Consider the following 112437-nt stretch of genomic DNA (forward strand, 5'->3'; position numbering starts at 1 on the left):
GAGCGCGCCTCGGCGATATGCTCGATGATCCGCGGACGGTCCTCCGACTGGCGCTTCTTCAGTTCTTCCCCGAGTGCGGCAAAGCCGCCCGCTGTCATCGGTACCTTTTCCATCTCTTCTCTCGTCCTTCGGTCGCGCGCGCCCTGACATGTCAGCGCGCACGCAACTTGATTCGTCAGTTCTGTCCGGGGGCTCAACGCGCGTGCCGCCGAACGTTCATATGGGCTTGGCGCCGGAACAGAACAACCTTATGGCCGGACAGTTCCTCCGGCCATAGTGGCTTCATCGCCAATCACTTAGCGGAAGGTTGGGCCTCCCGCTCGCGATCAGGTTTCCGAAAAGTAGCTCTGCAGGGTCCGAACCTCAAGGTCCCCGCCCAGATAGGCGCGGATGCCCTGCGCGGCCGCCACGGCCCCGGAAAGAGTGGTGTAATACGGCACTTTATGCAAGAGGGCCGCGCGCCGAAGAGAACGGCTGTCGGCGAGCGCCTGCGGCCCTTCGGTGGTGTTGAAGACGAGCTGGACGTCGCCATTGGTGATGGCGTCGACGATGTGCGGCCGGCCCTCCAGCACCTTGTTCACCTTCTCGGTCGGGATGCCCTGGTCGGTCAGGAAGCGGGCCGTGCCCGACGTCGCCAGCACCTTGAAGCCGAGCGAATGCAGCTCGCGGACGGCCTCGGTGATGCGCGTCTTGTCGCTTTCGCGGACCGAGACGAACACCGTCCCCTTGCGCGGCACCCGTGTGCCGCCGCCGAGCTGGCTCTTGGCGAACGCCACCGCGAAGGAGCGGTCGATGCCCATGACCTCGCCGGTCGAGCGCATCTCGGGGCCGAGCACGGTATCGACGCCGGGGAAGCGGGCAAACGGAAATACCGATTCCTTCACGCCGACATGATCGAAGTTCGCCTTCTTCAGCTTGAAATCGGCAAGCTTCTCGCCGGCCATGACGCGCGCCGCGATCTTCGCGACTGGCGTGCCGACCACCTTGGCGACAAAGGGCACCGTGCGCGAGGCGCGCGGATTGACTTCGAGCACGTAGATCTCGCCGTCTTTGATGGCGTATTGCACGTTCATCAGGCCGACGACGTCGAGGCCGAGCGCCAGCTCGCGGGTCTGCCGCTCCAGCTCCTCGATCATCTTGTCGTCCAGCGAGTGCGGCGGCAGCGAGCAGGCGCTGTCGCCGGAATGGATGCCGGCTTCCTCGATGTGCTCCATGATGCCGACGATGAAGGTGTCCTTGCCGTCGCAGAGGCAGTCGACGTCGATCTCGGTCGCATCGGACAGATAGCGGTCGAACAGCAGCGGGTTCTTGCCGAGCACGGTGTTGATCTGGCCGGTCTTGTCGTTCGGGTAGCGCGCCTTGACGTCCCCCGGCACCAGCTCCGGCAGCGTGCCGAGCAGGTAATCACTGAGCTGGTTCTCCTCGCGGATGATTTGCATCGCGCGGCCGCCGAGCACGTAGGACGGGCGCACCACCAGCGGCAGGCCGAGATCGGTTGCGACCAGGCGCGCTTGCTCGACTGAATAGGCGATGCCGTTCTTGGGCTGCTTCAGCCGCAGCTTGTCGAGCACCCGCTTGAAGCGGTCGCGGTCTTCCGCAAGATCGATGGCATCGGGCGAGGTGCCGAGAATCGGCACTTCAGCGGCTTCCAGCGCGCGCGCGAGCTTGAGCGGGGTCTGGCCGCCGAACTGCACGATCACGCCGTGCAGCGTGCCGTTGGTGCGTTCCTTCGCGATGATCTCCAGCACATCCTCGGCGGTGAGCGGCTCGAAATAGAGCCGGTCAGCCGTGTCGTAGTCGGTCGACACCGTCTCCGGGTTGCAGTTGACCATGATGGATTCGTAGCCGGCGTCGTGCAGCGCGAAGCAGGCGTGACAGCAGCAATAGTCGAATTCGATGCCCTGGCCGATGCGGTTCGGTCCGCCGCCGAGGATGATGACCTTCTTCTTGTCGGACGGCGAGCTCTCGTCCGCAGGCGCGCCCGCGAACGGCGCCTCATAGGTCGAGTACATGTAGGCGGTGGGCGAGGCGAACTCGGCCGCGCAGGTGTCGATGCGTTTGTAGACCGGGCGAACGCCGAGCGCGTGGCGCTTCGCCGTGACCTCGGCCTCCGTCGTCTCCGCGATCACCGCGAGCCGGGCATCGGAGAAGCCCATGGCCTTGAGCGTGCGCATGCCGAAGGCGTTGCCCGGCAGGCCGTTCTTGCGGACCTTCGCTTCCATGTCGACGATGCCGCGCATCTCGCTGAGGAACCACGGATCGATCTTGCAGGAATTGAAGATCTCCTCGTCCGACCAGCCGAGCCGCATCGCCTGGGCGACCTGGAGCAGCCGGTTCGGCGTCGGCGTGCCTAGCGCAGCGCGGATCGCATTCTTGTCGTCGTCGCGACCGAGACCTTCGATCTCGATCTCGTCGAGGCCGGTGAGTCCGGTCTCGAGCCCGCGCAAGGCCTTCTGAAGGCTTTCCTGGAAGGTGCGGCCGATCGCCATGACTTCGCCGACCGACTTCATCGACGTGGTCAGCGTGGTGGAGGCACCGGGGAATTTCTCGAAGGCGAAACGCGGCACCTTGGTGACGACGTAGTCGATCGTCGGCTCGAACGAGGCCGGCGTGGCGCCGCCGGTGATGTCGTTGGCGATTTCGTCGAGCGTGTAGCCGACCGCAAGCTTGGCGGCGACCTTTGCGATCGGAAAGCCGGTGGCTTTCGAAGCCAGGGCGGAGGAACGCGACACGCGCGGATTCATCTCGATGACGACCATGCGGCCGTCTTCCGGGTTGACGCCGAACTGCACGTTGGAGCCGCCGGTCTCGACCCCGATCTCGCGCAGCACCGCAAGCGAGGCGTCGCGCATGATCTGGTATTCCTTGTCGGTCAACGTCAGCGCCGGCGCCACCGTGATGGAATCGCCGGTGTGCACGCCCATCGGATCGAGATTCTCGATCGAGCAGACGATGATGCAATTGTCTTTCTTGTCGCGCACCACCTCCATCTCGTACTCTTTCCAGCCGAGCACGGATTCTTCGATCAGCACTTCGTTGGTAGGAGACGCATCCAGGCCGCGCTCGATGATGTCGAGGAACTCTTCCTTGTTGTAGGCAATGCCGCCGCCGGTGCCGCCCATGGTGAAGGAGGGGCGGATGATCGCGGGCAGGCCGATCTCGGACAACGCCATCAGCGCCTGGCCGAGCGCATATTCCTGGTAGCGCTTGCGGCGGTCGCTCTCGCCGAGCGTCCACTGCCGCTCGAGCTCTGCGAGCGCCGCGCCCGAGGCCTTCGCGCGATCGGCCTGGTACTTGTCGCGGAAGGACTTCTTCAGGGCGGAGGCGTTGGCGAGCCGCGACTTCGGTGTCTCGAGCCCGATCTTGGTCATGGCCTCGCGGAACAGCTGACGGTCTTCGGCCTTGTCGATCGCGTCCGCGGTGGCGCCGATCATCTCGACGTCATACTTTTCCAGCGTGCCTTGCTGGCGCAGCGACAGCGCGCAGTTCAGCGCGGTCTGTCCGCCCATGGTCGGCAGCAGCGCGAAGCCGCCGGGAATGACGTGACGTTCCTTCTCGATGATTTTTGCGACGATCTCGGGCGTGATCGGCTCGATATAGGTCGCATCGGCCAATTCCGGGTCGGTCATGATGGTGGCCGGATTGGAATTGACGAGGACGATGCGATAGCCCTCTTCCTTCAGCGTCTTCACCGCCTGGGTGCCCGAATAGTCGAACTCGCAGGCCTGGCCGATCACGATGGGACCGGCGCCGATGATCAGGATGGTGGTGATGTCTGTACGTTTGGGCATCAACTCTCGCCGAAGTGGAATTTGGGCACAAAAAAAGGGCGCGCCTGCTGCGCGTCCCTTTGGCCGAGAGCGCGGTGGTCCCCCCTCGCGCGCGGGGTGGGTCTTAGAACAGTTTTCGGGGCGGCGAAACCCCGAAAAACGCCCATCAACCGGCAATTTTGACCGGTTTTGGCCGGGCCTGCCAGCCCCGGGCGAGATGGACCAGAAGAGCCGCCGAAACGCTCAATCCGCCGACCCAGCCGAGATCGGCCGGGCTCCACGCCGCAAGCACGGCGCCGCCCAAGGCACCGCCGATCGCAAAGCCGAGATACATGGCCGAGGCGTTGAGCGAGAGCGCGATCATCGAGGCCTGCGGCTCGATCCGGATGATGCTGGCGACCTGGGCCGGGTAGAACGCCCATCCCGAGATGCCCCAGAGGAAGATCGCAGCCAGCACCGTGTAATGCGCCTGTCCCGGCATCAGCTTCAGGACCAGCGAATGCAGGATCAGCGCGCTGGCCATGCCGGCAAGTCCGAGACCTGCTGTGGCGAGTGTACCGAGTCGGTCGGCCAGGACGCCGCCGAGCATGTTCCCGATCGCGGCGGCGCCGCCGAACACCAGCAGCGCGAGGCTGATCTGCGACGCATCGAATCCAAGGCCGCGCAGCGGGACCGCGAAATAGGTGAACACTGTGAAGCCGCCGAGCGCCCATAGGATCGTGATCAGAAGCGCCGTCAGGACATTGCGGTGACGCGCCACCGCCAGCCGATCGCTGAGCGAGGCCGTGTTGCGGGGCAGGCCGCGGGGCAGGCCGAGCAGGAGGCCGGCGAGCGTAACGGCACCGATCAGGGCGACCATGGCAAAGGTCGCGCGCCAGCCGAGCAGGCTGCCGACGAGGTTGCCGAGGGGAACACCGATGACGGTCGCAACCGTGAGGCCCGAGGTGACCAGCGCCACCGCGCGGCCGCGTCGCTCCGGCGCGGCGACGGCCACGGATACGGCCAGCGCGGTCGGCATGCACAGCCCGGAGCCCAGCGCCATCAGCATGCGCGAGGCCAGCAGCAGGGCGTAATTCGACGCCACCATCGCCGCGAGGTTTCCGGCGATGAAGGTCGATAGCGCCAGGGCCAGCACGGTGCGGCGGTCGATATTGTTCAGCGTCACCGCCAGGATCGGGGAGCCGACCGCATAGGTGAGAGCATAGGCCGTGACCAACTGGCCGGCGGCGGGGACTGAAATCGCCAGGTCGGTGGCGATCGACGGCAAAAGCCCTGCAATGACAAAGCCTTCCGTGCCGATCGCAAAGGCCGCCAAGGCCAACCAGAATACGCTCATCCGAGAAATCCCGATGTTCAACGTTTATTGAACTATCGATGGGACGGGGTCAGGAGTCAATTGGTTCAAGAACTATTGAACATCGAGGCGATTTCACTATGATCCTCAGACCATGAGCCGCACGCCTCCCCACCCCACCCGCGAGCAGATCGAACTGCCGATGGTTCTGGATTGCCTGAGCGACCCGATCAGGTTGACGATTGTGTATCAGCTCGCGCAGCAGGAACGTGTCAGCGGCGAGCTGTGCTGCGGCGATTTCAACGGGCTCGCGGGCAAATCAAACCTCGCCTATCACTTCGCCAAGCTGCGCGAATGCGGCCTGATGCAGACCCGCGTCGCCGGCACCAACCGCTTCGTGCGGCTGCGCCGCGAGGATCTGGACGCACGTTTTCCGGGCCTGCTCGATGCCGTCATCGCCTCCGCGGCAAAGGATGCCGACCGGCTGCGACTCTTGCCTGAATGTGAAGTGGTCGAGGCGGAGTGAGGATTGGTCGGCCAGTCCGTCTACGCATGCGCTTCGCTCCAGCTACGCCGGACACGCTTCGCCCTTCGCCCTTCGGGCTTCGCGTGGCGGCGCCACGCGTAGCCCCCGCAGGGGCGAAGCGTGGAGACCCGGCCTGGATTTGAACCAGGATAAAGAGCGATGCATCGCCCTCGCGTAGACACTTCCGCCACCGGGCCGCGGCGATCATTGCCGATCAGGGTGCGACAAGCCACCTCAGGCAGACGTTATGCTTAACGAACCCAGGAAACTCACCGAACCCAAGAAACTTACCGAACCAACGGCGGCCGCGCGACGAACGTCATGCGCCAGCGATTGTGGCCGATATTGCGGTGAGCGCGCTGGACCGCGAAGCCGGCTATCTTGAGCTTGGCGGTGATCTCCTCCTCACTGTAGCGCTGCAGCCCGATGCGCGTGCGCAGATGACGGTAATCCGACAGTGCGGTGCTGATCAGCCCGATCAGCGCATCTTTCAAAAAGCCGTGACGCAGGCCGAAGCTGAGCAGCGCCGTGACGTCCCTGAACATGCCGACATTGGGCTGGAGGATGTCGCCGAGCACGAGCTTGCCGGAGGGCTTTAGGATACGCCGGAAATTGAGGAGCGCGGTGTCGAGCTCGTCCGGCGTCATGTATTGCGCGACCGAGTTCATCACGACGAGATCGATCGACTGCTCCTGCATGTTGTGGACGTCGTCGAGCGAGCGGACGCGGATTTTCGTGTTCGGGGCAAAGCGCGCGATCAACCGGCCGCGCACGCCGGGCGCGGGCTCGGCGAGGATCAGCTTTCCACAGGCCGCAGCGACCTCGCTCGCCGACAGCGCCTCGCCGCAGGCATAGTCGAGCACGGTCGCCTCGGGCGAAGAGATGTAGCCGATGATGTCCCGCGCGATGATCTGGAAGTGCAAGTCGCGATGCAGCTTGCTGACATAGATCGTGTGCGTCGAGTCGTAATAGTCGATCCAATCGTCCATGGTCGTCGAGGGTCCCGGCCAAACGGTTCCGATGCAGGAACCGGCGCTGCCCGCCTGCGTTAGGGGTGCGGCGGCGCGCCGTCAATGTCCGCGTCCTAACAGGAAGGTTTCCCGTGAGCAAAGCCCCACAAAAGGTCTCGCCCGACCTCGACACACCCACCGATCTGTCGTCCCAGGCGGTCAACAAGGTTTCGGAGGCGCTCAACGTGCTTCTGGCCGATGCGTTCGCGCTGTATCTGAAGACCAAGAATTTCCACTGGCATATCAGCGGCCGGCATTTCCGCGACTATCATTTGCTGCTCGACGAACAGTCCGACCAGATTTTCGCCACCACCGACCAACTCGCCGAGCGCGTCCGCAAGATCGGCGGTACCACGCTGAAATCGATCGGGCAGATCGCCAAGCTCCAGACCATCAAGGACAACAACGAAGACTATGTCCCGCCGCGCGAGATGCTGCGCGAGCTGATGCAGGACAACAAGCATGTCGCCGCGGCAATGCGCAAGGCACACGAGGTCTGCGACGACGCCGGTGACGTCGCCAGCGCCAGCATCCTCGAAAACTTCATCGACGAGACCGAGCGCCGCACCTGGTTCCTGTTCGAAGCCACCAGACAGGAAGGCGCGAACGAGGCGTAAGGGCACACTGGATTGCTTCCACGTCGTCGTCCCGGCGAAGGCCGGGACTCATACCCCCAGGGAGAGGTTGTGGCGCGAGATGCGCAATAGCGAATCTTCGCCAAACTACCTTTCGTGGCTATGGGTCCCGGCCTTCGCCGGGACGACTGCGGAGTTTGTTGGATGAGCGCCGCTAGTTCCGCCACAACCGCATCAACGCCCCATCCTTGCCCGTCACCGGATCGGCCGGAGGCAGCGCGACCTTCGGGATCGTCTTCAGCGCCCTGGCGTGGTTCTCCGGCGTTGCGCGGGTGACCTCCATCTTCGCGCCCGGCGGATAGGCGCCGATCACGCAGAAATCCTCGCTGGCCTTAATGCGTTGGTGACCTGTGCCGGCGGGCAGGATCGCGACGTCGCCGGCCTTGATCTCCAGCTCCTGGCCGTGGTCGCCGCCGAAGCGAACGCGGGCGCTGCCACGCGCAACGCCGAGCACCTCGTGCACTGTCGCGTGATAGTGCAGATAGTCGAAGACGCCGTTGCGCCACGTGCCGCCCCAGCCGTTCGCTTCGAACAAGCCTTCGATCGTCTCTTCCGGCTGTCTGGAATCGAGCTTCACCGCGGCTTGGTAGACCAGGAAGGGGAGGATATTGTTCGGCACGAGCCCGTCATCCTCGAACACGATGGCGAGCGGCTCGGCATTGTCGCGAACGACGGACATAAAGGGCTCCTGCGTGAGCGTAGCAGGGATCAACGAAGGGAGTTAAGCGGCGTTCCTCGTTCCGCTGTCATTCCGGGTTCGCGCTGCGCTGCGCCCCGGAACGACAAAAGCCCGGGAGAAGGCCCGGGCTCGATGTCGTCAAAGCAGTTGCAGGAGAGCGCGTGCCTTACGCGCTCTTGCTCTGCCGCATCAGGTCGGCGAAGCGCTGGAACAGGTAGTGCGAGTCGCGCGGACCCGGTGAGGCCTCGGGGTGGTATTGCACCGAGAACACCGGCTTGCCGTCGAGCTGGATGCCGCAATTGGAGCCGTCGAACAGCGAGATGTGGGTCTGCGTCGCGCCTGTCGGCAGGGTGCTCTCGTCCACGGCGAAGCCATGGTTCATCGAGGTGATCTCGACCTTGCCGGTGGTCTCGTCCTTCACGGGATGATTGGCGCCGTGATGGCCCTGGTGCATCTTCTTGGTCTTGGCGCCGACCGCGAGGCCGAGCATCTGATGGCCGAGACAAATTCCGAATGTCGGCGTGCCGGACTTGATCACGTCCTGGATCACGGGCACGGCATATTTGCCGGTCGCGGCCGGATCGCCGGGACCGTTCGACAGGAATACGCCATCCGGCTTCATCGCCAGGATATCCTCGGATGACGTCGTTGCCGGCACCACCGTGACCTTGCAGCCGACGCCGGCGAGCAGGCGCAGAATGTTGCGCTTGATGCCGTAGTCGATGGCGACGACGTTGAACTCAGGCTTGTCCTGACGGCCAAAGCCCTTCTCCCACAGCCACGGCGTCTCGTCCCAGGTGAAGCGCTGGCCGGAGGTGACCATCGGCACGAGGTCCATGCCTTCGAGGCCGGGCCATTCGCGCGCTTCTTCCTTGAGGCCGTGCAGGTCGAACTCGCCGTCTCTGGCGTGCGCGATCACGGCATTGGGCATGCCCTTGTTGCGGATCAGCGCGGTCAGCGCGCGGGTGTCGATGCCGGAGAGGCCGATGATGCCGCGGGCCTTCAGCCACTGGTCGAGATGCTTGGTGGCGCGGTAGTTCGAGGGATCGGTGATCGCGGTGCGCAGGATCACGCCGCGCGCGCCGGGCGTCGCGGCCATGTTCACCGTCTCGATGTCGTCGTCGTTGGTGCCGACATTGCCGATATGCGGGAAGGTGAAGGTGATGAGCTGACCGGCATAGGAGGGATCGGTGAGGATCTCCTCATAGCCGGTCATCGCGGTGTTGAAGCAGACCTCACCGACGGCTTGGCCTTCGGCGCCGAGGCCAAAGCCTTCGAGCACCGTGCCGTCGGCAAGCACCAACAGCGCGGTCGGTTTGTGGTCCGGCCAGGCGGGATCGTTATCATGTTGTGTCATGAGCCCGGTTCATAGTCTCCGCGGGCGCCGGCGTCAAAGCGGAGATGCAGCGATTCACATGCGTTTTTGCATATTTGACAGGTCGCCTTGGGCCCCTAAGCTCTGCGGCATAATTTCCGGCAAATTCCGGGGCTTGGGAGGCAATAATGGACCAGACGATGCCGATTTTGCTGGTTCCGGGATTAGCCTCCTCGTCCCGGATCTATGCGCCGGTGATCCCGGCGCTCTGGCGGTTCGGCCCGGTGATGGTCGCCAACCATGTTCGCGACAACAGCATGGCGGCAATCGCCCGGCGGGTGCTGAGCGAGGCGCCGCCGCGCTTCGCGCTCGCCGGCCATTCCATGGGCGGCTACATCGCCCTCGAGATCATGCGCCAGGCGCCCGAGCGGGTGACGAAGCTGGCGCTGATCAACACCCAGGCGCGGCCCGACACGGAGGAGGCGACCGCGCGCCGCCGCGGCCTGATGGAGCGGGCCAGGCGCGGCGAGCTGCGTGCCGCGCGCGAAGAGGTGTTTCCCGAACTGGTGCATCCCTCGCGCCGCGACGATTCCGGCATTCGCCAGCTCGTACACGAGCAGGGCGAGGACGTCGGCGTCGAAGGCTATCTGCGACAGCAAACCGCGATCATCGCGCGGGTGGATTCGCGGCCGACGCTTGCGACGATCAAATGCCCGACATTGGTGCTGACGGGAGATGCGGACAACACGATTCCCAACGCATTCTCGAAGGAGATGGCGGAGGGCATTGCCGGCGCAAGGCTCGTCGTTCTGGAGAATTGCGGACACCTGCCGCAGCCGGAGCAGCCTGCGGCGACGGTGCGGGCGCTGGTCGAATGGCTGGAAACCCCCGTTGTCTCAGGGCCGCGAACGGCCTAGATCAGGCGTCGGATATTCTAGGGGAGCACGACCATGCTGCGCGACGACATCAACAATGCGGTCAAGGAGGCCATGAAGGCCAAGGAAGAGCGCAAGCTGTCCACGCTACGTATGGTCAACTCGACCATCAAGAACGCCGACATCGAGGCGCGCGGCAGCGGCAAGCCGCCGCTCTCGGACGCGGACCTGCTCGGCGTGTTTCAGAAGATGATCAAGCAGCGCCAGGAGTCGGTCGAGCTCTACGAGAAGGGCGGCCGTGCCGAACTCGCCGCGCAGGAGCGCGACGAGATCGCGGTGATCTCGGCGTATCTGCCGAAGCAGATGTCGGACGACGACGTGAAGAAGGCGATCTCTGACGCGGTCGCCGAGACCGGCGCCGCCGGCATGAAGGACATGGGCAAGGTGATTGCCGTGTTGAAGACGAAGTATGCCGGCCAGATGGATTTCGGCAAGGCGTCCGGTTTGGTGAAGGCTGCTCTGACGGGCTAGGCCGTCATTCCGGGGCGACGCATAGCGTCGAGCTATGATGCGCAATTGCGCATCTGAGAATCCATCGCGCCGCCGACTCTGTTGATCGATGGATTCCGGGCTCGTGCTCCGCACGCCCCGGAATGACAAGAAAAAATGGGGAGGCAACCGATGACCGCCATCAAGCCGTTTCGCATCGCCATCAGCGACGATATCCTCACCGACCTCAAGTCGCGCCTCGCTCGCACGCGCTGGCCGGAGGCGGAGCTGGTCGACGACTGGAGCCAGGGTGCGCCGCTGACATGGATCCAGGAGATCTGCACCTATTGGGCCGACGGCTACGACTGGCGCGCGCGTGAGGCCCAGCTCAACCGCTTCGAGCAGTTCACCACCGAGATCGACGGGCTCGACATCCACTTCCTGCATGCGCCCTCGAAGGAGCCGACGGCGCTGCCGCTGATCATCACTCATGGTTGGCCCGGCTCGATCGTCGAATTCCAGAAGGTAATCGCGCCGCTGGTCGATCCTGTCGCGCATGGCGGCAACCCCGCCGATGCCTTCCACGTCGTCTGTCCGTCGCTGCCGGGCTTTGGGTTCTCGGGCAAGCCGAACACCACCGGCTGGGGCGTCGATCGTATCGCCGCGACCTGGGCCAGGCTGATGGACCGGCTCGGCTACGCGCGTTATGGCGCGCAGGGCGGCGACTGGGGCTCGGCGGTGACGACCTCGCTTGGCATGCAGGACGCCGAGCATTGCGCCGCTATCCACATCACGCTCGCCTTCAACGCCGCGCCGAAAGTCGAAGGCGAACCGACGCCGGAAGAGAAACGCGCGCTCGCCGGCCTCAAGCATTACGTCGACCTCGACTCCGGCTATTCGAAGCAGCAATCGACGCGGCCGCAGACACTCGGCTACGGTCTGACGGATTCGCCGAGCGGGCAGGCGGCCTGGATTCTGGAAAAATTCTGGGCCTGGACCGATTGCAACGGTCATCCCGAAAACATCTTCACCAAGGACGAGCTGCTCGACAACGTCATGCTCTACTGGGCGACGGAGACCGCGACCTCGTCTGCGCGGCTCTATTGGGAAAGCTTCGGCAAGCGCCGGACCACGCCGGTCGTCAAGGTGCCGACGGGCGTCGCTGTCTTTCCCAAGGAGATCATCACGCCGGTGCGGCGCTGGATGGAGCCGAACTTCCACAACATCACGCATTGGAGCGAGATGGAGAAGGGCGGGCATTTCGCCGCATTCGAGCAGCCGGAGCTCTATGTCGACGAGGTCAGAAAGTTCTTCCGGACGGTGCGCTGAGACGCATTCTCCGTCTTGCCCGGGCTTGTCCCGGGCATCCACGTCCTTAAACTGAGGCCAAACAAGAACGTGGATGGCCGGAACAAGTCCGGCCATGACGACGCGGCCGGGAAACGACCATGCTCACCCAAGCCAGCACCTACGACGAACTCTACAGCAATTTCCGCTGGGAGATCCCGGCGCGCTTCAACATGGCGGAGGCCTGCTGCGATCGCCACGCCGACGGTACCGGCCGGCTGGCGCTGGTCTATCTCGACGAGAACGGCGCCATCACGCGCACATCCTTCGACGAGGTCGCGGAGATGTCGCGCCGCTTGGCCAATGTGCTGAAGGCGGATGGTCTTGCCCGCGGCGACCGCGTCGCGGTGTTCCTGTCGCAGTCGCTGGAACTGCCGATCGCGCACATGGCCGCGTTCCGATCGGCGATGATCTCCATTCCGCTGTTCGCATTGTTCGGCGAAGACGCGCTGGAATTCCGTCTGTCGAACTCGCAGGCCAAGGCGATCTTCACCGACGCGGGCGGCTGGGAGAAGCTTTCGAAGATTCGCGACCGTCTGCCGGAGCTGAAGAATGTCTACATCGTTGGCGAACGAACGCCGGCGGGCACGACATCGTTCTGGGATTCGGTCAAGGCTGCATCGCCCGACTTCACGCTGGTGGAGACGTCTGCGGACGATCCCGCGCTGATCATCTACACTTCGGGCACGACAGGCAATCCGAAGGGCGCGCTGCACGCGCACCGCGTCGTGCTCGGACATCTCCCCAATGTCGAGATGTGCCACAACTTCCTGCCGCGCCCCGGCGATCTGATGTGGACGCCGGCTGACTGGGCCTGGATCGGCGGCCTCATCAACGGCCTGTTGGCATTCTGGTATCACGGCATTCCCCTGGTAGGTCACCGCGCGCGAAAGTTCGAGCCGCAGGCGGCGATGCAGATGATGGCCGATCTCGGCGTGCGCAATGTCTTCCTGCCGCCGACCGCGCTGAAGCTGATGCGGCAGGCCGGGGTGACGCATCCGGGCGTCAGGCTGCGCAGCATCTTTACCGGCGGCGAGTCCCTTGGTGGCGAGTTGCTCGGCTGGGTGCGCGAGACTTTCGGCATCGACGCGCATGAGGTGTTTGGCCAGACCGAATGCAATCTCGTGATCGGCAGCAACGCGAATCTGTTTCCGATTCGCCCCGGTTCGATGGGCAAGGCGACGCCGGGTTTCGATGTTCGCATCGTCAACGACAGAGGCGAGGAGCAGCCACGTGGCCAGCGCGGCATCATCGGCGTGCGCCAACCCTGTCCTTGCACGATGCTCGAATACTGGCGCAATCCGGACGCGACGGCGAAGAAATATGCCGGCGAGTTCCTGCTCACCGGCGATCTCGGTATCCAGGACGAGGACGGTTACTTCTGGTACATCAGCCGCGAGGACGACGTCATCACCACGGCCGGTTATCGCGTCGGCCCATCCGAGATCGAGCACACGCTGATGAAGCATCCGGCGGTGGCGATGGCGGCGGTGGTCGGCATTCCCGATCCGATCCGCACCGAATCGATCAAGGCCTGGATCGTGCTGCGCCCGGGCTTCGCCGCCGGCGACGCACTCGCACGCGAGATCCAGGAGTTCGTCAAGGTGCAACTCGCCGCCCACGAATACCCGCGCTTCGTGGAGTTCGCGGAGACACTGCCGATGACCGCCACCGGAAAGGTGCTGCGGCGCGAGCTGCGAGCGCTCGGGTAGAGCACATCGTCATCTCACCGCTGCGGCGTCGACAGCGCGGACCGCAGCATCGCGGCGAGGTCTCGCCGCCGGAACGGCTTGGTCAGGATGCGGGCATCGCCAATCCCGTCGGGGGCCTTGACCGGATTTTGGCTGTAGCCGGAGGTGAAGAGCACCTTGAGCCCGGGCCGCAGCTGGATTGCTTGCCTGGCAAGCTCCGGCCCGAACATGCCGCCGGGCATCACGACGTCGGTGAACAGCAGGTCGATGTCCCCGGACTGGTGCAACAGGTCGAGCGCAGCCGGGCCGCTCGCGGCTGTGATGACGCGATAGCCGAGCGTCTTCAGCTCGCTTTCGACATAGGTCCGAACCATGTCGTTGTCCTCGACGACGAGAATGGTCTCGCTTCCTTCGCGCGCGACGATCCCTTCGGCGGGTGAGGCGTCCTCGTTTGGCGGCGTGGCCAGGCGGGGAAAGAACAGCCTGACTGCGCTGCCTTGCCTCGGCGCAGACTGCATCTGCACCAATCCGCCGGACTGCCGCACAAACCCGTAGACCATGCTCAGGCCAAGCCCGGTCCCCTTGCCGACCTCCTTCGTGGTGAAGAACGGCTCGAACGCCCGGCTCGCCACCTCGGCGGTCATGCCGCTGCCGTTGTCGGTCACGGCCACCATGACATAGTCGCCTGGTCGCGGTTCGCCATTGATGTCCAAGTCGGATTCGCCGAGCGAGACGTTGCGCGCCTCGATGGTCAGCCTGCCGCCCAACTGCATGACATCGCGCGCGTTGAGCACGAGATTGAGCAGCGCAGTCGTTAGCTGGCCGGGATCGACGCTGATCAACCACAGGTCCGGTGCGAGCGCGAAGGTGCATTCGATGTGCTCGCCCAAGGGGCGGCGCAACAAGTGCTCCATCTCTTGAATCTTCTCACCGATGTCAATGTCTCGCGGCCTCAGGGGCTGCTTGCGCGCGAAGGCGAGCAGGCTGCGCGTCAGGTCGGAGCCGCGTTCGGCGGCTGTCGCGATGTCGCCGGCGATCCGGTGCAACTCCTTGTTCCCCGCCAGCCTGTCGGCAAGGTGCTCCGAATTGCCGAGGATGACGGTGAGGAGGTTGTTGAAGTCATGCGCCACGCCGCCGGTAAGCTGGCCCATGGCCTCCATCTTCTGGGATTGGCTGAGCTTCTGGTTGAGGTCCGCGATGGCTGCGCGTTGCTGCTCAAGCGACTCGGCGGTGCCGTTGAGCAGGGTCATCAATCCGCCCAGCTCGCCGCGCGGATGGGGAGGTGGGATGCGCGCGCTGAGATCGCCGAGCCCGAGTCTCTTCGCCATGTTGGCGAGCCGCCCGACCTGGCGCCCGACGCTCACGGTCGCGAGGATCCATACACCGGCGAGCAGCAGCAGCAAGGCCACCGCGAGGATCGCCATGTCCTCGTAGAGCCGGCGATTCGCCGCCGCGACCAATCCGTCCTTGGAGCGTCCGACCAGGATGTAGAGGCCGGCATCACGGATCGAAGGTGAGTGGGCGACGGCCCAGACCTGCGTGCGGCCGTCGCGATCGGTCACTTCCTGAAATGCCTTTTGATCGGGAGTCGTCGCAAAGCGGAGCAGGTCGGATCCAGCAATCGACGCGCCCACGGGCGCGGTCCAGCCGTCTCCCGAGGGGGCGACGAGAACGGTGCCCTTGCCGTCGATGAGCAGGATATCCTTCTCGGCGAGCAGCCGCTTGTGGTGATACTCGGCGAATTTGCGCAGGTTGAACGAGGCGAGCAGCACCAGCTTCAGCGCACCCGCCTCCGATCGCACCGGATATGCGATCTGGAGCACCGATGTTCCGGTCAGCCGGCCGAATACCGGCTCAACCACGACGCTGCGCGAGACCAGGGCCTGCTTGAAATAGGCGCGATCTCTCAGATCGAGGGTGCGGTTGGTCCGCAGCGAGTCGCAGAACAGGCTGCCGTCCGGATCGATGGTCAGGATACCCGTGAACTGAGGGTATTCCTCGCGCACGTCCGACAGAAACGCCGAGCAGGCCGCCTTGTCGCGCGTGTCGATGTCGCGCGCTCGGGCCAGACCGTAGTGAAGCTGCGTGGTGCCCTGAATCTTCTCGCCCAGGTCGCTCGCAATGTCGTCGGCCGAGGCCGCTAGATTGGCCAGTGCGGCGTTGATTTCACTGCTCCGGTTCTGCACGAAACGCAGCCCGACGAGGCTCGCCGGCACCAGCATGGCCGCGATGACGAGTATCAGTAGCCGGGTACGCAAGCTCATCGGTCGGACGGTCCACTCTGGTCATCGCAGGTGCTCGTTCAAGGACCCAATTTGCGGCACCATCCTCCGCTCAGTCCATAGGCAACGGGCCGAAAAAGTCCTCGGCGGGAAAGATTCAGAGCCGCGTGCAGCACGGATGAGCTCCCCGAAGGGAGCGCCGCCGCCGGCGCGACGGCTTTCCTCGGTCTGCGCCGGCGGCGTCGGGATACCGTCGTGCAGCAATCCAACTCGCGCGTGCGCGCTGGCCGCGGGGACGCTAAGATCAAGGTCAATCCGCGCGCGACGGAGATCGCGCCGGCCAACGAGGAGGTAGCTGATGTCCATTTCGGGCAAGGTCGATCCGGTGGTGCGTCCCGTCGCGGCGACCGACATCGCCGAGGCGCTGGTCGAGGGCCTGCGTGATTTCCAGGCGCTGCCGCTTTACGGCCTTTGCTTCGGTGCGCTCTACGCCGCCGGCGGCATCGCCATCATACTGTGCTTCACGGCGTTCGGCATGGTCTATCTGGTCTATCCGCTGGCCGCCGGTTTCGCGCTGCTCGGGCCATTCGTGGCGATCGGGCTCTATGAAGTCAGCCGCCGCCGCGAACGCGGCGAGCCCGTCTCGCTTGGCGCGATCTGGTCGGCCGTGCGCGCGCGCAGCGAGATCGGCTGGATGGCCTTCGTCACGCTGTTCGTCTTCGTGGTCTGGATGTATCAGGTGCGGCTTCTGATCGCGCTGCTGCTTGGCCTGCATGCCTCGTTCTCGAGCCTGCAGGAGTTCATGACGGTGGTGCTGACCACGAATGAAGGCCTGCTTTTCCTCGGCATCGGCAACGCGGTCGGCGCGGTGCTGTCGCTGATCCTGTTTTCGCTGACCGTGGTGTCGTTTCCGCTGCTGCTCGACCGCGAGGTCGATTTCGTCACGGCGATGGTAACGAGCGTGCGCGCGGTCGTGGCCAGCCCGCTGCCGATGATTGGCTGGGCCGCGGTGATCGTGATGGTCCTGATCGTCTCGGCGCTGCCGTATTTTCTGGGGCTGGTGGTGACGTTGCCCGTGCTCGGGCACGCGACCTGGCATCTTTATCGGCGGATCGTGGTGCCGGTGGCGTAGCAGGAAGCCGAACGCAACGGCAGCGAGCTATTCACCCGATGCCAGCCGACGCTCGCCGGATGAGGTCAGTTCGAGTTCGCCGAGGCGCCTGATCGCATAACCGAGGTTGGTCAGGCGCTCGCCGTGCGCTTGCGGAATTTCGCCTTGTACCTTGCCCTTGCCGATCTCGGCCAAGGACGCAAATTCATCGGCGCTGAGCGCAACGCTGTTGTCTGTCATCAGGCAACCTCGTCGGTCCATACTTTGAAATTGAGCAGCTTATTCGGACCGAAGGTCTGGGTGATCGGGACGTCCGCGGCATCGCGTCCTTGTGCGATCAGCACGCGGCCGATCCGCGGCGTGTTGTTGCGGGGATCGAACATGTGCCAGCTTCCACCGAGATAGGCCTCGAACCAGCCGGCGAAATCTCCCGCGGCCCAGGGCTTCGGCGTGCCGATGTCGCTGAGATAGCCGGTGCAGTAGCGCGCCGGAATGTTCATGCAGCGGCAGAACGAGATGGCAAGATGAGCATAGTCGCGGCACACGCCCTTGCCTTCGTCGTAGGCCTCCCGCGCCGTCTTGGTTGCGCGCGCGTGCTCATAGCCGAAAGCGATGTGACGATGAACGAAATCGCAGATGGCCTGCACCCGCGCCCAGCCTGGCGGCGTGTGCTCGAACAGTTTCCATGCGATATCCGACAGGCGATCGGTCTCGCAATAGCGACTGCCGAGCAGATAGACGAGCGTGTCGGTCGGCAGCGCCTCGACGGCGTGCTGAGCCGCGTTCGGGAACACCGGGTCGGGCAGGCCGCTGTCGCTCACGACGCCGTCGCCGGCAAGCCGAAAGGCGCCGGCCGGCGCCACGATGCGGCTGCACCAATTGCCGAAGAGGTCGCGATAGGGAGTGATCGGCACCGAGGGTCTCGTGGTCATCAGGTCGGGCACGATGACATCGGAGGCGCGGGTGAAGTGCATGCCCAACACCATGATCATAGGCGTGGGCTGCGGGAATTCGTACAGCATCTCAAACCCGACGCGGAGCTTCATACGTTTTTCCCTTGGCTAAGCTCCCAACATGGCTACGAAGCCGCCGATCACAAGGCTTCGACGGCTTATTCGGTCGCGAGTGACATTTGGCGCTTCAAAAGCGCGGCACGGGTGAGAAAACGATAGCTAATTGCGGCGATTGCGCGCACGGTGCGGGAATGTCGAAAGAGCGGTCGCCTGTGCGCCTATGCAGCGCCACGACTATCCGCGCGACGTGAAGCGCCTCATTTCCTCGCACCGGCGGAGCCGACTCATCGCGACGTCGCAGCAGCCGTCGTTGCGCATATTGCCCGCTCCAGCGGGTGAGACGGACGCGGCAGGCGCGTGCCGCGGACGCCTGAAGGTTTCACCGCGATTCGATCATGAGATCGAACGCCAACCGAAAGCACCAGATGCAAGCTCTCTCCCCACGGCACGTCAAGACAGAAGAAGCGCTCCGGCTCGGCGTCGAGTCGGGCTGGTACGCGATCAAGGTCAGCGGGACCTTTGTCTCGGGCCCGCACGGCTCGGAAGCGGATTGCAGTCGCAAGATCGACGAAATCAATCCGCCACCGGTGAAGAAGAAGCGATGACGGGGCGGAATTCGTCCGCTACGGCGTCTTGATACCCATCGCCTTCAACGCTTCCAGCATCTGCACCGGCGGCGCCATCTTGATCTGCGGCGCCTTGCCCGTTTCCAGCAGGCTCTTCAGCCCCGACAGGATTGCTGGCCAGCCGGTGCGGCCGCCGGAGAGGATGTCGTCGCTGAGCGGACGGTCGTGACGTTCGCTCATGGTGAGGCGGACGGCCTCGCCGGCTTGTTCGATCTCATAAGTGACAAGCGTGGTGCCGAGCTTCGCGACGAGGTCGGGCCAGTTGACGTTCCACGTCACCGTCAGCTTGGTCGGCGGATCGTATTCGAACACGTCACCCGAGATGTGTTCCGACCCGTCAGGCGCGCGGACGATGAATTTGCCGCCGAGTCTTGGCTCCATCTCAACCGCAAAGCCGGAAAAGTATTTGCGGCTGAACTCGGCGGAGGTCAGCGCCTCCCACACCTTGTCCGGCGTCGCGGCGATGTAAATCGTGTAGACGGTGAGCGGCTTGAACTGATCGAGGTTCATCTTGCATCGAATCCCTTGTTGAGGGCTGCACGCGGAATGGCCAGCACTTTGCCGCTTTCCAGCAGGCTCTTGAGACCGGACAGGATCGCCGGCCAGCCGTTGGAAACGGCGCCGAGATATTTGCCGCCTTCGACGAAGCCGTCATGCAGCACCGTCAAACGCACGAGCGAGCCGAACGGTTCGATGGTGAACACGACGCGCGAGATCGGCTCACTGCGCAGCTCCTCATATTTCTCATGCTTGAAGCTGTAGGACAACCGCCGTGGCGGATCGGCTTCGAGGATCTCGCCGGAATCGGTGGTCTCGCCATCCAGCAGCAGCGCGAAAGGGGAGCCGATTTTCCAGTCGGATCTGACCTCGGCGCCGAACCAGTATTGCTTGCTGAACTCGCTTGATGTCAGCGCCTCCCACAGCCTCGTTGGCGTGGTCTCGATGTAGGTGACATAGACGAATTGCGGCTTACTCATCACGCTTCTCCAACTGGCGTTTCAACTCGCCGAGTGCGGCGAGCTTGCCGCGCTCGAATTTCTTGATCCAGCGTTCGCCGATCTGATGGATCGGAACCGGATTGAGATAGTGCAGCTTCTCGCGGCCGTGCCTGATGGTCGTGACCAGATTGGCGTCTTCCAGAATGGCAAGGTGCTTGGTCACCGCCTGGCGCGTCATCGCGAGGCCTTCGCAGAGCTCGTTCAGCGTCTGGCCGTTCCTGGTGTGAAGCCTGTCGAGCAGCGACCGTCGTGACGCATCGGCGAGCGCTTTGAAGACCTCATCCATGGCGGCGATAATAGGCAACCAAATGGTTGCCTGTCAAGATGGTCTCTTTGGCGCCAGCAAATGGCTGTGCTAGCGTCAACGCTCAGCCAACACAGATTGGTTCCGGGAGGACTTTGATGTTCCGTTGGGTCCCGCTTGCGATAGGCCTCGCCGTTTCTGCCTGCAGCATCGCGGCACAGGCACAACAGGAGCAGACCATCGGCGCGCCGCCTGAAGCTTCCAACATGAAGCTGGTCGGTGTGAGCGACCTTCAGGCGCGCAGCGCGTATCAGCCGACCATTCATCACCAGGGCGACCGCTGGATCGCCTATATCGGTCATCACGGCGGCACTGACGATGTGCCCGCGCCCGTCAATCCGATGACGGGGCAGGCCGAGCCGAACGGAACCTCGATCGTCGACGTCACCGATCCCGCGAAGCCAAAGTATCTGCGGCACCTGCCGGGGCAGGAAGGCAAGTATGAATCTGGCGGCGCGCAGATGGTGCGGATCTGCGACGGCAAATCGCTGCCGAAAGGGGATTCCAATGCGGTCTACATGCTGCGCACTTTCGGTGGTCAGGCGCATGAGATCTGGAACGTCTCCGATCCCGCAAGCCCGGTGCTCATCACGCGCATTGACGGTCTGAAGGACACGCACAAGAGCTGGTGGGAGTGCGACACCGGCATTGCCTTCCTGGTCTCGGGCGCGCCGGACTGGCGCACGCGGCGCATGACGCAGGTCTATGATCTCAGTGATCCCGCCCATCCACAGAAGATCAGGGATTTTGGCCTGCCCGGTCAGGAGCCCGGTTCGACCGGCCCGGTGCCGACCGAATTGCATGGACCGATCTCGACCGGGCCCAACGGCAATCGTGTCTTTTTCGGCTACGGCACCAACAAGGGCGGCATCCTGCAGATCGTCGATCGCGACAAGCTCTTGAACGGGCCGAAGGAGCCGACGCCGGACAATCTGCGTTTTCCGGAGATTTCGCGCCTGCCGATGTCCGCCTTCAACGGCGCACACACCACGTTTCCGATGCTCGACATGCCGGTTGCGGAATTTGCCGAGGACAAGGACGGCAAGACCCGAGACATCGTCATGATCGTCGACGAGGCGATCCTCAACGAATGCGGCGAGGCGCGGCAGATGGTCTGGTTTGCCGACGTCACCACCGAGACGCGGCCGATGATGATCTCGAGCTACACCGTGCCGGAGGCGAGCGGACAGTTCTGCCAGCGCGGCGGCCGCTTTGGTTCGCATTCCGCGAACGAGAGCATGGCGCCGGTCTATTACAAGAAGATGGCTTTCATCGCCTTCTTCAATGCCGGCGTGCGCGCGCTCGACATCCGCGACCCCTATCATCCTAAGGAAGTCGGCTACTTCATTCCGTCGATCACGAGCGCGACCGACAAGCGCTGCATCCCGATCGAGGGCGGCCAACGCTGCAAGGTCGCGATCCAGACCAACAATGTCGAGACCGACGACCGCGGATATGTCTACATCGTCGATCGCGCCAATACCGGCCTGCACATTCTCGAATTGACCGGATCCGCGCGCGCCGTCGCCGGTCTGCCGAAGACCTGACGATGCGGCGTGGGGCAGCGTTAGCAGCAATGGTGATCGCACTCGGTGTGTCCGGGGTCGCGACCTATCAGCTTGCGCCGGCACCCGCCGAAGAGACGGCGCGCTGGCGCGAGATCGCCTGGCCGTTCCCGCGCGACGGCTGGCCGTCCGGGCGCGCGTTCCGTTGCGATGGCGCCTGCGCCGGCACTGAGCTGTACCTGCGCGCAAAACGCGGCTTTTGCAGCTGTGACCGCGGTGTCGCCGATGACGACGAGGTCGATCGTGTTGCGGATATAGATCTGATCAGCCCGCGCTTTGCGGCCGTCGCGCCGGGTGAGGAAGTTGGCATTGGAGCGATGCGCGGCCGTGCCAGGCGCTATGATCTGGACAGGCCCGACCACACTCGTCACGCCGCGCTCGGCATCGCCGTCTCACGGGGCTGCGATCTCTTCGTTGCGGCTGCGCAGGGAAGCGGGGGAACAGGCGTGATGCAGCGCGCGGTGCTCGTGTTCCTGCAGACGCCGGAGATGAAGACGTGGGTGACGGCTGCGCTGGACGGAAACTGAGGGTCATGCATTAATGTCCCAAACCGCTCTCAGCGAGTCCTCCCCATGATGTCTCTGCAAGCCTATCTCGCCTTCCTTGCCGCCTGCATCGCGCTCGCGCTGCTGCCGGGGCCGATCGTCACCCTCGTCATCGCCAACGGGCTGCGTCACGGCACGCGTGCGGCGCTGACCAATGTGGCCGGTGCGCAGGCCGGCCTCGCCATCGTCATCGGCATCGTCGCGGTCGGCCTGACCTCACTCATGGCGACCATGGGCTACTGGTTCGACTGGGTGCGCTTTGCCGGCGCCGCCTATCTGGTCTGGCTCGGCATCAAGCTGATCTGGGCGCCGGTCGAGGGCGTCAAGGTGGACGAGCCGCCGGCGCCGCCGCGCGGCGGATTCTTCCTGCAAGGTTTCCTGGTGCTGCTGTCGAACCCGAAAGTGCTGGTGTTCTTCGGCGCCTTCATCCCGCAGTTTATGGACATGAACCGCGACCACTTCCCGCAGGTCGCGCTGCTGGGAGCTACCTTCATGGTCACTGCGGTGATGACGGACGCGCTCTACGCCATCGCCGCCGGGCGTGCCCGAAAGTTCTTCTCGGCTCGCCGCACCCGCATGATGTCGCGCATCTCCGGCGGCTTCATGATCGGCGGCGGCATCTGGCTGGCGCTGACCAGGGCGAAATAACCGCCATCGGGCTAATCGACCAGCCTCGCCGCCCGCAGCTCCAGCTCGATCTCCGCGAAAATCCGCGCCAGCCGCTCGGCCCATTGTTGCTGGCCGGACTGGTCGGCGATCAGATCCTGGCGGATCTCGATGCCGGTGTTGACGAGGCCGCGGGCTTCGCCATGCACGGGGATGGTGTAGTCGGTGAGGTCGTTCACCGCATAGGGTTCGTTATCGCCGACGACGAGATCGCCCTCGCTGCGCAGATGTTTGAGCAGCAGCTGCGGCAGCACGGTGTCGCGATTGTAGAGCGCGCCGATGTGCCAGGGACGCGCGACGCCGGAGTAAACGGGGGTGAAGCTGTGCAGCGACACCAGCACCGTCGGCCGCTTGTCGTGCATGCGGCGGTCGATCGCGGCATCGATACGGCGGTGATAGGGCTCGAAAATCTCGCGCCTGCGCGCTTTGCGCTCCTGGTCCGAAATTCCCTCGTTGCGCGGGATCGCGGTTGCTTCGGAAATCACGGGGATCGAGCTCATGGCGGCCGGCGGCCGGTTGCAGTCGATCACCAGCCGCGAATAGCGCTGGGCGATCAGATGTGCGCCCAGCATCTCTGCCAGCCGGTCGGCAACCCCCGCGATGCCGATGTCCCAGGCAATGTGCCGCGTCAGCTCGCCTCCCGCGACGCCCAGATCGCCAAGCGTACGCGGCAGGACCCGTCCGTAGTGGTCCGAGGTGAGCAAAAAAGGCGATGTCCCTTGCGCGTTCACCTCGTGCACGGGGGGGACGTCACCCTCGCTGAGGAGTTGATTGGTCGCCTCGATTGTGTCTAAAGCCATCCTGATTGCCTAATGAAACAGCAGTCACCCGAAAAATCGGGCTGGATTGCTATAGATTGGTCCGCCCGACATCACCATGATTGCCTGACGATGCCGCTGCTGACGATTCATCACAAGACCGAATATCGCTACACCCGCCCTGTGGCGTTCGGCGAACACAGGATCATGCTGCGTCCCAGCGACGGGCATGATCTGCGCGTGCTCGACTCCAGGCTCGAGATCTCGCCCGAGCCGATGTCGCTGCACTGGATCCACGACGTGTTCGGCAATTCGGTCGCGATCGCGAATTTCGACGAGCGCGCGGACACGCTGGTCTTCGACTGGCACGTCACCGTCGAGCACAATCCGGTCGAGGAGTTCGCGCTGACGCCGGACGACTCGGCCTATTTCTATCCGTTCGCCTATGACGACGAGGAATTTCCCGACCTCGTCCACTACATCACGCCGCAATATACCGATCCCGACGGCGAGATCGCCGAATGGGCGCGCGGCTTTCTCGACGAGGACGCGCCGACGCCGACCTTCAAGATCCTCAGCGGCATGACCCACGGCATCCGCGAGCGGTTCAAGTATCGCAAGCGCCACGAGCTGGGCACGCAGCATCCGCTCGACACCTTGCAGTCCGGTAGCGGAACCTGCCGCGACTACGCGCTGTTCATGATCGAGGCGCTGCGCCATCTCGGCATCGCCGCACGATTCGTCTCCGGCTACATCTTCCTGCCGGAGGATATCGCGCACCGCCATGTGGGCGGTGGTTCGACGCATGCCTGGGTCCAGGTCTACCTGCCGAGCGCGGGCTGGATCGAATTCGATCCGACCAATGGCATCGTCGGCACCCGCGATCTCATCCGCGTCGCGGTCGCCCGCGATCCGCGCCAGGCGATCCCGCTTCACGGCGTCTATATCGGCGCTGCGGGCGCGTTCGATGCCATGGACGTGACCATCAGGGTGGTGTCGGACGAGCAACGCAGCGGCGAGGAGCTGGAAGCCGAAGTTTCGTAGACGCTCACCGCCGTCGTCCTGGCGAAAGCCAGGACGACCATGGAATGTGTGGCGCTGTCGCTCTGCATCATTCGCAGCTATAGAGCCCGCATGATCTCCAATCGTCTTTTCGTCTACGGCACGTTGATGCGCGGCTTCGACCATCCGATGGCGCGGCTGCTTGCCGGGCACGCGGATTTTCTGAGTGAAGCGACCTGCCGCGGCCGGCTCGTTCTGGTGAAGCATTATCCGGGGCTGCTGCTCTCCGATGTGCCGTCCGACCGCGTCCACGGCGAACTCTTCCACCTGCGCGTACCCGACGAGCTCCTGCGCGAGCTCGACATGTACGAGGCCTGCGGTGAGGGCTTTCCCGAGCCGACCGAATATCTGCGCCGGCTGGTCGACGTGACAGGCGCGGACGGGGTGACGGCACCGGCCTGGACTTACATCTACAACTGGCCCGTCACCGATCTGCCGCGCATCGAATCCGGCCGCTTCCTCGATCACTAGGCCGAAAGCACTTCCTTCACCGCGCGCACGTCGACCTCGCGCTCGACATAGGTCCACTCCTCGGTCCGCCGGAGCATCGCGACCAGCTCCTCGAACAGCGAGGCGTGCGCGGGCGCGAATTCGAACCAGGTTAGGAAATCGAAGGGCCCACCGAGGTCGCGGCAATGATAGAGCTGCCGCGCAATCGCAGGCAGGAAGCGCAGGCTGCTCGCGATGTGATGCGACTTGTCTTCAAATATCCTGCGGCGCTCTTCCTGGGTCAGATCCCACCAGGCCTGCGACTTGCGGATCGGGATCAGCGCCGCGCTGGTTGCTTCCAGCCGGCCGAGGCCGGCCTGCACGGCCGTGAGCTGCTGCTTCTCGGCGCGCTCGGTGTAGCGCAAGCTGCTCGCGACACCGACCAGCCGCCAGGCATTGCGCGAGGGCACCAGCGGCAATGCGATGGCCTCGCTGTCGGTGACCGACAGCGCCGGCATGAAGGCGAGGGGCTCGCCCGTGACGGGCGAAATCGAGGTGATGCGCCAACCCCCACTCTGGCCGCCTCGGAAGGTCCTGAACATGGCCCATGGAAGCGTGGAACCGGGGCGGGTTCAAGGCTTCTGTCACGAGCCTCCGAAGATATTCTCCGGATCAAGCCCGCTTCTTCGGCTTCGACTTCTGCTGCATGAAGGAGCGCAGCACCGCATTGATGCGCCGCTGATAGCCCTCGCCATCGCGCTTGAAGAAGTCGAGCACGTCCTCGTCGAGGCGGATGGAGATCGCCTTCTTCCTCGGCGGCATCACCAGCACGGCGTCCGACCAGTCGACGTCCTTGAACTCCGCCCAGTCGGGATCATTTGCGATCGAGGCTTCCAATTCCTCGTCCGTCATTGCATCGACACGGGCCCAATCGCTATTACCCTTGCGGCGATCTCCCCATCGACGCTTCACGATATGCTCTTTTTTCATCTGGCCTCGGACGTCGCGCTGAAATGATACGGATCGCTTTGTCTCTTCGCGTGAAGATCACTGTCAGAAGTCGGTCGTCGAGTTTTCCGATCGCGATCCACCGCTCTTCGTCGTTGCGATTCGACCGTTTGATGACGACACGTTCGTAGAAGACCTGACTGGCATCGTCGAAGCTGATGCCATGTTTGATCAGATTAGTCCGGTTCTTCTCTTCGTCCCATTCAAACCCGGCAGACGCGAGAGAGCTGAAATCCGGCATCAGCTTCTCTGTATATACAATCGTATTTTTGGATTATCAAGCCTGTGGATATGGACTGAACATATCATGAACATTAAATAAGGCGTTGAAGCAAGGCCGGCGTTCGCCTTTCTGAGGTGGGCGCTTCACGCGGCCGAGCTGACAGAGTTCCATTCCGCCATGCGCTTCACGCCCCAATTCCTCGACGAGCTGCGTGCCCGGCTTTCGGTCTCCGAAGTCGTGGGCAAGCGCGTCAAGCTGAAGAAGGCGGGGCGCGAGTGGAAGGGGCTGTCGCCGTTCCAGCAGGAAAAGACGCCGTCCTTCTACGTCAACGACCAGAAGGGTTTTTACCACGACTTCTCCTCGGGCAAGCACGGCGACATCATCAGCTTCGTGATGGAGACCGACGGCCTGCCGTTCGCGGAGGCCGTGGAGCGGCTCGCCAATATGGCGGGCCTTCCGCTGCCGGCGGTGACGCCGGATGCGGCGCGTCAGGAGCAGCGGCGCCGCTCGCTGCACGACGTGATGGATCTCGCGGCGAAGTTCTTTGCCGAGACGCTGGCCTCGCGCGTCGGCGCCAAGGCGCGCGGCTATCTCGCCGATCGTGCGATCTCGCCGGCGACGCAATTGCAGTTTCGGCTGGGCTATGCGCCGCCCGATCGCTTCGCACTGAAAGAGCATCTCGGCAAGCTCGGCGTCTCCGTCGACGACATGATCGAGACCGGCATGCTGGTGGCAGGCAACGACATCCCGGTGCCCTATGATCGCTTCCGCGATCGCGTGATGTTTCCGATCACGGATCTGCGCGGCCGCGTCATCGCCTTCGGCGGGCGCGCGCTGGAGAAGGACGTTCCGGCCAAGTACCTGAACTCGCCGGAGACGCCGCTCTTTCACAAGGGCGACAATCTCTACAACCACCAGACCGCGCGCAAAGCCACCCATGACGGCAGCGCTCTCGTCGTGGTCGAAGGCTATGTCGACGTCATCGCCATGGTCACCGCGGGCTTTGCCGGCAGCGTGGCGCCGCTCGGCACCGCGCTCACCGAGAACCAGCTCGCGCTGCTCTGGAAGATGGCGGACGAGCCGATCCTCTGCTTCGATGGCGACCGCGCCGGCCAGAAGGCGGCGTATCGTGCCGCAGATCTTGCCTTGCCCTTCCTCGCGCCCGGCAAGAGTCTTCGTTTTGCGCTGCTGCCGGAGGGACAGGACCCCGACGATCTCGTGCGCTCCGGCGGTCGCGGCGCGATCGAGGAGGTGATCGCGGCGGCGCGTCCGCTCGCCGAGATGATCTGGTCGCGCGAGCTCGAAGGCGGCAATTTCGCCACGCCAGAGCGCCGCGCCGCGCTGGAGGCGCGCATCAAGGAGCTCTCCAACGGCATCCGCGACGAGGTGGTGCGGCGCTATTACCGGCAGGATCTTGCCGAGCGGCTTCAGCGCGCCTTTGCCCCCGAAGGCGGGCGCGGCGGCTTTGGCGGCGGCCGTGGCAATTTCCGCCCCGGCTCGGCCGGTCGTCAGTTTCAGCCCCGTGGTGGGGGAGGCGCGAATCGATTCGGCAATCAGGGATTTGGAGGCCGCCGCGGCCCGCCCGGTCCGATCCAGCTGCCCTCCGGGCCCTACCAAGCGGCGAGCGCGCAGCTCGCGGCAAGCCCGATCATGCGCGGCCAGCGCAGCGCCATCTCCCGCCGCGAGGCCCTGATCCTGCAAATCCTGATCAACCACCCCTGGCTGCTGCACGATCACCTCGAGGAAGTCGCGGCCCTGGAGCTCGCCCATCCCGAGGTCCATAAGCTCCGGGCCGGCATCATCGCCGCCTTCGCCAACGACCATCACCATTCGCCGGACCCTGGCGAGCTCGCCGAGAAAATGCGCAGCGACCTCGAGAAGGGAGGTTTTTCTCAGGCTCTTCAAAGGGTTGAGGGCGGCATCACGACCGCGGCGGTGTGGGGCGCCCGCGAGGGCGCGGCACGGGACGACGTTCTCTCCACCTGGCATCAGCTGGTTGCCTTGCATCGGCAGTACCATTCACTACTTAGAGAGCTGAAGGACGCCGAGCTGGCCTTGGGGGAAGATCCCAGCGAGGCCAACATGGTGTGGCTGCGCGACGTCAAGGCTCGGATAGGCGAAGTCGATGGCACCGAGGCCCTCATCGAGGGTTTTGGCGAGCTGTCGGGTCGGTTCCAGAAGAGCGTGTGATGAAAGAATCATGCGGACGGCCGGGGCCGGAACCGCTAAAAGACTCGCCAAATCCGAGGTTTGGCGGCAAAAACAGGGTTAATCGAGGCTTAACGGTCTTGTAGCACTTTGGCCACCAGGCGGCCGCAGGCAGAACAGATGCGTCAGGAATGAATCCGCGCAATTGCTGTTGGCACTATACCTGCAACCGCTGCGACAAAGAGGCTCTACGAAGCGTTAGGCAAATCCGGCGAGTGAAAGGTCGGGGGTGGCGACAAGAGGTCCGCGCCGCCCTTTCCGTGTCGAGATCTGACGAAACGAGAGCATCGAACAACAGGTTCAAGTGATTTCACGCGGGCGCGGCGAACGTCTGTGTGAAACGCGTTTAGGAGCAATGGATGGCCACCAAGGCAAAGACGCTGCAGGCGAAGGACAAGGAAAAAGACGACAAGGCAGCGGACGCGCCGGAGAAGGACTCCCAGGACGCGCCCTCGCCGTTGCTCGATCTGTCCGACGCGGCCGTGAAGAAGATGATCAAGCAGGCCAAGAAGCGCGGCTTCGTGACCTTCGATCAGCTCAACGAAGTTTTGCCGTCCGATCAGACCTCTCCCGAGCAGATCGAGGACATCATGTCCATGCTCTCGGACATGGGCATCAACGTCACCGAAGCCGACGATAGCGAAGGCGAGGAGGACAAGGACGAGAGCGGCGAGGACGAGACCGATAACGAGCTCGTCGAAGTCACCCAGAAGGCCGTCACCGAGGTCAAGAAGAGCGAGCCGGGCGAGCGCACCGACGATCCCGTGCGCATGTATCTGCGCGAGATGGGCACCGTCGAGCTGCTGTCGCGCGAAGGCGAAATCGCGATTGCGAAGCGCATCGAGGCCGGCCGCGAGGCGATGATCGCAGGGCTGTGCGAAAGCCCGCTGACCTTCCAGGCCATCATCATCTGGCGCGACGAGCTCAACGAAGGAAAGATCTTCCTTCGTGACATCATCGATCTCGAAGCCACCTATGCCGGGCCCGACGCCAAGGCCGGCATGAACAATGCGATGATCGCGGGTCCCAACGGTGAGACCGGTGAAGCGCCGGCCGAAGGCGGCCAGGTCACCGGCGCCGCGCCCGCGCATGTCGCGCCGCCCGCCGCACCGCCGTCGCCGACCCCGTTCCGCGCCGCGCCTGTGCCCGGCAATGCCGGCGAAGCCGCGAAGGATCCGGCGGAGTCCGCCGCCGAAGCCGACATGGACGAGGACGACGAGTTCGAGAACCAGATGTCGCTTGCGGCGATCGAGGCCGAGCTCAAACCGAAGGTCGTCGAGATCTTCGACAAGATCGCCGACAGCTACAAGAAGCTGCGCAAGCTGCAAGAGCAGGACATCCAGAACCAGCTCGAGAGCACCTCGCACGGCCCCTCGCTGTCGCCGCACCAGGAGCGCAAGTACCGCAAGCTCAAGGACGAGATCATCGTCGAGGTGAAGTCGCTGCGCCTCAACCAGGCGCGTATCGACTCACTGGTCGAGCAGCTCTACGACATCAACAAGCGCCTCGTCTCGCATGAGGGCCGCCTGATGCGCCTCGCCGACAGCCACGGCGTCGCGCGCGAGGACTTCCTGCGCAACTACACCGGCTCGGAGCTCGATCCGCGCTGGCTCAACCGTGTCTCGAAGCTGTCGGCCAAGGGCTGGAAGAACTTCGTCCATCACGAGAAGGACCGCATCAAGGACCTTCGCCACGAGGTGCATCAGCTCGCGGCCCTGACCGGCTTGGAGATCATCGAGTTCCGCAAGATCGTGCACTCGGTGCAGAAGGGCGAGCGCGAAGCCCGCCAGGCCAAGAAGGAGATGGTGGAAGCCAACCTCCGTCTCGTGATCTCGATCGCCAAGAAATACACCAACCGCGGCCTGCAGTTCCTCGACCTGATCCAGGAAGGCAACATCGGCCTGATGAAGGCGGTCGACAAGTTCGAGTACCGCCGCGGCTACAAGTTCTCGACCTATGCCACGTGGTGGATCCGGCAGGCGATCACCCGCTCGATCGCCGACCAGGCGCGCACCATCCGCATTCCCGTGCACATGATCGAGACGATCAACAAGATCGTGCGCACCTCGCGCCAGATGCTCAACGAGATCGGCCGCGAGCCGACTCCTGAGGAATTGGCCGAAAAGCTCGGCATGCCGCTGGAGAAAGTGCGAAAAGTCCTCAAGATCGCCAAGGAGCCGTTGTCGCTGGAGACGCCCGTCGGTGACGAAGAGGATTCGCACCTCGGCGATTTCATCGAGGACAAAAACGCGATCCTGCCGATCGACGCCGCGATCCAGTCGAACCTGCGCGAGACCACCACGCGCGTGCTGGCCTCGCTCACCCCGCGCGAAGAGCGCGTGCTGCGCATGCGCTTCGGCATCGGCATGAACACCGACCACACGCTGGAAGAAGTCGGCCAGCAGTTCAGCGTGACCCGCGAGCGTATTCGTCAGATCGAGGCGAAGGCGCTGCGGAAGTTGAAGCATCCGTCGCGGTCGCGGAAGCTCCGGAGCTTCTTGGATAACTAGTTCAAGCGCCGCGACTTGGCGGTTGTTGAGACAATAACGGCGGGCGAAAGCCCGCCGTTTTCGTTCGCGCCTACTTCGACCGCGTTCAGCCAAAGAGCCTCATCAGCTTTCTATCGGATTATACTTCCGATGAGAAAGGTGCATCGATCTTGCAATGCCGAATGGATGGCTCCTGCCTCGACGTGGCGCAGATCGACATTTATGCTTCGATGATGCCGGCTCACCTCACCGTCTGGTACAACACCCGCTGCCCTGTCTGCGATGCCGGCATCGACTGGCAGCGCAACAAGCTGCTCGCGTTGGTGCGCGCGGGCACGATCGAATTCAGGGATATCAACGAGCAGCCCGATGCGCTGGCGCACTTTGGCGCCACGCTCGACGATATCAGGCGCCGCCTGCATGCGACCGATGAGGCCGGCCGACTTATCGTCGGCGCGGATGTCGCGATTGCGCTGTGGAGGCTGACGCCGGGAGAGGGGTGGCTTGCGGGGTTGTTCGGCAATCGCGTGGCGCTGCCGTTCACCCGGTTCTTCTATGACCGGTTTGCCGATCTGCTGTTTGCCTGGAACAGGCGGGCCGGGCGCTGGTGAGCGCCTGCCTGGATCGGCCTATTTCTTCTTCGCGCCGACCCGCTCGAGGTTCTTGATCTCCAGCGCCGGGCGGCCGGATTTTTCGGCGATCTCGCGGTCCTGCTCCATGATGAAGGCGCGGGCCGGCTCGTCGCCGTCGAGGCCGCCGAGCAATTCGGCGGGCACGCGCCGGTTGGAGCGTTGGGAGCCGTCTTCATAGAAGACGTTGAAAAAGGCGAATTCGCCCTTGGGATTGGTTCCGGGTTTTTTGGCCATGGCCGGCTTTTCGTCGATCAGGGGGCCATAGTCAAATGACTTTGGCAGGTTTCCGGAGGCCGGCTGCGGACGCTGCTGCGGCAGAACTGGCTGGGCGATCGATCGACGAACCCGTTTGCGCGGCGCTTGGATGTCGGGTGGAAGCGTCCAGCGCTTCGTAAAACCCGATGCGCTTCTTCGAGGAGACCCTTACCTTCAGCCTTGCCTCACCCTTGCCGCAACAAACGGCGGGCCGCGAAGCCCGCCGTTTATTTTGGTCTTCAGCGTCGCCCGGGGCTGGCAGGGCGACAACCTAGAATAGAATGTTATAACCGGCGCCATGCCATGGCAAGGCAAATCGTTGGCGCTGCGATGTCGCAGCGAGCGCATGAGATATGCAGTGGTCGCGACATCGCGTTTCGATCAGCATCAAAGCAATTGCTCGGACGGCTAAAGCACTTTGTTCATATTTCCTGCTCTCGCAACGCAACGCAGCGAGCGCTGCGCGCCTTGTCAGAACGCGCGTTTGCCTGCACGTATTCCCGCGTGCGTGCAGAAGTCGCGCTGACAAACATATGTTAATCCGTTTTCGCCCTTCACGCTGTTCCCATCACGTTACGAGTGCCGCATGCACCGTTCTCACGGCGCCACCAGCTCCACGCGCCGGTTGAGCGCACGGCCTGCGTCCGTTGCATTCGGGCCGACCGGCGCCAGCAATCCAACACCGGCAGTGCGCAACCGCGCCTGCGCGATGCGAAAGTTCTTCACCAGCTCGGCTGCGACGGCTTCGGCGCGGCGCTTCGACAGGTCGAGATTGTATTCATAGGCGCCTTGGCTGTCGGTGTGGCCGACGATGAAGACGTTGAGCTGCGGCTGGCTCGTCAGCAGCTTTGCGATCTGCTCCAGCGTCGGGCGGCTTTCCGGTTTGAGCACGGCCTTGTCGGTGTCGAAATAAATGCCGTAGAGCGCGATGTGGCCGGTCTCGCCAAGCCCCTTCGCCATCGCGGCGGCGTCCACCATCTTGTTCGCGATGGCGCCGAGCTCGGCGACGGTGACCTGCGTGGTGATGTCCTGGTTGTTCTGGCTGACCAGGACGCTGGCGAAGGTCTCGCGCCCGCCCTCGGTCTTGCGGCCGGCGTAGTAACGGTAGTTGAAACCATCGACCCACATCTGCGGGACTGGCAGCGTGTCGATAGCTTCAGTAAAGGGAATGGCGCCGCAGGCATCGGTGTCGCAGGTGAGCAGGGTCTCGAAACCGGCTTTGGTCAACTGCGTCTCGAAATTGCGCGACACTTCCAGGATCGAGGGGCCGGGATTGGTGCGATAGGCGATGCGAAAGACGCGGCCCTCGAGCCGCCGCGCATCGACGGGCTGGCCGTCCTTGAAGGGAGCCGCCTGCATCCGCGCCGCGTCAAAATCCTTCATCGCATAGCCGGTGATGACGCTGCCGGCGAACCGGCCGATGCCGGGATAGTCGCGGCTGCCTACGACATCGCGCGTTTGCGCGGAAGCGGCAGTCAGGGTGAGGAAGAGCAATGCGAGGACGGCGAGCATCCGGCGCGACATGGACATGGTCATGAGCATAGGCATGGTCATCTCGATCGGTTGGGGAGGGGCGAGCGCATTTGATTTGTCGCAGACAGGATGCGATCGGTTCTGGCGGGGATTTGCCGCTTTGACGCGAATCCGGTTCCCGGGCATGATCGCGCGCTGCCTTCCCCGCCCATTCCCTGTAGGATTCATCCGAATGTCGAAATACGCCTTGGCCATCGCCGTCATCGCCTGTCTGGCCGGCGGATCGGCGCAAGCCGCGCGCTGCGGCGGCGACTTCAACAGCTTTGTCGCCAGCATGGCCTCGGAAGCGCAAGGAGCCGGCGTCTCGGCGGGCGTGACCAGTGCGGCCCTCAGCGGTGTGCAGCAGGACGGCGCGGTGCTCGCTTTCGACCGGCGCCAGCGCTACACCTTCAACAAGAGCTTTGAGCAGTATGTCTCGACCCGCGTCGGCCCTGGCCGCATCAATGGCGGCAAGGCACTGCTGCAGCGCCACGCCGCACTGCTGTCGCGCATCGAACAGCAGTTCGGCGTGCCCCGTTATATCCTGGTTGCGATCTGGGGGCTGGAGAGCGATTTCGGCAAGGGCGACATCGGCAAGCTGCCGGTGATCCGCACCCTGGCGACGCTCGCGCATGACTGCCGCCGCACGGAGCTGTTCCAGGGCGAGCTGCTCGCGGCGTTGAAGATCGTGCAGCGCGGCGACCTGCCGCTGCGCGACCTGATCGGCGCCTATGCCGGCGAGATCGGCCAGACCCAGTTCCTGCCGTCGTCGTACGTCAAGTACGGCGTCGATTTCGACGGCGACGGCCATGTCGATCTCCGCCACAGCGTCCCCGACGTGCTCGCCTCGACCGCGAACCTGCTCCACACCAGCGGCTTCAAGATGGGCCAGCCTTACGGCGAAGGCACCGCCAATTTCGAAGCCATGCGCGAATGGAACAGGGCGGTGATCTATCGCAAGACGATCGGGTATTTTGCCGATCGGCTGGCGGGGCAGTGAGGGCGTGACGTCTCTCCGCCGTCGTCCTGGCGAAAGCCAGGACCCATTACCCCAGGCGGGACTCGTCACAACGACTGGCAGTCACGTACCTGGTAACTGGCAGTCTTCGCCAAACTGAATTCGGTGGCTATGGGTCCTGGCTTTCGCCAGGACGACGGCCGCGGGTGAATGATGCCATTCGCCTCATGCCTCACTTCGTCCCCTTCGCCATTCTCTCCAGCTTGCGCTGTAACGGCGCCCAGTACGTTCCCGGGCGGAAGCGCTGCAGGAGATCCATGAAGCGCGCGTCGTTACCGATCAGGATGCGTGGCTCGTTTCTTTCGATGCCCCTGATGATGCGCAGCGCGGCGTCTTTCGGCGTGGTCTTGGCTGCGTTCTCGAACCGCTCGATCGATTGCGACCGGCGCGCATTGTCGGTGACGCCGACCCCGCTGTGCGAATTGCGGGCGATAGCGGTGGCGACGCCGCCGGGATGCACCACCGACAGCCTCACGGCGCTGCCCGCCATCGCAAGCTCGTGCCGCACGCTCTCGGAAAAGCCGCGCACCGCGAATTTCGCCGCGGCATAGGCCGACTGTCCCGGCGGGGCGATGATGCCGAAGATCGAGGACAGGTTGACGATGTGCGCCTCGCCCATCGTCTTCAGATGCGGCAGGAAGGCGCGCGTGCCGTGCACCACGCCCCAGAAATTGATGTCGAACAGCCAGTCCATCTGCGCCTGGTCGATCTCCTCGAACGAGCCCATCAGCGCCACGCCGGCATTGTTGACGACGATGCCGAGCTCGGGATGCGCGGTGATCGCGTCACGCGCGAACTGCGCGATGTCGTCGGGTTCGCCGACGTCGAGGCGATGCAGGCTGACCTTGCATGCGGCTCCGATCTCGGCCGCGAGCGTCTTCAGCCCGGCCTCCTCGCGATCGGCGAGCGCGAGATCGCAGCCGCGCCGCGCAAGCTCGATCGCCACCGCGCGGCCGATGCCGCTTGCCGCTCCGGTGACGGCGGCGGCGCCGCGGATCGCAGTCATGATGATCCCCCGTCGAGCCTCTCGAGCGGAACTATGATTTACATTTTTTCATATTGGAACCGAACCGCATCGCGGTTCCCACCTTAACCTACGTTACTTGATGAAGACAGGCAGCATTGGGAGCCGCCGATGGGACAAGCACAGCCATTTCGCGCCACCGCACTGATCGTGGAAGACGACCTCATGCAGAGGGAGATGCTCAGTCTTCTTCTCGAAGAAAGCGGCTACGACGTCATTCAGTGCGAGAGCGCCGAGGCGGCCGAGCTGGTGCTCGACAAAAGCGCGGGCGTGCTCTGCCTGATGATGACCGACGTCCAGCTTGCCGGCCGCATGAACGGGGTCGAGCTCGCGCACGTCGCCAAGGACCGCAACCCCAGGCTCGACATCGTCGTCACCTCCGGCCGCCCCTTGATGCAGGCCTTGCCCGACGGCGCAAAGTTCTGGGCCAAGCCCTGGGCGCCGCTCGACGTGCTCCGAGAGGCCGAGATCGCGCAGCTGTCCTGACGGTCGGTCCGGCAGGCCGACTTTCGTGGTCCCGGGCGCGGTGATAAGGTCGGTCCATGACCTTGTCCTTCCTGCTCACTTCGCTGATCGTCGTCGCCTCGCCCGGCACCGGCGTGCTCTACACGCTGGCCGCCGCGCTGACCCGCGGCTCGCGCGCGAGCATCGCGGCCGCCTTTGGCTGCACCCTTGGAATCGTGCCGCACATGACGGCCGCGATGCTGGGGCTCGCCGCCGTGCTCCACACCAGCGCGCTCGCCTTCGCCGCACTGAAGTGGTGCGGCGTCGCCTATCTGCTCTACATGTCCTGGCAGGCGCTGCGCGAGACCGGGGCGCTGGCAGTCGACGGCGAGATCCGCGAGCGTTCGGTCGGCCGGGTGATCGTGACTGGCTTCCTGATCAACATCCTCAATCCAAAGCTGTCGATCTTCTTTTTGGCCTTCCTGCCGCAGTTCATCGCCGCGGACGAAGCCCATGTGTTGGCGCGGATGCTGGAATTGAGCGGCGCCTTCATGGCGATGACATTTGCGTTGTTCGTGGTCTACGGCCTCTGTGCGGCCTCGGTGCGCGAGCGCGTCATCTCCCGCCCGCGCGTCATGGCCTGGCTGCGCCGGAGTTTTGCTGCCGGCTTCGCCGCGCTCGGCGCCAAGCTGGCGTTCGCGGAGCGGTAGTTTCTCCAGCCAATAAAAAAGCGGGCCTTGCGCCCGCCACCTTCGATCTCTCGACCTACCCGAAGCCCGGGCGGAGCGAACTCCACCCGGGCAAAAGAATAAGAAGCCTCGTTACTTCTTCTTCGCTGCCTTCTTGGCCTTCTTCTTCGTCGCCTTCTTCGCCTTCTTCGCTTTCTTAGCCATAGGATCCTCTTAAGGGTTAATGGTGAAACGCGACACGAGGGATGCTCGGCGGAGGGCCAGCCTCGCAACATCCTCGATGACAAGCTCAGCAGATTCGCGCGCTTCTGCCCCGCGCTGTCACATCCGTGTCATCGCGTTATCCACAGCTCAGATGCGTTTTCTGGCGATTTTGGCCCGCGAATCCGCATCGCCGGCCATGCCTAACGATCCGACAATGCGCCAGCCGTTCATGATTCCAAAACCAAAGGCATGTTTTCGCGGATCGCAGTGAGACTCCGTTAAGCGCGACGGCCGCATTGTCCTCCGCAAGAAAACGGGGACGGGTCATGAACGGACAGCTGGCAGGGACAGAGGGCGCGACGCTGCGCGTGTGGCGCGCGCCATGCTGAACGTGCCGACGCTCTGGACCGTGTTCGTCGTCAACTTCCTGGCGCTCGGCCTGATCTGGGCCTACGTGACGCGCTCCTATCCGAAATTCGCGGCCGCGCGGTTCTGGATGGCATCGTGCTTCGTCGGCGCGACCGGCACGATGGCGGCCCTGATCCGCCTTTTCGTCGTTTCGCCTGTCCCGCTTCTGCTCGGAGCCGCCGGTGTCATCGCGGCGAGCTGCCTTGCCGCCATGGGCATTCAGCGCTTCTACGGTCGGCCGGTGTCCTGGCGCCTCATGACCGCGACGGGAATTCTCAGCCTCGGCGGCGTCGTGTTCTTCATGGTCGCATACGATCACATGCAGCTGCGTATGCTCAGCTACTCGCTCGGCCAGGCGCTGCCGCTGGCGCTATCGCTGCGTTTGCTGCTCTCGCCGCCGGAAGGCCGCGCCAGTCCGGGAGCCCGGCTCTCCGGCATCGTGATCATCACCATCATCGCGATCTTCGCGGCCCGTGCGGTCGGCAATCTGCTCGGCGGCGATTTCTCGTCGGTCTCCGGAGGGCAGTCTCATGCCGTCATGGTGCTGGGCCTCCTGTTCCTGTCGATGACGCTGAATTTTGGCTTCCTGCTGATGGCGATGGACCGCCTGCGCAACGAAGTTGCCGACCTCGCGCTGCTCGACGATCTCACCGGTGTCGCCAACCGGCGGCACCTGTTGCAGCGGCTGGGTGAAGAATGCGCCCGCTCGGAGCGCAGCAGCGAGCCGTTCTCGCTGCTGGTGATCGATCTCGACGGCTTCAAGGCCGTCAACGACACCCATGGCCATGCCGCGGGCGATGCCTGCCTGCAGCACTTCACCCTGATGGCGCAGACGCGCTTGAGGCCCGGCGACATGCTTGCCCGCACCGGCGGCGACGAATTCTGCGTCGTGCTGCCGTCGTCGACCTTGCGCGAGGCGGCTGTGATCGCCCGCCGCGTGCTCGAGGTCTGCCGCCAGGATGCCGTCAACTGCACCGGCATCGACATCCCGATCGCGATCTCGATCGGGGTGGCGCAGTGGGACCGCGGCGTCGGCCAGTTTCCGGACCGCCTGATCGCGCATGCCGACCACGCCCTCTATGCCGCCAAGAAGAACGGCAAGAACGACTTTGCGGTCCACGATCCGGCGCCGCCGCTCATGCCTGACCCGATCGGTCCAGGCGAGGCCTTGCGCAAATTCGCGTAAGGGCGTGCTAATCTCTGGTCCGCATTGGACCCGCATGATGATCTCTCGCCTGCTCGCGGCCGTTCTCGCCGCTCTCATTCTGATCACACCCGCCGCCGCGACCGACGCCGAGCTCGCAAAGCTCGCGCGCGCCTCGGGCACGCCCGACATTCCCGGCCTGAAGATGGTGTGGCTGGCGCCATGGGGCGATGTCGGCAACGCAAAACCCTGGCGCAACATCATCGTGCACCAGACCGAGGGACCGGCAGGCTCGGCGCGCGGCGGCGCGCAGGTGCAGGCTAAGAATCCCACGCGTCGCGGCGTCACATTGTGGGTCGAGACCGACGGCACCGTCTATTGGGCGGTCGCGGAAAACCTGGTGCCGACCCACGGCGACGGTGCCAACCGCAACGACAATAAGTACATCGACAACAAGCCGACCTATCGCCAGGTGGTGCGCGACAATTCGATCGGCGTCGAGTTCGCCGGCAACTATCCCGACGTCACCACGGGCCCGACCGCGGCGCAGGTCGCGGCGTGGAAGATCCTCGTCCAAATCCTGCGCGCGCGCTACGGCATCCCGCTCGACCACGTCTATGCGCACAACTGGATCGACTACAAGGACGCCCGCTATTGCGAAGGCTGCTGGCTCGCGACGCTGGCGCGGACATGGGGGGAGTAGCTTGCGTGTCATTCCGGGTTCGCGCTACGCGCCCCGGAATGACGAGAGAGGTCACACCGGCTGCGACATCCAGCCGAACAGCCGCCGGATCAGCCCCGGCCGCTGCGGCAGTTCCGGTGGGCCGTCCGCCGCCAGCACGCGTTTGAAAAAGTAGTCCAGGAACACCATGTCGTTCGGCTCGGTGACGGTGAATGTCTCGTCGCCGAAATAGACGCTGTAGTTGAAGAAGAACGGACCCATCAGCGGGATCGTCGCGGTCGAGGCATAGTCCTTCGAGATCACGAACTCCGACGGCTCGAGCCCGTGGTCGCGCATCGCCTGCTCGACCAGCGGCAGCTTGCGCATGAACTGGGCGGAGAAGCCGCCGACGGTGGATTGCAGGATGATCGACACGGCGCGTGTCCGTTCTCTTGATGCTGTCGGCCCGATGCTTTTGGTCGGTCGACCGGCAGCGCGGGTTCAAGGCACCGCCACAACCCCCGCTGTCATCGCCCGGTTTAGCCGGCGATCAAGTATTCCATTGGAGACCTCGCTCTTACAACAAGCGCCGCGGCGTACTGGATGCCCGCCTGCGCGGGGCATGACAGTACGCCTGGTGTGTCGCATCACTCACGTGAACGAGGCATCCCACCCCAAACAAAAAAGCCGGCGTTGCCGCCGGCTTTCTGTCTCTTGTCGATCCGCCAATCTCTGGCGCCAAAAACCTCGCGCTTAGAGCGCGGCTTCCAGCGCGGCCTGTTCGGCCTTTGCGATCGTGCCCTTGACCGCGGACTGCACCTTCTCGAAGGCGCGGACCTCGATCTGGCGGACGCGCTCGCGCGACACACCAAACTCGGCGGCAAGGTCTTCCAGCGTCATCGGCTCGTCGGCGAGCCGGCGCGCCTCGAAGATGCGGCGTTCGCGCGGGTTGAGCACGCCCATGGCGCCGTTCAGGGCGTCACGGCGGTGATCATACTCCTCGTGCTCGGCCAGCATGGCTTCCTGGTTGGGCGAATTGTCGACCAGCCAGTCCTGCCATTCGCCGGCTTCGCCGTCGTCGCGGATCGGAGCGTTGAGCGACGCGTCGCCACCGAGGCGGCGGTTCATGTCGACCACGTCCTGAGCCGTGACGCCGAGACGCTTGGCAATGATGGCCACCTGGTCGGGGCGGAGATCGCCTTCGTCCAGCGCGGAAATCTTGCTCTTCGCCTTGCGCAGGTTGAAGAACAGCTTCTTCTGGTTCGCGGTGGTGCCCATCTTCACGAGCGACCACGAACGCAGGATGTACTCTTGAATCGACGCCTTGATCCACCACATCGCGTAGGTGGCGAGACGGAAGCCCTTCTCGGGCTCGAACCGCTTCACCGCCTGCATCAGGCCGACATTGCCTTCCGAGACGACCTCGGAGATCGGCAGGCCGTAGCCGCGATAGCCCATGGCGATCTTGGCCACGAGACGGAGATGGCTGGTGACGAGTTGGTGCGCGGCGTCACGATCATCGTGCTCGCGCCAACGCTTGGCGAGCATGTATTCCTGCTGGGGTTCCAGCATCGGAAACTTGCGGATCTCGCCGAGGTAACGGGAAAGGCCGGATTCGCCATTCAGGACCGGCAGGGTAGCTGTACGGGCCATAGTGCGCCCTCCAAACAGGTTCAGGCCCCCGATAGCGGCGGGCCAGGCAGACGACCGCTTGGTTAAAGCCGATCGGTGCTGCGATGTTCCGCGTTGGTCTTCAACGCAAGCGCAATATACTCCATCGGGAGGCAAAAAGGGAAGGATTGCTGACGTCACGTCCCCGTGTGGCAGCTATAACTTTTTGTAATGTAAAGCATTTCTGAAGCGGCCTGCGTCATAGCGCCGCTTTCAGGGCCCCCTGAAGGAGAAGCAAATCCTCCGGCAGAGGCGTCTCCCAGTGGAGTAATTCTCCAGTCCTCGGGTGCTCCAATACCAGCAGGTAAGCGTGCAGGGCCTGCCGCCCCAGCGCGGCCAGGACGGCCTGCGACTCAGGGCTCAGCTGGTTTGCCTTGGTCTTGAAATGCGGGCCGTAGACGGAGTCGCCCATCAGGGGGTGGCCGATATGGGCGAGGTGGACGCGGATCTGGTGGGTGCGCCCGGTCTCGAGCTCGCAGGCAAGCAGCGCCGCGATCGGCTTGCCGTCGCGCCCGTTAAAACTCTCCAGAAGCTCCCAATGCGTCACAGCCTCGCGGCCGCCCTGGCGCACCGCCATCTTCTCGCGCGCATGCGGGTGGCGGTCGATCGGCGCGTCCACGGTGCCGCGATGGCGGCCCGGCAGCCCCCAGGCGAAGGCCATGTAGCCGCGCCGCATCGGCCCGGTGCGGCCGTGGTCGGCGAATTGCGCGGTGAGCGAGGCATGCGCGAGGTCGTTCTTGGCGACCACCATCAGCCCGGTGGTGTCCTTGTCCAGCCGGTGCACGATGCCGGGCCGGCGCACCCCGCCGATGCCCGACAGCGATGAGCCGCAATGGGCGATCAGCGCATTGACCAGCGTGCCGGTCTCGTGGCCGGCCGCGGGATGCACCACCAGCCCTTTCGGCTTGTTGAGGACGACGATGTCGTCGTCCTCGAACACGATATCGAGGGCGATATCCTCGCCTTTCGGCTCCGGCGCGGCCGCTTCCGGCACGTCGATTGTGATCGTATCGCCGGAGGCGACGTGATAAGCGGGGTCCCGGATCGCGGCGTCCCTGAGGCTCACCGCGCCCGCCAAAATCAGGGCTTTCAGCCTCGATCGCGACAGTTCGGCAAGGTGCACAGCCAGCACGCGGTCGAGCCGGGTCGAGCCCTCGGAGCCCTCGACGACAACCTCCAACCTTTGCGCAGAGCCAGAATTTTCCATGACGACGTCTGATACCGTTGTTCCCGAACCGAGCCCCGAGCAGGCCGCGCTGTTCGCGCGGGTGCGGCGGATGATGCTGATCGCGGGGTTGACCACGGCGCTGGCAATCTGCGCCGTGCTGATCGCGGTGGGCTACCGCCTTTTCAAGTCCGAGGGAAGGGCGCCCGAGCCAGCAGGCGACGTGACCGCCACCCTGCCCAAGGGCGCCAGAATCGTCTCGAGCGGTGTGGCCGGCGACCGGCTCGTGATCACGCTCGATGTCGGCGGCGTCACCGAGATCCGCACCTTCGACGCCCACACCTTGCGGCCGGCCGGAAAGCTGAAATTCGCCAACGAGCCGTAAGGCGGGCCTGGGGCGCGGAACTCGCCTCAGCCGTCGTCCTGGCGAAAGCCAGGACCCATAACCACCGAATCCGGTTGCGCGCACGAGATCGTCGTTCCGGTTCGCCTTAACCACGCCCATTCGGGGTGATGGGTCCTGGCCTCTGTGCGCAATTGCGCACGAGGCCAGGACGACGCCAGATGGACCTTTGAAACCCCTCGATCCCCGCTTGCCGCCGGCAAAATTCGAGGCTATGTCCTCTCCCTCACGCTCCCTTCGTCTAGCGGTTAGGACGCGGCCCTCTCAAGGCTGAAACAGGGGTTCGATTCCCCTAGGGAGCGCCATTTCTCCTGCCAGACCGGGCACTTCGAAAACCGGCCATTTCCGCTTGTAGCCCCCACCGGCGTGCGCAGTTCGCACGGCTCGGCGCGGGCGCTCTCCTAAGCGATCGTGCCGTCGATCGAGCGGCGGATCACCCGCTGTACTTCTGCATTCGACAGAAACAGATCGTGGTTGATGATGCCCCAGCCCTCCTGCGAAGCATCGACCACGCGCACACCGAGCTGCGCGATGACGGCTTTCTCGGCGGCGCCGACCCTGGTCATTCCACCTGCAATCTGTCCCGACAGCGCCAGGGCGCGATCGTTCGTGGAGGCGATCACGGTGATCTTGCCGGCAAGCGGACCGATGCGGTGGATCGCAGACGAGAACACGTCCATGTCGATATCGGGCGCGGCAAACACCACCGCGCCGATCTTGCTCGTCACTGTGTCGCCGTATCGCGCATAGAGCTGACGCAGGCTTTCGAGCGACAGCATGGTTCCCATGCTGTGCGCAACGATGTTCACGCGGCCGGTGCCTGGCGCCGACACGAGTGCGGAGAGCACGCGCTCAAACTCGTCGCGGGACCACATCGCACTGTCGCGGTCATAGGCATAGTCGAACAGTCCTGCCTTGGAAGGCCAGGAGAACACCATGGTCCGGCCGCGGAACTTGATCCCGTCGGAGAGATGGGCGCCATCGAGCACCGCCGTCTCGAACGTCTGCTTGAAGCCGTGCACATAGATCAGCACGTCTCCTCCGCCGGCCTGCGCGACGAGATCGCCGGCGTCGGCCGACACCGGTTCGACCCGGTCAAGGCGCCAATCGCCAATTCCAACCGAGGCGAGAGAAAGACGGCTCTCATCCGGCGCCCCCAGCTTCGCCCGCGCGACTGTCATGGTCGTCGCGCGCTCCGGGCCGAACCAGGGCTTCGTGCGACCGCCGTTCACCGGCTTGCGCGTGGTGGTGACGAGCAATGTGGGGTCAAGGGATAGCGATGACGCGTCGAAACGCGCGCCGGTCGCACCCAAGCCGGCGCATCCGCCGAGCGCGAGGGCGGTCCCTGCCGACATAAATCCGCCGAGGAGAGCGCGGCGCGAAATAGAATGACAGGGGTCGCGTTGCAGAAGAGGCCGAGCGATCACACGAAACCTTTGGGAACTTTTGTCCACCGTAGCGCCCCGCTACATCCCTGAATGACAATGGGGGCGAGAAGACGGCGGAGCTGCTTCGCGGTCCATTGCTTGGTCTTGGGTCAATCACCTCCGCGGGGCGGGCTAGAGTTAAGGTGACGGTGCACAGAACTCGTGCCGCCTTGTAAGCCGCGATCTTCTTGATCTGTGCTGCCTGTCGGGCAACACAGCCGAAGTCCGTCAACCCCTCCTCACAAAAATATTCCACTTTACCGAAATTCGGAAATATCGTATGTGTCGGCCATCCCAGCCCACAAAAGGGGCGGTCGTACGTCGTCACGAACGCGGGTTGGGAGTTGCGGTGGACGCGGGCGGCGTTAAAGGCGGGTGAGTGGCGTGCAGGGCGAGATGAACCTCGTGAGCATGTCACGAACCGCATCGACGGACGGCGCCGAAGCCCTGCGAAGCCTCTTGGCGAAGCAGGGTCAGCTCGCGTACGGCGAAACCGTGTGGTCCTGGCCGTCGTTGCTACGGTCAAGCCTTTGCGAAGGCGTCAGCGCGTCAACCGGCGCGGTGCCGTGCATTTCGCGGAGGTGACGGAGGCAAGAAGGAACTCGTCTCCGGGGAGAGCGCGGCATAGGCCGTCAAACCATCGCGCAGGGAAGGCCTGGTCTCGGCTGCCCTGTGTCTCCCCTGTGCATTGCGTGTGCAATCAGTTCGCATGGGGGTTTTTATGGGTGCCAGCCGGCGCCCGGTCTTCCCTGCGCCCTTTCTTGGAGGGCGTGAAGCGAGAAGCATAGCTCGGGCAAACCTGCCGCGAGACTGCGAGCGCGTGTCCGCGCCCCGCATGCAAATTGCACCCCCCCCTTTCGAGCCTTCCTTGCGAGCATGATGCGTCGGCATCGGTGGAGGTGGTCGTCCCTCCCGGAATCTGCCTTGATGCGAAATCAGCGTGAGGGAGCGACAATATGAGCGGCTTGGTGATCTCTGGCGGTCGGGTGGTGGATCCCGCCAGCGGAATGGACGCGGTTGGCGATGTGGCGGTGGTGGACGGCAGGATCGCCGCGGTCGGCGCCTCGCTCGGCAGCGCGGAGCGGGTGATCGACGCGACCGGCCTCGTGGTCGCGCCCGGCTTCATCGACCTTCATGCGCATGGCCAGTCGCTCCCCGCCGATCGCATGCAGGCATTCGACGGCGTCACGACGACGCTCGATCTCGAAGCGGGTGTGCTGCCGGTCGGCTCCTGGTATGAGCGCCAGGCGCGGAAGGGGCGCGTGCTGAACTACGGCGCCGCCACCAACTGGGCTTTTGCGCGCATCGGTGCAATGACGGGCTCCAATGCGGAGAGCTCGCTGGAGGCGTTCGGCAACGCCATGCGCGATCGCCGCTGGATGGACAACGTCGCGAGCGATGCGGAGGTATCGGGCATTCTGGAGCGCCTTTCGCGCGGTCTGAACGAGGGCGGCATCGGCATCGGCATCTTGAACGCGTATGCGCCGGGCGCCGGCGTGCAGGAGCTGACCGCGGTCTGCCAGCTCGCGGCCGCGCAGGACGTGCCGACCTTCACCCATGTCGCCTACATGTCGCGCGTTGATCCCGAGAGCGCGGCGGAAGCCTATATCCGCCTGATCGGTTATGCCGGCGCCACCGGTGCGCACATGCACATCTGCCATTTCAACTCGTCGAGCAAGACCGACGTCGAGCGCTGCCGCGTGCTGATCGCGAAAGCGCAGGCGCAGGGCCTGCCCATCACCGTCGAGGCCTATCCCTACGGCACCGGCTCGACCGTGCTGGCGGCGGCGTTCTTCAGCGACCCCGAATTCGTCGAGCGCAACGGCACGGGTTACGATTCCGTGCAGCGGGTCACCGACGGCCATCGCTTCAGCGATCGCGAGGAGCTCTTGAAGGCGCAGGCCGACGAGCCGTCGTCGCTGGTGCTGTGGCACATCCTCGACACCGAGAACAATGCGCATCACCGCGACCTCCTCGACATGGCGGTGCTCTATCCCGGCGGCGCGATCGCGTCCGACGCGATGCCGTGGACGACGTCGGACGGCAAGACCTATACGGGCGATGCCTGGCCGCTGCCGGATGACGCCACCTCGCATCCGCGCTCGGCCGGCTGCTTCACGAAATTCATCCGCGAATGGGTACGCGAGCGCAAGACCGTGTCGTTGCTCGAAGGCGTGCGCAAATGCGCGCTGATCCCGGCGGAAATCCTGTCGCAGAGCACGCCCGCGATGCGCGCCAAGGGAAGGCTCGCGAAGGACGCCGATGCCGACATCGTCGTGTTCGACTACGAGAAGCTCTCGGACCGCGCGACCTTCACGGCGATGAACCGCCCCTCCGAGGGCGTGCGGCACCTCGTGGTCAGCGGCCAGATGCTGATCACAGATGGCGTGCTGGACGTGGCGGCGCGGCCCGGCCGTCCCGTGCGCCGGCCCGTCGTCGGGGGCTGAGACATGCCGGTCCCCATTCTCCTGGTGACGGGCTTTCTGGGGGCCGGCAAGACCACGGTCGTCAACCATCTGCTGGCGCATGCGGAGGGGCGGCGGATCGCCGCTGTGGTCAACGATTTCGGCGCGATCAACATCGATGCCGAGCTGATCGCGGGCGCGAGCGACGGCGTGGTCAGCCTCGCCAATGGCTGCATCTGCTGCTCGCTCGAAGGCGACCTCCTGCGCACGCTCGCGACGCTGCTGCGGCGTGATCCGAAGCCGGAGTACATCGTCATCGAGACCAGCGGCGTCGCCGACCCCGCCGACATCGTCCGCAATCTGATGGATCCCGTGATCCTGCGCGAGGCGCCGCTGGAAACGGTGCTCTGCGTGATGGACGCGGCGACCCCGCCGGCCGCCCTTGAGGACGCGCTGCATCGTTCGCAGCTGCGCGTCGCCGACATCGTAGCGCTGAGCAAGCTGGATCTGGCGGACGAGGGCGCGGGCGGCCGGATGCGCGAGGCGATCCGCGCGCAGCGCGTTCCTGCCGTGGTGGTCGATGCGCAGCACGGCGAGATTCCGTCCGCGCTGCTGTTTCCCGCAACTGTCGATCGCGCGCCGCCGCTACGCGAGCCCGGACCGAAACGTCCCGCAGAGCAACGCTTCGAAACCCTGAGCTGGACCTCGGACCGCCCGATCTCGCTGCCCCGCCTGCAGCAGGCGATCGGCCGGCTTGCGCCAAAACTCGCGCGGGCAAAAGGCCTGTTCGAGACCGTCGAGCAGCCCGGGCGCCAGATGGTGTTTCAATTCGCCGCCGGCCGCGCCACGCTCGCCCCTGGCGAAGTGCCGATGTCGGGCGCGCCGCGTGCGCGGATCGTCTTCATCGCCGAGCTCGGCGTGCTCTCAAAGGCGGAGCTCGACGGGATCATGGAGACCTGTGTTGCCGATCGGTGAAGCTATCACCTCAAGCGAATTGCGCGAGGCGAGCACGGTGATCTGGCAGGACCGCTAAGGTGTCAGCAGAACGCGAGCGCGTTGACGGCCCTCGTCGTCGCAATCCCGTTCTCGTTGCCGACGAACTGGCAGACGGCGGATTCGAGCTCACCCGGCTGGTTGCCTCGTGCCACCGCCAGCAGTCGCATCAATTCCGTTTCGTCCTGCGACAGGCGCCGGCACGACGGCGGCATGAAGCACAATTGGCAGGGCCGGCCGCTGCGCAGAATTCTGACCAGCGCGGCAACGCGTGCGACCAGCAGCGGGCTGTCGGCGATGCCAGGCGCCTCGTCGGCAAAGCGATAGGCCGCCTCCCAGCAATCGGACGCGCCGGTCGCATAGGCGGCAGCGATGAACCGCAACAGCGAGAGCGTGACGCGGCCAAAATCATCGTAGCTCTCGACATTAGGCCGCGTCGCAAGCGCGGCCTGGAGCGGACAGAGCCGCGCCTGGCCGGCTTCCGTGACGGGCACAAAGCCGCAACTATCATGCATCATGCGCGATCCCGGTCAGTGCAAGGTGGGGCTTCCGACCAGCCAGCTCTTCATCGCCATCGTCCGGTCATGGTCGAAAGACGGAACGTGCCGGTCGGGCAGGATGAGACCCGCCATGCGGAAGATCGTTGCAAGCCCCCGCACCGGCGCGAGAGCCCAATCGGCGCCGACCGGCGGCAGCCAGCATTCGAACTGCTCGCGCGCGATATCGTCGCGCTCTTTCTGCGCTGCGGCGATCGCCCGCAACATGCCGTGCTCGCTGTCGGACATGCGCGGGCAGGTCGGGCAGTGCACCGCGATGGCCGTATGCGCCGTGCAGGCAAAGATCTCGATGATGCATTCCAGCGAAGGCACGGCGTCGCCCACGCGAAAGTGGTCGTAGACTTGCTGGATATCGGCCGCGGTCGGAACAGCGCTTCCGCTGCGCGCCTTGGCCCGAAACCCCCAGATGAAGAGCCGCTCCGCCGCGCTCAGCGCCGGAAGCTCGAGGGACCCTGTCGATGTCGATTGATGCATTGAACCTCTGGCCTCTGGCTGCGCCTACGCCCCGACCGGCGCTGATGATCTGCACCGATCGTTCCGTCAGAGCCCCCTGCAAGTCAACGCTCGGAGGGGCGATGTCGAGGTCTTCTAGTTTTGAAGAGTTCGCATCTCGGATGCAGCCAGCCTCGCGAGCTTGCGAGGCCGTCCGCAGCATGCCGGTAGGATCCTACGGAGTTTTGCGGGTGGTGGGGAACCCGAATGCTTAAAGCTTTGCTAAGGGGCGCGGGATAAACTGGCATATCAGCCCTTCCAATTCTTGCGAGCTCCGATGTTTTTCTCCCGCATCAGTTTCAAGCTGGTCCTGATTGTCGGCATCAGCCTCCTTGGCATGATCGCGCTGGCGCCGATCGCGCTATCGATCCTGCGCGCGCAGATGATCGCGGACCGTGAGGCCAAGACGCAGCACATGGTCGACGTCGGCTACGGCATCCTGGCGCACTACCAGAAGCTCGAGAGCGAAGGAAAACTCCCACGCGAGCAGGCCCAGGCCGGTGCGATCGCGGAGATCAAGAGCCTGCGCTACGACAAGGTCGAGTATTTCTGGCTCAATGACATGACCCCCAAGATGGTCATGCACCCGATCAAGCCCGAGCTCGACGGCAAGGATCTCTCCGGGATGAAGGATCCATCCGGCAACGCGCTGTTCGTCGGCTTCGTTGACGTCGTCAAAAAGCAGGGCGCGGGCTTCTACAGCTACCTCTGGCCGAAGCCCGGCTTCGACCAGCCGGTCGGGAAAATCTCCTATGTGAAGGGCTTTGCGCCCTGGGGCTGGATCATCGGCACCGGTATCTATCTCGACGACGTCGCCACCGTCTTCCGCCAGAATGCGATGACCTTCGCCCTGGTGTGCCTGGTCGTGTTCGTGCTCGTGCTCGGCGCCTCCTTTGTGATCGGCCGGAGCGTGACCCGGCCACTGGCGAAGATCACCGCGCTCACCGAGCGCCTCGCCTCCGGCGACAGCGCGTTCGACGTGCCCCATACCGACCGTCGCGACGAGATCGGCGGGCTCGCCAAGGCGCTTGCCGTGTTCAAGGACAATGCGTCGGCGGTCGGCCGGATGCACGCCGAACAGCAGGAGACGAAGCAGAAGGCCGACGAGGAGAAGCGCAAGACGATGACCGACCTCGCCGGTAAGTTCGAGGCGAACGTTCAGGCCGTCGTCCGCGACGTCTTCAACGAGGCGCGCGCGATGCAGCAGGCCGCGCAGGGTATGTCCGAGACCGCCGACAAGGCGACCGACCGTGCTAGCTTCGTCGCCACCGCCTGTCAGCAGGCTTCGAGCAACGTGCAGACGGTGGCCTCCGCCGCCGCGCAGCTGTCGTCCTCGATCACCGAGATCAGCCAGCGCGTCGCGCAGGCTGCAAGCGTGGCCGACAAGGCCGCCGCCGACGGCCAGCGCACCAACGACACCGTGCAGGGGCTGGCCGCCGCCGCGCACAAGATCGGTGAGGTCATCGACCTCATCAACCAGATCGCCTCGCAGACCAATTTGCTCGCGCTTAACGCCACCATCGAGGCAGCGCGCGCCGGCGAGGCCGGCAGGGGGTTTGCGGTGGTGGCAAGCGAAGTGAAGTCGCTGGCGAGCCAGACCGCGAAGGCGACCGACGAGATCGGCGCGCAGATCACCGCGATCCAGGCCGAGACCAACCAGGTCGTCGGCAACATCGACAGCATCCGCAAGACCATCTTGGAGGTCAACGAGATTTCCTCGTCGATCGCCGCAGCCGTCGAGGAGCAGGGCGCCGCGACCGCGGCGATCGCCCACAGCGTACGCGAGGCTGCCTCCGGCACCGACCAGGTTTCGCAGAACATCTCGGGTGTGACCGACGCGACGGCGGAGACCGGACAGGCCGCCGGCCTCGTGCTGCAATCGAGTGGCCGGCTGTCGCAGAAGCTGCAATCGCTGGAAGACGAGGTCAGTGCTTTCGTTGCGGGGGTGCGGGCGGCCTAGTATAGCAGGGGATGAATCAGAGTTCTGATCGGCGCGCGTGCATTCTCCTGATCAATCCGAACAGTTCCGTGGCGACCACTGAGATGATGGTCGCCATCGCGAGGTCGACCGTCGTCGACGGCTTCGACATCGACGGCGCGACCGCAACGCGCGCGCCGCAAATGATCGTGACGCCGGATGCGCTGGATGCAGCTTCCGCCGAAGTTCTGGAGATATCGCAGTCGAACCGGCATGCATGCGACGGTATCATCGTCGCGGCGTTCGGCGATCCCGGATTGGCCGGCATCAAGGCCGCGATGAAACGGCCCGCGGTCGGCATCGGTGAGTCCTCGATGGTGGCAGCCGCCGAGAACGGCCGCCGCTTCGGCGTGGCGACCACGACGCCGCTGTTGGAAGCGAAGATCGACGCTCTGCCGGAAGCGCTGGGTCTGCGATCGTATTACACCGGCGTCCGCTTCGCGGAGGGCGATCCGCAGGAGCTGATGCGCGATCCGGCGCGGCTGCGAACAGCGCTCGCGGGCGCGGTCGAGGCCTGCATCGCGCAGGATGGCGCGGAGGCGGTCATCATCGGCGGCGGGCCGCTGGGCGAAGTCGCGCGCGAGCTTCAGCCGATCTTCACCGCGCCGGTCATCGCGCCGATCCCGTCTGCCGTGGCGCGGATTATTCGCCTCATCACGGCACGCGCGACCGACTGAAATTCCGGCCGGCGGGAACGGTCGTCGGGACCGGCGTTCTTGCCCTTGACGGCCTCGGTTAAAGTGACGAAGCAGAACAATCGGACCGGCCGACCCGCGCTTGGGCACGCGGGCATGGAGACGCTGCATGTCGTTCAAGAAGCTCCTGATCGCCAATCGCGGCGAGATCGCCATCCGCATCGCGCGCGCCGCAGCCGATTCCGGCCTCGCGACGGTCGCGATCCATCCCGCGGACGATGCGCTGTCGCTGCATGTGCGCCTTGCCGATGAGGCGGTCGAAATCCCCGGCCGCGGCGCGCGGGCCTATCTCGACATCGAGGCCGTGGTGAAGGCGGCGAGGAGCGCAGGCTGCGACGCCGTGCACCCCGGCTACGGCTTCCTCAGCGAGAACGCTGCGTTCGCGAAGGCCTGCGTCGATGCAGGCATCGCCTTCGTCGGGCCGAAGCCGGCGGCGCTCGAACTGTTCGGCGACAAGGTTGCGGCACGGCAACTGGCAAAGCGCTGCGGCGTGCCAATCATCGCCGGCACCAGCGGGCCCTCCTCGCTGGAGGACATCACGGCGTTCTTCACCTCGCTCGGCAGCAACCCGGCGATCGTGATCAAGGCGATGGCCGGCGGCGGCGGGCGCGGCATGCGCGTGGTCGAGCGCGCTGCCGATCTCGCGGAGGCCTATGCGCGTTGCCAGTCCGAGGCCAAGGCCGCGTTCGGCTTCGACGGCGTCTATGCCGAGCGGTTGATCCGGCAGGCGCGCCATATCGAGGTGCAGATCATCGGCGATCGCCACGGCGCGATCTCCCACCTCTGGGAACGCGAATGCACCATTCAGCGCCGGCACCAGAAGCTGATCGAGGTGGCGCCGAGCCCGTCGCTCAGCGACGGCTTGCGTGGCCGTATCAGCGAGGCGGCGAAGCAACTCGCCGTGGCCGCGTCTTACGACAATCTCGGCACGTTCGAGTTCTTGGTCGACGGCACTGCCGACGACAGTTTTGCCTTCATCGAGGCCAACCCGCGGCTCCAGGTCGAGCACACCGTAACGGAAGAGGTGCTCGGCCTCGATCTCGTCCGCGCCCAGCTCGCGGTCGCCGCCGGTGCCTCGCTTGCGTCGCTCGGCCTGGCGCAAGGCTCGATCCCGAAACCGCGCGGCTATGCCATGCAGTTGCGTGTCAACATGGAGACGCTGGACGAGCTGGGGGCGACGCACCCGACCGGCGGCGTGCTTGCCGTGTTCGAGCCGCCGTCGGGCCCCGGCGTCCGCGTCGATAGTTTCGGTTATGCCGGCTACAAGACCAGTGCCGCCTTCGACTCGCTGCTGGCAAAGGTCATCGTGCATACGCCCGGTGAAGCCTGGGATGATGTCGTCGCGAAGGCCTCGCGCGCCTTGCGCGAGTTTCGGATCGACGGCGTCGTCACCAACATCGCCTTCCTCCAGGCCGTGCTGGTACATCCCGATTTCAGGTCCAATCGCATCGCGACAGACTTCATCGATCGCAACATCGGCAAGCTCGTCGAAGCCGCGGATGGCGCGGCCAAACCACTTTATTTTGCGGCAACGGAGCGAAGCGGCGGCGCCGGCACCGAGGCGCATACGGCACAGATCGTACCCGAAGGCACGGTGATGGTCGCAGCACCCTTGCAGGGGACTATTGTCACTATTCAGGTGAAGGAAGGCGAGGTCGTGCGCCCGGGCCAGCAGCTCGCCGTGATCGAATCCATGAAGATGGAGCATCTCGTCATGGCCGAGCAGGGCGGCCGCGTCATGAAGCTCCTCGCCGGCGACGGTGTCACGCTGATGCATGGCGAGCCGATCATGTATCTGGAGCCGCTCGAGGTCGCGGCCGATGCGTCTGCAACGGAAACCGATATCGATCTCGACCACATCCGTCCCGATCTCGCCGAACTGATCGCGCGCCAGGCCAACACGCTCGACGAAAATCGCCCTGCTTCGGTCGAGCGCCGCCGCAACACCAATCAGCGCACCGCGCGCGAGAATGTCGCGCAGCTCGTCGACGACGGCTCGTTCATGGAGTACGGCAGCCTTGCGATCGCGGCGCAGCGGCGCCGGCGCAAGCTCGACGATCTCGTCAAGAACACGCCGGCCGACGGCCTCGTCATGGGCGTCGCGACCGTCAACGCCGAGAAGTTCGGGCCCGAGGGCGGGCGCTGCATCGTCGTGGCCTACGACTACACCGTGCTCGCGGGCACGCAGGGCCACATGAACCACAAGAAGATCGACCGCATGCTGACGCTCGCGGAAGACTGGCGCGTGCCCCTGGTGTTCTATGCCGAAGGCGGCGGCGGCCGGCCTGGCGATACCGACCGGCTCGGCATGACCGGGCTCGATGGTCCGTCCTTCGTGCAGTTCGCCAGACTCTCGGGTCTTGTGCCGGTCATCGGCGTGGTCTCCGGCTATTGCTTCGCCGGCAATGCCGCGATGCTCGGCTGCTGCGATGTCATCATCGCCGCCAAAAATGCCTCGATCGGCATGGGTGGCCCCGCGATGATCGAGGGCGGCGGGCTCGGCGTCTATCACCCGGCCGAGGTCGGTCCTGTCACGTTCCAGTCGCCGAACGGCGTCATCGACATCCTCGTCGAGGACGAAGAGGAGGCGACATCCGTTGCGCAAAAATACTTGTCCTATTTCCAGGGCGCGGTGACGGACTGGCAGGCCGCCGACCAGCGGCTGCTGCGCCGCGCGATCCCCGAGAACCGCCTGCGCGTCTACGACATCCGCAGCGTGATCGACCTCGTCGCGGACAAGGACAGCGTGCTGGAGCTGCGCCGCGACTACGGCGTCGGCATGATCACCGCGTTGATCCGCATCGAGGGGAAGCCGTTCGGCCTGATCGCCAACAATCCGCGCCATCTTGGCGGTGCGATCGACGCCGATGCCGGCGACAAGGCCGCGCGCTTCCTCCAGCTCTGCGACGCCTTCGATCTGCCGATCGTCTCGCTGTGCGACACGCCCGGCTTCATGGTCGGCCCGGAAGCCGAGAAGACGGCGATCGTGCGCCACGTCTCGCGCATGTTCGTGACAGGCGCGAGCCTGACAGTGCCGCTGTTCGGCATCGTCCTGCGCAAGGGCTATGGGCTCGGGGCGCAGTCGATGATCGGCGGCGGCTTCCACGCCTCGTTCTTCACCGCGGCCTGGCCGACCGGCGAGTTCGGTGGCATGGGCCTGGAGGGATACGTCCGCCTCGGCTTCCGCAAGGAAATGGAGGCGATCGCCGACCCCGTCGAGCGTGAGACCTATTATCGCAACAAGGTCGCCGAGCTCTACGCCAACGGCAAGGCGGTCTCGATCGCCTCCGTGTTCGAGATCGACAACGTCATCGATCCCGCCGAGACGCGGCGGTGGATCATGGCAGGCCTGCGGTCGGTGCCGAAGCCGCCGACGCGGACGGCGAAGAAGCGACCCTGCATCGATACGTGGTGAGGGCGGTGCAGCAATTATGATTGCGCTTCGCCGCGTTCCCGGTTCCCGATTGACATCCCCGCCTGCGGTGCCAGACTTTGCACAATAATACAGGGTGGAGACGTCCGCGATGGCCAGCCTTTCGGCCTCGAACCATGTCGCCCGTGTCTTGTCCGTCGCCAATCAGGTTGCAGACCGCTTGGCCGACGTCGATGCCTCTTCGCGCATTGCCAATTCCTGGCGGCGCTGCCTGGTCAGCCACAAGCTCGATCCCGCCCGCCAAGGCCCGCCGCAGACGCTGACCGAAGCCGAGATCCGGCATGTCGCCGAGCCGATGGAAGAGACGATCCGGCTTGCAACACCGGAGCTCGACGATCTCGCCCGGGTACTCCGCGATGCCGGTTATTGCGTCAACCTGGCGGACGTGAACGCAACCATGCTGTTCAGCCGCCTGCCCCGCGAGGCCGACGCACGACTGTTCATGGACTGGAAGATCTACACCGGCTCGAATTTCTCCGAGGCCTTTGAAGGCACCAATGGGCTCGGCACCGCGCTCGCCGAGCAGAAGCCGATCCTGGTACATCGCGACGAGCACTTTCGCGCGCAGTGGCACATGTTTTCCTGCGCCGTGACGCCGCTGTTCGACCAGGCCGGACGGCTCGCAGGCGCCGTGAACATCACCTCCTGCCGCGAGGACCTCGAACGCACCGCGCATCAGCTCGCGCTGGCGGTGACGATGGAGGCAACGCGGCGCATGGAGGGCGCGATCTTCCGCGGTCATTTCCGCAACGCCTGGATCGCGACCGTGCCGGGCGATGGCGGCAGCGGCCTGCTCGCCTATGATGACGATCGCCGCATCGTCGGCGCCTGCCGTTCGGCGCGCGCACTGCTGGGTCTCACCGACGGCTTGATCGCCTCCGGCATCGATCTGTCGCGCTATGTCAAATTCGACCATCCCGCCGCGCGCGACGCGGACGATCTCGTCGAGCTGCGCCGGGGCGATGGCAGTCCGTTGGGGCATGGCCATGTCGCGCCGCCGCTGCGGCCACGGCCGTCCACGCAGCGTCGTGACGTTCCTGTGGACCCCTTCGATGCGCTGCAGCGCCTCGCTGGCCGCGATCCAGGACTGATCAAGAGTGTAAAGCGGCTCAGACGCATCGGCGATCACAATCTGCCGGTGCTGCTGCATGGCGAGACCGGCGTCGGCAAGGATGTGTTCGCCCGTGCCATCCACGCGGCCGGCAATCGCGCGCGCCACAACTATGTCGCGCTGAACTGCGCTGCGATGCCGGACAGCCTGATCGATGCCGAGCTGTTCGGTTACGAGGCCGGCGCCTTCACCGGCGCGCGCCGCGACGGCTCGAAAGGCCTGATCGTGCAGGCCGACGGCGGCACGCTGTTCCTCGACGAGATCGGCGACATGCCGATTGCGCTGCAGACGCGGCTGCTACGGGTGCTGGAGAACCGCGAAGTCTGGCCGCTCGGCGCGCTGAAGCCCGTGCCGGTCGACATTCGCCTGATCAGCGCCACGCATCGCGATCTCGGCCGCATGGCCGAGGAGGGCGCCTTCCGCACCGACCTCTATTTCCGTCTGCGCGGCATGGAGGTCCGGCTGCCGGCCTTGCGCGAGCGCGCCGACCGCGACGACGTCATCCGCCAGATCGCGCGCGAGGAAGCGTCGAACTGCTCCCTCTCGGACGAGGCCTGGGCGCAGCTCGCGGCCTATCCCTATCCCGGCAACATGCGCCAGCTCCGGCACGTGCTGCGGCTCGCCGGCTGCACGGCGGAAGACGGTGTCATCACCGATGCCGACCTCGATTTGCCGCCGTTTGGTGGAAGGGCGGAGCCGGATCTCGCGGCGGCGGAGCGCGCCACGATCGTGGAGGCGTTGCGCGAGCATGGTGGTCGTGTGATCGAAGCGGCGCGCGCGCTGAAGCTCAGCCGCGCGACGCTCTATCGCAAGATCAAGCAGTTGAAGATAGAGACAGCGCAGTAGCACTCAGCTGCATGCGGCGAGCTTTCTTCCCCTCTCCCCCTGCGGGAGAGGGTGGCTCGCCGCGACAGCGGCGAGACGGGTGAGGGGTCTCTCTCCGCACCTGATTCTCTGGCTTCTGGATTCGCGGAGAGATACCCCTCATCCGGCGTTTCGCTGTCCAGCGGATGGATGGGTAACAAAACAGACCGGATGGATGGGTAACAGTCGTTCATGATTTGGTCGGCTGCGGCGCTGCGCTAGCGCAGCGCCGCAGCTTGCGTGTTTTCTGGTCGATGATGCCGATCGGCACGTCGAAGAAGCGCACTTGCCAGGATCCGTCCTCGGTCTCCTCGACGGCAACGGCTTCGCCAACGAGAGCGCTGCAAATGTGGATGAGCTCGCCTCGCCATTTGATCTCGCCATTGGAGCGAACCTGGCGCACCGCGGCTTCGGCCGGGTAGTCGGGCTCTGGAAGCCGCCTTGGCATCGCACGAGGCGAGGGCTGATAGACGCTGGCGGGTGGGAGCTGGCCAAGCGACTCATGGGGCCGTTCTTCGTTGTAGTCGCGCACGAATGCCGCAAAGCGACGGGCCTGCGCGATCTGGTTTGGCGGCGGTGGCTGCATGGCTTCCAGAAGCGTGAGGTGGAAACGCTCGTGCCGGCCGTTCTGTTGCGGATGGCCGGGGTCAATCCGTTCATGGCGAATGCCAAGCTTGATCCACCATATCGACAGCGCGGTCAGACCGGTGATCCCGGTCGAGGCGAACGGCGAGCCGTTGTCGGAGCGGATGATCTCCGGCAAGCCGTACTCGCGAAACGCCCGTTCCAGCGGCGCTTGGCACTCGGCATATTGCGTACTGCCCGTCGCCGCCAGGCTGATCAAATAGCGGCTGAAGCCATCGGTCGCCGTGAACGGTTCGACGCGAGAGCCGTCGCCCAACCGGATCCAGCCCTTGTGATCGAGCGCCCAGACATGGTTGGCATGCTGAGGCACGGTCAGTTGCCTCATGCGCGGCGGCGCACGTCGCCGAACCCTGCGGTCGCCGACCAGTCCCGCCCGTTTGAGAATCTCCCCGGCCGTCGAGGCCGATGGCCAATCCACATCCCCTTGACGAGCCTCAAGCTTGCTCACGATCTTGCGCGGCCCCCAGCTCGGCCGCTCAAGCCGCAGCCCCACAATCGCATCCACGATGTGCCGTGGCGTCGCGCGCCCATGCACCCGCGCGGCATGCGAGCGATCCCCAAGCCCTCCAGGTCCTTCCAGCCGGTAGCGCTCCAACCATTTGTAACCGGTCTTGCGACTAATCTCGTAACGCTCGCAAAGCTCCGTCATCGTCCACAAGCCGGTTCGCTGTTCCGAAATGAAGTTAACCCGTTGGTCCATTGCGCAGCTCTCTCTCCAAGGCATCGGCTGATCCTCCCAGCCGACAGAGAACTGTCACCCATCCATCCGGTCTACTGTGTTGCCTATCTATCCGGTCTGGACATCGCGCCACCTTCTCCCGCAAGGGGAGAAGGGAAGAGCGCACCATCAACGCCGCCGCTGCCTTACGAAAAATCGCTCCAGCTCAGATGTCGCGAGTCGAGGTCGCCGACGGTTACGGTGCCGCGGATTTCGCGCGGGGCGTGGAAGCTGCTGCGCAGATACACGAGCGGCGCCGCGCCGTCGGAATGCGATGCGCCGCGCACCTCGCCGACGAAGATCGAATGCGTCTTGGTCTCGAATTCCTGCGCCAGCACGCAGTCGAACGCGGCGACCGCATCCGTCAGCACCGGCGCGCCGGTCACCCCGCGCGTCCATTCCCCGAACGCAAAGCGGTCGTCGCCATTGACGCCCTTCTGGCCGCTGAAGGTCAGCGCCAGTGCCGCGTGGTCCTCGTGCAGGAAGTTGATCGCGAACGCGCCTTCCTCGCGGATACGCGCGTGCGCACTGGCGTTGCGGTTGACACACACGATCAGGGATGGCGGCGAGTCCGACAGTGAGCAGGCCGAGGTCACAGTCAACCCCGTGCGCTTGCCGTGCTCGGCGCCGACCGTCACCAGCGCGACGGCGCCGGCGCACTGGCGCATCGCCTCCTTGAAATCCTTGGCGTCGAAAGCACTAGCGTCCACGCTCACGCGGAAATCTCCGAAATGGATGCGGATGCGGCACGATCGCGCCGCACCCGCGTCGGGTCAAGCCGCCTTCTGCGCGGAGCCGAGATGCTTCAGGCGCGGCATCACCTCGTTCCTCAGCAGCGACAGCGAGTGATGCCAGGCTTCAGCCTTGTGCTTGTAGTCGAAGCCGAACACCAGCAGCACGCCGAAGCCGCCGACCTCCTCGTAGATCTTCTCGATTTTCTCGGCGACGGTCGCGGGCGAGCCGACGATCCAGTTCCGCTTGGCGCAATATTCGACGGTGACGTCGCTATCGGGCACGTCGGGCGCGTGCTTCAAATAGTCCTTGAAGCCGAAATGCCCGAGCAGCGGCAGGAAGTACTCGCCCATCATCCGGCCCATCATGTCGCCGGTCGAGAGCCTCCACGCTTCCTCGTCGGTATCAGCGACGAACACCTCGCGCACCAGCCGCCAATCCGCGCGGTCCGGCTTGCGTCCGGTCTTGGCGGCACCGGCTACGACCGAATCCCAATGACTGCCGACATAGGCCGGGTTGAGGTTGAGGCTCATCGGGATGAAGCCGCGCTCGCCGGCGAGCTTCAACGTGTCCGAGTTCTTCGAAAGACCGGCGACACCGATCGGCGGATGCGGCGTCTGCAACGGCTTGATGTGGGGTTTCAGGAAGTCGAACATCGTGTCCGGCTTGGTCACCGTCCAGAATTTGCCCTTGTAGGTCCAGGGCGCGGGATCGCTCCACATCTTCAGAATGATCTCCAGCGCCTCGCGCGTCATGTCGCGGTTCTGTCCGCTCATGCCGTCGACGTTGAACATGGCCCAGTCGCTCGGCAGGCCGCTAGCCGCGACGCCGAAATTGAGCCGCCCCCCGGAGAGATGATCGAGCATGGCGACGCGGTTGGCGAGCTCGGCGGGGTGGTGATAGGGCAGCAGGAAGCCGCCTGGTCCGATGCGAATATTCTTGGTCTGCATCAGCGCCTGTGCGATCAGAAGGTCTGGCGTGGGATTGGGTTCCCAGGGCGCGGTGTGGTGCTCGCCGACCCAGGCCTCCTGATAGCCGAGCTCGTCGAGCCAGCGCATGACCTGCAGGTCCCAGTCGTTCCCTTCCTTCAGGCCGCACTCCGGAGGGTGCGAAGGCATCGTGAAATAACCGATCTCCATGGGTTTCCTCTCCACAATTGACGCGTCTTGTTGCGCGGTTCACGGATGTGAGCAGAAACGCTTTAGCAAGCGGTGTGCCAGCTCTTCGCGAGTGGTGGGCCAGCACGAACGGCGCCTCAGACCTGCGAGAAAAGGCTGGTTTGCGGCGGCAATAGCCGATATCCCGGGACAGATTTACGGGGCCTCGTCTCACTGTCGCGAGACGGCGTCTCGGCGGTGAGACGAGGATACGAATCGAGATGACTGAACCTGCCTATGTCGCGGTAGACTGGGGCACCAGCAGCTTCCGACTCTGGCTGATCGACCGCGCCGGCGAGGTGCTGGCCGAGCGCCGCAGCGATGAGGGCATGCTGGCCGCCGCGAAGGCCGGCTTTCCCGCCGTGCTGCAATCGCATCTCGCGGCAGTCGAGGCTCCCGATCATCTGCCCGTCCTCGTCTGCGGCATGGCCGGCGCGCGTACCGGCTGGGTCGAGGCCGGTTATGTCGACACGCCGGCACCACTCTCCGCTGTTCTGAAGCAGGCCGCGCGCGTGCCCGGCGAAGCGCGCGACATTCGCATCCTGCCGGGTATCGCGCAGCGCGATGCAAAAGCGCCGGACGTGATGCGCGGCGAGGAAACGCAGCTGCTCGGCGCGCTCGGGCTCGATGCCGCCGGCGAAGCGCTAGTCTGCATGCCCGGCACGCATTCGAAATGGGTGCGCGTGAAGGACGGCACGGTCGCGCATTTCTCCACCTTCATGACCGGCGAGCTCTTCAGCGTCGTGTCGCGCGAGACGATTTTGTCGCTTGCGGTCGCCGGCGCCGAAGACGCCGAGGATGTCGCGAGCTTCAAGGCGGCGGTGAAGGCCGCGTACGAAGCACCGGCCTTCGCGGCTAATTTTCTGTTCGGCGCACGCTCGCGTCAGCTCCTGTTCGGGAGCACACCGGCCGCGGCGCGCGAAACGCTGTCGGGCACGTTGATCGGCGTCGAGCTGGCGGCGGGGCTTTCCGGCGCGATGTCGAAAGCTGGCATTACGCTGATTGCCTCGGGGCGGCTCGCGATGCTGTATAGGCTGGCTTTCGACGCGCTGTCGGTCGCCGTGAACCAGGTCGATGCCGATGAAGCGGTCCGCCGCGGTCTGTCGATGGCGGCTGCCGCGATCTGGACGCAATGAGAGGACTGTCGAGATGAGCGTTCCCTTTCCGGCGATGAAGCGGCCACTGGTCGCGATCCTGCGCGGCGTGAAGCCCGAGGAAACGCAGGCTATCGTCGGCGTGCTGATCGAAGCCGGCATGACCGCAATCGAGATTCCGCTGAACTCGCCCGACCCGTTCCGCTCCATCGCAACGGCCGTGAAACAGGCGCCGGCCGATGTGCTGATCGGCGCCGGCACGGTGCTGACCACTTCGGATGTCGATCGTCTCAACGACGTCGGCGGCAAGCTGATGGTCTCGCCGAATGTGGATACGCAGGTGCTCACACGTGCGCATCAATATGCCATGGTGACGTTGCCGGGCGTGTTTTCGCCCACCGAGGCACTGCTTGCCGCGCGCTCGGGCGCGTCAGGCCTTAAATTCTTTCCCGCCAGCGTGCTCGGCGCGTCCGGTATTGCCGCGATCCACGCCGTGCTGCCTGCCGGCGTGATGATCGCCGCCGTCGGCGGCGTCTCCGAGCAGAATTTTGCGGAGTACATCAAGGGCGGCGTCACCGCGTTCGGGCTCGGCTCCAGCCTCTACAAGCCCGGCATGACGGCAACGGACGTTGCCGCTCGCGCAAAGGTGACGATTGCCGCCTATGATCGGGCGATTGCGAAAGAGTGAGATCGCAATAAACAAGCCGTGATGCCGTCACACCCGGGCTTTACCCTATCTTGCTGGACCAGCGGGATCAGGAGACCGACATGGCGATCAACAACGTGGCCGATCTGTTCGTGGCAACGCTCGAACAGGCCGGCGTCAAGCGCATCTACGGCATCGTCGGCGACAGCCTGAATGCGCTGACCGAAGCGCTGCGGCGGCGCGGAACGATCGAGTGGATCCATGTCCGGCATGAAGAGGTTGCGGCCTTTGCCGCGGCCGGCGAAGCGGAGATGACGGGCAGTCTTGCGGTGTGCGCGGGCTCGTGCGGTCCCGGCAATCTGCATCTGATCAACGGCCTGTTCGATGCCCATCGCAGTCGCGTTCCCGTGCTGGCGATCGCCGCACAGATCCCGACCGCCGAGATCGGCAGCGGCTATTTCCAGGAGACCCATCCGCAAAACCTGTTCCGCGAGTGCAGCCATTATTGCGAGCTGGTCTCCGATCCGAGTCAGCTGCCCTACGTGCTGGAAAACGCTATCCGTGCGGCTGTCGGCATGCGCGGCGTTGCCGTCGTCGCCATGCCGGGCGACGTCGCCTTCCGCAGCCCACCGAAGCGCGCGCTGTCGACGGCGCGTGGCCTTGCGCTGTCGGCGCCGAAGGTCGTGCCGCAGGCCGATGAGCTGAAGGCGCTCGCGGACCTCTTGAACGGCGCCGAACGCATCACCCTGTTCTGCGGCCGCGGCTGCGCTGGCGCGCATGCGCCGCTGATGCAGCTTGCGGAAGCCTTGAAGAGCCCGATCGTGCATGCGCTGGGCGGCAAAGAACATGTCGAATACGACAATCCCTACGACGTCGGCATGACCGGCTTCATCGGCTTCTCCTCCGGCTATGCCGCCATGCACGCCTGCGACGCGCTCGTGATGCTCGGCACTGATTTTCCCTACAAGCAGTTCTTCCCGACCGATGCGAAGATCGCGCAGATCGACATCCGTCCGGAAAATCTCGGGCGGCGCTGCAAGATCGATCTCGGCCTTGTCGGCGACGTCAAGCTCACCATCGAGGCGCTGCTGCCGCTGCTCGAGGCCAAGACGCGGCGCAAGCATCTCGACGATGCGATCGCGCATTACAAGAAGGCACGCGAGGGCCTGGACTCGCTCGCGAAGGGCACGCCCGGAGCCAAGCCGATCCATCCGCAATATCTCGCAAAGGTCATCAGCGACCATGCCAGCGATGATGCGGTGTTCACCGCCGATGTCGGCACGCCGACGGTGTGGGCCGCGCGCTATCTCGACATGAACGGCCGCCGCCGGCTGATCGGCTCGTTCGTGCACGGCTCGATGGCCAACGCAATGCCGCAGGCGATCGGCGCGCAGGCCGCGCAGCCCGGCCGCCAGGTGATCTCGCTCTCAGGCGACGGCGGCTTCACCATGCTGATGGGCGATCTGATCACGCTGACCCAGATGAAGCTGCCGGTGAAGGTGGTCATCTTCAACAACGGCGTGCTCGGCTTCGTCGCACTGGAGATGAAGGCGGCCGGCTTCGTCGACACCAATGTCGATCTGGAAAACCCGGACTTCGCAGCGATGGCGCGCGCGATGGGTATCTTCGCAAGGCGCGTCGAGGATCCCGGCGAGCTCCCGGGAGCGGTGAAGGACATGCTGGCCCACAACGGGCCGGCGCTGCTCGATGTCGTCACCGCCAAGCAGGAGCTGTCGATGCCGCCGACCATCACGCCCGAACAGATCAAGGGTTTCAGCCTCTGGGTCTTGCGCGCCGTGATGAACGGCCGCGGCGACGAGGTCGTCGACCTCGCCAAGACCAATTTGCTGCCGCGCTAACCGCGCTTGACCGACGGCAGGGGCAGCCGCTCATGGCGGCGCTGGAAGCGTTGCCAGTGCAGGACGATGCCGATCAGGAGCGCCGGCACGAAGCCGAGCGCAATCAGGAAATGCGGCAGCTGCGCTGGTGAGATGAACGCGATGGCGATGTCGGAGATCAGCCAGAGCGCGGCGAACATCACCGCGAAATCGGTGCGCGGGCAGCGCAGATAGTAGAACACGGCGGTGATGACGACGGCGGGTCCAATGGCGATGCCGATCATCACCGTCGTCAGCTCCTTCGGCGTCAGCGCGTCGAGCACCATCGCTGCCAGCAGCCAGAGCGCGGCGAACATGGCGATGATGTCGAGCGGATGCCGCAACCCAATACCTCTCGTGAGGGACGCGCTATCGTTGTGGCCCAGACCTGGGTCGTCAAGGGGAAATGCGCCTATTCCTCGTCGTTTCCGGGCGTCGGCCGCAGCATGAAATGGCCGAAGGCGGTGGCGATCGGCTTGTTCGCATCGTCCTGCCAGGCCCGCGCCTCGAAGGCGACGATGCGCCGGCCCTGCTTCACGATCGAGACGTTGGCGAACGTGTCGAGCGCACGGCCCGAGCGCAGATAGTTGACGGTCAGTCCGATCGGCTTGGGCAGCGCGGCGGCGCCGAGCTCGCGCGCCACTCCGAAGATCGCGGTGGTCTCGAGGAAGGCGCCGGTCATGCCGCCATGGATCGCAGGCAGGATCGGATTGCCGATGATCTTTGGCGAGAACGGCATTGTCAGCGTGTCGTCGTCGTTGACGCGAATGCCGAGGCAGCGCGCGAACGGGCTGTTGGCGAACGGGCCTTCCGGATCGTCCGGCGCCTCCAGCGTCGAGATGCCGGGCGAATCTGTCCTGCGATCCGCGAGCATGTTGGTGCGGTTGGCGCCGATCATGAAACAGGCGGTCGCGGTCGCGACCGGATCGTCCTCGGACTCCTGATAGGCGGTGGAGCGCACGAAGGCGATCGAACGCGTGGTGCGGTAGCAGACCGAATGCGCCTTGATGTCGAGGCCCGGCGTTGCCGGCTTCTGATAGTCGATGCGCAGATCGAGCGTCGCGATTGCGCTCGTGCCGTCGAGCGCGAGCTGCACGGCCATGCCGCAGCTCTCGTCCAGCATCGCGGTGACGACACCGCCATGCAGCACGCCGGTCTCGGTGTCGCCGACGAAGACGGGCCGGTAGGGCAGGCTGGACCAGGCCTCGCGAGGTGCGAAGCGGTCGAGCTGGAGTCCGCTGATCTGGCCGTAATCGGAGCGGCGGCCCTTGATCGCCTCGGCGAGGTCCTCGAACGAAAGTGTGGTCGGTGAGCTGGACATGAGGACGTTCTAAACCAGCGGCGGGCGCGGCGCAAAACCCCGGATGGGCGTCCCGCGGCAGGAGTTCCGAGGCCGGTTTGGCCTCGACAGGGCCGGCCGAAGCAACGATGGTGGGCGCCTCGTTCGTTCGACCAGCCGCAAGGAGTGCCCATGGCCGATCCCGAAATGCCCGCCACCAGCCAGGGGCCCGTCATCATTTCGACCTCGAGCTCGGAGCGGGCGCCGATCATCTATTTCGACGGTGCGTCCTGCTTCGGCCACCACAACGGCGCTATCCAGATCGAGCTTGCTGCGAACCTTCTGATGCCGGTCGGCGCCGCCGTCAGGGTCGACGTGGTCCAGACCGCGCATCTGCGCTGCAGCGTGGCCGCCGCGCTGGCCCTGCGCGAAGCGCTCGACAAGGCATTGGCGATGTACCAGCAGGGTCAGCAGCAGCCCCGGCCGGAGGAAATTCCGACGGTGAAGAACTGAGGCAAGCGGCGGATCGCAAGTTAATGCGATCAACTCGCTCAGCTCACATGCACCTTCGGCTTCCTGCCATCGTTCCACTTGCCGTCGAGCGCGCGCTCGATCTGGGCGGCGAGTTGCAGCAGCAGGCCGTCATTGGCCTGTTTCGCAATCGCCTGGATGCCGAGCGGCAGGCCGTGGTCCTGCGTGGCCATCGGCATCGAGATCGCCGGCATGCCGCAGAGATTGGCGAGCGGCGTGAAGGCGAAGAAGCGCCAGAGATTGCCGAACCAGTCGAGCACGTCAGGATTGTCGGAGATGGTGAGATATTCCCGGGTGCCGACCTTCGGCGTCGGCAGCGCGGTGATCGGCGTCAGGATCACGTCCCACTGCTCGAAGAAGGCGCCGAAGGCGCGTGAGGTCGTGTTGAACACGCCTTGCATCTTCGCCCGCTCGGCGAAGCTCGTATGCCGGCCGGCTTCCCAGATCCGGATGTTCATGGGCTCGATGAGGTCTTCCGGGGGCCGCTCCAGCCCGCGCGCGGCGAGCATGTTGGAGATTACCACGGCAAAATTCGAGATATAGCAGGTGGTCTGCGCCTCGAACGCGGCGCGGAAGTCGAGCTCGGGCAGGCCGTAGTCGACGTGATGGCCGAGGCCTTCGAGGAAGCGGCCGGCCTTTGCCAGCTCGGCCGCGATCTCTGGCGTCGCGGTGTAGTCGCCCCAGCTGTGCGACAGCGCGATGCGAAGTTTTGACGGATCGCGTTTGATCATCTCGGAGTATGGTTGCGCCGTGGTCCAGAACGGCATGAACTCGCCCGGCGCCGCTCCCCTGGCATGGTCGACGAAGGCGGCGGTGTCGCGCACCGAGCGCGACTGGCAACCCTGGATCGAGACGAGGCCGGTGAGATCCGACATGTGCGGTGCCAGCGAGAACACGCCGCGCGAGACTTTCAGGCCGATATTGCCGTTGACCCCGGCGGGAATGCGGATCGAGCCGCCGCCGTCAGTCGCATGCGCGATTGGCACCACGCCCGCGGCCACCATCGCGGCGCTTCCCGCCGACGAGCCGCAGGTGGTGTAGTCGGTGTCCCAGGGATTGCGCGTGACATAGACGGCCGGATTGTCGGCCGAACTGCAGACGCCGAATTCCGGCGTCGTGGTGCGTCCGATCAGGTTCAGTCCGGCCTGGCGGAATTTGCCGGTCAGGAACGTGTCGGCGCTGGCGCGATTGCCGCGCATCAGCAGCGAGCCCATTTCCTGGAGCCGGCCCTTCATGGTCGGCCCCAGATCCTTCATCAGGAACGGCAGACCGGCGAACGGGCCGGCGAGATTGGCGCCGTCCTTGGCCGGATCGGCGATCACGTCATCGAACAGCTCGACCACGCCCGACAGTGCCGGATTGACCTTGGCAACGCCCGCAGCGGCCTGACGCGCCAACTCCTTTGCCGTGAGCTCGCCCTTGCGGACGCGCGCGGCCAGTCCCACGCCATCGTGCTGCGCCCATTCGTTCCAGCTCATCGGGAAAGTCATGCGATCCAAACCTCTTCGTGCGGCGCCACCTTAGTTTCGCACGGGAACATTTTAATCAACTGAGGCGGCGCGAAGGGCAGGGTTGCGCGGGATGGAGAGGTAATCCTCCATTGCATGCGCACGCATCAATCCGAGAGCTTTGCGATCACCGCGACCGGCCCGCCGCCAGCGGGGCCCTGGTGCTCGGCGCCGCCGGAGACGTAGACCGCCCCGGTGCCGGCGAGGCCGGCAATCAGGCCGCCGACGGCAGCCCGGGCGTGGCGCGTCGAGCTGATATCGGTATCTTCCAGCATGGTGTGGCGGAAGCCGCGCACGCTGCCATCAGGCGAGGCCTCGGCCTTGGCGAAGATGTTGACGAGCTCGCGGCCGGTCGTCGTCTGCGGCGCGGCGGGGAGCCCAACGCTCTCCAGCGCCGCGAGCACGGCGGCAGCGTCGATCGCATCGCTCATCACGGCATGCCCGATCTCGAATTCGCTCGTCGAGGACATCGAATTGCCGAGCACGATGACGACGTTGTGCATCAGCTCGATTCCGGACGAGGTCGAGGCGACGTTCGAAAACAGATCGTAGCGCCGCAGCACGTCGTCGTCTCGTAGGTCGGTTGCGATCTCGCCGAGCGCGACTGCAACCCCGAGCGCGGAGGCGCCGCGCGAATAGGCCATCGAACTGTAGGCGCTGGTCGTCGCCGTCTTGTGGCCGCGCGCATTCGCCGCTTCGACGCGCTCGCTGGTGAGCAGCGGGCATTTGATCTGCACGAAATGGACGTCGGCGGGATCGGCGATCCCGGCATCCGCCATCGCGGCCTTCACGGCCTTGGCTGTCTCCGTGATCTGAGCGGAGCGGCCGAGCTCTTCAGGGAGAAAATCCCGCGTGTGCGCCATGCCGATGCTCAGGCGCTTGCCCGAGATGCCCGGCGGGCGCTGCTGGACGTCCTGGCGCGTGAACACCGTGATGTGCGGGCTAAGCACGCCCTCGGTGCCGCCGGACATCACGAAAGCGATGCGCTGCTCGACCTCCTGCGGCGACAGGCCGAGCTGCGGCGCCAGCGCCGTGCACAGCGCGGCAACGGCATATTCCCGGGTAAAGTCGTTGACGCCGCCATTGCCTTCGGTCTTGCCGAGGATGGCCAGGATGGATGCCGGATCGATCGCGCCGGAGCCGATCATGCTTATCAATCCGGAGACGTCGCCGGGGCCTTTGGTGGCGACCTTGAAGACGCCGACCGATGTCGTCCGCATGATAGTCCTCACATGGGGTTCAGGAGCCCGGCCGACAAAACAGCTGCTGAACCGGGGCGCCTGTCAAGGTGTCGAGGCAATCCCATCGTCGTCCTGGCGAGCGCCAGGACGCATGACCCAGGGGGCATTTGGCGAAGTCTCGTCGTTCGGTACGCCTACCGCCTACAATCGATGAATCACGCGCTATGGGTCCTGGCCTTCGCCAGGACGACGATGGAGTATGTGCGTCGTCCTCGCCGCCCCTCACGATTGTGGCGAGATCGCATCGGTTCGACAAAAAATCCCTTGTCGACGATCGTCCGCCGCACCTTGATGAATCAACCCCGATTGGTCCATAAGCGGCGTCCCGCAGCCGGTGGTTCGCCTCCGCGATGCGTGCTTGGATAGAGGGGTTCTCGCGTGGCAAATATCAACCAGAAAATTGCGCAGGAGCTTGGGGTTCGGGCGGAGCAGGTCGAGGCGACAGTGGCGCTGCTCGACGGCGGCGCCACGGTTCCCTTCATCGCCCGCTACCGCAAGGAAGCGACCGGTGCGCTCGACGATGCGCAATTGCGCACGCTGGAGGAGCGCCTGGGTTACCTGCGCGAGCTCGAGGACCGCCGCAAGGCCATCCTCGAATCGGTCCGCGAGCAGGGCAAGCTCGATGCCGCGCTGGAAGCCTCCATTCTCGCCGCCGACAGCAAGGCGCGCCTCGAAGACATCTATCTGCCGTTCAAGCCGAAGCGCCGCACCAAGGCGGAGATCGCCAAGGAAGCCGGCCTCGAGCCGCTCGCCAATCAGCTCATGGCCGACCCCACCAACGATCCGAAGGTCGTCGCCGAAGCCTTCGTCAATGCCGAGAAGGGTGTTGCCGACGCCGCTGCGGCGCTCGACGGCGCCCGCGCCATCCTCGTCGAGCGTTTCGACGAAGACGCCGACCTGATCGGCGCGCTTCGCGAAGAGGTGTGGACCAATGCGCGCATGGCCTCCAAGGTGCGCGACGGCAAGAAGACCGAGGGCGAAAAGTTTGCCGATTATTTCGAGTTCTCCGAGCCGCTGACGAAGCTGCCCTCGCACCGCATCCTCGCGATGTTCCGCGGCGAGAAGGAAGAGATCCTCGATCTCCAGATCCAGGCCGAGGCCGAAGCATCGCCGCCGGGCGTGCCGAGCGTCTATGAGCTGAAGATCATGAAGCGGTTCGGCATCGCCGACCTCAAGCGCGCCGGCGACCGCTGGATGATCGACACCGTGCGCTGGGCCTGGCGCACCAAGATCCAGGTGCATCTCAACATCGACCTGCGCATGCGGCTGTGGAATGCGGCCGAGACCGAGGCCGTGCGCGTGTTCGCCTCGAACCTGCGCGACCTCCTGCTGGCCGCGCCGGCCGGCACCCGCGTCACCATGGGACTCGATCCCGGCTTCCGCACCGGCGTCAAGGTTGCCGTCACCGATGCGACCGGCAAGGTGGTGGATACTGCCGTGATCTATCCGCACGAGCCGCAGCGACAGTGGAACGAGGCGCTTGCGATCCTCGGCAAGCTCGCATTGAAGCATCGCGTCGAGCTGATCGCGATCGGCAACGGCACCGCCTCGCGCGAGACCGACAAGCTCGCGGCCGACCTCGTCAAGGGCCTGCCCGACTTGAAGATGACCAAGATCGTGGTGTCGGAAGCTGGCGCGTCGGTCTATTCGGCCTCGGCTTTCGCCTCGGAGGAGTTGCCGGGCCTCGATGTCACCCTGCGCGGTGCGGTGTCGATCGCGCGGCGGCTCCAGGATCCGCTCGCCGAGCTCGTCAAGATCGAACCTAAGGCGATCGGCGTCGGCCAGTACCAGCACGACCTCGGTCAGGCCAAGCTCGCCAAATCACTCGACGCCGTGGTCGAAGACTGCGTGAACGCGGTCGGCGTCGACGTCAACACCGCCTCGGCACCACTGCTCGCGCGCGTGTCGGGCGTCGGTTCCGGCCTTGCCTCGAGCATCGTGGCACACCGCGACGCCAACGGTCCGTTCAAGTCGCGCAAGGCGCTGAAGGACGTGCCGCGGCTCGGCCCCAAGGCGTTCGAGCAGTGCGCGGGCTTCCTGCGCATCCTCGGCGGCGAGGACCCGCTCGACGCCTCCGGCGTGCATCCGGAAGCGTATCCGGTGGTGCGCCGGATTCTCAGCGCCACCAAAAGCGACATCAAGGCGCTGATCGGCAGCAGCGACATCGTTCGCACGCTGAAGCCGAAAGACTTTGTGGACGAGACGTTTGGTCTGCCGACCGTCACCGACATCCTGCGCGAGCTCGAGAAGCCCGGCCGCGACCCGCGTCCGGCGTTCAAGGCCGCGGTGTTCATGGACGGCGTCGAGGAGATCAAGCACCTCAAGAAGGGCATGATCCTCGAGGGTACCGTGACCAACGTCGCCGCGTTCGGCGCCTTCGTCGACATCGGCGTGCACCAGGACGGCCTCGTGCACATCTCGGCGATGTCCAGGACCTACATCAAGGATCCACGCGAGGTGGTGAAGCCCGGCGACATCGTCAAGGTGAAGGTGCTGGACTTCGAGGTCGCGCGCAAGCGCATCTCGCTGACGCTGCGGCTCGACGACGAGGTCGGCGCCAAGAAGGACGCGCCCGGCATGCAGCGGGACAACAGCTCGCGCAATCCGTCCCGTATGACCTCGTCGGCCCCGCGCCAGCAGGAATCTGCCGGCGGCGGCGCCCTCGCGGAAGCGCTGCGCCGCGCGGCCGAGAAAAACGGCGGCAAGAGGGCGTAGCTTCTAACCTCTCCCCGCTCTTCTGCTGGGAGGTGTCGGATCGCTGCTCGATATATCGAGAGTTCTATCCGCGTCGTCATTGCGAGCGCAGCGAAGCAATCCAGAATCTTTCCGCGGCGGGACTCTGGATTGCTTCGTCGCAAGGGCTCCTCGCAATGACGAGGAGAGAGCGCGGGTCCGTCTCCCTAACTTCCGCGTCAGAATCTGGCGCGTTTGTAAGTTGAAGGTGCCGGTCCCTTCCTCTCATCTGATCCTTCTCGCGCGGCAGAAATATCGCCGCGCAGTACGGAGGATGCTTCGATGGACAACAGGCTTTTCAAAGGCCTCACCGCGGTGACGATCGCAGCGGTGATGGCGCTCGCTTCACCGGTGCTCGCCCGTGGCGGCGGTGGAGGCGGCGGCCACGGCGGTGGTGGTTTTGGCGGCGGAGGTCATGGCGGCTTTGGCGGTGGCGGGCATTTCGGTGGCGGCGGCATGCACGCGGGAGGCTTTGGCGGCGGCATGCACGCCGGTGGCTTCGGCGGCATGCACGTTGGCGGCATGGGTGGCGCCCGTTTCGCCCATGTCGGCGGACCGGGCTTCGGCGGCGCCCGCTTCGCGCATGCGGCGATCGGGCCGCGCTTCGCTGGTTCCGGCTGGCACGGCAGGCCCTTCATCGGCCGCCACGCCTTCTTCCGGCACCACCATCGCTTCTTCTTCGGAGCACCTTTCATCTATGCCGGCTACAATGACGGCTGTTGGCGCAGGAGCTGGACGCCCTATGGGTGGCAATGGGTCAATGTGTGCGGAGACTCTTGGTACTAGCATCGCCGTACCGCACCATTGTCGCGATCGTCATCGGACGGTTCCGCTCAGCCCCGGAACGGGATAGTCTGGTGGCGATCGTCGCGCGGAGTTTGTCATGTCCGGAGGTCACCGCCGCATTCTGGTCGTCGAGGACGATGCGGAAACCGCAGGCCAGCTCGTCGAGGAGCTGACGATTTCCGGCTACGACGTCGATCTCGCCGCCACCGGGCGCGAGGCCCTCAGCCACGGCGCCGCGCGCGACTATGCCGTGATCACCATCGACCGCATGCTGCCCGACATCGACGGCATCAGCGTGATGCGCCAGTTGCGCGACGACGGCATCGCCGCGCCGTTCCTGATCATCTCCGCACTTGGCGAAGTCGACGACCGCGTGCGCGGCTTGCGCGCCGGCGGCGACGACTATCTGGTCAAGCCGTTCTCCTTCACCGAATTGCTGGCGCGGCTGGAGGCGCTCGGCCGGCGCAGCGACACCGTTGCCAAGGAGACCATCCTGCGGGTCGGCGATCTCGCCGTCGACCTGATCGCACGTAGCGCGAGCCGCCGCGGCCGGAAGATTCCGCTGTTGCCGCGGGAATTCCAACTGCTCGAATATCTCGTCCGCAACGAGGGCCGCGTCGTCTCGCGTGCGATGCTGCTCCAGCATGTCTGGGATCTGCATTTCGATCCCTCCACCAACATCATCGACGTCTATGTCGGGCGCGTCCGTCGCAAGGTCGATGATGCCCAGGCCTATCCGCTGATCCACACCATCCGCGGCATCGGATATTGTCTCCGTGCTCCTGGCTAAAACGCTCCGCTCCTCGACCTTCCGCCTTGCGCTGATCGCGATCGCAGCATTTGGGCTGATCGTCGCGGCGATCATGGCCTATGTCTATTTCGGCACGATCGCCTATGTGCAGAGCCGTATCGGCGATGCCGGCGACCACAGCAGCTTCACCGCGATGATCGAGCTCGCGATGGCCGCTGTCGCCGTGCTGATGCTGGTGCTCGCCGGGCTCGCCGCGGTGCTGGTGACGCGCCGCACGGTCGGGCGAATCGAGGAGATCAACGCCACCAGCCGCGCCATCATGATGTCGGGCCTCGACCAGCGCATTCCCTTGCGCGGCAGTCACGACGAGTGGGACCGCGTCGCCGAAAACCTCAACCAGATGCTCGACCGCATCGAGACACTGATGGGCGAGGTCAAGCAGGTCAGCGACAACGTCGCCCATGATTTGCGTACGCCGCTGACGCGCATGCGGGGCCGGCTGGAGAAGGCCTATCACGCCCCTCGCAACGGCGAGGCCGACGCGGCTCTGATTGGTGACACCATCGCCGATCTCGACGCGGTGCTCGGCATGTTTGCCTCGATCACCCGCATCTCGGAGATCGAGACCCGCGCCCGCCGCAGCGCGTTTCGCACGCTTGATCTCGCCGAAATCGCCGGCGAGGTCGTCGAGCTCTACGATGCCGCCGCCGAACAGGTCGCGACGCGGCTCAGTCTGGGCGGCGATCGCGAGGTGGCGATCACGGGCGATCGCGACCTCCTGTTCGACGCCATCGCCAATCTCGTCGACAACGCGATCAAGCACGGCTGCGAAGGCGGGCAGGTGATCGTCACCTGCCGCCGCACCGACGGCGGTGCGACGATCGCGATCGCCGACGATGGTCCCGGCATTCCCACTGATGAGCGCGATCATGTGTTCAAGCGCTTCTACCGGCTCGAACAGAGTCGCTACACCCCCGGTAACGGCCTCGGCTTAAGCTTGGTCGCCGCGGTCGCCCGCCTCCATGGCGCCGAGATTGCCCTGCACGACAACGCGCCGGGGCTGACGGTTCAGCTCAGCTTCCCGCCGCACCTGCCCTAGAGTTCGATCACGCCGCGGCGGGCCGCATGTGCCACCGCATCGGTTCGGCCGGTGGCGTCGAGCTTGTCGAGCAGCGAGCCGACATGGAATTTGACCGTGTGGACGGAAATGCCGAGCTGACGCGCGATCATCTTGTTGGAGCCACCTTCCGCCATCAACGCCAGCACATCGAGCTCGCGCTGTGTCAGCGCGATGTCCTCAGGCATGATGCGCGGATCGCGGGTGACAATCGTCGCGGCCGCCTTCTCGCCGGGTTCGGCGAGGCGAAGCCCGGCGATATGGCCGAGCAGAGCCGCCAGGCGATCGGCGAGGGCGGGATCGTCGATCTCCAAGGCCAGAACGATCTCGGGGGCGATATCCTCGCTCACGCCGCCGGCCTCTCGCCGATCGTGACCTTGAAGCTGACCGGTTCGCCGCCGCGGCGCGCCGCGATATCGACCACCGCTCCGACGCTAGCCGGACCCAGCGTCCGCGACAGCGCGCGTACGCCGGACAGCTTCTGGTCGTTGACGGCGACGATGACGTCGCCCTGGCGGATGCCGGCCGCCGCCGAAGGGCCGGCCTTGTCGACATTCATCACCATCGCGCCGACGCCGTCGTCGAGCCGGACCGGCTGCAGCCCGAGGCCGAGATATCCGCGTGCGATGCGGCCGCGCGCCTCTAACTGGGCCGCGACCCGCTCGATTGTCGCTGTCGGGATCACCAGCACACGCCTCGGGCCGAGCACGGCCATGCCGAAGGCTTCCCCCGATGCATCGAGCGCGAGGCCGCCCTGCTGGCTAGAGCGCAAGCGGACGTCGAGCTCGATCCGCGCGTCGATGTCGCCGCCGCGCAAGGAGCGCCAGCTCTTGCCGGACAGCGACACCATGCCGAGCGCGGCGCTCGGCGCATCGCGGTTGGTGGCGACAACAACCGACAACGCGCCGAGGGGCGGCACAATTGTGGCCAGCTTGACCGGGGCAATCGCGCTATCGACGCGCAGCAGTGCGACATCCGTCGTATGGTCGCGGCCTGCGATCGTGGCGGCCGCGGTGCTGCCGTCGGGGAGGCCGATCTCGACGTCGCCCTCGTCGGCCAGCGCCTCGTCGGCGGTGACGATCAGGCCGGGTTTCCAGACGAAGCCGGTGGCGCGGGAGCGATGCGAATGCACGGCGACGACGGAGGGCGCGGTGCGCGCCACGACGTCAGCGAGCGCCGACGATAGGGAGGTCAGGGGAGTTGAGTCGGTCATGGGGGGCTCCTGTAAGCTGCCCCCAATCTGGGATGTCGCGGCCGATTGTGAAACTGGCCGGATGGCCAGGAAATGAGCAGGGAAAGCTGGTCCGTAAGACCACGGCCGACGAACATGTGATTGGGAGCCGCTCACGGCAACGTGTAGCAATCGAGAAATTGCGCCGTACGGCCCTAAACCTTTCAGCGAGCCCTGACCGATGACCATCGACCTCACCCGCCGCACCCTGCTTCAACTCGCCGGCGCCGCCTCGCTTGCAATGGCGGCGGCGGGCGCGGCGCGCGCCGAGGGCGCCCCACAGGGCGGCGGTCCGACCTATGCCAGCCGCACCCCGATGCGGGTCGGCATGGTGACGCTCCGGGTGAAGAATCTCGACAAGGTCGCCGACTACTACCGCGACGTGATCGGCCTTACCGTGATGGAACGCTCGGCGAGCGCCGCCAAGCTCGGCACGGCAGGCATCGCGCTGCTGGCGCTGGAGTCCCGTCCTGATGCCGAGATCGAGCCGCGCAACGCCGCCGGCCTTTACCACACCGCCTTCCTGATGCCGACCCGCAAGGACTTGGCGCGCTGGTTGGTCGCAGCGGCCTCGCATCGTGTGCCGCTGTCGGGCTTTGCCGATCATCTCGTCAGCGAGTCCGTCTATCTCGACGATCCCGAAGGCAACGGCATCGAGGTCTATGCCGACCGCGATCCCTCGCAATGGCAGTGGAGCGAGGGCAGCGTGAAGATGGCGGCCGACGAGCTCAACATTCCCGACCTGCTGTCGCTGACCAATACGCGCGTGCCTGATTATGCCAAGGCGCCCGACGGTCTGCGCATCGGCCACATGCACCTGCGCGTCGGCGACCTCACGCAGGCTGAGCGCTTCTATCACGGTGCCATCGGCCTGGACCCGACCCGCAGCCGCAACGGTGCCGCGTTCCTGTCGTCGGGCCGCTACCACCATCACCTCGGCATGAACGTCTGGCAGAGTCAGGGCGCCGGCCAACGCGACGATCAGGCAACAGGGCTCGCCTGGTTCTCGCTGGTGACGGAGAAGCCGGACCTGCTTGCCGCGCAGGACGAGCGCCTGCGCAAGGGCGGCGCGAAAGTCACGGCGCTGGCGAATGGCGTGGAGGCGATCGATCCCTGGGGCACGCGGGTGCGGCTGATCAGGGTTTGATCGCCGGCGCGAGCGTTGGTAAGACCGGTCAGGCGCAAGCCAGTTTCCGGGATTTACAGCTGACATGTCCGATTTTCGCGGCGTCTTCCCCTATCTCGTCTCGCCCGTCGCTGCCGACGGCGCAGTGCGGACGAACGTGCTCGCAAGGCTCTGCGACGATCTGATAAGCGCCGGCGTCCACGGTCTGACCCCGCTCGGCTCGACCGGCGAGTTCGCCTATCTCAATGCCGCCCAACGCACCGCGGTCGTGCAGACCACGATCGAGGCGGCAAGGGGACGCGTGCCTGTAGTCGCGGGCGTCGCCTCCACCTCGACGGCGGACGCGGTGGCGCAGGCGAAGGCGTATCAGAAGCTCGGTGCCGACGGCATTCTGGCGATCCTGGAAGCGTATTTCCCGCTCGCCGATGCCCAAATCGAATCCTATTTTCGCGCCATCGCGGATGCCGTGGACATCCCCGTCGTGATCTACACCAATCCGCAATTCCAGCGCTCCGATCTCACCCTCGACACCATCGCGCGCCTCGCCGAGCATCCGCGCATCGGCTACATCAAGGACGCCTCGACCAACACCGGCCGGCTGCTCTCGATCATGAACCGCTGCGGCGATGCCTTGCGGGTGTTCTCGGCCTCCGCCCACATTCCGGCCGCAGTGATGCTGATCGGCGGGCTCGGCTGGATGGCGGGCCCCGCCTGTATCATCCCAAGCCAGAGCGTCGCGCTCTATGACCTCTGCAAGGCCGGTCGCTGGGACGAGGCGATGGCGCTCCAGCGCAGGCTGTGGCGCATTAACGAGGCTTTTGCCCGCTTCAACCTGGCGGCTTGCATCAAGGCCGGCTTGGCCATCCAGGGCTACGACGTCGGCGATCCCGTCCCGCCGCAGACCGCTCTCACCGCCGATGCGCGCAAGGTCGTGGAAGCGGCCTTGCGGGAGTTGGCGTAGCCATCCCCTCTCGTCATGGCCGGGCATAGCCGTCCGAAGGACGGCGTCGCTTTCGCTCGCCTATGTCCCGGCTATCCACGCGCTTCGACACGAAAAGTACGTGGATGCCCGGGACAAGCCCGGGCATGACGAAATCGCGGATATACCGCTTAAAAGCGCGGCTGGTATGCCCTTGATCGATCCGCTAAAAGGCGGCCCGCAGTTTCGAAAAGACCCTGAGGACCCCACGGAATGAACATTCTTCCCGGCAATTTGCGTTTCGGAGCGGGGCAGCCCGTCAAGCGTTTGGAAGACCAGCGACTGCTCACCGGGAAGGGACAGTTCATCGACGACAAGCCGGAAGATGGCGCGCTGTGGTTGTACCTGTTGCGCTCGCCGCATGCCCACGCGAAGATCGTCTCGATCGACACGGCCGCCGCCACGGCGATGCCTGGCGTGACCGCGGTCTACACCGGCGCCGACCTCGTCAAGGACGACATCGGAATCATCCCGACCTTGAGTATCTTCAAGCGCCCCGACGGCAAGCCGATGACGGTGCCGCCACGCCGCCTGCTGGCGCACGAAATCGTGCGCTATGCGGGCGAGGCCGTGGCCGCCGTGGTGGCCTCCTCGCGTGCCGACGCGCAGAGCGCGGCCGAAGCGATCGTGGTCGAATATGACGTGCAGCCGGCCGTGGTCGATCCCGTCGAGGCGGTCAAGCCCGGTGCGCCATTGGTGTGGCCGGAGGCGCCCGACAACATCGTCGGCGCGATGAGCTACGGCGATGCCGCCAAGGTGGACGAGGCTTTTGCCAAGGCGGCGCATACCGTCGAGCTCGATCTCGTCAGCCAGCGCCTGGTGCCGTCGGCCATGGAGCCGCGCTCGACCATTGCCGAGATCGACAAGGCGTCCGGCCGCCTTCTGCTGCATGTGCAGTCGCAGACGCCCGCCTCGACCCGCGACGTGCTGGCCGAGGCCGTGCTGAAGCGGCCGAAGGACAGCGTGCGCGTCCTGGTCGGCGATATCGGCGGCGGCTTTGGCCAGAAGACCAACCTCTATCCCGAGGACGGCATCGTCGCCTATGCCGCAACCAAGCTGAACAGGAAGATCCGTTGGCGCGGCGACCGCACCGATGAATTCGTCGGCGGCACCCACGGCCGCGATCTCACCTCGACCGCTTCCTTCGCGCTCGACGAGAAGGGCAAGGTGCTGGCCTACCGCGTCAAGTCGATCGGCTGCACCGGAGCCTACTCGTCAGGTGCGGGGAATATCATCCCGCTGGTGCTGGGGCCGTTCGTGCAGACCGGCGTCTACGATTTGCCGCTGGTGCATTTCGAGGTGAAGTCGGTGATGACCCACACCGCGCCGGTCGGTGCCTATCGTGGTGCGGGCCGGCCCGAGGCCGTGTTCATCGTCGAACGCCTGTTCGACGCGGCCGCGCGGAAAATCGGCATGGACCCGCGCGCGATCCGGAAAGCCAACTACATCAAGCCGGCGCAACTGCCCTACACCAATGCTGCGGGGCAGGTTTACGACTCCGGCGCCTTCGCGCACATGCTCGATCGCGCCGTGAAGCTTGCGGACTGGGACGGCTTTGCCGCGCGCAAGAAGGCCGCGAAGAAGAAGGGCCTGCTCTATGGCCGCGGGCTCACCTCCTATATCGAATGGACCGGCGGCCGTGCCCACACCGAAAAGGTCAGCCTGCACGCGACGTCGGAAGGCCGCGTCATCCTGCATTCCGGCACCATGGCGATGGGGCAGGGCTTGCAGACCACCTACACCCAGATGATCTCCGACACGCTCGGCATTGCCATGGACAAGATCGACGTGGTCCAGGGCGATACTGATCTGGCGACGGGCTTCGGCAGCGTCGGCTCGCGTTCGCTGTTCGTCGGCGGCACGGCGGTCGCGGTCTCCTCCAACGATCTGATCCAGAAGGCGCGCGAGAAGGCGGCGAACGTGCTGGAGACCTCGATCGAGGACATCGAATACCAGGGCGGCATGCTCACCGTGGTCGGCACCGACCGCCGCATCAGCCTGTTCGACATTGCCGAGAAAGAAGGCGGCGCGAAACTCAGCGTCGATTCCGAAGGCGAGGTCGACGGTCCGAGCTGGCCGAACGGCACCCATATCTGCGAGGTCGAGATCGACCCCGAGACCGGCGTGTCCAAGGTCGTGCGCTACACCACCGTCGACGACGTCGGTGTCGCCGTGAACCCGATGCTAGTGAGCGGCCAGATCCATGGCGGCGTCGCACAGGGCATCGGTCAGGCGCTGTATGAGGGCGTGTCCTATGATGCCGACGGCCAGCTGCTCACTGCGAGCTATCAGGACTATTGCATCCCGCGCGCCGACGACGTTCCGCCGATCGTTGTGACGCTGGACGATTCCGCGCCCTGCCGCACCAATCCGCTCGGCGCCAAGGGCTGCGGCGAATCCGGCGCCATCGGCGGTCCGCCCTGCGTCACCAACGGTGTGATGGATGCGCTCGCCGAACTCGGCATCACCCAACTGAATACGCCGCTGACGCCGCAGAAGATCTGGCAGGCGATCCGGGATGCGAAGGTGGGCGGTTAGCGGCCATTGTCGTGCTGGCTGTCGCCACAAATCCAACTCGTCGTCCCGGCCTTCGCCGGGACGACACCGAGGGTGAGGAAAAAGTTCGCGCTAAATCCCCAGCATCATCTTCGCAATAATATCGCGCTGGATCTCCGAGGTGCCGCCGAAGATCGTGTAGGCGCGGCCGTTGAGATATTCCGGTACCACCGTCAGCATCTCCTCCGGCATCGGCGGCTCATGGTTGAGCCTGTAGAGCGGGCGCATCGGCTCGACCGCGAGGGCGTCATGGCCGATCACGTCGGCGCCGAGCCGGGTCACGGCCTGGCGGATCTCGCTGTTGCGCAGCTTCAGGATCGACGACACCGCACCGGGATTCTGTCCGGTCTGCAACGCCGACAGCACGCGCAGCTCGGTCATCTCCAGCGCGTCGATGTCGACCTCGACCTCGGAGATACGCGTTGCGATGTCAGGGCTGTCGATGGCGCGCCCCGTCAGGTCGGACTCGGCAAGCTCCGCGATCGCCTTCAGCCCCTCGCGCAATTTTGCCGAGGCGATGCCGGAGCCGCGCTCGAACTCGAGCAGATATTTTCCGTAGGTCCAGCCCTTGCCTTCCTCGCCGACGCGGTTCGCCACGGGAACGCGCACGTCGTCGAAGAACACCTGGTTGACCTCGTGGTCGCCGCCGATGGTGAGGATCGGGCGCGTTGTGATGCCCGGTGTCTTCATGTCGATCAGGATGAAGCTGATGCCGTCCTGCTGCCGCGGGCCGTCGCTGGTGCGCACCAGCGCGAACATGCGGTTGGCGTGGTGGGCATGCGTGGTCCAGATCTTGGTGCCGTTGATGACGTAGTCGTCGCCGTCGCGCACCGCGCGGGTCTTCAGCGAAGAGAGATCGGAGCCGGAGCCCGGCTCGGAATAGCCCTGGCACCAATAGTCTTCGCCGGAGAGAATGCGCGGCAGGTAGAAGTTCTTCTGCTCCGCCGAGCCGAAACCGATGATGACGGGGCCGACCATCTTCACGCCCATCACGTTGACATTGGGCACCCCGGCCCGCGCACTTTCGGTCTCGAAAATCCAGCGCTGCGCCGGCGTCCAATCCGGACCGCCATGCTCGATCGGCCAGCCCGGCGCGCCCCAGCCTTGCTTGTGCAGCGTGCGCTGCCAAGCCATGCCGATATCGGGGTCGGAGAACACCGACGGCGTCAGCGCGGTCGCGCGCTTCATCTCCTCGGTGAGATTTTTCGCAATGAAGCCGCGCACCTCGCCCTGGAAGGCGCGCTCCTCGGCATTGAACGACAGGTCCATGATGCGCTCCTTGTGTCAGGCTGGCACGGTGGTGCGGCCAAGCCGGGCGTGGCGGCCATAATGGTGGGCGCTGCCGCCGAACAGCGTGTCGAAGGCGACCAGCCGCTTGAAATAAGCGCCGACCTCGAGCTCTTCGGTGACGCCCATGCCGCCGTGCAGCTGGATCGACTGCTCGCCGACGAAACGTGCGGATCTGCCGATCTTCGCCTTCGCGCCCGACGCCGCCCGCGCGCGCTCGACCGGATCGGAGTCGACCTTCAGCGCGGCGCGCAACGCCATCGAACGCGCTTCGTCGACCTGCACCGCCATGTCGGCGAGGCGGTGGCGGATCACCTGGTTGGCCGAGAGCGGCCGGCCGAATTGCTTTCGGATTTTTGTGTACTCCAGCGTGGTGTCCAGCAGCACCTGCATGATGCCGACGGCCTCGGCGCCAAGCGCAGCCATGGCGCGGTCAACAGCCCATTCGATGGCCGCCAGTGCGTCATGCCCGTTGCCGAGCAGGGCATCCTCCGGCAGTTGCACGTCCGACAGCTCGATGTTGCAGGCCCGCCCGCCGCCGAGGCGCTCGTAGTCGGAGATGGCAACATTCGGCGTCGTCGCCGGCACCAGAAACAGGCCAATCCGGGCCGACGGCCCTTGATGATCATGGATATGCGCGGAGACGACAATCTCGTCGGCGGCATGGCCATCGAGCACGGCAATCTTGCTGCCGGCAAGGCGCCAGCCTTGCGCCGTCTTGTGGGCGGTGGTTGCAACCTTGGCAAGATCGAATCGCGCCGCGCGCTCGGAATGCGCGAACGCGAGCTTCAACGATCCATCCGCGATCTTCGGCAGGATGGCCTGCTTTTGCGCCGTGCTGCCGCACCGCTCGATCAACGCAGCGCCAAGCACGACCGTTGCGATATACGGCTCCGACACCAGCCCGCGGCCGAAGGCGTCCATCAAAATGCCGATCTCGACCGCGCCGCCGCCAAGCCCGCCAAATTCCTCCGCGATCGGTAATGCCAGCCAGCCGAGTTCGGCGAATTGCGTCCACATCGCCGGGCTGAAGCCGAGCGGGTCGTTCGCCATCTTGCGGCGGTGATCGGCATCGTAGCTTTCGGCCACGAAGCGCTCCGCGCTTTCGCGCAGCAGCCGTTGCTCGTCGGTGAGATTGAGATCCATCCTGTCTACTCCGCGGCTGCCGGCGGCTTGCGCACGGAGGGGTGCAGGCCGGATGGATCGACCACCATGCCGAATTCCTGAAGATTATGCGCGTGGCAGAGCTGATGCAGCGCAAAGGCCTGGTCGATCGCGGCCGGCTGGCCCATCACGTCAACCGAGCGGTTCACGGCTTCCTTGGTCAGCTTCAGCGCAAAGGACGGTTTTGACGCTATTTTGCGCGCCAGCTCCAGCACGACGGATGAAAGCTCTGCGCGCGGCACGACCCGGTTGACCATGCCGAGCTGGTGCGCCTCCTGCGCGCTCCACGCGTCGGCCGTGAATAGAAATTCCTTGGCCTTGCGCGGGCCGAGCTCCCAGGGGTGCACGAACCATTCGACGCCGCAGACACCCATGGTGACCACGGGATCGCAGAACTGCGCATCGTCGCTGGCGACGATCAGATCGCAGGCCCAGGCCAGCATCAGGCCGCCGGCGATGCACTTGCCGTGCACCTCGGCAATGGTCGGCTTGGCGAGGTTGCGCCAGCGCCGCGTGATCTGGAGATAGATTTCCTGCTCGCGCGCGAAGCGGCCATGAGCGTTTGCTTCGGCGAAACCGCCCCAATTCCCGATCGGCGGAAAATCCACGCCGGCTTCATTCTTGCTGCCGGGCCGCAAATCATGGCCCGAGGAGAAGTGCGGACCGTTGCCGGCGAGAATGATCACCTTGACCGAATCGTCCTGCACCGCCTCATCGAAAGCGGCGCTGAGATCGTAGGTCATTTGCAGGTTCTGCGCGTTGCGCGCGTCGGGCCGGTTCATCACGATCCGGGCAATCGCCGGCTCCGGCCTCTCCACGAGGATGGTCTCGAACGAACTCATCGCGTTCCCCTGGCGTTCCCGACCCGGTATTATTGTTCCCTCAAGTTGACTATTACAGCCGGGATTAAGCAAGAGGCTTGCGTACATCGGCTGCATTTCGCGGCCTCGGCCCGGACGCAAGATGTCTGGCATCTCGCGCGCGCAATCTGGTAGCTTGCACCCGATTCCACCGGGAGAAATTTGATGCGCAAGATCCTGACCGTACTGGCGGCGCTGGCCTCGTTGAGCCTCACCAATTGCGGCTACAACGCGATCCAGAGCGAGGACGAGCAGATCAAGGCCAACTGGTCCGAGGTCGTGAACCAGTATCAGCGCCGCGCCGATCTCGTGCCCAATCTCGTCAACTCGGTGAAGGGTTTTGCGCAGCAGGAGAAGGACGTGCTGCTCGGCGTCACCAATGCCCGCGCCAAGGTCGGCAGCATCCAGGCGACGCCCGAGGTGCTGAACGATCCCGCCGCATTCCAGAAATTCCAGGCCGCCCAGGGCGAGCTCTCCGGCGCGCTGTCGCGGCTGCTCGTGGTCACCGAGAACTACCCGCAGCTCAAGTCGGATGCGCTGTTCAAGGATTTGATGTCGCAGCTCGAGGGCACCGAGAACCGCATCACGGTGGCGCGCAACCGCTACATCAAGGCGGTCCAGGACTACAACGTCACCATCCGGTCGTTCCCGAGCAACGTCACCGCGATGATGTTCGGCTACAAGGAGAAGCCGAACTTCACGGTCGGGAACGAGAAGGAAATCTCGACCGCACCGAAGGTCGATTTTAATCCGGCGCCCGCGCCGTCGAAGTAAGTGCCTTCGACTCCGATGCATACCCCACCCACCACTGTCATTCCCCGCGAAGGCGGGGAATCCAGTACGCCGCGGCTTCACCGTATCCCGCTGGCGTCTCTGGAATACTGGATCGCCCGGTCAAGCCGGGCGATGACAGCCCATGAGTGGCGAGCGATAGTCGCTGTCGCATTCTCATTCTTCCTCACCTTTGCGCTTCCCGCCTCGGCCGATGTCGCCATACCCCAACTCACCGGCCGCGTGGTCGATCAGACCGGCACGCTCTCCAGCGGTGACATCGCCGCGTTGTCGCAAAAGCTGCAGGACTTCGAGACGCGCAAGGGCAGCCAGGTCGCCGTCCTGATCGTGCCGACGACGGATCCGGAGACGATCGAGCAATTCGCGATCCGCGTTGCGGAGGCCTGGAAGATCGGGCGCAAGAAGGTCGATGACGGCGCCATCCTCGTCGTGGCCAAGAACGACCGGCATTTGCGCATCGAGGTCGGTTACGGCCTCGAGGGCGCGCTCACCGACGTCACGTCGCGGCGCATCATCGATGAAGCCATCACGCCGAAATTCAGGAGTGGCGATTTCGCCGGTGGCATCACGGCGGGCGTCGACCGCATGATCCGCGTCATCGATGGCGAGCCGCTGCCGACGCCCTCGCGCAGCGTGAATTTCGGCGATTGGAACGACGTCGAGCCGCTTTTTTACTTCCTGCTGTTCGGCCCGCTGGTCATCGGCGGAATCCTGCGCTCCATGTTCGGGCGGCTGTTCGGTTCGGGGATAACCGGAGCGATCGTTGGTGTCCTCGCCTGGTTCGTGATCGGCTCTGCGGTCATCGGGTTGGGCGTCGGTGTGCTCGGCGCCGTCCTGACGTTTATTGCCGATCTGTTTGGGGCGGGATCGGGCACGGGATCCTCGCGTCGCGGCTCGTGGTCGAGCGGCTCGTCATCCGGCGGCTGGAGCGGCGGGTCGTCGTCGAGCGGCGGCTTCAGCGGCGGTGGCGGCAGTTTTGGCGGCGGCGGCGCTTCGGGGAGCTGGTAGGTCATGAGCATCAGGCGCATCACCCGGCATCTGCTCCAGCACCATTGGCGCGCCAAGCAGGTGTTTCCGAAGGCCGTGCTCGACCGCATCGAGCAGGCGATCAACCGCGGCGAAGCCATGCATTCCGGCCAGGTGCGGTTCGTGGTCGAAGGCGCGCTCGACGGCGGTCCGCTATTTCGCAACCAGCCGGCGCGCGAGCGCGCGCTCGACGTCTTCTCGCAACTGCGCATCTGGGACACCGCGCACAACAACGGCGTCCTGATTTATCTCCTGCTCGCCGACCGCGATGTCGAGATCATCGCCGACCGCGGTATCGATGCGAAGGTTGGTCGCGAACGTTGGGAGAGCATCTGCCGCGCGATGGAGGCGGAGTTCAGATTAGGGCAATTCGAACGCGGCGTGATCGACGGCATCGAGGCGGTGTCCCGCGAGCTGGCAAGGCATTTCCCGCCGCAGGGCCCGCATGCGAACGAGCTGCCGGATGCGCCGGTGGTGATGTAGTCGCTACAAGCAGGCGGTGATGGAGCCCCGCTGTCGTCCTGGCGAAAGCCAGGACCCATTACCCCAGGGAGGGAGAAGTTTGGCGAAGATTCATCGTTCGGTACGCCTGCTGCGTACGGCCGATGGACCTCGCGGTATGGGTCCTGGCTTTCGCCAGGACGACGTTGTGGGGACATCGGTGCTTCGCCTCGCGGGCACACGCAGCCGCACGCCCACCTAATCGTCCAGCTTGTTCAGATCCCGCACCGACTGCATGATCGGCTCGAAGTTCGAGCGCGCATCCAGCGCTTCGAACAATTGTGCGGTGTCCTCCAGCAAGCCGTGCGACCGCGCAATGGCGATACGCACGTCTTCCTGTGGCGCGTCCGATAGCCGGCCGTGGCCTGAAAGCAGGATCCTCGCGTTCAATCCCTTCAGCCGCTCCAGCGACTCGATGTAGTCGGCGATGCTGCCGGAGCCGAACACGCCGCCCATCACGCCGCCGGGCATGAGCGTATCGGCGGCGAACAACAGCCCCTTGTCCTGATCGAACAGCGTGATGCAGGCCGAGGTGTGGCCGGGCGTGTGCATCACGTTGAGACGGAAATTGCCGAGGTCGATCAGATTGCCTTCCTCGAGCCAGATGTCGATATTAACAGGCACGTTCGGCTCGTTGAACATCTTTCGCAGCATCGAGAAGTCGTCGCGCAGCATGATCTTGTTGGCGGCGAGGCGATGGGCGGCGACGAAGGTGCGGCGCTCGTTGAAGTGCCAGGCTGCGCCGATGTGGTCGAGATGCTCGTGGCTGAGCACCACCATGTCGATCTTCTCCGGCGGGCAGCCGACGAAGTTCAGGCATTCGACCATCGCCGCATAGTTCGAGGATAGCCCGGTATCGATCAGGATGGTTCGCGCCGAGCCGCGCACGAGATAGACGTTGGCGGCGCGATTGGAGAAACGGATCTGGTAGACGTCGTCCGCCGCCTGGATCAGCGAGCAGGTGTCGTTCTTCATCAGGACCGGAAAGGCCGTCGGCTTGCCGTCGCTCATGATTGGGCCGCCCGGTAGTTGACCGCGTTGGCGGCGCGCAGGCGTTTCGACAGCGCGTCCATCACCATCAGCGCAAACGCCGGCTGCTGGCTGACGAGATAGACGAAGCGGGCATGGTTGACCCTCATCACCTTGGTGTTCGGCGCCGCCGCGATCGCGGTCGCCGAACGTGCGGAGCCGTCGATCACGGCCATCTCGCCGAAGAATTCGCCCTTGCCGAGTTTGATGATGCTGGTCTTGCTGGCGCCGCTGAACCTGGCGATCTCGACCTCGCCGTCAAGGACAACGTACAGCTCGCGGCCGGTCGAGCCCTCCTCGAAAATGATGTCATCGACGCCAAACTCGTTGATGCACTTCTCGATCGTCATGACACCCCCAAGGGCTCTGCAGCCGTTCTGGCTGACAGGACAGTCATGTTAGCGGGGTAACAGGGGCGGGCAACAGCTCCTTCGGCGAGAGCGTGGCCTACCGCAGGGCAGCATCGGCTGACAATTTGTTGCACAGCGCCACATCGGTTCCACTTTCCCGGCCCAATTCGGCCCCGGATGAATTCCTAAAATTTTGGTAAGCGGGTCCGCAGGTAAGGAATTCGCAAGCAATGAAAGTTACCAAAAGGTCAACCGAGACTGGAGTATTTGAGCCGTGAGCGAACCAATGCCCGAGCAGGCCGCCCAGGATACTGGCGTCGTCGAAGCCGCAGCGACCGTGCCGCAGGCCATCGAGGCTGCTGCCGGCATCGAGGCCCCCTCGATTGCCCCCGACCACGAGACGCCGCCCAAACCCGACCTGGCCAAGGTCGAGCCCCCAAAAATCGAGGCATCGAGGATCGAGACGCCGAAGTTCGAAGCCAAAGCCGAGACCAAGCCTGAAACCAAGTCCGAGCCAAAGCCCGGCAAGCTCATCGTCATGGCACCCGCGGAGCGGTCCTGGGACCGCGAGGAGTTCGCGCCGCATGTGAAAGCAGACGAGCCGCGCGAGACCGGCGGCAAGCGCCGCCTGTCGGCGATGGCCGCGGTGGTGGCGATTGCGGCCAGTGTCGGCGCCATCAGCGGCGTGCTCGCGACCGCAGGGATGATGCACTTCGCAAGCCCCGCGCCGGCACAGGTTGCCGACACCGGCGCGCTGGAATCCTCGGTCGCCCGGATCGATGCCGATGTCGTCGCGCTCAAGGCCAACGTCGAGCACACGTCCAAGACCGGCCTCGGCCAGTTCAACCGCACCAACGACCGCCTCGACAAGCTCGAGAAGGCGCAGGCCGAGCCGATGGCCAAAATCGCGAAACTGTCCGAGACCGTCGACAAGCTCCGCGCCACCCCGCCCGCGGCGCCCGCCCAGGCCGCAGCCGCCGTGCCGGCCCGTGAGACCACCGGCTCGATCGCACCGGCGCAGGTTGCGACCGCGGCAGCTGCGCCAGTTCCCGCCGCACCCAAGACCGAAATCGGCCGGCTGCCGACGGTCGAAGGCTGGGTGCTGCGCGACGTCTCCAACGGCGGCGCACTGGTCGAGGGTCGCAATGGCCTCTACGAGGTCTATGCCGGCGACCCCATCCCCGGCGTTGGCCGTGTCGATGCGATCCGCCGTCAGGACGGCCGCTGGGTGGTCGTCACCAGCAAAGGGCTGATCGTCGCGCGCTGAGCGGCTCATCATCCGACTTTCGAAGAGGCGCTTCACCACGATGTGAAGCGCCTTTTTTGCTTGAATAGCCGTCCCTGCGCGGTGTTACCTGAGGCATGAGCCGCGCCTTGCGAATTCTCGTTGCCGCCGCCGTATTTTTCGGCGGCATCGTATCGTTGTTGGCCGCGGAGAACGCGCAGCTGGCGCGCGGCACGGCGATCACCGATCCCGATCTCCTGCGCGAGCTCGACCAGCACGACGCACTCACGATCTCGCGCCTGTTGTGGCCGGAGCGGAACGCGAACTTTCCGCTGACGACCGATCTGATGTTTTCGTGGTTGTCGCAGCTCAAGGAGATTCCTCCCGCGATCGAAGCGGAGATCGACCGCTACGTCGCGCGGCAGAAGGCGGCATATCCGACCGAGACCATCGGCGTCGGCGAGGGCTTTGACGTGCAATTGTTCGATCGGTCCAATCTGAAATCCCGCGACACCCGTTTCGTGCTGGCCGGCATCGTCAACCGCATGGACCGGGCCTATGTCTCGGAAGAGTCTTGCGGCGAGATCAGGCTGATCTATCGTCTCGCGCGTTTCGAGACCAAACCGGATGGCGGCAGGACTGCCACGCGGCTGCCGATGACGCTCAATCTGGTGATGAAGGCGCGCGACGCGCGCCAGATGGACGGGAACGGCAAGCCGATCACCTGCGCCGAGGTCGCGCGACGCTGGCTCGGCAATGGCGATTGGCAGGGGCTGATCGGCAGCGACTTCTTCCCTTACGATGCGATGCTCGATCGCATCGAGACTAACATTCAGATCTCGGTTGCGGCGAAATCAGCGCTGCACGATTTCCGCTCCGACTATCTGCTCAAGGTGTTCAAGTACGACGCCGCCTCGAAGACGTTCGAGGAAGCGACGCTGGAGAACCAGATCGACCGTGACCGCATCCTCACGGACGACGCGCTCCGGCGCGACTTCAGGGATTGGCTGCTCGCGCCCGATCATCTTCGCGACTTCGATCGCGGCACGGTGCTGATCCCGGAAAAGTTCCTGGCCAAGGCTGCGGTGGTGCCGACGCCCGCCGGCCTCGATGCGTCTCCGTTGCAGCCGGAGTTCGGGATGATGCAGGGGGAGGGCAACGGAGAGGGGCAAGGCGAGCCGGTCTTCTCCGACAGCGACGTGGTCGGTGCGTTGAAGCAAGCGGCCGCGCGCGGCGACATGCAGAACGTCCGCTCGGTCGCGGGCTTCCAGCGCCGCCTCAACGACGTCACCTGTGCCGGCTGCCACCAGACCCGCGGCATCGGCGGCTTTCATTTCCCGGGCGTCGATTGGCTTACGGACAAGCCGTCCAATGCGACCATCGTGCCGGCCTCGCCGCATTTTCTTGGCGACCAGATCCGCCGCCGCGACATCCTGACCGCGATGGCCGCGGGCAAACGTCCTGATTTCTCACGCGGATTTGCCAGCCGGCCGCAGACCCGCGGCAGCACTGAGCTGGCGGGGACCGAATATCAGGACGGCTGGGGCGCGCATTGTTCCCTGGAAAATGCAGGATCGGGATCGGCCGACAAGAGTTTTACGTCATGGAGCTGTGCTAAAGGGCTGACCTGTCAGGCTGCCGCGGCCTCGCGCCGCATCGGCATGTGCTTCATCAAGACGCGTTAAGCCCACAAGCGATTTGGATGAACCCATGACGAATACGAGCGAAGCCAACAAGGAGCGCAATCGCGAGATCGCGCAGAATGAAGAGGCCAAGCAGGTTACCGGCAGCATCCGCGTCAGCACCTGGGCGGTCGCGGTCGTCGTCATCATCGGCGGAATCCTGTTCACGCTCGGCTGGCTCGCGCTGAAGTAGTCGGCGCCCTCACTTCGCGTAGTTCGTCATGCGCTTGCCGGGCAGCAGCTCGTAGGCCGGCTTCCACCCGGGCAGTGCGGCCATGCGGCCAAGCCAGGCCTGGATGGCGGGATAGCTTTCCGCGAAATCGAAGCCGTGCTCGTCGCTCGGATAGTGCAGATAGGCCATCATCGAGATATCGGCGACGGTCGGCCTGATGCCGATCGCAAATTGATTGTGCTGCAGATGGCCGTCGAGAATGCCGAGAAAATCCTCGAGCCGCCGGCGGAAATGTTTCAGCACTTGCGGATCGTTGCTTTGCGTGAAGGCGCGCATGAAGCGGTAGGTCGCCATGTAGCCGGTGAGCTTGTGGTTGTCCCAGAACAGCCAGCGCAGCAGCTCGAACTTTTCCCCCTCGGTCTCGGCACCGAAACGCCCGTACTGCTCGGCAAGCTTGAGCAGGAGAGGCGCGGTCTGCGTCATCTTCACACCGTCGATCTCGAGCACAGGAATTTCGCCCATCTCGTTCACGCTCTTGCGCCATTCCGGCGTGCGCGTGACGCCGCCGCCAAAGTCGGTCCAGACCGGCTCGAACCCCTCGCCGCAAAGCGTCAGCATCAGCGCCAGCTTGTAGCTGTTGCCGGATTCGGGGAAGTAGTGCAGGCGGTAGCTGGGCATGGGACCTCGCGATTGCTTTGCCAATTGTTATACCGCGATCTCCCGACGTCGTCATTGCGAGCGTAGCGAAGCAATCCAGCAATGCATCCGCGGCGGGATTCTGGATTGCTTTGCTGCGCTCGCAATGACGGGGTTATGGCAGCGTATCGCCTTACCCCACCGCCCCCTGCGACCGCAGCCGCTTGATCGCCGCCTCGTCGTATCCCGCGCCACGCAAAATCTCGTCACTGTGCTCGCCGACGCCGGGCGGCTTGCGCGGCTGCACTTTCTTGGCGCCGTCGATCCAGATCGGGCTTGAGATGGTGAGCATGGTGTCGTTCTCGAACGGCACCAGCACCTCGTTGTCGAGCATCTGCTTGTCGTTCGGGATGTCGTCCAAAATGCCGACGATGCCGAACACCAGTCCGTTGCCGTCGAGGATCTTGCGCCATTCCGCGAGATCCCTGGTTGCAAAGGTCTCGTCGAAGATCTTGATCAGCTCGACAGAGCGGGCGTGGCGGTCGGGTTTGGTGGCGAAGCGCGGATCGGTGATGAGGTCTTCGCGGCCAAGACACCTGGCCAGCGTCGGAAACTGCTTCTCCTCGCTCAGCAGCGACAGGATCAGCCAGCGGCCATCCTTGCACTGGTAGTGGTTGGCGACCGCGTTCAACGCGCGTTCGCGCGGCCGCCGCTCGGCAAACTTGGCGCCGCAGAGCTTTGCCTGCGCCAGCACGCTCGCAGCCCACACGCCGTTTGCCATCAGATTGGAGGCGACATGCGAGCCCTTGCCGGTCTTCTCGCGCTGATAGAGCGCGGTGACGATGGCGCCGTAGAACGCCATGGCGCAGGGATGGTCGCCCATGCCGGCGACCGAGCGGGCCGGCGTCGTGTCGGTGTCGGCGCGGACGAGGTCCATCAGGCCGGAGCGCGCCCAATAGGCGTTGCTGTCGAAGCCGGGCTTGTTGGCCTCTTCGCCTTTTTCGCCATAGCCGGTGAAGGAGGCGTAGATCAGCCGGTCGTTGAGATGGGCGAGGTGGTCGTAGGTGATGCCGAGTTTGGTGCGCACCGGCGGCGGCATGTTGGTGATGAAGACATCGGCCTCTTCCACCAGCTTGTAGAGCACGGCCTGCGCTTCCGGCTTGGCGAGGTCGAGCGCGATGCTCTTCTTATTGCGGGCCTCCAGCAGCCAGGCGAAATTGTGCTCGCTGGTCGGATAGCCCGGAATGTTGGGCAGATTGCGGTAGGGATCGCCGGCACCGGGCGGTTCGATCTTGACGACATCGGCGCCGAAATCCGACAGCACGGTCGCGGCCGCTGGTGCTGCGATGAAACTCGCGCAATCCAGCACCTTGAGCCCTGCAAAAATGCCCTTTTCCATCGCCGCGTTGCTCCCTCGCTCGTGTTGTTTCCCGCGCGCTGGAATTGGCGAGGGCCACGTCACGGGCAGCATTAGACCGATGTTTCGGCGGGATGCAACGCTCCTCGCCGCGCCTCACTCATCCCCTGCGAGCAGGGCAGCGTTGCCGCCGGCTGCTGCGGTGTTGATCGTCACGGTCTGCTCGGTCGCGAAGCGCGCGAGGTAGTGCGGGCCGCCGGCTTTCGGGCCGGTTCCGGACAGGCCGTTGCCGCCGAACGGCTGCACGCCGACGACAGCGCCGATCATATTGCGATTGACGTAGATGTTGCCGATCTGGACGCGGTCGACGATCGCCTCGATCGTATCGTCGATGCGGGAGTGGATGCCGAGCGTCAACCCGTAGCCGGTGCGCTCGATGGCTTGCAGGACGCGTTCGAGATGTTCCGCACGATAGCGCGCAACGTGGAGGATCGGGCCGAACACCTCCGAGGTCAGCTGGCCGGCATCGCCAAGCTCGAAAATATGCGGCGCCACGAAGCAGCCCTCCGGCGCGGTGCCGGCAAAGTGCAGCCGTGCCTCTCTCTTCATCCGTGCGATATGTGCATCGAGGCGCTGCTTGGCCTCGCTATCGATCACCGGACCGATATGGGTCGCGACGTCGCTCGCGTCACCGATCTTCAACTCGCGCGCCGCGCCCGCGATCATCTCGATCATGCGGTCGGCGACGTCCTCCTGCACGAACAGCAGCCGCAGCGCCGAGCAGCGCTGGCCGGCGGAACGAAACGCCGAGGTGACGACATCGTCTGCGACCTGCTCGGGCAACGCAGTCGCATCCGCGATCATGGTGTTGATGCCGCCGGTCTCCGCGATCAGCGGCACGATCGGCCCGTCCTTGGCCGCCAGCGCCCGATTGATGCTGCGCGCGACCTCGGTCGAGCCGGTGAAGACGATTCCGGCGATACCGGGGTGCGCCGTCAGCGCGGCGCCGACGCGGCCGTCGCCGGCGACGAGATGCAGCGCGCTTGCGGGGATGCCGGCCTCGTGCAGCAGCCGCACCGCCTCGACCGCAATGCGCGGGGTCTGCTCTGCGGGCTTGGCCACCACGCTGTTGCCGGCCATCAGCGCCGCCGTGACCTGGCCGAGGAAGATCGCCAACGGAAAATTCCATGGCGAGATCGCCACGAAGACGCCACGGCCGCGCATGGCCAGCGCGTTGCTCTCGCCGGTCGGCCCCGGCATCGCCACATCGTTGCCGAACAGCTTGCGGCCCTGCGCGGCGTAATAGCGGCAGAAATCGGCGGCCTCGCGCAGCTCCGACAGCGCATCGTCGAGCGTCTTGCCGCCCTCGCGTTGCAGCAGCGCGATGAAATGGGGCGCGCGGTTCTCCAGAAGATGCGCGGCCTGCTCTAGCGCCGCCGCGCGCGTGGCTGCGGGTGTCCGGCTCCAGGCGGCAAAGCCGGCGCGCGCTGCAGCCACTGCCGCATTGGCCTGATCCGGCGTTGCGTTCGCGATCGGCTTGAGGTCGATCGTCTCGGCTTTGACATCCGTCAGCAACCGGTCGAGCGCGGCGCGCGCGCCGAATTCGACGCCGCGCGAATTCCGCCGCTCCGGCGCGAACAGATCGCGTGGCAGCGGAATTTTCGGATGGGCCGCCTGCTGCGGCCGGACGATGGCATCCGCCGGACGTTGCAACAGCGCCGTAACAGGCACGCGGTAGTCAGCCGCCTGCGCCACGAAGGAGGAGTTGGCACCGTTCTCCAACAGTCGCCGCACCAGATAAGCGAGCAGGTCGCGATGGCTGCCGACCGGGGCGTAGGTGCGGTAGGCGATCTCGGGGCGGTCCTTGGCGAGCTGCTCGTAGAGTGCCTCGCCCATGCCATGCAGGCGTTGGAATTCGAAGCCGCCGTTGGCGCCGGCAAGCTCCAGCACCGTCGCGACGCTCAGCGCGTTGTGGGTGGCGAATTGCGGGAAGATGCGCGGCCGCAGGCTCAACAGCTTTTGAGCACAGGCGACGTAGTTCAGATCCGTCATCGCCTTGCGCGTGAACACGGGATAGCCGTCGAGCCCGCGCTCCTGCGCGCGCTTGATCTCGGTGTCCCAATAGGCGCCCTTGACCAGCCGCACCATTAGCTTGCGGTCATGCGCGCGGGCGAGCGCATCGACATAGTCGATCACGTCGCCGGCGCGCTTCTGATAGGCCTGGATCGCGAGGCCAAATCCGTCCCAGCCGGCAAGCGAGGGATCGGCGAGCGTTGCCGCGATCACGTCGAGGGACAATTCCAGCCGGTCGGCTTCCTCGGCATCGACGGTGAAGTTGAGGTCATGGCTCTTGGCGCGCTGCGCGAGGTCCAGCAGTTGCGGCACCAGTTCGGCCATCACGCGCTCGCGGCTGATCGCCTCGAAGCGCGGATGCAGCGCCGAGAGCTTGACGGAGATGCCGGGCCGGTCGGGCAGGAGGTGGTGACCCGCCGCCTTGCCGATGGTCAGAATCGCGCTGGCATAGGCGTCGAAATAGCGCTTGGCGTCAGTGGCCGTGCGGGCGCCTTCGCCGAGCATGTCGAAGGAATAACGCTGCCTCTCACCGGAGCGCGGCCGGGCCCGCTCCAGAGCCTGCGCGATGGTCTCGCCCAGCACGAAATGATTGCCCATCAGCCGCATCGCCTGGCGCGTGGCGGTGCGCACGGCGGGTGCGCCCAGCCGCTTCACCAGCCGGCCGATGGTGCCGTCGGGCGTCTCGCCGGGCTGGATCACCCGCGCGGAGAGGCCCAGCGCCCAGGCCGAGGCGTTGACCAGGAAGGCGGTGGACTTGGTCTCGTGGTGGATGAAGTCGCCCTCGCCGAGCTTGTCCTCGATGAACTGGTCGGCGGTGCGCGCGTCCGGCACGCGTAGCAGCGCCTCGGCCAGCACCATCAAGGCCAACCCTTCCTTGGTCGAGAGCGCGAACTCCCGCAGCATGTCCTCGACCCCACCAAGCCGGTCGTCGCGCTTGCGGACGGCTTCGATCAGCCGCGTCGCGGTGCGATCGATCCGCGCCTCCTGCGGCGCGCCGAGACGCGCAGACGGCAAAAGGCGCGCGGCGATATCGGCATCATCGGGCGCGTAGGCGGCGGAGAAGGGAGGCGGAATGTTCGGCATGGCGTGTCCTGTGGCTGCAATCCAGGATAATGCTCACGCGACCTTAGCTCGATGGACAATTTAGCTCATTCGGCTTAGAAAATGAAGCTATCCAGCAATTTGCCCTTATGAAATATGGAATTAGATCGAACCGACCGGAAGATCCTCTCGATTTTGCAGCAGGACGGGCGAATCGCCAATGTCGAGCTCGCGGAGCGCATTGGGCTGTCGCCGACCTCGATCGGCGAACGGCTGAAGCGTTTGCAGCGAGAGGGCTTTATCGAAGGCTATGGCGCACGACTCAACCCGCACCGGCTCGGCCTCGGGCTCCTGGTGTTCGTCGAGGTGCTGCTCGACAAGACCACGCCCGACAATTTCGAGCGTTTTGCCCGCGCGGTGAAACTCGCGCCCGAAGTGCTGGAATGTCACATGGTTGCCGGCGGCTTCGACTATCTTGTGAAGGCGCGGCTGGCAGACATGACCGCGTATCGGCGCTTCCTCGGCGAGACCTTGCTGTCGATGCCCGGCGTGCGCGAAACGCGAACCTATGCGGTGATGGAAGAGATCAAGCGCGACGCACCGTTGCCGGTGGACTAACGAAGTGCCGTCGCGATTGTCATTGCTGTGGCGTCGAACGGGCGGTCTTCGCGGGACAAATAGTTCTCCGTGTGCAATCGCAACGCCTGTCGTCGAATGCACTGACCGTCTTCTGAAATTTCTTGGCCCCGCTCCCGGATCGATCCGGGAGTTAGCAACAGCCGGCGGGCTTATACTTTGAGGTTCTCTGCGGAGCTTTTGCCTCGGTTTGCGATCTCTTCATATTCCACCGTCTGTCCTTCGTTCAGGGACGACAGACCGGCTTTCTGCACTGCCGAGATATGCACGAACACATCCTTGCCGCCCGACGCAGGCTGGATAAATCCATAACCCTTCGTCGGGTTGAACCACTTGACCGTACCTTTAGCCATCACGACTTCTCCGCGGGTCTTCCTCCGAGATCGCGAACCGCCAGTCCCCGCCAACCGGCCGGTTCGGTCCTAATACGATACGCGGAATGTGGCTGGCTTGGTAGCTCAAACCACATCCGCCTTTCGCCGAATTCCGCTCAACTTCGCGGCGGTTTTGCCGGATTTGCCCGTTTCGCGGTCACTTGGTCCGCGCGCCGCGCGCCATCCGTCAATAAGTCGCGGCCAGATAATCGACGATCTTGCCGACATCGGCATCGTCGATCGGGGCGCCATAGACCTTCATCATCTTGGTCACCTCGGCCTGCCAGAAAGCTTTCTTGTCCTTCATCAGCGGCTGCGTGTTGATGTAGTCGGCGGAGTGGCAGGCGCTGCAATTGCCCTGCACGACTTCGAGGTTGGGGCCTGGCTTGAAGGCCGCGACCTCATCGGGGGTCTTGTAGTTGACCGGTGCTGCAAGTGCCGAACCCACCACGGCGGCGAGGGCGAGCGTGATGGCGAGGAAAACGGTGCGCTGCATGATCATTCCCCTCAAGCCACGGTGACGCGGACGGTTTCGACGACGTTGCGCAAGTAACCCGCCGGATTCCAGCGCGGCGTATCCGGCTGGGTTTCGCCGCCATTGCCGGTGGCGCGCACCTTGAGCTCGTGAGAGCCCGCCGCGAGCTTCACCGGCAGCGTCCATTCACGGAACGAGTATTTGCCAAGGTCCTTGCCGAGCTTGGCGCCGGTCCAGGTCTTGCCGCCGTCGGTGGAGACCGCGACCTCCTTGATGCCCTTGCCGCCGTCGAAGGCGATGCCGCGCAGCGTCGTGCCGCCTGCTTTCAGCTTGGCGCCGTCGGGGACGCTGGTGATGAAGGAACGGATCGTGAAGCGGTTGATCGGGATCGTCGCCTTCGGCGCGGTGCCCGGCTCGACCGCATTGTTCGGGGTGTCCGGAATGCGATAGGCCGACTTCATCCAGAAGCCATCATAGACATTGTCGACGACGGTGATCTCGTTGAGGTGCTTGACCCAGTAGGTGCCGAAATAGCCGGGCACGATCAGGCGCAGCGGAAAGCCGTTGAGGAACGGCAGGTCTTCGCCGTTCATGCCATAGGCCAGCATCACCTCGCCGTCGCTGGCGTGATCGATATCGAGCGCCTTGACGAAATCGGGCGTCTTGTCGCTGACCGGACCGTCCATGCCGTTGAAGGTGACCTGCTTGGCGCCGCTCTGCACGCCCGCCATCGCCAGCACGGCCTTCAGCGGCACGCCGCGCCAGCGCGCATTGCCCATCGCCCCGTTGGCGAGCTGGCCGCCGGCGACGCGCGGATCCAGGAAGCCGCGGCTGTTGCCGGAGCACTGGTTGACGGCGACGATCTCGGTCGCCTTCATCTTCCGGATGTCCTTCAGCGACAGCTTGAGCGGCTTGTCGACCTTGCCCTTGACCTCGAGCGTGAACTTGTCGGGGTCGAGATTGTAGGGCAGGTCGGAAAGGTGATAGCGCACGAAGAATGCGTTATTCGGCGTGATCGGGCCGTCGTTGAAGACCGCGAACGGCGTCTCGAGCTGCGGCGGGCGGCTGGTCAGGCCGATCATCGGCCGCTTCTGCGGATATTTCACCAAGGGCCGTTCGCCATTGGCGAAGGGCAGGGTGACAGTGTCGAGTGCCAGCGCCTTGGCCGGGTTCAGTGCAGTCGCAACAGCGGCAAGGCCCGCTCCTTTGAGCAGGTCGCGTCGATCGAACATGTGGTCTCCTCCCGGAGCTTTTCGTTGATCGCGGTCATCACCGCAATCTCGCGCTCATGTGTCGCAACGACTCAGTTGAAGTCAATTCGTGCTTTCGCAGCAGGCCCATGCCGTTGCGTTGCAGCAAGCCGGTGTTACGCCGCGATGTTTTTCGTTGGATAACTCGATCTCGACGCAGGCTCGGTGCACCTCGCCCGCTTGCGGGAGAGGTCGCGCCGAAGGCGCGGGTGAGGGTTCTCTCCTCTGGGGATTGTCCCTGTGCGGAGACACCCTCTCCCCAACCCTCTCCCGCAAGCGGGAGAGGGAGAGCACCGCCTTCGTGGCTGCCTCACGCCGCGACGCGTTCGCCGTGGTCAACGAGCGCCGACAGCTCCCTGGCGTCCGCGACGACGCGCACGGCCATGGGTTCGTCGCGGCCGCGGATCGCGACCTCCTGCTGCGGCAGCGCATCGTCGGCAAGGCCGGCGGTGCGGCGGACTTCCTCTGAGACGATCGCTTCGCAGGCCAGCGTCTTGGTCATGTCCTGGAGGCGGGCTGCGACGTTGACGGCATCGCCCAGCGCTGTGAAGACGATGTGATCGCGATAGCCGATGTCGCCGATGATGACTTCGCCGCCGTGGATGCCGATGCCGAAGCGGATCGGCTGGCGCAGATCATGGCTCAGGAGCTCGTTGAGCTCGTCGATTTGCCTGGCGATGCCGGCGGCGGCCTTCAGCGCCTGCCGGCAGGCCTCTTGCGGATCGGCGCTCAGTCCGAACAGTGCCAGCATGCCGTCGCCCACGAATTGGTTCGGCTGGCCGCCATTCTCGATCACGGCCTGCGAGACGGCGCCGAGAAAGCGGTTGACGATGAACACGGTGTCGAACGGCAGCCGCTTCTCGGCCAGCTGCGTCGAGCCGCGCATGTCCACGAACAGACTGACGAGATAGCGCTCCTGGCCGATTCTGGCGGGCGTTGAGGCCTGTGTGTTCGCCGACAGGGTATGCGCGGTGAAGAGCTGGAAGAAGGAGAGATCCGACGTCGGCCGCAGCTGGCAGGCGAGCCTGATCGAGGGGTCACTGGTGCCGACACGGGTGAGCACGAACGCCTCGCGCTGCGACGGCTCGGGCAGGGCGCCATGATCGCCGATGATGCGGATGCGGCAGGTCGAGCAGCGGGCGCGGCCGCCGCAGACGCTGGCATGCGGCACATTGTGGCGCAGGCTCGCTTCCAGCACGGAGAGGCCTTTTGGCACCCGCACTGTCTTGCCGTTGCCGTAGGACAGCGCGATCATGCCGCCGCGCCGTTCGCGCAGGGCGCGCACGCCGCGCGCCAGCAGCGCCAAAGCGAGCAGTCCGAGATAACCGGCGGTGAGGCCACCGGTGATGCGGTCGAGCGTCGCTGCCTCGGCCGTCGTGCCGACCTGGCTGCGCGTGAGATTGTGCGTCCGCCATTCCCCGTCGTCGGCCTCGACCTCGACGCTGCGGCCACCTTGGTAGACACCCAGCAGCGACAGCGTCGGGATCAGCACAGCAGCCGCGAGCAGATAGGGGGCCGCGCGCGTGAAGAACGGTTTGAGGCGAAGCCAGAAATAGATGCCGATGCAGCCGTGCACCCAGGCGATGAGAAGCAGGACCGTCATGGTCCAGATACGGTTCGACGCGACGAAGAACAGATAGAGTTCCTGCGGATAGAGTTTTTGGTGTCCGTAAAGCGTCTGGCCGAGCCGCACCCCGATCACATGCGCCATGACCAGCGCGGGGATGCTCAAGCCCAGCACGAGTTGCAGCGGCTCGACCGTCCGCCAGCGGAACTGCCGGCGCTGATACAACGCGTAGATGCCGAGCCCCATATGCGTGAGCGCCGCCGTGTAGAACGTGATCGCAACCGGCAGGAACTGCCAGAACAGCGTGTGGTAGTAGACCCCGATCTCCATGGCATCGACCGAGATGTTGCCGAGCGCATGGTTGAGGAAATGGCTGATGACATAGGCGAACAGGATCACGCCGCAAACCAGCCGCACCTGGCGCAAGCTGACGGCGCGGGAAAGCTCGGAAAATCGTGAGGATGCGGTTGCGGCCATGATTCTGTTGTATCAGTTCATGAAGGAGAACAGCCAGCGCCGCGTTTAATTCCGGGGGTGGACAGCTTGCGGGATCACATCCGCGGTAGGGTGACGAAATCGTAGGGTGGGCAAAGGCGCCTTGGCGCCGTGCCCACCAATCGGCACTTATGGTGGGCACGTTGCGCTTTGCCCACCCTACGGTTTCCGCGTCGGGGCTGGGATCGCGACAGCGCAACAGGCCGATCCACCCCCAACATTGACTCCCCCTCCCAGGTTGGCGAAAAGCGCCGCCGTGACGACAGCTCCTGACATCACGAAGCCCCCCGCCGGCGCGGCGCGCCGGCCGCTCGTCATGGCCGCGGCGATCATCGCGGCGATGACGCTGCTGCGCATCGTCTACGCCTCGGCCATCGAGCTGCGCACGGACGAGGCCTATTACTGGACCTGGTCGCACGAGACGGCGCTCAGCTTCCTGGATCATCCCCCCGGCATCGCCTGGCTGATCCGGTTCGGCACCGCGATCTTCGGCGACACCACGCTCGGTGTGCGCTTCGGCGGCATCGTCGCCATGCTGGTGACGCAGCTCCTGCTCGCCGATATCGTCCGCCGCCTCACCCAGGACATGCGCGCCGTCGTGCTCGCGGTGCTGATGCTGGAGGCTGCGCTCTATTACGGCCTGCTGATGGCCAAGGTCGCGCCCGACGTCGCCATGATCCCGTTTGCGGTGGCGATGATGTGGTCCCTGGTGCGGCTTGCGCAGGGCGGCGATGGCCGCTGGTGGCTCGCGGCCGGCCTGTTCGCCGGGCTGGCGATGCTGTCGAAATTTACCGTGATCATGTTCGCGCCGGCCGTTGCCGCCTTTCTGCTGGTGCCGGATTGGCGCTGGCGCTGGCTGCGCAGCCCCTATCCGTATTCGGCGGTCCTGATCGCAATCGCCGTGTTCTCGCCCGTCCTGATCTGGAACGTGCAGCACGACTGGGCCGCGATCCGCTTCCAGGGCGTGCGCGCCACCACCAGCTACGGCATCTCGCTCCGCACCTTCGGCGACTACATCGGCCTGCAATTCGGATTGGTCGGCTTCGTCATGCTGCCGGTGGTGCTGACGGGGGTGGTGATGACGGCGTGGCGCGGCTATCGCACGCGCGAGCCGGTCGCGATTTTGCTGTCGACCGCGGTGCTGGTGCCGTTTCTCTATTTCCTGGCGAAATCCCTGACCCTCCGCGTCGGTGACACCTGGCCGATGTTCATGTGGCCGGTCGGTTTCGCCGCTGCCGCTATTAATCTCACCATGCTGTCGCGCGAAGGAAGATCGGCGCGGATGATCAGATCGGCGCAGTTCTGGGCCAGCACAGCCGTGGTCTCGGGCATCGCTTTCGTCGTGATCGTGTTCCTCTATTACATCGCCGCGCCCTGGAATTTGCTCGGCAAGATCGATCCGATCGGTGCCGAGTCCGGCTACGAGCAGGTTGCCGCGCGCGCACAGGCTGCATTGGACGAGACCGGCGCGACCTGGATCGCCACCACGGACTACCGCACCTATGCCATGATGCGCTGGCTGTTCAGGGGCCGTGTGCCCGTGATCGAAATCAACGAGCGCGGCCGCTTCCAGGATTTTCGCGATCCCGGCATGGATCGGATCAGAGGCCACGCCGGCATTTATGTTGGGCGCGAGCCAGACAACCGCTCGTCGCTGTGGGATTCGATCCCGGCCAAGCGCGAGCAACTCGGCCAGGTCGAGCGCCGCTGGCGCGGTCTCGTGATGGACAATTACGTGCTGGAGAAGCTCTCAGGCTGGACGCCGGAGCTGTCGCCGCCGACGAACTCGCCGCTGTTCCAGTGGCGCGTGCTGGCTTTCTTCTCCCCGCAAGCGTGGGACGGCAAACAGAACGCTACTCCTCCTCATCCTTCTTCCGCAGCAGATCCGTCGCGAGATCCGACAGCTTCGGCGGCGGCAGTGCCGCGAACGGCAGCGGCCGTGTGACGTCGATCGCGGCGAGGCCCAGCCGCGCCGTCAGCAATCCATTCAGCATGCCTTCGCCCAGCCGCTGCGATAGCTTCGCCGCGATGCCGTGGCCGAGCATCTGCTGCACCAGGCTGTCGCTCGCCGCCATGCCGCCGGTGATGGCGAGATGGGCGACGACGTGGCGGAGCAGGCGGATCATGCCGAGTGCGCCGGGACGGCCGCCGTAGAGAAAAGCGAGCTGGCGGATCAATCTCAGCGAGGCCACGAACACGAACAACACGTCGATCAGCGCGCGGGGCGAAACCGCTGTCACGATCGAGACCTTTTGCGCGGCTGACGACACCAGCCGCCGCGCCTCAATGTCCAGCGGCGACATCAATTCGCGCTCGGCGAGCCGGATCATGTCGGCGCCGTCGATGATCTCGCCGGCATGGCTTTCCAGCGCGGCGCGGGCGCGCGCGAGCTGCGGGTTCTGGTGCGCGATCTTGAGCAGATCCTGCACGATGATACGGCTCTCCTTGCGGTCGTCGCTGGCAAGAACAGCGGCTGCACGCTGATGCAGCTTTTCGATCGTTGCCAACCGCGCCAGCCCGAACGCCTCGCGTCCGGTCACCACCGCGAGCGCAAGGGCGGTGACGGAGGCAAGCGCCAGTCCGACAAAGCCGAGGCTTTCGCTGCGCGCAAACAGATCCTCGATCAGACGGACGACGCCGAGCCCGACGCCGAGCAGGGTCAGCCCGGCGACGCCGGACCAGAACAGCGCGCCCCAGGGAAAGCCGCGTCGCGCCGGAAGCGACGATGCGATCGGCACCGGCAAGTTCGCCGGATTGGGCTCCGGCGTGATCTGGATGGTGGTGCGGCCGAGCCGGGTCGTCTCGTCGGCCTCGGTGACGACGACGCCGGGGTCGTCGAGCCGGAACGTCGCCGGCCGCCGTGGCTTTGATCGGTCGTTCATGACAATTTGTCTCCGATCAGGAACTGCAAGGCACGGTCGAGGCGGATGTGAGGCAGCGCCGGCTGGTCGGCTCCCTCGCGTTCGAGCTTTGGCGGACGGAAACGCAGAAAGCGAAAATCGCTCTTGCCGGCGGCCTCGGTCGAGAGCCCGCGGAATGCGTCGGTGCCGTTGAACAGGGGTTCGGGATCCAGCGGCAGATCGCCCGGAAAAGCCGCGACCTCGGTGTTGCCGTCGAAGAACTCGCCCCCGGCGCTTTCGCCCGCGGCCGGCGTTCCCAGGATCGACGGCAATTTGTCACGGCCATGCGCGACCTGCGCCTCGCGCGTGGCGCGGACGGCGGCGAGCGCGACGACGTCGATCTCCGCGCCGGTAGTTTCCGCGCGCGCAACCGCGCGGGTGACGGCGCGGCGCAACACGGCCTCGAGCCGGTCATGGCTGGAATGATGCAAATGATCCGCCTTGGTCGCCGCGAACAGCACGCGGTCGATCCGCGGCCGAAACAGGCCGCTGAGGAACGTGCTGCGGCCGATGTTGAAGCAGTCGAGAATGCCCGCGAGTGCGGCTTCGAGATCGTGCAGCGCTTCGGGGCCGGCATTGAACGCGGCGAGCGCATCGGCCAGCACGATCTGGCGATCGAGCCGGGCAAAATGATCCCGGAAGAATGGCCGCACCACGACGTCCTTGTAGGCCTCATACCGCCGCACCATCATGGCCCACAGCGATCCCTCCGGCGCCTGGCCGCCCGCGGGTACGTCGAGCGGCGCAAAGGTCAGCGCCGGTGTGTCGGCGAGATTGCCCGGCATCAGGAAGCGGCCGGGCGGCAGCAGGCTCATCGCAAACCGCTCGTCGCGGCAGCCTTGCAAATAGCCCCTGAAGAGCTTCGCGGCCGTCAGCGTCGCCTGTTCATCCTCGCGCGCTTCGGGCTTGAGCGTTGCGAGATGCGCGTGCCAATCCGCGGCAAGATGGACGCGCGGCGCCTCGCGCGACAACGCCAGGCTTTCGGCCGACCATTGCTCAAAGCTCTTCTGAAGCAGCGGCAGATCGAGCAGCCACTCGCCGGGATAGTCGACGATGTCGAGCGTCAGCGTGCGGTCGGCGCCGTTCGGGCGCTGGTAGTCGATGACGAGCCTGAGTTCGCTGATGTCGACAGTCGAGCTCGGCCAGCGCCGCTCCTCGATCAGCGCGCGCAGATGGCTCTCATAGGCAAAGCGCGGCACCGCGTCGTCCGGCTGCGGCGCCAGATGCGCCCGGGCGATCCGCCCGGATGAATAGGCCTCGAATACCGGAAACCGGCCGCCACGGGTGAGGCCGTGGATCAGCGCAGTGATGAACACGGTCTTGCCGGCCCGCGACAGGCCTGTAACCCCCAATCGTACCGTCGGATTGAAGAAATGCTCGCCGTAGTCGATCAGCGCCCGAGCCGACAGGCGCGCCTCCTCGAGCATATCCTGGAAACTAAATGCCATATGAACGTTGGGAATCCCGGGCGGGGGCGGATACGCAAAAAGGACTAGTCACAAAAGTGGCAACTGCCTGAGGAAAATCAAGCTTCATACTTCCACCGTCTTTGTCGGCAAATCAGCCGTTTGAACGACGCGCCGATCCCGAAACACCCATACAAGAGGGTATTGTCTCACTTTGCGGATTGCCATGACCGTCTTCCAACTGAAACAGCTCGCATCCTCCTCCGTCCACGCAGCCGCCGACGCGATCGGCTGGCATTACGACCGCGCCGAGCTGATCGCCGACGGCGTGATCCACGCGATCGGCGTGCTCTGCGGCATCGTCGCCGCGACCGTGCTGGTGGTACTGACGGTGCTCTATGCCGACGCAACCGACGTCGTCGGGGTCTCGATCTACGTCGCCGGCCTGCTCTCGATGCTGGTGTTGTCGGCGACCTATAATCTGTGGCCGATCTCGCCGGCCAAATGGCTGTTGCGGCGATTCGACCATTCGGCGATCTACCTCCTGATCGCGGCGACCTACACGCCGTTCATCCTGGAGGTGAAGGACAGCGGCTTCGCGCTGGTGCTGCTCGCCGGCGTTTGGTGCGTGGCGCTCCTCGGCATCGTGCTGAAACTTCTCTACCCCGGCCGGTTCGACCGCGTCGCCGTCGGCATCTACCTCGCCATGGGCTGGAGCGGCATCATGCTCTACGATTCCGTGGTCAAGGCGCTGCCCGCGCTGGTGCTGGGCTTCATCCTTGCGGGCGGACTGCTCTACAGCTTCGGCGTGATCTTCCATGCCTGGCGGCGGCTGCGCTTCCAGAATGCGATCTGGCACGGCTTTGTCTTGGCCGGGGCGGCGTGCCATTATACCGCGGTGCTCGACCTCGTGTTGAGCTGAGCGCTCCGCGAAGCGGAATAAGCCAAAACGGTATAAGACAAGAGGAGACGTCGCATGCAGGTGACCGGCAAGGTCGTGGTCGTCACGGGCGGCGCCAACGGCATCGGCAAGGCGCTGTGCGAGGCGTTTCACAAGGCTGGTGCGGCCAAGGTCGTCGTCGCCGACATGGACGCGGACAACGCGCGGGCGGTCGCCGCCATGGTGGATGGCGCGGCCTTCAAATGCGACGTCGCGCAGGAAAAGGATATTTCCCACGTCATCGAGGAGACCGAGCGACAGTTCGGCCCGATCGAATTATTCTGCTCCAATGCCGGCATCGGCGGCGGTTTCGACCCGATGTCGGTCAATGCCGGCGGTGCCTCGGATGAGCCGTGGCAGCGCAGCTGGGCGATCCACGTCATGGCGCATGTCTATGCGGCGCGGCATCTGATCCCGCGCATGAAGGCGCGCGGCGGCGGCTATTTCCTCAACACGATCTCGGCCGCGGGACTGCTGTCGCAGGTCGGCAGTCCGGCTTACTCCACCACCAAGCATGCCGCGGTCGGCTTTGCCGAAAATCTCGCAATCTCGCACAAGGCGCACAACATCCGCGTCTCGATCCTCTGCCCGCAGGGCGTCGACACCAACATGCTGCGTTCGATTCCCAAGGGCCCGCAATCCGGCGACGGCGACCTCTCGCCCGAGCAGGTCGCCAAGGACGTGCTCGCCGGCCTCGAGCAGGAGACGTTCTTGATCCTGCCGCACCCGCAGGTGCTCGGCTACATGCGCAAGAAGACCGAGAACTACGACCGCTGGATCGGCGGCATGGCCAAGATCCAGGCCAGGATGCGCGACGAGTTCGGGACGTAGGGAAGGCGGGTCCACAATTTCGGAGTCGTCCTGGCGAAAGCCAGGACCCATACCGCGAGGTCTACCGATCTTGCCGTAGTAGCAGTACCGAACGACAAGTCTTGGCCAAACTACTCCCTGGGGTAATGGGTCCTGGCTTTCGCCAGGACGACCACATGAAATGTAGTGCGCCGCTAATGCTTCTGCCCGTACAGCACCGGCACCGCCGAATCCACGATGACCTCCACCAGGCTGGTCCCTTCGAATGCCATTCCGCGCTTGAGCGCCTCGCCCAGTTCGGCTGCCTTGCTCACCCGCACCGCATGGCAACCCATGCCCTCCGCGAGCCGGACGAAATCGATCCCCGGCAGTTCGAGTCCCGGCACGTTCCTCACCTGCATCACCTGGCTGAACGAGCGCATCGCGCCGTAGCCGGAATTGTTGATGACGACGATGGTGAGCGGCAGCTTGCGCTGCGCGGCGGTCCACAGCGCCTGGATCGAATACATCGCCGAGCCGTCGCCGATCAGGCACACCGTGCGGCTCTTTGGTTTACCGAGCGCCATGCCAACCGCGGCCGGCAGCGAGTAGCCGAGGCCGCCGCTGGCCATGGTGTAGAAACTGTCCTGGCCGCGCATCGGCATGAACTTTTGCATCGCCGGCCGGTGCGAGGGGATTTCCTCGACCAGCGACGCGCCGTCCGGCATCGCCTGCGACAGCGAATGCAGCAGGAATTCGACCGGCAGCGGATCGGCGGCCTGCGGGGCCGGTGGCAGCGTTCGCCCCTTCGGTGCGGCTCGCTGGCTCTCCGGCAGGAGGTCGAGCAGCATTGTGAGCGCCGGCTTCATCGTCGCGATGATGCTGGTTCCGACCGGCGTCACCGCTGCGGCATCCGGGTCGTCCGTGATCTGGAAGATCGTCGCGCCGCCGTCGAAGATCGCGGCGTGGCCTTCGACATGGAAGGTGAACACCGGCGCGCCGATCACGACGACGAGATCGTGCTCGCGCAGGGCGTCCGACAATTGCGCCGGCGAGGCATGCAGGAAGCCCGCGAACTGGGGATGGCGTTCCGGGAACGAGCAGCGCGCCGAAAACGGGCTGACCCAGACGCTGGCCCTGGCCTTCTCGGCGACGCGCACCATCAAATCGACCGCGCCCGCGCGATCGACGCCGGGGCCGACGACGAGGGCAGGGTGCTTGGCCGAACCGAGCGCGGTGACCAGCGCCTTCATCGCGTCAGCCTCGGGCGCTATCTCGCGGCTGACCTTGCGGGCTTCGATGGGAGCTGCGGCATGCGCCCAGTCGTCGACCGGGATCGATACGAAGGTCGGCCCGCATGGCGGCTGCATCGCGGTGTAATAGGCGCGCGCGATCGCGGCCGGCACGTCCTCGGGCCGCGCCGGCTCCACGCTGTACTTGACATAAGGCCGCGGGAATTCGGACGCACGCTCCGCATAGAGGAACGCCTGCAACGGGAGGATCGAGCGCGCCTGCTGGCCCGCGGTGATCACCAGCGGGGTCTGGTTGCGATGCGCGGTATAGATGTTGCCGAGAGCGTTGCCGACGCCGGCGGCCGAATGCAGATTGACGAAGCCGGCATTGCGCGTCGCCTGCGCATAGCCATCGGCCATGCCGACCGCGGAGGCCTCCTGAAGCGCCAGCACATAGTCGATGTCGTCGGGCCAGTCGCTCAGGAACGGCAGCTCGGTCGAGCCGGGGTTGCCGAAGACGCGTCTGATGCCGAAGGAGCGCAGCAGGTCGAGTGTCGCCTGCTTGACGGTGACGGATTTGCTGCCGCTCTTGCCGTTTTTGGACATGGTTTCCGTTCCCTGATGTTTATCGGCTATCAGCCCCACCGTCATTGCGAGGAGCCCTTGCGACGAAGCAATCCAGACTGTTACCGCCGAGGGACTCTGGATTGCTTCGCTACGCTCGCAATGACGAGGAGGAAGCAGCAGTGTATCACCACACCGCGGTCCCCTTCATCGTCGGCTGCCCCTCCGCGTTTGCCGTCCACAGCTCCATGCCCGCCTCGGTCTCATTGGCGTTGATGGAGAACTCGCTGCCCTCGAACAGCGGCTGCACCCCGCGATAGGTAAACTTCTTCGGCGGCTTGCCGCCGCGCAGCTTCGCGGCCATCTCGATGATGAACGTGGCCTGCAACGGCCCATGGAAGATCAGGCCCGGATAGCCCTCGACCTTGGTCACGTAGTCGCGGTCGTAATGGATGCGGTGGCCGTTGAAGGTCAGCGCGGAATACCGAAACAGCAGCACGGGATCCGACACATGCGTCTCGCGATGCTGCGCCTTGGGCGGCGGAGGCGGGGCCTTTGCCGTCGCGTACGTCGTCGTCATCTCGCGATAAACGATGTCCTGCCGCTCGCGGATGGCGATGCCGCGCGGCGAGGAGATGCTGTGCTCGACCGAGACGAAGCACAACGTGCCGGTCGAGCCTGATTTCACCTGCACGTCCGCAATGCGCGATGTCCGCGTCGATTCGTCGCCGACGCGCAGCGGCTGCAAAAATTCGATCTCGCCGCCGGCCCACATCCGGCGCGGCAGCGGCACCGGCGGCAGGAAGCCGCCGCGGGTGGGGTGGCCGTCGGGCCCGAGCATCGACATCGGAAACACCGGCTGCGCCAGGCACCAATGCACCGTGAACGGCGCCGCGTCGCCCGGCTTGGGCGCGCCGACCTCCTGGAACAGCGTCGCGCGCAGACCCTTGACGAGCTGCGCGGTGACGGTGTCGGTGGCCTCTTCGCTGCGGCCGATCCACTGCCGCAAATGATCGATGTCGAGCTTCTCGGTCATGACGCCTCGCTCTTGTTATTTCCTGGATTGGGGATTTTCGCCGATCCCCGGCACCGCACCATAGCTGCGCGTCTCGCCGACAATGATCGGCGCCGGCGCGGGATAGCTAACAGGCCCCCGCGGCGTGTCGACCTCGATGCGGCGCAGATGCGGATGCTTGGTGAGGTCGGCCATGGTGTTGACCTCGGCAAAGGCGATATCGGCATCGGAGAGCCGCCTCAGCAGCTCGTCGCGTGTCATCTTGCCGAAGGCATCCGCGACCGTCTTGTCGGTGAAGTCGCGGTTGCGCACGCGCTCGACCATGTTGGCCACGCGCGGATCGGCGGGCAGATCCGGCTGCTCCAGCACTTTCACGCAAAGCGTCTTCCACTCGCGCTCGCTCTGGATCGAGATCAGAATGTCCTTGCCGTCGCTGGACGTGAACACGCCATAGGGCGCGATCGAGGGATGGCGCAGCCCCATGCGCTTGGGCGGATTGCCGGCCTCGGAGTTGAGCAGCGGCACGGTGCACCAGTCCGCCATCACGTCGAACATGGAGATGCGGATGTCGGCGCCCTTGCCGGTGCGTCCGCGCCCGATCAGCGCCTCCAGGATTGCCGCATGCGCGGTGGCGCCGGTCGCGACGTCGACGATCGACATGCCGACCCGTGAGGCCCCGTCGGGATTGCCTGTGATCGAGGCAAGGCCGCTCTCGGCCTGGATCAGCAAATCATAGGCCTTGCGATGCGCATAGGGGCCGTCGTCGCCATAGCCGGTGATCGTGCACGAGATCAGTTTGGGATAATCCTTCAGCAGCCGCTCGCGCGAAAAGCCGAGCTTGTCCATCGAGCCGGGCTTGAGGTTCTGGATCAGCACGTCGGCGCTGGCGATCAGTCTTTCCAGTTCGGCGCAGCCTTCCTTGGTGGCGAGATCGACCACGGCCGATTGCTTGCCGCGGTTGAGCCACACAAAGTAGCTGCTCTGCCCCTTGGCCGCCGCGTCATAGCCGCGGGCGAAATCGCCTTCCGGCCGCTCGATCTTGATGACTTCCGCGCCGGCATCCGCCAGCCGCGACGAGCAGAAGGGCGCCGCCACCGCCTGCTCGACCGCAATCACCCTGATCCCGTCAAGTGCTCCCATGATGGCTGCCTCAGTACGAGCGGGGCATGCCGAGGACGTGCTCGGCGATGAAGGACAGCACGAGGTTGGTCGAGATCGGCGCCACCTGATAGAGCCGCGTCTCGCGGAATTTGCGCTCGACGTCGTACTCCTCGGCAAATCCGAAGCCGCCATGGGTCTGGACGCAGGCGTTGGCCGCTTCCCAGGACGCATCGGCCGCGAGCATTTTTGCCATGTTGGCCTCCGCGCCGCAGTCGAGCCCGGCTTCGTATTTGCGCGTCGCTTCCTTCACCATCAGTTCGGCCGCGCGCATCGCGGCGTAGGCCTTGGCGATCGGAAACTGGATGCCTTGGTTCTGGCCAATCGGCCGGCCGAAAACGCTGCGCTCCTTGGCGTAGTTGGTGGCCTTGGCGATGAACCATTTGGCATCGCCGACGCATTCGGCCGCGATCAAAATGCGCTCGGCATTCATGCCGGAGAGGATGTAGCGAAAGCCCTTGCCCTCCTCGCCGATCAGATTCTCCGCCGGCACCTTCATGTCGGTGAAGAACACTTCGGTGGTGGCGTGGTTCATCATGGTGCGGATCGGGCGGATCTCGAGGCCCTTGTTCTTGGCCTCGCGCATGTCGACGATGAACACCGAAAGGCCATCGGTGCGCTTCTTGACCTGGTCCTTCGGCGTGGTCCGCGCCAGCAGGAGCATCAGGTCCGAATGTTCGGCGCGGCTGGTCCAGATTTTCTGGCCGTTGACGATGTAGCCGGCATTGCCGTCCTTGCGCGCAAAAGTCTTCAGCGAGGTAGTGTCGGTGCCGCTGGTCGGCTCGGTGACGCCGAAGGCCTGCAGGCGCAATTCACCGCTCGCGACCTTCGGCAGATATTTTGCCTTCTGCTCGTCATTGCCGTGCCGCAGCACGGTGCCCATCGTGTACATCTGGGCGTGGCAGCCGCCGCCGTTGCAGCCCGCGCGCTGGATCTCTTCGAGGATCGCGGCGGCCGCTGAAAGCTTCAAGCCCGCGCCGCCATATTCCTCGGGGATCAGCACCGAGAGATAACCGGCCTCGGTCAGCGCGTCGACGAAGGCCTTGGGGTAGGCCATCTCGCGGTCGAGCTTGCGCCAGTATTCGCCGGGAAACTGCGCGCAGAGCTTTGCGACGGCTTCGCGGATGTCGGCGTGATCTTCGGTGTGGTGTTCTTCACTCATGGGGTTTTCCCGTATGTGCGGCAGTTAGGATAACGCCGGCCGATCCTCTGGCGTTGTGAAAACAATGCCAGCCCCCTATGCTCATTTGCTATAGCGTATGGAGTAGCCTTCCAGGATTGGCAAGCATGGATTTCCGTCAGCTCAGGACCTTCAGTTGCGTGGCGGAGCTCGGCAGCCTCTCCAAGGCGTCCGACACGTTGCGTGTGGCGCAGCCGGCGCTCTCCAGGCAGATCAAGCTCCTGGAACACGAGCTGCGCACCGAATTGTTCACCCGCAACGGCCGCGGCATGGTGCTCACGGATGCCGGCCGCCTGTTGCTGGCGCGCACCTCGGGCATCGTGCGGCAGATCGACCAGATCCGCGACGATATCCAGTCGTCCAAGGGGCCGCCGTCCGGCCAGGTCGTGCTCGGCCTGGTCCCGACCGTGAGCTGCGTGCTGTCGGCGCGCTTCGCGCGGCGCTGCGTCGAAAAATTCCCGGGCATTTCGCTGCGCATCGTCGAGAGCTACAGCGGCCATCTGGTCGAATGGCTGCATCGCGGCGAGATGGATCTCGCCATCCTCTACGGCCGCTCCGCCGATCTGCATCTCAACGTCGAGAGCTTGGGGCGCGACAACATCGTCGCGGTGGGTCCGCGCGGTTGTGGCCTCGCGCGCAAGAAGAGCGTCGATGTCGGCTGGCTGCTGCGGCAACGGCTGGTGCTGCCCAGTCATTCCCACGGTCTCCGTGCGCTGATCGAGCACGCGGCGGCGCAACGCAAGATCAAGCTCAACGTCCAGCTCGAGGCGGATTCATTCCGCGTGCTCACGAGCCTCGTCGAGGAAGGCCTCGGCTTCGCGCTGCTGCCGCCCTCGTCGGTCCACGCCGAGGTCGCGGACGGGCGGCTGGAAACGGCCGTCGTCTCGAAGCCGATGACGCGCGAGCTCATATTTGCCTCTCCGATCGACCGTCCGGTCTCGACGGCCTCGGTTGCCGTCACCGCCCTCCTGCGCGAGGAAGTCGCCGCCTGCCGCAAGGACGGCGTGTGGGACATCAAGTTGAGTTAGATGTGCCGGTGCGGTTTAGGACAGAAGGCCGTGTGCGACCCATCGCATGTTGTGCGAGCTGTCATGCCGGAATTTTATAGCTGGGTGTTCCCGCGTTCACCGCTGGGGCCTCGAGGCGCACAAGTCGCCAAAACCTCGTCATTGCGAGCGCAGCGAAGCAATCCAGGTATCCCTCCGCGGTGATAGTCTGGATTGCTTCGCTGCGCTCGCAATGACGGACAGTGAAGCCTACCCCGGAATCCTCACCGGCAGCGACTCGTATCCCTTGATGAAGCTCGAATAGATCCGCTTGGGCTCGCCGACCACCTCGATGCGGTCGAAACGCTTCAGCATCTCTTCCCAGACGATCTTGAGCTGGAGCTCGGCGAGGCGCATGCCGACGCAGCGGTGGATGCCGAAGCCGAAGGAGAGGTGGGTGCGCGGCCGCGGGCGGTCGATGATGAATTCGTTCGGCCTCTCGAACATCTCCTCGTCGCGGTTGCCGGAGACGTACCACATCACGACGCGGTCGCCCTTCTTGATGTGTCTGCCGCCAACTTCAGTGTCCTGCAGTGCGGTGCGCCGCATATGTGCGAGCGGAGTCTGCCAGCGGATCACTTCGGGCACCATGGAATCGATCAGTTCCGGGTTGGCGCGCAGCCTGTCGTACTGCTCCGGGTTCTCGTTCAATGCCAGCACCGAGCCGGTCATGGTATTGCGCGTGGTGTCGTTGCCGCCGACGATGAGCAGGATGATGTTGCCCATGAGATTGTCGGGATCCATGAACCGCGTGGCGTCGTTGTGCGCCATCAGCGACAGCAAATCGTTGCGCGGCGCGGAGTTGACGCGCTCGTTCCAGAGCTTGGACATGTAGGCGTAGCATTCGTCCATCTCGCGGCGGCGCTCTTCGGCCGAGGCAACAATGCCGCTCTTGGGTAGCGCGGTCGCGACATCTGACCAGCGCGTCAGCTTGCGCCGTTCTTCCCAGGGGAAGTCGAACAGGGTGGCCAGCATCTGCGTCGTCAGCTCGATCGAGACGCGCTCGACGAAATTGAAGGTCTCGTTGCGCGGCAGATTGTCGAGCACGGTCTGCGAGCGCTGGCGGATCAGTTTCGCCAGTTCGTCCAGATGAGTCGGCGTGAACATCGGCGACACCGTCTTGCGCTGCGACGAATGACGCGGCTGGTCCATGGCGATGAAGCTCGGCCAGTCATAACCTTCCGGCACGTCGCGGATGCCGATGCCGCCGAGCGTCGAGTCAGAGGAGAACAGGCCGTGGTTGGTGTCGACATGCATGATGTCGTCGTACTTCACCACCGACCAATACGGCTCGATCGGCGCGTTGGTGCAGTAATGCACCGGCTCTTCCTTGCGCAGCCGCTCGAACCACGGCCACAGGGTGTCATCCTGGAACAGCCTGGGCGCGCCCGGGTGGAACTGCGCCAGCGGCGTCGCATAGGCCTCCTCGCGGGCCCTGCGCATGCGTTCGGCCATGTCCACTTGA

The 112437-nt window shown here is 65.0% G+C and carries 103 protein-coding genes and 1 tRNA gene (2 of these 104 only partly in view); 51 read left to right on the forward strand and 53 right to left on the reverse strand.

Features of this window, described 5'->3' with window-relative positions:
* The 3 genes from greA to ABIB91_RS10725 all read right to left on the reverse strand — a co-directional run.
* A protein-coding gene (gene greA / locus ABIB91_RS10715) for a transcription elongation factor GreA (protein ID WP_007596674.1) crosses the window boundary here: on the reverse strand, positions 1-113 show its 5' portion. The gene continues 361 nt to the left of window position 1, outside the view; the window shows 113 of its 474 coding nt (coding positions 1-113); the start codon lies at positions 111-113; its stop codon lies off the left edge, out of view.
* A gap of 213 nt (positions 114-326) precedes the next feature.
* Positions 327-3791, reverse strand: coding sequence for a carbamoyl-phosphate synthase large subunit (carB, locus tag ABIB91_RS10720; RefSeq protein WP_354169330.1), 3465 nt, complete (start codon positions 3789-3791; stop codon positions 327-329).
* 145 nt (positions 3792-3936) lie between these two features.
* Positions 3937-5106: an MFS transporter gene (locus ABIB91_RS10725; RefSeq protein ID WP_354169332.1), complete on the reverse strand. Its 1170-nt coding sequence runs from the start codon at positions 5104-5106 to the stop codon at positions 3937-3939.
* A gap of 112 nt (positions 5107-5218) precedes the next feature.
* Between ABIB91_RS10725 and ABIB91_RS10730 the strand changes: the two genes are divergently transcribed.
* The gene (locus tag ABIB91_RS10730; RefSeq protein ID WP_007596669.1) at positions 5219-5590 is read left to right on the forward strand and encodes an ArsR/SmtB family transcription factor; all 372 of its coding nucleotides are present in this window, start codon (positions 5219-5221) and stop codon (positions 5588-5590) included.
* Positions 5591-5877: 287 nt separating this feature from the next.
* Here the strand turns inward: ABIB91_RS10730 and ABIB91_RS10735 are convergent, their stop codons facing one another.
* Complete coding sequence (locus ABIB91_RS10735) at positions 5878-6579, reverse strand: class I SAM-dependent methyltransferase (protein WP_007596668.1); 702 nt, start codon at positions 6577-6579, stop codon at positions 5878-5880.
* Between the two features lie 113 nt (positions 6580-6692).
* Here ABIB91_RS10735 and ABIB91_RS10740 point away from each other — a divergent pair, with 113 nt between their 5' ends.
* Positions 6693-7217, forward strand: a complete 525-nt coding sequence (locus ABIB91_RS10740; RefSeq protein WP_007596666.1) for a Dps family protein — start codon at positions 6693-6695, stop codon at positions 7215-7217.
* Positions 7218-7389: 172 nt separating this feature from the next.
* Here ABIB91_RS10740 and ABIB91_RS10745 read toward each other — a convergent pair whose 3' ends face one another.
* Together ABIB91_RS10745 and carA are read right to left on the reverse strand one after the other, a co-directional pair.
* Positions 7390-7914, reverse strand: a complete 525-nt coding sequence (locus tag ABIB91_RS10745) for a hypothetical protein (protein ID WP_354169335.1) — start codon at positions 7912-7914, stop codon at positions 7390-7392.
* Between the two features lie 166 nt (positions 7915-8080).
* Entirely contained in the window at positions 8081-9271 is a 1191-nt protein-coding gene (gene carA / locus ABIB91_RS10750) for a glutamine-hydrolyzing carbamoyl-phosphate synthase small subunit (protein ID WP_354169336.1), read from the reverse strand.
* A 146-nt stretch (positions 9272-9417) separates the two neighbouring features.
* On the opposite strand from carA, the gene ABIB91_RS10755 reads away from it, so the two are divergent.
* The 4 genes from ABIB91_RS10755 (at position 9418) to ABIB91_RS10770 (ending at position 13652) form a co-directional block, all read left to right on the forward strand.
* On the forward strand, positions 9418-10146 hold the full coding sequence (locus ABIB91_RS10755) for an alpha/beta fold hydrolase (protein ID WP_354169338.1): 729 nt from the start codon (positions 9418-9420) through the stop codon (positions 10144-10146).
* Positions 10147-10179: 33 nt separating this feature from the next.
* The gene (locus tag ABIB91_RS10760; protein WP_007596662.1) at positions 10180-10635 is read left to right on the forward strand and encodes a GatB/YqeY domain-containing protein; all 456 of its coding nucleotides are present in this window, start codon (positions 10180-10182) and stop codon (positions 10633-10635) included.
* Between the two features lie 150 nt (positions 10636-10785).
* Positions 10786-11922, forward strand: a complete 1137-nt coding sequence (locus tag ABIB91_RS10765) for an epoxide hydrolase family protein (RefSeq protein ID WP_354169339.1) — start codon at positions 10786-10788, stop codon at positions 11920-11922.
* Positions 11923-12041: 119 nt separating this feature from the next.
* Positions 12042-13652: an acyl-CoA synthetase gene (locus ABIB91_RS10770; RefSeq protein WP_354169340.1), complete on the forward strand. Its 1611-nt coding sequence runs from the start codon at positions 12042-12044 to the stop codon at positions 13650-13652.
* Between the two features lie 14 nt (positions 13653-13666).
* On the opposite strand, the gene ABIB91_RS10775 is transcribed toward ABIB91_RS10770, so the two are convergent.
* Positions 13667-15895: an ATP-binding protein gene (locus tag ABIB91_RS10775; RefSeq protein ID WP_354169342.1), complete on the reverse strand. Its 2229-nt coding sequence runs from the start codon at positions 15893-15895 to the stop codon at positions 13667-13669.
* Positions 15896-16211: 316 nt separating this feature from the next.
* Here ABIB91_RS10775 and ABIB91_RS10780 point away from each other — a divergent pair, with 316 nt between their 5' ends.
* Complete coding sequence (locus tag ABIB91_RS10780) at positions 16212-16985, forward strand: DUF2189 domain-containing protein (protein ID WP_354169344.1); 774 nt, start codon at positions 16212-16214, stop codon at positions 16983-16985.
* 27 nt (positions 16986-17012) lie between these two features.
* Here the strand turns inward: ABIB91_RS10780 and ABIB91_RS10785 are convergent, their stop codons facing one another.
* Together ABIB91_RS10785 and ABIB91_RS10790 are read right to left on the reverse strand one after the other, a co-directional pair.
* Positions 17013-17204, reverse strand: a complete 192-nt coding sequence (locus ABIB91_RS10785; RefSeq protein WP_219683727.1) for a hypothetical protein — start codon at positions 17202-17204, stop codon at positions 17013-17015.
* Positions 17204-18010 (reverse strand): transglutaminase-like domain-containing protein, encoded by an 807-nt coding sequence (locus ABIB91_RS10790; protein WP_354169347.1) that lies wholly within the window; start codon positions 18008-18010, stop codon positions 17204-17206. Before ABIB91_RS10790 ends, ABIB91_RS10785 begins: the two co-directional genes overlap by 1 nt.
* A gap of 392 nt (positions 18011-18402) precedes the next feature.
* Between ABIB91_RS10790 and ABIB91_RS10795 the strand changes: the two genes are divergently transcribed.
* Positions 18403-18582, forward strand: coding sequence for a hypothetical protein (locus ABIB91_RS10795; protein ID WP_035995268.1), 180 nt, complete (start codon positions 18403-18405; stop codon positions 18580-18582).
* 18 nt (positions 18583-18600) lie between these two features.
* Here ABIB91_RS10795 and ABIB91_RS10800 read toward each other — a convergent pair whose 3' ends face one another.
* From ABIB91_RS10800 to ABIB91_RS10810, 3 genes are read right to left on the reverse strand one after another with little or no spacing between them, the layout of a single operon-like run.
* Positions 18601-19113 (reverse strand): SRPBCC family protein, encoded by a 513-nt coding sequence (locus ABIB91_RS10800; RefSeq protein ID WP_007596644.1) that lies wholly within the window; start codon positions 19111-19113, stop codon positions 18601-18603.
* Positions 19110-19580, reverse strand: a complete 471-nt coding sequence (locus tag ABIB91_RS10805; protein ID WP_007596642.1) for an SRPBCC family protein — start codon at positions 19578-19580, stop codon at positions 19110-19112. Before ABIB91_RS10805 ends, ABIB91_RS10800 begins: the two co-directional genes overlap by 4 nt.
* The gene (locus ABIB91_RS10810; protein WP_219683740.1) at positions 19573-19887 is read right to left on the reverse strand and encodes an ArsR/SmtB family transcription factor; all 315 of its coding nucleotides are present in this window, start codon (positions 19885-19887) and stop codon (positions 19573-19575) included. Before ABIB91_RS10810 ends, ABIB91_RS10805 begins: the two co-directional genes overlap by 8 nt.
* Positions 19888-20003: 116 nt before the next feature.
* On the opposite strand from ABIB91_RS10810, the gene ABIB91_RS10815 reads away from it, so the two are divergent.
* Genes ABIB91_RS10815 through ABIB91_RS10825 form a run of 3 tightly spaced genes read left to right on the forward strand, consistent with a single transcriptional unit; the run spans position 20004 to position 22663 of the window.
* Positions 20004-21452 carry an LVIVD repeat-containing protein gene (locus ABIB91_RS10815; protein ID WP_354169350.1) on the forward strand — a complete coding sequence of 483 codons (1449 nt, stop codon included), beginning with the start codon at positions 20004-20006 and terminating at the stop codon, positions 21450-21452.
* A gap of 29 nt (positions 21453-21481) precedes the next feature.
* Positions 21482-21997: a hypothetical protein gene (locus ABIB91_RS10820; RefSeq protein WP_007596636.1), complete on the forward strand. Its 516-nt coding sequence runs from the start codon at positions 21482-21484 to the stop codon at positions 21995-21997.
* Between the two features lie 45 nt (positions 21998-22042).
* Positions 22043-22663, forward strand: coding sequence for a LysE family translocator (locus ABIB91_RS10825; protein ID WP_007596634.1), 621 nt, complete (start codon positions 22043-22045; stop codon positions 22661-22663).
* Between the two features lie 11 nt (positions 22664-22674).
* Here the strand turns inward: ABIB91_RS10825 and ABIB91_RS10830 are convergent, their stop codons facing one another.
* A complete protein-coding gene (locus tag ABIB91_RS10830; protein ID WP_354169352.1) occupies positions 22675-23481 on the reverse strand; it encodes an N-formylglutamate amidohydrolase in 807 nt (268 codons plus the stop codon).
* Between the two features lie 90 nt (positions 23482-23571).
* Here ABIB91_RS10830 and ABIB91_RS10835 point away from each other — a divergent pair, with 90 nt between their 5' ends.
* The gene (locus tag ABIB91_RS10835; protein WP_219683736.1) at positions 23572-24483 is read left to right on the forward strand and encodes a transglutaminase family protein; all 912 of its coding nucleotides are present in this window, start codon (positions 23572-23574) and stop codon (positions 24481-24483) included.
* Positions 24484-24573: 90 nt separating this feature from the next.
* Entirely contained in the window at positions 24574-24972 is a 399-nt protein-coding gene (locus ABIB91_RS10840) for a gamma-glutamylcyclotransferase family protein (RefSeq protein ID WP_035993593.1), read from the forward strand.
* On the opposite strand, the gene ABIB91_RS10845 is transcribed toward ABIB91_RS10840, so the two are convergent.
* The 3 genes from ABIB91_RS10845 to ABIB91_RS10855 all read right to left on the reverse strand — a co-directional run bounded on the left by ABIB91_RS10845 (position 24969) and on the right by ABIB91_RS10855 (position 26179).
* Positions 24969-25532 (reverse strand): chlorite dismutase family protein, encoded by a 564-nt coding sequence (locus ABIB91_RS10845; RefSeq protein ID WP_354169355.1) that lies wholly within the window; start codon positions 25530-25532, stop codon positions 24969-24971. The genes ABIB91_RS10840 and ABIB91_RS10845 overlap by 4 nt on opposite strands.
* Before the next feature lie 70 nt (positions 25533-25602).
* Positions 25603-25842: a BrnA antitoxin family protein gene (locus tag ABIB91_RS10850; protein WP_245285940.1), complete on the reverse strand. Its 240-nt coding sequence runs from the start codon at positions 25840-25842 to the stop codon at positions 25603-25605.
* A gap of 25 nt (positions 25843-25867) precedes the next feature.
* Positions 25868-26179, reverse strand: a complete 312-nt coding sequence (locus ABIB91_RS10855) for a BrnT family toxin (RefSeq protein WP_007596621.1) — start codon at positions 26177-26179, stop codon at positions 25868-25870.
* A gap of 159 nt (positions 26180-26338) precedes the next feature.
* Here ABIB91_RS10855 and dnaG point away from each other — a divergent pair, with 159 nt between their 5' ends.
* The 3 genes from dnaG (at position 26339) to ABIB91_RS10870 (ending at position 31469) form a co-directional block, all read left to right on the forward strand.
* Complete coding sequence (dnaG, locus tag ABIB91_RS10860; RefSeq protein ID WP_354169357.1) at positions 26339-28351, forward strand: DNA primase; 2013 nt, start codon at positions 26339-26341, stop codon at positions 28349-28351.
* A 377-nt stretch (positions 28352-28728) separates the two neighbouring features.
* Positions 28729-30879: an RNA polymerase sigma factor RpoD gene (gene rpoD, locus ABIB91_RS10865; protein ID WP_007596618.1), complete on the forward strand. Its 2151-nt coding sequence runs from the start codon at positions 28729-28731 to the stop codon at positions 30877-30879.
* A 209-nt stretch (positions 30880-31088) separates the two neighbouring features.
* Positions 31089-31469: a thiol-disulfide oxidoreductase DCC family protein gene (locus ABIB91_RS10870; protein ID WP_371261371.1), complete on the forward strand. Its 381-nt coding sequence runs from the start codon at positions 31089-31091 to the stop codon at positions 31467-31469.
* Positions 31470-31487: 18 nt separating this feature from the next.
* On the opposite strand, the gene ABIB91_RS10875 is transcribed toward ABIB91_RS10870, so the two are convergent.
* The gene (locus ABIB91_RS10875; protein ID WP_007596614.1) at positions 31488-31724 is read right to left on the reverse strand and encodes a hypothetical protein; all 237 of its coding nucleotides are present in this window, start codon (positions 31722-31724) and stop codon (positions 31488-31490) included.
* Between the two features lie 618 nt (positions 31725-32342).
* On the reverse strand, positions 32343-33281 hold the full coding sequence (locus tag ABIB91_RS10880) for an OmpA family protein (protein WP_354169421.1): 939 nt from the start codon (positions 33279-33281) through the stop codon (positions 32343-32345).
* Between the two features lie 169 nt (positions 33282-33450).
* On the opposite strand from ABIB91_RS10880, the gene ABIB91_RS10885 reads away from it, so the two are divergent.
* The gene (locus ABIB91_RS10885) at positions 33451-34257 is read left to right on the forward strand and encodes a lytic murein transglycosylase (protein WP_354169360.1); all 807 of its coding nucleotides are present in this window, start codon (positions 33451-33453) and stop codon (positions 34255-34257) included.
* A gap of 190 nt (positions 34258-34447) precedes the next feature.
* Here ABIB91_RS10885 and ABIB91_RS10890 read toward each other — a convergent pair whose 3' ends face one another.
* Positions 34448-35281: an SDR family NAD(P)-dependent oxidoreductase gene (locus tag ABIB91_RS10890; RefSeq protein WP_354169362.1), complete on the reverse strand. Its 834-nt coding sequence runs from the start codon at positions 35279-35281 to the stop codon at positions 34448-34450.
* Positions 35282-35410: 129 nt separating this feature from the next.
* Between ABIB91_RS10890 and ABIB91_RS10895 the strand changes: the two genes are divergently transcribed.
* The 4 genes from ABIB91_RS10895 to ABIB91_RS10910 all read left to right on the forward strand — a co-directional run bounded on the left by ABIB91_RS10895 (position 35411) and on the right by ABIB91_RS10910 (position 38891).
* Complete coding sequence (locus ABIB91_RS10895; RefSeq protein WP_007596606.1) at positions 35411-35785, forward strand: response regulator; 375 nt, start codon at positions 35411-35413, stop codon at positions 35783-35785.
* A gap of 56 nt (positions 35786-35841) precedes the next feature.
* Positions 35842-36453 carry a LysE family translocator gene (locus tag ABIB91_RS10900; RefSeq protein ID WP_354169364.1) on the forward strand — a complete coding sequence of 204 codons (612 nt, stop codon included), beginning with the start codon at positions 35842-35844 and terminating at the stop codon, positions 36451-36453.
* A gap of 565 nt (positions 36454-37018) precedes the next feature.
* Complete coding sequence (locus tag ABIB91_RS10905; protein WP_219683005.1) at positions 37019-38230, forward strand: GGDEF domain-containing protein; 1212 nt, start codon at positions 37019-37021, stop codon at positions 38228-38230.
* Between the two features lie 34 nt (positions 38231-38264).
* Entirely contained in the window at positions 38265-38891 is a 627-nt protein-coding gene (locus tag ABIB91_RS10910; RefSeq protein WP_354169367.1) for a peptidoglycan recognition protein family protein, read from the forward strand.
* Positions 38892-38942: 51 nt separating this feature from the next.
* Here the strand turns inward: ABIB91_RS10910 and ABIB91_RS10915 are convergent, their stop codons facing one another.
* The 3 genes from ABIB91_RS10915 to ABIB91_RS10925 form a co-directional block, all read right to left on the reverse strand.
* Positions 38943-39284 (reverse strand): hypothetical protein, encoded by a 342-nt coding sequence (locus ABIB91_RS10915; RefSeq protein WP_219683007.1) that lies wholly within the window; start codon positions 39282-39284, stop codon positions 38943-38945.
* Between the two features lie 318 nt (positions 39285-39602).
* Complete coding sequence (gene rpoH / locus ABIB91_RS10920) at positions 39603-40502, reverse strand: RNA polymerase sigma factor RpoH (RefSeq protein WP_007596598.1); 900 nt, start codon at positions 40500-40502, stop codon at positions 39603-39605.
* A 217-nt stretch (positions 40503-40719) separates the two neighbouring features.
* Positions 40720-41727, reverse strand: a complete 1008-nt coding sequence (locus tag ABIB91_RS10925; RefSeq protein WP_354169370.1) for an RluA family pseudouridine synthase — start codon at positions 41725-41727, stop codon at positions 40720-40722.
* Between ABIB91_RS10925 and ABIB91_RS10930 the strand changes: the two genes are divergently transcribed.
* A complete protein-coding gene (locus ABIB91_RS10930; RefSeq protein WP_354169372.1) occupies positions 41726-42070 on the forward strand; it encodes a hypothetical protein in 345 nt (114 codons plus the stop codon). The genes ABIB91_RS10925 and ABIB91_RS10930 overlap by 2 nt on opposite strands.
* Before the next feature lie 248 nt (positions 42071-42318).
* Positions 42319-42393, forward strand: a tRNA-Glu gene (locus ABIB91_RS10935).
* Between the two features lie 96 nt (positions 42394-42489).
* On the opposite strand, the gene ABIB91_RS10940 is transcribed toward ABIB91_RS10935, so the two are convergent.
* Complete coding sequence (locus tag ABIB91_RS10940) at positions 42490-43443, reverse strand: alpha/beta hydrolase (protein WP_007596595.1); 954 nt, start codon at positions 43441-43443, stop codon at positions 42490-42492.
* Between the two features lie 1028 nt (positions 43444-44471).
* On the opposite strand from ABIB91_RS10940, the gene ABIB91_RS10945 reads away from it, so the two are divergent.
* Both ABIB91_RS10945 and ABIB91_RS10950 read left to right on the forward strand, forming a co-directional pair.
* Complete coding sequence (locus tag ABIB91_RS10945) at positions 44472-45962, forward strand: amidohydrolase family protein (protein WP_354169374.1); 1491 nt, start codon at positions 44472-44474, stop codon at positions 45960-45962.
* A gap of 3 nt (positions 45963-45965) precedes the next feature.
* A complete protein-coding gene (locus ABIB91_RS10950) occupies positions 45966-46895 on the forward strand; it encodes a CobW family GTP-binding protein (protein WP_354169376.1) in 930 nt (309 codons plus the stop codon).
* A 62-nt stretch (positions 46896-46957) separates the two neighbouring features.
* Here the strand turns inward: ABIB91_RS10950 and ABIB91_RS10955 are convergent, their stop codons facing one another.
* Positions 46958-47431 (reverse strand): hypothetical protein, encoded by a 474-nt coding sequence (locus ABIB91_RS10955; RefSeq protein WP_007596590.1) that lies wholly within the window; start codon positions 47429-47431, stop codon positions 46958-46960.
* 12 nt (positions 47432-47443) lie between these two features.
* The gene (locus tag ABIB91_RS10960; RefSeq protein ID WP_354169378.1) at positions 47444-47944 is read right to left on the reverse strand and encodes a hypothetical protein; all 501 of its coding nucleotides are present in this window, start codon (positions 47942-47944) and stop codon (positions 47444-47446) included.
* Positions 47945-48239: 295 nt separating this feature from the next.
* Here ABIB91_RS10960 and ABIB91_RS10965 point away from each other — a divergent pair, with 295 nt between their 5' ends.
* The 4 genes from ABIB91_RS10965 (at position 48240) to ABIB91_RS10980 (ending at position 56025) form a co-directional block, all read left to right on the forward strand.
* Positions 48240-49922 carry a methyl-accepting chemotaxis protein gene (locus ABIB91_RS10965; protein WP_354169380.1) on the forward strand — a complete coding sequence of 561 codons (1683 nt, stop codon included), beginning with the start codon at positions 48240-48242 and terminating at the stop codon, positions 49920-49922.
* Between the two features lie 11 nt (positions 49923-49933).
* The gene (locus ABIB91_RS10970; RefSeq protein ID WP_354169382.1) at positions 49934-50617 is read left to right on the forward strand and encodes an aspartate/glutamate racemase family protein; all 684 of its coding nucleotides are present in this window, start codon (positions 49934-49936) and stop codon (positions 50615-50617) included.
* 127 nt (positions 50618-50744) lie between these two features.
* Positions 50745-54050 (forward strand): carboxyl transferase domain-containing protein, encoded by a 3306-nt coding sequence (locus ABIB91_RS10975; protein WP_354169384.1) that lies wholly within the window; start codon positions 50745-50747, stop codon positions 54048-54050.
* Between the two features lie 109 nt (positions 54051-54159).
* Entirely contained in the window at positions 54160-56025 is a 1866-nt protein-coding gene (locus tag ABIB91_RS10980) for a sigma-54-dependent Fis family transcriptional regulator (RefSeq protein WP_354169386.1), read from the forward strand.
* A 208-nt stretch (positions 56026-56233) separates the two neighbouring features.
* Here the strand turns inward: ABIB91_RS10980 and ABIB91_RS10985 are convergent, their stop codons facing one another.
* The 3 genes from ABIB91_RS10985 to ABIB91_RS10995 form a co-directional block, all read right to left on the reverse strand.
* Complete coding sequence (locus tag ABIB91_RS10985; protein ID WP_354169388.1) at positions 56234-57388, reverse strand: integrase core domain-containing protein; 1155 nt, start codon at positions 57386-57388, stop codon at positions 56234-56236.
* A gap of 164 nt (positions 57389-57552) precedes the next feature.
* Positions 57553-58122, reverse strand: coding sequence for a flavin reductase family protein (locus ABIB91_RS10990; RefSeq protein ID WP_354169390.1), 570 nt, complete (start codon positions 58120-58122; stop codon positions 57553-57555).
* A 57-nt stretch (positions 58123-58179) separates the two neighbouring features.
* Positions 58180-59277: an LLM class flavin-dependent oxidoreductase gene (locus ABIB91_RS10995; protein ID WP_007596571.1), complete on the reverse strand. Its 1098-nt coding sequence runs from the start codon at positions 59275-59277 to the stop codon at positions 58180-58182.
* A 239-nt stretch (positions 59278-59516) separates the two neighbouring features.
* Between ABIB91_RS10995 and ABIB91_RS11000 the strand changes: the two genes are divergently transcribed.
* The 3 genes from ABIB91_RS11000 (at position 59517) to poxB (ending at position 62894) form a co-directional block, all read left to right on the forward strand.
* Complete coding sequence (locus ABIB91_RS11000; protein ID WP_354169392.1) at positions 59517-60431, forward strand: 2-dehydro-3-deoxygalactonokinase; 915 nt, start codon at positions 59517-59519, stop codon at positions 60429-60431.
* A 13-nt stretch (positions 60432-60444) separates the two neighbouring features.
* Positions 60445-61077, forward strand: coding sequence for a 2-dehydro-3-deoxy-6-phosphogalactonate aldolase (locus ABIB91_RS11005; protein WP_354169394.1), 633 nt, complete (start codon positions 60445-60447; stop codon positions 61075-61077).
* A gap of 80 nt (positions 61078-61157) precedes the next feature.
* The gene (poxB, locus tag ABIB91_RS11010) at positions 61158-62894 is read left to right on the forward strand and encodes a ubiquinone-dependent pyruvate dehydrogenase (RefSeq protein ID WP_354169396.1); all 1737 of its coding nucleotides are present in this window, start codon (positions 61158-61160) and stop codon (positions 62892-62894) included.
* On the opposite strand, the gene ABIB91_RS11015 is transcribed toward poxB, so the two are convergent.
* Complete coding sequence (locus tag ABIB91_RS11015; RefSeq protein WP_354169398.1) at positions 62891-63256, reverse strand: hypothetical protein; 366 nt, start codon at positions 63254-63256, stop codon at positions 62891-62893. The two genes, poxB and ABIB91_RS11015, sit on opposite strands and share 4 nt — an antisense overlap.
* Positions 63257-63324: 68 nt before the next feature.
* Entirely contained in the window at positions 63325-64233 is a 909-nt protein-coding gene (locus ABIB91_RS11020; RefSeq protein ID WP_354169400.1) for a PaaI family thioesterase, read from the reverse strand.
* A gap of 150 nt (positions 64234-64383) precedes the next feature.
* Between ABIB91_RS11020 and ABIB91_RS11025 the strand changes: the two genes are divergently transcribed.
* Positions 64384-64704, forward strand: coding sequence for a hypothetical protein (locus tag ABIB91_RS11025; RefSeq protein WP_354169402.1), 321 nt, complete (start codon positions 64384-64386; stop codon positions 64702-64704).
* Positions 64705-64742: 38 nt separating this feature from the next.
* Here the strand turns inward: ABIB91_RS11025 and ABIB91_RS11030 are convergent, their stop codons facing one another.
* Both ABIB91_RS11030 and atzD read right to left on the reverse strand, forming a co-directional pair.
* On the reverse strand, positions 64743-66212 hold the full coding sequence (locus tag ABIB91_RS11030) for an amidase (RefSeq protein ID WP_219683021.1): 1470 nt from the start codon (positions 66210-66212) through the stop codon (positions 64743-64745).
* Positions 66213-66337: 125 nt separating this feature from the next.
* Complete coding sequence (atzD, locus tag ABIB91_RS11035; protein ID WP_354169405.1) at positions 66338-67450, reverse strand: cyanuric acid amidohydrolase; 1113 nt, start codon at positions 67448-67450, stop codon at positions 66338-66340.
* A gap of 399 nt (positions 67451-67849) precedes the next feature.
* Here atzD and ABIB91_RS11040 point away from each other — a divergent pair, with 399 nt between their 5' ends.
* The 4 genes from ABIB91_RS11040 to ABIB91_RS11055 all read left to right on the forward strand — a co-directional run bounded on the left by ABIB91_RS11040 (position 67850) and on the right by ABIB91_RS11055 (position 72840).
* A complete protein-coding gene (locus tag ABIB91_RS11040) occupies positions 67850-70186 on the forward strand; it encodes a Tex family protein (protein ID WP_354169407.1) in 2337 nt (778 codons plus the stop codon).
* A gap of 300 nt (positions 70187-70486) precedes the next feature.
* Positions 70487-70990, forward strand: coding sequence for a hypothetical protein (locus ABIB91_RS11045; protein WP_007596555.1), 504 nt, complete (start codon positions 70487-70489; stop codon positions 70988-70990).
* A gap of 97 nt (positions 70991-71087) precedes the next feature.
* Complete coding sequence (locus tag ABIB91_RS11050; RefSeq protein WP_219683023.1) at positions 71088-71780, forward strand: response regulator transcription factor; 693 nt, start codon at positions 71088-71090, stop codon at positions 71778-71780.
* Positions 71767-72840: a sensor histidine kinase gene (locus tag ABIB91_RS11055; protein ID WP_354169409.1), complete on the forward strand. Its 1074-nt coding sequence runs from the start codon at positions 71767-71769 to the stop codon at positions 72838-72840. The genes ABIB91_RS11050 and ABIB91_RS11055 overlap by 14 nt, the downstream gene beginning before the upstream one ends.
* Here the strand turns inward: ABIB91_RS11055 and ABIB91_RS11060 are convergent.
* Together ABIB91_RS11060 and ABIB91_RS11065 are read right to left on the reverse strand one after the other, a co-directional pair.
* Positions 72837-73208, reverse strand: coding sequence for a response regulator transcription factor (locus ABIB91_RS11060; RefSeq protein WP_007596549.1), 372 nt, complete (start codon positions 73206-73208; stop codon positions 72837-72839). The two genes, ABIB91_RS11055 and ABIB91_RS11060, sit on opposite strands and share 4 nt — an antisense overlap.
* On the reverse strand, positions 73205-74071 hold the full coding sequence (locus ABIB91_RS11065; RefSeq protein ID WP_007596547.1) for a S1C family serine protease: 867 nt from the start codon (positions 74069-74071) through the stop codon (positions 73205-73207). Before ABIB91_RS11065 ends, ABIB91_RS11060 begins: the two co-directional genes overlap by 4 nt.
* A gap of 199 nt (positions 74072-74270) precedes the next feature.
* Between ABIB91_RS11065 and ABIB91_RS11070 the strand changes: the two genes are divergently transcribed.
* The 3 genes from ABIB91_RS11070 to ABIB91_RS11080 all read left to right on the forward strand — a co-directional run bounded on the left by ABIB91_RS11070 (position 74271) and on the right by ABIB91_RS11080 (position 78732).
* Positions 74271-75236, forward strand: coding sequence for a VOC family protein (locus ABIB91_RS11070; protein ID WP_354169412.1), 966 nt, complete (start codon positions 74271-74273; stop codon positions 75234-75236).
* Between the two features lie 64 nt (positions 75237-75300).
* A complete protein-coding gene (locus tag ABIB91_RS11075) occupies positions 75301-76176 on the forward strand; it encodes a dihydrodipicolinate synthase family protein (protein ID WP_354169414.1) in 876 nt (291 codons plus the stop codon).
* A gap of 231 nt (positions 76177-76407) precedes the next feature.
* Positions 76408-78732 carry a xanthine dehydrogenase family protein molybdopterin-binding subunit gene (locus tag ABIB91_RS11080; protein WP_354169416.1) on the forward strand — a complete coding sequence of 775 codons (2325 nt, stop codon included), beginning with the start codon at positions 76408-76410 and terminating at the stop codon, positions 78730-78732.
* A gap of 90 nt (positions 78733-78822) precedes the next feature.
* Here the strand turns inward: ABIB91_RS11080 and ABIB91_RS11085 are convergent, their stop codons facing one another.
* Genes ABIB91_RS11085 through ABIB91_RS11095 form a run of 3 tightly spaced genes read right to left on the reverse strand, consistent with a single transcriptional unit; the run spans position 78823 to position 82043 of the window.
* Positions 78823-80019 (reverse strand): acyl-CoA dehydrogenase family protein, encoded by a 1197-nt coding sequence (locus tag ABIB91_RS11085; RefSeq protein WP_354167797.1) that lies wholly within the window; start codon positions 80017-80019, stop codon positions 78823-78825.
* A gap of 15 nt (positions 80020-80034) precedes the next feature.
* Positions 80035-81183 carry an acyl-CoA dehydrogenase family protein gene (locus ABIB91_RS11090; RefSeq protein WP_354167800.1) on the reverse strand — a complete coding sequence of 383 codons (1149 nt, stop codon included), beginning with the start codon at positions 81181-81183 and terminating at the stop codon, positions 80035-80037.
* 5 nt (positions 81184-81188) lie between these two features.
* Positions 81189-82043 carry an enoyl-CoA hydratase gene (locus tag ABIB91_RS11095; protein WP_354167803.1) on the reverse strand — a complete coding sequence of 285 codons (855 nt, stop codon included), beginning with the start codon at positions 82041-82043 and terminating at the stop codon, positions 81189-81191.
* A 183-nt stretch (positions 82044-82226) separates the two neighbouring features.
* Between ABIB91_RS11095 and ABIB91_RS11100 the strand changes: the two genes are divergently transcribed.
* The 3 genes from ABIB91_RS11100 (at position 82227) to ABIB91_RS11110 (ending at position 84362) form a co-directional block, all read left to right on the forward strand.
* Positions 82227-82835, forward strand: a complete 609-nt coding sequence (locus ABIB91_RS11100) for a LemA family protein (RefSeq protein ID WP_007596535.1) — start codon at positions 82227-82229, stop codon at positions 82833-82835.
* 132 nt (positions 82836-82967) lie between these two features.
* On the forward strand, positions 82968-83861 hold the full coding sequence (locus ABIB91_RS11105) for a TPM domain-containing protein (protein WP_354167806.1): 894 nt from the start codon (positions 82968-82970) through the stop codon (positions 83859-83861).
* Between the two features lie 3 nt (positions 83862-83864).
* Positions 83865-84362: a TPM domain-containing protein gene (locus ABIB91_RS11110; RefSeq protein WP_354167809.1), complete on the forward strand. Its 498-nt coding sequence runs from the start codon at positions 83865-83867 to the stop codon at positions 84360-84362.
* Between the two features lie 216 nt (positions 84363-84578).
* Here ABIB91_RS11110 and ABIB91_RS11115 read toward each other — a convergent pair whose 3' ends face one another.
* Both ABIB91_RS11115 and ABIB91_RS11120 read right to left on the reverse strand, forming a co-directional pair.
* Positions 84579-85391 (reverse strand): MBL fold metallo-hydrolase, encoded by an 813-nt coding sequence (locus tag ABIB91_RS11115; protein WP_007596531.1) that lies wholly within the window; start codon positions 85389-85391, stop codon positions 84579-84581.
* The gene (locus tag ABIB91_RS11120; RefSeq protein WP_219683033.1) at positions 85388-85759 is read right to left on the reverse strand and encodes a Crp/Fnr family transcriptional regulator; all 372 of its coding nucleotides are present in this window, start codon (positions 85757-85759) and stop codon (positions 85388-85390) included. Before ABIB91_RS11120 ends, ABIB91_RS11115 begins: the two co-directional genes overlap by 4 nt.
* Before the next feature lie 286 nt (positions 85760-86045).
* Here ABIB91_RS11120 and ABIB91_RS11125 point away from each other — a divergent pair, with 286 nt between their 5' ends.
* The 3 genes from ABIB91_RS11125 (at position 86046) to ABIB91_RS11135 (ending at position 88859) form a co-directional block, all read left to right on the forward strand.
* A complete protein-coding gene (locus ABIB91_RS11125) occupies positions 86046-87026 on the forward strand; it encodes a hypothetical protein (protein WP_354168085.1) in 981 nt (326 codons plus the stop codon).
* Positions 87027-87121: 95 nt separating this feature from the next.
* The gene (locus tag ABIB91_RS11130; RefSeq protein ID WP_354167814.1) at positions 87122-88669 is read left to right on the forward strand and encodes a hypothetical protein; all 1548 of its coding nucleotides are present in this window, start codon (positions 87122-87124) and stop codon (positions 88667-88669) included.
* Between the two features lie 25 nt (positions 88670-88694).
* Complete coding sequence (locus ABIB91_RS11135; protein WP_219683035.1) at positions 88695-88859, forward strand: hypothetical protein; 165 nt, start codon at positions 88695-88697, stop codon at positions 88857-88859.
* A gap of 9 nt (positions 88860-88868) precedes the next feature.
* Here ABIB91_RS11135 and ABIB91_RS11140 read toward each other — a convergent pair whose 3' ends face one another.
* The 3 genes from ABIB91_RS11140 to putA all read right to left on the reverse strand — a co-directional run bounded on the left by ABIB91_RS11140 (position 88869) and on the right by putA (position 93987).
* Positions 88869-89516 (reverse strand): glutathione S-transferase family protein, encoded by a 648-nt coding sequence (locus tag ABIB91_RS11140; RefSeq protein ID WP_354167817.1) that lies wholly within the window; start codon positions 89514-89516, stop codon positions 88869-88871.
* A gap of 151 nt (positions 89517-89667) precedes the next feature.
* Complete coding sequence (locus ABIB91_RS11145; protein ID WP_354167820.1) at positions 89668-90873, reverse strand: CaiB/BaiF CoA transferase family protein; 1206 nt, start codon at positions 90871-90873, stop codon at positions 89668-89670.
* A 114-nt stretch (positions 90874-90987) separates the two neighbouring features.
* Positions 90988-93987 carry a bifunctional proline dehydrogenase/L-glutamate gamma-semialdehyde dehydrogenase PutA gene (gene putA, locus ABIB91_RS11150; protein ID WP_354167823.1) on the reverse strand — a complete coding sequence of 1000 codons (3000 nt, stop codon included), beginning with the start codon at positions 93985-93987 and terminating at the stop codon, positions 90988-90990.
* A gap of 114 nt (positions 93988-94101) precedes the next feature.
* On the opposite strand from putA, the gene ABIB91_RS11155 reads away from it, so the two are divergent.
* Complete coding sequence (locus ABIB91_RS11155) at positions 94102-94563, forward strand: Lrp/AsnC ligand binding domain-containing protein (RefSeq protein ID WP_007596520.1); 462 nt, start codon at positions 94102-94104, stop codon at positions 94561-94563.
* Positions 94564-94733: 170 nt separating this feature from the next.
* On the opposite strand, the gene ABIB91_RS11160 is transcribed toward ABIB91_RS11155, so the two are convergent.
* The 4 genes from ABIB91_RS11160 to ABIB91_RS11175 all read right to left on the reverse strand — a co-directional run bounded on the left by ABIB91_RS11160 (position 94734) and on the right by ABIB91_RS11175 (position 98724).
* Entirely contained in the window at positions 94734-94934 is a 201-nt protein-coding gene (locus tag ABIB91_RS11160; protein ID WP_007596519.1) for a cold-shock protein, read from the reverse strand.
* Positions 94935-95142: 208 nt separating this feature from the next.
* Positions 95143-95451: a SorB family sulfite dehydrogenase c-type cytochrome subunit gene (gene sorB / locus ABIB91_RS11165; protein ID WP_354167828.1), complete on the reverse strand. Its 309-nt coding sequence runs from the start codon at positions 95449-95451 to the stop codon at positions 95143-95145.
* Between the two features lie 11 nt (positions 95452-95462).
* Positions 95463-96662, reverse strand: coding sequence for a SorA family sulfite dehydrogenase catalytic subunit (gene sorA / locus ABIB91_RS11170; RefSeq protein ID WP_354167831.1), 1200 nt, complete (start codon positions 96660-96662; stop codon positions 95463-95465).
* Between the two features lie 328 nt (positions 96663-96990).
* A complete protein-coding gene (locus ABIB91_RS11175) occupies positions 96991-98724 on the reverse strand; it encodes an adenylate/guanylate cyclase domain-containing protein (protein ID WP_354167834.1) in 1734 nt (577 codons plus the stop codon).
* A 334-nt stretch (positions 98725-99058) separates the two neighbouring features.
* Here ABIB91_RS11175 and ABIB91_RS11180 point away from each other — a divergent pair, with 334 nt between their 5' ends.
* A complete protein-coding gene (locus ABIB91_RS11180) occupies positions 99059-100687 on the forward strand; it encodes a glycosyltransferase family 39 protein (protein ID WP_007596509.1) in 1629 nt (542 codons plus the stop codon).
* On the opposite strand, the gene ABIB91_RS11185 is transcribed toward ABIB91_RS11180, so the two are convergent.
* Together ABIB91_RS11185 and ABIB91_RS11190 are read right to left on the reverse strand one after the other, a co-directional pair.
* Positions 100596-101624 (reverse strand): YcjF family protein, encoded by a 1029-nt coding sequence (locus tag ABIB91_RS11185; protein ID WP_354167836.1) that lies wholly within the window; start codon positions 101622-101624, stop codon positions 100596-100598. The genes ABIB91_RS11180 and ABIB91_RS11185 overlap by 92 nt on opposite strands.
* A complete protein-coding gene (locus tag ABIB91_RS11190) occupies positions 101621-103090 on the reverse strand; it encodes a YcjX family GTP-binding protein (protein WP_354167839.1) in 1470 nt (489 codons plus the stop codon). The genes ABIB91_RS11185 and ABIB91_RS11190 overlap by 4 nt, the downstream gene beginning before the upstream one ends.
* A 184-nt stretch (positions 103091-103274) precedes the next feature.
* On the opposite strand from ABIB91_RS11190, the gene trhA reads away from it, so the two are divergent.
* Together trhA and ABIB91_RS11200 are read left to right on the forward strand one after the other, a co-directional pair.
* Positions 103275-103970: a PAQR family membrane homeostasis protein TrhA gene (gene trhA, locus ABIB91_RS11195; RefSeq protein WP_219683043.1), complete on the forward strand. Its 696-nt coding sequence runs from the start codon at positions 103275-103277 to the stop codon at positions 103968-103970.
* A 54-nt stretch (positions 103971-104024) separates the two neighbouring features.
* Positions 104025-104819: an SDR family oxidoreductase gene (locus tag ABIB91_RS11200; protein WP_354167842.1), complete on the forward strand. Its 795-nt coding sequence runs from the start codon at positions 104025-104027 to the stop codon at positions 104817-104819.
* A gap of 173 nt (positions 104820-104992) precedes the next feature.
* Here the strand turns inward: ABIB91_RS11200 and mdlC are convergent, their stop codons facing one another.
* The 4 genes from mdlC to ABIB91_RS11220 form a co-directional block, all read right to left on the reverse strand.
* Positions 104993-106615, reverse strand: a complete 1623-nt coding sequence (gene mdlC / locus ABIB91_RS11205) for a benzoylformate decarboxylase (protein WP_354167845.1) — start codon at positions 106613-106615, stop codon at positions 104993-104995.
* 145 nt (positions 106616-106760) lie between these two features.
* Positions 106761-107609: an HTD2 family dehydratase gene (locus ABIB91_RS11210; protein WP_219683046.1), complete on the reverse strand. Its 849-nt coding sequence runs from the start codon at positions 107607-107609 to the stop codon at positions 106761-106763.
* 15 nt (positions 107610-107624) lie between these two features.
* Positions 107625-108728 carry a CaiB/BaiF CoA transferase family protein gene (locus tag ABIB91_RS11215; RefSeq protein WP_354167848.1) on the reverse strand — a complete coding sequence of 368 codons (1104 nt, stop codon included), beginning with the start codon at positions 108726-108728 and terminating at the stop codon, positions 107625-107627.
* Between the two features lie 10 nt (positions 108729-108738).
* A complete protein-coding gene (locus tag ABIB91_RS11220; protein ID WP_106945941.1) occupies positions 108739-109908 on the reverse strand; it encodes an acyl-CoA dehydrogenase family protein in 1170 nt (389 codons plus the stop codon).
* A gap of 125 nt (positions 109909-110033) precedes the next feature.
* Between ABIB91_RS11220 and ABIB91_RS11225 the strand changes: the two genes are divergently transcribed.
* The gene (locus tag ABIB91_RS11225) at positions 110034-110954 is read left to right on the forward strand and encodes a LysR substrate-binding domain-containing protein (protein ID WP_354167852.1); all 921 of its coding nucleotides are present in this window, start codon (positions 110034-110036) and stop codon (positions 110952-110954) included.
* A 228-nt stretch (positions 110955-111182) separates the two neighbouring features.
* On the opposite strand, the gene ABIB91_RS11230 is transcribed toward ABIB91_RS11225, so the two are convergent.
* Positions 111183-112437, reverse strand: the 3' portion of a protein-coding gene (locus ABIB91_RS11230) for a cytochrome P450 (protein WP_354167856.1). 20 nt of this gene lie beyond the right edge of the window; only the last 1255 of its 1275 coding nucleotides appear in the window; the start codon falls outside the window, past its right edge — the gene reads right to left on this strand; its stop codon occupies positions 111183-111185.

Source organism: Bradyrhizobium sp. JR4.3 (assembly GCF_040547695.1).
GTDB classification, from domain to species: Bacteria; Pseudomonadota; Alphaproteobacteria; order Rhizobiales; family Xanthobacteraceae; genus Bradyrhizobium; species Bradyrhizobium canariense.

Excerpts from the sequence above, each read along its gene's own strand:
- ABIB91_RS10885 (WP_354169360.1), top strand. The coding sequence starts at position 33,451 with ATGTCGAAATACGCCTTGGCCATCGCCGTCATCGCCTGTCTGGCCGGC.
- ABIB91_RS10940 (WP_007596595.1), bottom strand. The coding sequence starts at position 43,443 with ATGTCGGCAGGGACCGCCCTCGCGCTCGGCGGATGCGCCGGCTTGGGT.
- ABIB91_RS11050 (WP_219683023.1), top strand. The coding sequence starts at position 71,088 with ATGTCCGGAGGTCACCGCCGCATTCTGGTCGTCGAGGACGATGCGGAA.
- sorA (WP_354167831.1), bottom strand. The coding sequence starts at position 96,662 with ATGTTCGATCGACGCGACCTGCTCAAAGGAGCGGGCCTTGCCGCTGTT.
- ABIB91_RS10985 (WP_354169388.1), bottom strand. The coding sequence starts at position 57,388 with ATGGACCAACGGGTTAACTTCATTTCGGAACAGCGAACCGGCTTGTGG.
- ABIB91_RS10830 (WP_354169352.1), bottom strand. The coding sequence starts at position 23,481 with ATGGCTTTAGACACAATCGAGGCGACCAATCAACTCCTCAGCGAGGGT.
- ABIB91_RS11145 (WP_354167820.1), bottom strand. The coding sequence starts at position 90,873 with ATGGAAAAGGGCATTTTTGCAGGGCTCAAGGTGCTGGATTGCGCGAGT.
- ABIB91_RS11160 (WP_007596519.1), bottom strand. The coding sequence starts at position 94,934 with ATGGCTAAAGGTACGGTCAAGTGGTTCAACCCGACGAAGGGTTATGGA.
- ABIB91_RS11220 (WP_106945941.1), bottom strand. The coding sequence starts at position 109,908 with ATGAGTGAAGAACACCACACCGAAGATCACGCCGACATCCGCGAAGCC.
- ABIB91_RS10875 (WP_007596614.1), bottom strand. The coding sequence starts at position 31,724 with ATGGCCAAAAAACCCGGAACCAATCCCAAGGGCGAATTCGCCTTTTTC.
- ABIB91_RS10820 (WP_007596636.1), top strand. The coding sequence starts at position 21,482 with ATGGTGATCGCACTCGGTGTGTCCGGGGTCGCGACCTATCAGCTTGCG.
- ABIB91_RS10880 (WP_354169421.1), bottom strand. The coding sequence starts at position 33,281 with ATGACCATGTCCATGTCGCGCCGGATGCTCGCCGTCCTCGCATTGCTC.
- ABIB91_RS10855 (WP_007596621.1), bottom strand. The coding sequence starts at position 26,179 with ATGCCGGATTTCAGCTCTCTCGCGTCTGCCGGGTTTGAATGGGACGAA.
- atzD (WP_354169405.1), bottom strand. The coding sequence starts at position 67,450 with ATGCGGACGACATCGGTCGGCGTCTTCAAGGTCGCCACCAAAGGCCCC.
- ABIB91_RS11070 (WP_354169412.1), top strand. The coding sequence starts at position 74,271 with ATGACCATCGACCTCACCCGCCGCACCCTGCTTCAACTCGCCGGCGCC.
- poxB (WP_354169396.1), top strand. The coding sequence starts at position 61,158 with ATGGCGATCAACAACGTGGCCGATCTGTTCGTGGCAACGCTCGAACAG.
- ABIB91_RS10725 (WP_354169332.1), bottom strand. The coding sequence starts at position 5,106 with ATGAGCGTATTCTGGTTGGCCTTGGCGGCCTTTGCGATCGGCACGGAA.
- putA (WP_354167823.1), bottom strand. The coding sequence starts at position 93,987 with ATGCCGAACATTCCGCCTCCCTTCTCCGCCGCCTACGCGCCCGATGAT.
- ABIB91_RS10755 (WP_354169338.1), top strand. The coding sequence starts at position 9,418 with ATGGACCAGACGATGCCGATTTTGCTGGTTCCGGGATTAGCCTCCTCG.
- ABIB91_RS10980 (WP_354169386.1), top strand. The coding sequence starts at position 54,160 with ATGGCCAGCCTTTCGGCCTCGAACCATGTCGCCCGTGTCTTGTCCGTC.
- ABIB91_RS11225 (WP_354167852.1), top strand. The coding sequence starts at position 110,034 with ATGGATTTCCGTCAGCTCAGGACCTTCAGTTGCGTGGCGGAGCTCGGC.
- ABIB91_RS11095 (WP_354167803.1), bottom strand. The coding sequence starts at position 82,043 with ATGAGTTCGTTCGAGACCATCCTCGTGGAGAGGCCGGAGCCGGCGATT.
- ABIB91_RS11120 (WP_219683033.1), bottom strand. The coding sequence starts at position 85,759 with ATGACGATCGAGAAGTGCATCAACGAGTTTGGCGTCGATGACATCATT.
- ABIB91_RS10795 (WP_035995268.1), top strand. The coding sequence starts at position 18,403 with ATGCAAGCTCTCTCCCCACGGCACGTCAAGACAGAAGAAGCGCTCCGG.
- rpoD (WP_007596618.1), top strand. The coding sequence starts at position 28,729 with ATGGCCACCAAGGCAAAGACGCTGCAGGCGAAGGACAAGGAAAAAGAC.
- ABIB91_RS10745 (WP_354169335.1), bottom strand. The coding sequence starts at position 7,914 with ATGTCCGTCGTTCGCGACAATGCCGAGCCGCTCGCCATCGTGTTCGAG.
- ABIB91_RS10960 (WP_354169378.1), bottom strand. The coding sequence starts at position 47,944 with ATGCATCAATCGACATCGACAGGGTCCCTCGAGCTTCCGGCGCTGAGC.
- ABIB91_RS10950 (WP_354169376.1), top strand. The coding sequence starts at position 45,966 with ATGCCGGTCCCCATTCTCCTGGTGACGGGCTTTCTGGGGGCCGGCAAG.
- ABIB91_RS11025 (WP_354169402.1), top strand. The coding sequence starts at position 64,384 with ATGGCCGATCCCGAAATGCCCGCCACCAGCCAGGGGCCCGTCATCATT.
- ABIB91_RS10930 (WP_354169372.1), top strand. The coding sequence starts at position 41,726 with ATGACGACGTCTGATACCGTTGTTCCCGAACCGAGCCCCGAGCAGGCC.
- ABIB91_RS10785 (WP_219683727.1), bottom strand. The coding sequence starts at position 17,204 with ATGACAGACAACAGCGTTGCGCTCAGCGCCGATGAATTTGCGTCCTTG.
- ABIB91_RS10780 (WP_354169344.1), top strand. The coding sequence starts at position 16,212 with ATGTCCATTTCGGGCAAGGTCGATCCGGTGGTGCGTCCCGTCGCGGCG.
- ABIB91_RS10835 (WP_219683736.1), top strand. The coding sequence starts at position 23,572 with ATGCCGCTGCTGACGATTCATCACAAGACCGAATATCGCTACACCCGC.
- ABIB91_RS10840 (WP_035993593.1), top strand. The coding sequence starts at position 24,574 with ATGATCTCCAATCGTCTTTTCGTCTACGGCACGTTGATGCGCGGCTTC.
- ABIB91_RS11000 (WP_354169392.1), top strand. The coding sequence starts at position 59,517 with ATGACTGAACCTGCCTATGTCGCGGTAGACTGGGGCACCAGCAGCTTC.
- ABIB91_RS11020 (WP_354169400.1), bottom strand. The coding sequence starts at position 64,233 with ATGTCCAGCTCACCGACCACACTTTCGTTCGAGGACCTCGCCGAGGCG.
- ABIB91_RS11115 (WP_007596531.1), bottom strand. The coding sequence starts at position 85,391 with ATGAGCGACGGCAAGCCGACGGCCTTTCCGGTCCTGATGAAGAACGAC.
- ABIB91_RS11135 (WP_219683035.1), top strand. The coding sequence starts at position 88,695 with ATGACGAATACGAGCGAAGCCAACAAGGAGCGCAATCGCGAGATCGCG.
- trhA (WP_219683043.1), top strand. The coding sequence starts at position 103,275 with ATGACCGTCTTCCAACTGAAACAGCTCGCATCCTCCTCCGTCCACGCA.
- ABIB91_RS10995 (WP_007596571.1), bottom strand. The coding sequence starts at position 59,277 with ATGGAGATCGGTTATTTCACGATGCCTTCGCACCCTCCGGAGTGCGGC.
- ABIB91_RS11090 (WP_354167800.1), bottom strand. The coding sequence starts at position 81,183 with ATGGATCTCAATCTCACCGACGAGCAACGGCTGCTGCGCGAAAGCGCG.
- ABIB91_RS11100 (WP_007596535.1), top strand. The coding sequence starts at position 82,227 with ATGCGCAAGATCCTGACCGTACTGGCGGCGCTGGCCTCGTTGAGCCTC.
- ABIB91_RS10735 (WP_007596668.1), bottom strand. The coding sequence starts at position 6,579 with ATGGACGATTGGATCGACTATTACGACTCGACGCACACGATCTATGTC.
- ABIB91_RS11085 (WP_354167797.1), bottom strand. The coding sequence starts at position 80,019 with ATGGACCTGTCGTTCAATGCCGAGGAGCGCGCCTTCCAGGGCGAGGTG.
- ABIB91_RS11075 (WP_354169414.1), top strand. The coding sequence starts at position 75,301 with ATGTCCGATTTTCGCGGCGTCTTCCCCTATCTCGTCTCGCCCGTCGCT.
- ABIB91_RS10810 (WP_219683740.1), bottom strand. The coding sequence starts at position 19,887 with ATGGATGAGGTCTTCAAAGCGCTCGCCGATGCGTCACGACGGTCGCTG.
- ABIB91_RS11065 (WP_007596547.1), bottom strand. The coding sequence starts at position 74,071 with ATGACCGACTCAACTCCCCTGACCTCCCTATCGTCGGCGCTCGCTGAC.
- ABIB91_RS10765 (WP_354169339.1), top strand. The coding sequence starts at position 10,786 with ATGACCGCCATCAAGCCGTTTCGCATCGCCATCAGCGACGATATCCTC.
- ABIB91_RS11140 (WP_354167817.1), bottom strand. The coding sequence starts at position 89,516 with ATGCCCAGCTACCGCCTGCACTACTTCCCCGAATCCGGCAACAGCTAC.
- ABIB91_RS11200 (WP_354167842.1), top strand. The coding sequence starts at position 104,025 with ATGCAGGTGACCGGCAAGGTCGTGGTCGTCACGGGCGGCGCCAACGGC.
- ABIB91_RS10895 (WP_007596606.1), top strand. The coding sequence starts at position 35,411 with ATGGGACAAGCACAGCCATTTCGCGCCACCGCACTGATCGTGGAAGAC.
- ABIB91_RS11045 (WP_007596555.1), top strand. The coding sequence starts at position 70,487 with ATGGACAACAGGCTTTTCAAAGGCCTCACCGCGGTGACGATCGCAGCG.
- ABIB91_RS10900 (WP_354169364.1), top strand. The coding sequence starts at position 35,842 with ATGACCTTGTCCTTCCTGCTCACTTCGCTGATCGTCGTCGCCTCGCCC.
- carA (WP_354169336.1), bottom strand. The coding sequence starts at position 9,271 with ATGACACAACATGATAACGATCCCGCCTGGCCGGACCACAAACCGACC.
- ABIB91_RS10825 (WP_007596634.1), top strand. The coding sequence starts at position 22,043 with ATGATGTCTCTGCAAGCCTATCTCGCCTTCCTTGCCGCCTGCATCGCG.
- ABIB91_RS11125 (WP_354168085.1), top strand. The coding sequence starts at position 86,046 with ATGCCCGAGCAGGCCGCCCAGGATACTGGCGTCGTCGAAGCCGCAGCG.
- rpoH (WP_007596598.1), bottom strand. The coding sequence starts at position 40,502 with ATGGCCCGTACAGCTACCCTGCCGGTCCTGAATGGCGAATCCGGCCTT.
- ABIB91_RS10905 (WP_219683005.1), top strand. The coding sequence starts at position 37,019 with ATGCTGAACGTGCCGACGCTCTGGACCGTGTTCGTCGTCAACTTCCTG.
- ABIB91_RS10955 (WP_007596590.1), bottom strand. The coding sequence starts at position 47,431 with ATGATGCATGATAGTTGCGGCTTTGTGCCCGTCACGGAAGCCGGCCAG.
- ABIB91_RS10800 (WP_007596644.1), bottom strand. The coding sequence starts at position 19,113 with ATGAACCTCGATCAGTTCAAGCCGCTCACCGTCTACACGATTTACATC.
- ABIB91_RS10945 (WP_354169374.1), top strand. The coding sequence starts at position 44,472 with ATGAGCGGCTTGGTGATCTCTGGCGGTCGGGTGGTGGATCCCGCCAGC.
- mdlC (WP_354167845.1), bottom strand. The coding sequence starts at position 106,615 with ATGTCCAAAAACGGCAAGAGCGGCAGCAAATCCGTCACCGTCAAGCAG.
- ABIB91_RS10770 (WP_354169340.1), top strand. The coding sequence starts at position 12,042 with ATGCTCACCCAAGCCAGCACCTACGACGAACTCTACAGCAATTTCCGC.
- ABIB91_RS11210 (WP_219683046.1), bottom strand. The coding sequence starts at position 107,609 with ATGACCGAGAAGCTCGACATCGATCATTTGCGGCAGTGGATCGGCCGC.
- ABIB91_RS11155 (WP_007596520.1), top strand. The coding sequence starts at position 94,102 with ATGGAATTAGATCGAACCGACCGGAAGATCCTCTCGATTTTGCAGCAG.
- ABIB91_RS11215 (WP_354167848.1), bottom strand. The coding sequence starts at position 108,728 with ATGGGAGCACTTGACGGGATCAGGGTGATTGCGGTCGAGCAGGCGGTG.
- ABIB91_RS10850 (WP_245285940.1), bottom strand. The coding sequence starts at position 25,842 with ATGACGGACGAGGAATTGGAAGCCTCGATCGCAAATGATCCCGACTGG.
- ABIB91_RS10890 (WP_354169362.1), bottom strand. The coding sequence starts at position 35,281 with ATGACTGCGATCCGCGGCGCCGCCGCCGTCACCGGAGCGGCAAGCGGC.
- ABIB91_RS10815 (WP_354169350.1), top strand. The coding sequence starts at position 20,004 with ATGTTCCGTTGGGTCCCGCTTGCGATAGGCCTCGCCGTTTCTGCCTGC.
- sorB (WP_354167828.1), bottom strand. The coding sequence starts at position 95,451 with ATGCAGCGCACCGTTTTCCTCGCCATCACGCTCGCCCTCGCCGCCGTG.
- ABIB91_RS10910 (WP_354169367.1), top strand. The coding sequence starts at position 38,265 with ATGATGATCTCTCGCCTGCTCGCGGCCGTTCTCGCCGCTCTCATTCTG.
- dnaG (WP_354169357.1), top strand. The coding sequence starts at position 26,339 with ATGCGCTTCACGCCCCAATTCCTCGACGAGCTGCGTGCCCGGCTTTCG.
- ABIB91_RS10760 (WP_007596662.1), top strand. The coding sequence starts at position 10,180 with ATGCTGCGCGACGACATCAACAATGCGGTCAAGGAGGCCATGAAGGCC.
- ABIB91_RS10775 (WP_354169342.1), bottom strand. The coding sequence starts at position 15,895 with ATGAGCTTGCGTACCCGGCTACTGATACTCGTCATCGCGGCCATGCTG.
- ABIB91_RS10790 (WP_354169347.1), bottom strand. The coding sequence starts at position 18,010 with ATGAAGCTCCGCGTCGGGTTTGAGATGCTGTACGAATTCCCGCAGCCC.
- ABIB91_RS10965 (WP_354169380.1), top strand. The coding sequence starts at position 48,240 with ATGTTTTTCTCCCGCATCAGTTTCAAGCTGGTCCTGATTGTCGGCATC.
- ABIB91_RS11110 (WP_354167809.1), top strand. The coding sequence starts at position 83,865 with ATGAGCATCAGGCGCATCACCCGGCATCTGCTCCAGCACCATTGGCGC.
- ABIB91_RS11180 (WP_007596509.1), top strand. The coding sequence starts at position 99,059 with ATGGCCGCGGCGATCATCGCGGCGATGACGCTGCTGCGCATCGTCTAC.
- ABIB91_RS11185 (WP_354167836.1), bottom strand. The coding sequence starts at position 101,624 with ATGAACGACCGATCAAAGCCACGGCGGCCGGCGACGTTCCGGCTCGAC.
- ABIB91_RS10975 (WP_354169384.1), top strand. The coding sequence starts at position 50,745 with ATGTCGTTCAAGAAGCTCCTGATCGCCAATCGCGGCGAGATCGCCATC.
- ABIB91_RS11175 (WP_354167834.1), bottom strand. The coding sequence starts at position 98,724 with ATGGCCGCAACCGCATCCTCACGATTTTCCGAGCTTTCCCGCGCCGTC.
- ABIB91_RS11190 (WP_354167839.1), bottom strand. The coding sequence starts at position 103,090 with ATGGCATTTAGTTTCCAGGATATGCTCGAGGAGGCGCGCCTGTCGGCT.
- ABIB91_RS10730 (WP_007596669.1), top strand. The coding sequence starts at position 5,219 with ATGAGCCGCACGCCTCCCCACCCCACCCGCGAGCAGATCGAACTGCCG.
- ABIB91_RS10925 (WP_354169370.1), bottom strand. The coding sequence starts at position 41,727 with ATGGAAAATTCTGGCTCTGCGCAAAGGTTGGAGGTTGTCGTCGAGGGC.
- ABIB91_RS10970 (WP_354169382.1), top strand. The coding sequence starts at position 49,934 with ATGAATCAGAGTTCTGATCGGCGCGCGTGCATTCTCCTGATCAATCCG.
- ABIB91_RS11005 (WP_354169394.1), top strand. The coding sequence starts at position 60,445 with ATGAGCGTTCCCTTTCCGGCGATGAAGCGGCCACTGGTCGCGATCCTG.
- ABIB91_RS11080 (WP_354169416.1), top strand. The coding sequence starts at position 76,408 with ATGAACATTCTTCCCGGCAATTTGCGTTTCGGAGCGGGGCAGCCCGTC.
- ABIB91_RS10805 (WP_007596642.1), bottom strand. The coding sequence starts at position 19,580 with ATGAGTAAGCCGCAATTCGTCTATGTCACCTACATCGAGACCACGCCA.
- ABIB91_RS10845 (WP_354169355.1), bottom strand. The coding sequence starts at position 25,532 with ATGTTCAGGACCTTCCGAGGCGGCCAGAGTGGGGGTTGGCGCATCACC.
- ABIB91_RS11130 (WP_354167814.1), top strand. The coding sequence starts at position 87,122 with ATGAGCCGCGCCTTGCGAATTCTCGTTGCCGCCGCCGTATTTTTCGGC.
- ABIB91_RS11105 (WP_354167806.1), top strand. The coding sequence starts at position 82,968 with ATGACAGCCCATGAGTGGCGAGCGATAGTCGCTGTCGCATTCTCATTC.
- ABIB91_RS10870 (WP_371261371.1), top strand. The coding sequence starts at position 31,089 with ATGATGCCGGCTCACCTCACCGTCTGGTACAACACCCGCTGCCCTGTC.
- carB (WP_354169330.1), bottom strand. The coding sequence starts at position 3,791 with ATGCCCAAACGTACAGACATCACCACCATCCTGATCATCGGCGCCGGT.
- ABIB91_RS11030 (WP_219683021.1), bottom strand. The coding sequence starts at position 66,212 with ATGACTTTCCCGATGAGCTGGAACGAATGGGCGCAGCACGATGGCGTG.